This window comes from Novosphingobium lindaniclasticum LE124, from assembly GCF_000445125.1.
Taxonomy (GTDB): domain Bacteria; phylum Pseudomonadota; class Alphaproteobacteria; order Sphingomonadales; family Sphingomonadaceae; genus Novosphingobium; species Novosphingobium lindaniclasticum.
Genome location: NZ_ATHL01000011.1, coordinates 1 through 81,076 on the forward strand (window position 1 = coordinate 1; position 81,076 = coordinate 81,076).

An 81,076-nucleotide genomic window follows, 5' to 3' on the forward strand; every position below is an offset into this window, starting at 1 on the left:
CCCCTCCCTCCACCCCCCGGTAGCAATTTCCGGACCTCGCAGTGTTTCCACCGAGGCGAAAAATGCTCTAGGCAGCGATGGCCTTCATCCCAAGAGTCGGGACCGCAGTGGTTCGGCAGGGCGAGGCGCCAACATGGGGATTTTTCCAGTGGTCCGGGAAGTGAGCGGCGCGGCGGCATGCTGATCGGGATCGATCTGGGAACGACCAACAGTGCCGTGGCGATCTGGCAGGACGGCGCGGCATCGCTGGTACCCAACGCTCTGGGCGAATTGCTGACTCCCTCGGCCGTCTCCATCGCCCGCGACGGCCAGGCCTGGGTCGGCCGCCCCGCGCTGGACCGGCTGGCCGCGCATCCGCTGGACACCGCCACCAGCTTCAAGCGTCTCATGGGCACGGCTAGCAAGACGCGGCTCGGCGGAAAGGAATACGGCGCGGAAGACTTGTCCGCCATCGTCCTGGGCGCTCTTGCCGACGATGTCGCGGCACTGACCGGAGAGCGGCCGACCGAGGCGGTCATCACCGTGCCCGCCTATTTCAACGACCGCCAGCGCAAGGCCACGCGCCGCGCCGGCGAACTGGCCGGCCTCACCGTGCGCCGCCTGATCAACGAGCCGACCGCCGCCGCCCTCGCCTTCGGCCTCCAGGACAAGGGCGACCGCGAACCGTTCCTCGTGTTCGACCTCGGCGGCGGCACATTCGACGTTTCCGTGGTCGAGATGTTCGACGGCATCGTCGAAGTGCGCGCTTCGGCCGGGGACAACCGGCTGGGCGGCGACGATTTCGATCATGCCCTTGCCGCCCTGGCGAAACCGCGCATCGATCCGAGCGGCCGGCTGGAAGCGCTGCCCGCCGATCACCGTGCGGCCATGCTCAAGCGCGCCGCCGAGGCCTGCCGCCGGGCGCTCAGCCAGGCCGGCGAGGCGGACTTCGCGGTGGTGATGGGCGAGGACCGTCTCTGCGCCGCGATCACCGAAGGCGAATTCCAGGCCGCCTGCGAACCCCTGCTGCGCCGTCTGCGCGAACCGGTCGTGCGGGCCCTGCGCGACTGCGCCATCGACGCTTCCGACCTCTCGGAGATCGTGCTGGTGGGCGGCGGCACCCGCATGCCGGTGGTGCGCCGTGCGATCACCCGCCTGTTCGGCCGTTTTCCCAATGCCTCGGTCCATCCCGATCACGCGGTGGCGCTGGGTGCGGCCATGCAGGCGGCGCTGCTCGGCCGGGATGCGGCGCTCGACGAGATCCGCATCACCGATGTCTGCCCGTTCACGCTCGGGGTCGAAGTCGCCGAGCAGGACGGTCACGGCGGGCTGCAACGCGGCCTGTTCTCTCCGGTGATCGAGCGCAATACGCCGGTCCCGGTCTCCCGGATGAACACCTATTCGACCTTGGGCGACAACCAGAAGACTCTGGAATTCGGCATCTACCAGGGCGAGGCCCGCGAAGTGCGCGGCAATGTGAAGCTGGGCCAGATCGCCATTCCCGTGCCGCCGCGCCCCGCCGGGGAGATCTCGGCGGAAGTGCGCTTCTCTTACGACAGTTCCGGCCTGCTGGAGATCGACGTCCATGTCCCGGCCAGCGGCGACCAGCGCAATCTGGTCATTGTCGACGAAGAGGACAGGCCGGGGCGCCAGGAACTCGACAGCCGCCGCGCCGCCCTGGCCAGGCTCAAGTTCCACCCCCGCGAGGAGGCCGGCAACGTCTCGCTCCTGACCCGCGCCGAGCGCTGCTACGAAGATCACATCGGCGACGTCCGGCAGGCGATCGGTCATGGGATCACACTGTTCGTCGGCGCGCTCGACACCCAGGATCCCCGCCGCATCGCCGACGCCCGCGCCATGCTGCTGGCCCGGCTGGACGACCTGGAAAGCCTCGGCCCGCTATGAGCGCGCCCTGGTCGATTCTCGGCATCGGCAGAACCGCCGATGCCGCCGCCATCCGCAAGGCCTATGCCGCGCGGCTCAAGGCCATGGACGTGGACAGCGATGTCGAGGGTTTCGCCCGGCTCCGGCAGGCGCGCGACCAGGCCTTGCGTCTGGCGCGGACCATGGCCGAAGCCGCTGAGGACGGCGGCAAGAAGACGCAGCCGATCGAGCCCACCGCCGAGGCGGGCGAATTCGCCCCCTCTCCCGAAGCGCCCCGCCGCTGGATCTACGCGGCCCCCGATCTCGACGGCGCCTGGAGCCGCGCCGACCTTGCCGCCCGCCCCGGCGAGCCGGACGATACCGCGATGCTGGGGCGCATGGCCTGGGCCGCCGCCGCCGCGCGCGAGGGCGTCAGCGGCGCCGGCATTCCGCTCACCACCATCGACCCTTTCACCGCCCCCCTGCTCCCCGGAAACCATGCCGCCGACGAGGCGCTGGGCCTGCGTCCCGGCGAAAGCCCGGCCGAGCGGCTGGCCATCCTGCTCGATCCCGAAAGCGCCACCGCGGGAGAACCGCTCTGCGAGAACGAGGCCCGTCAGGCGATGCGCGCCTTGCGCAAGATCCTCGACGATGCGGCGCAGGCGCAGATCACCCGCGCCCAGCAGATCGAGGACTGGCTGGCCGAAGTTCTCGCACGCGGCTGGCCGCGCTCGGCGCCGTTGCTGGAAGACGCCAATGCCGCTTTCGGCTGGGAGCGCGAATGGGCTGCCCACGATGCCCGTCCCGGCGTCGCCTTCCTGGGCGCGCGCCTGCGAGGCTACCGGTTCCAGCAGAGCGTGCTCCAGCCGGGACATCGCTTCCACAAGGCCTGGAACGAACTCGTCCGCCCCGGCAAGGCAAGCCCTTTCCGCTTGCTGCGCGGTCCGGCGCAAGGCGAAGTCGACAGTCTGCTGCGCGGCGTGCGGCAGAACTTCCCGGAACTCGAAACCCACTTCGCGCCGGAGCGCGTGGCCTCCTGGGAGGGCGGCAATCCGTTCGCTTCGGGCCTGCTGATCTTCTTCGGGGTCGTCGCACTGGGGATCGTCCTTGCCCTGGCCAATGGACCTTACAGAGAGGGCGCTTCGCTGGAGCGGGAAACCTGGCACGCGATGCAGAGCGCGATTCCCGAGGCTTTCGGAGAGGGGCACGATACGTCCTGGCTCTGGAACAAGCAGCCGGAACTTGCGGGCACGCTCAATGCCCAGGCCCGCAACCTGCTGGAAAAGGGTGAGAACCAGGCGGCGGTCGTGAACAGGGTGGTGGAGATCGTGCGCAGTCGCAGCTTCCTCAATGGCCGCGAACTGTCCGAAGGCGACCTCGACACCGTGATGCGGCTGCGGCTTGCACAGCTTCGCGCGGCGCGGGCGCAGAGCCCCGCCGCCTGCATCCGGGTGCGCAATAGCGGCATGCTTCCCGGCGCCACGCCCGTTCCCGAAGCCCTGCGTGCGCAGGAGCGCACCCTGGCCGCGCATCTCGCGGAAGCCGGCAAGCTGGCCCGGCCCAAGGACCACGGCGACCGGTCGGCGCTGGTGCCGGGCAAGCTGATCGACCAGGTCGTCGCTGCCACCCGGCTCGACCATGCTGCCGTAAAGCAGGCCATGTCCGGCAAGAGCGACGATGCCTCCGGCTGCGCAGTGACGATCGCGCTGCTGGACCGCACTCTTGCATGGAAAGGTGAGAACCGGCGCGAGATCCTGATGACGCTGTGAGGCGTCCGGGGGCGTGAAGGCGGCTTCTCGCCGACGAACACCCTTGCGTTCTTCGTCGCGAGGGGCGAAGCCCGCGCGGCCATCCAGTGTCGGCGTAGAGCCGCTCCGGACTGCTTCGCTTCGCTCGCGATGACGAAGGATGGTTTAGAGTGGCTTCCGATCGGATTGCATCGGATCAACCACTCCAAGTTTCTGGTTCGATGCCTTTTTCCGAGTGAAAATGCTCTAGGGCTTCAGATCGCCAGCCCCGCCGCGCGGGCGCTCGCCCAGGCCCATTGGAAGTTGTAGCCGCCAAGCCAGCCGGTCACGTCCGCCGCCTCGCCGATCACATAGAGCCCCGGCACCTTGCGCGCTTCCATGGTCTTCGACGACAGGCCGCCGGTGTCGATTCCGCCCGCCGTCACTTCCGCCTTGGCGAAGCCTTCCGAACCGTCCGGCACGAAGGGCCATCGCGCCAGCGTCGCTTCGGCGGCGGCCAGCGCCTTGTCGGACAGCGCGCCGAGTTCCCCCGACAGCCCGAGCCGCGCGCAGAGCACATCCACCAGTCGCTCCGGCAGCCCTTCTCCCAGCACTTTGCGCAAGGAGGTGCGCGGACGTTCGCGCTTGGCCTCGCGCAGCCAGCCTTCGGCACGATCAGGCAGGAACTGCGTCGTCACCGTCTGGCCGCGCTGCCAGTAGCTTGATATCTGCAGGATCGCCGGGCCGGAAAGCCCCCGGTGGGTGAACAGCGCCGCCTCGCGAAAGGCCGCCTTGCCGCATCGGGCGATCACTTCGGTCGAAACGCCGGAGAGATCGCGGAACAGCGCCTCGTCGCCGGCCAGCGTCAGCGGCACCAGGGCCGGACGCGGCTGGACGACCTTGAGGCCGAACTGGCGGGCCAGATCGTAGGCCGCCCCGGTCGCGCCCATCTTGGGGATCGAGGGACCGCCGGTGGCGATGACCAGTGCCGGAGCCGATGCCGCCCGCCCGCCGAACGCCGCGCGGAAGAGGCCGTCGCCGTGGGCGATCTCACCCAGGGCATCGCCGCAGTGCACCGCGACGCCGCCCTTGGCGCATTCCTCCAGCAGCATGGCCACGATCTGCTTCGCGGAGCCGTCGCAGAACAGTTGGCCGAGCGTCTTCTCGTGCCAGGCGATGCCGTAGGCTTCGACCAATTCAAGGAAATCGGCAGGCGTGTAGCGGCTCAGCGCCGACTTGGCGAAATGCGCATTGCTCGAAAGATAGCGGTCGGGCGCCGTATGCATATTGGTGAAGTTGCAGCGCCCGCCGCCCGAGATCAGGATCTTCTTGCCCGGCTGGTCGGCATGGTCGAGCAGCAGCACGCGCTTGCCCCGCTGCCCGGCGGTCGCCGCGCAGAACAGCCCGGCCGCGCCCGCGCCGAGCACGATCGCGTCGTAAGTCTCGGTCACTGGCGGTTCGAGCTCTCGGAACCTGCCGGAACCAGTTCCAGCGCCAGCGCTTCGGCCACGCGGATGCCGTCCACCGCTGCCGAGAGGATACCTCCGGCATAGCCGGCGCCTTCGCCGGCCGGATAGAGACCGCGCGTGTTGAGGCTCTGCAGGTCCCTGCCGCGGGTGATGCGCACGGGCGAGGACGTGCGGGTCTCGACACCGGTCATCACCACGTCGGGATGGTCGTAGCCCGGAACCTGGCGGCCGAAGACCGGCAGTGCCTCGCGAATGGCATCGACCACGAAGTCCGGCAGGCACTGCTTGAGTTCGGTCAGATGGACGCCTGGCTGGTAGCTGGGCATCACTTCGCCGAAATCGGTCGAGGGCCGGTCGGCCAGGAAGTCGCCCAGCTTCTGACCCGGCGCCTTGTAGTTCTCGCCGCCCGCCTTGAAGGCCAGTTCCTCGAACTTGCGCTGGAAGGCCACGCCCGCCAGCGGATCGCCGGGATAGTCCTTTTCGGGGTCGATATCGACGACGAGGCCGGAATTGGCGTTGAACTCGGCACGGGAATACTGGCTCATGCCGTTGGTGACGACGCGGCCCGGTTCGCTGGCCGCCGCCACCACGCGCCCGCCCGGACACATGCAGAAGCTGTAGACCGTGCGACCGTTGGAGGCCTTGTGCGCGATGGAATAGGCCGCCGCGCCGAGGATCTTGTTGCCGGCATTGTCGCCATAGCGCGCGGTATCGATCCAGCTTTGCGGGTGCTCGATCCGCACGCCAATCGCAAACGGCTTGGCCTCGATATGGACGCCGCGATCGTGCAGCACCTCGAAGGTATCCCGCGCGGAGTGGCCCACCGCCATGATGACGTGGCTGGCAGGCAGGAACTCTCCGTTCGAGAGGTGCAGGCCTGTGATTCGGCGCTCGCCGTCCTCGCTCTGCGCGATTTCGAAATCATCGACGCGGGTGCCGAAGCGATATTCCCCGCCAAGCTGCTCGATCGTCTCGCGCATGGACATCACCATGGTCACGAGCCGGAAGGTGCCGATATGCGGGTGCGCCTCGGTGAGAATGTCGTCGGGCGCGCCGGCCTTGACGAATTCCGTCAGGACCTTGCGGCCGAGATGGCGGCTGTCCTTGATGCGGCTGTAGAGCTTGCCGTCCGAGAACGTGCCCGCGCCCCCCTCCCCGAACTGCACGTTGCTCTCGCTGTCGAGCACCGAGCGGCGCCAGAGGCCCCAGGTGTCCTTGGTCCGCTCGCGCACGGCCTTGCCGCGTTCGACGATGATCGGCCGGAAGCCCATCTGCGCCAGCACCAGCGCCGCCAGCAGGCCGCAGGGACCGGCGCCGATCACCACCGGGCGCGGCCCCGCGTAATCGGCAGGCGCGTGGGTGACGAACTTGTAGGAAGTGTCCGGCGTGGGGCGGACATGCTGGTCGCCGTGGTGCGCGGCCAGCACTTGGGCCTCGTCCTTGAGCACCAGGTCCAGCGTATAGACCAGCTTGATCGCGTTCTTGCGCCGCGCGTCGTTGCCGCGCCGCACCACGATCACGCGCTCCAGCGCGTCCGCCCCGATACCCAGCCGCGCGCAGACAGCGGCGTCGAGATCCTCGGGTGCATGGTCGAGCGGCAGGGCAAGGTCGGACAAGCGTAACATCCGCGCGCCCTTATACCCGTTCGGCGCAGGACGCCACGGATTTGCGGGGCTGGCGCGAAGGCCGGACCGAAAGAACGGCGCAAGGTGCTGTGTTCCCGTCATTCGTCATGGCCAGCATCACGAAGCAATCCCAGGCGGCGCGAGACCGACTCCGGATCGTTTCGCTACGCTCGCAATGACGACGGGTATGATAGTGAGGGCTTAGGTCTTCCTGCGCGCGGCCCGCGCCGGGGCTTTCGCGATGCTCCAGCCGCCGGCGTTGGGGCGCACCACGAGTTCGCCGATCGAAGCCGGACGCCCCTCGCGGAGCGCTTCCAGCAGGCGCGCCACGGTGCCGCCGCGCGGCTCCTCGCCGCCGAGTTCGGTGACGCAGCGCGCCAGCACCCGCAGCACCACGGCGCGCGGCGCCTGCGGCCTGTAGCGCAGGCCCATCGGTTCCCGGGTCACGCAGGAGCGCCATTCCAGCGCGGCCATCCAGTCCAGCGCGGCATCGGCTTCGGCCAGGTGTTCGGCGCTGCGGGCGATAGCCGCAATGTCCAGCCACTCGGCCTCAGCCAATGCCTTGCGAATACGGACACGGTCGAAGCGATCGTTGGCGTTGCTGGGGTCCTGGACGGTGGCCATCCCCGCCACCACTTGGGCCAGTTCGCTGCGCCGCCAGTCCAGCACCGGCCGCAGCAGCGGGATCGCCGTGTCCGGAACCAACCCTCTCGCCCGCGCGCCGGCCAGACCGGCAACGCCGCTGGCCCGGTTGAGGCGCATGATCAGGGTCTCCGCCTGGTCGTCGGCATGATGGGCCGTAGCCAGGGTGGCCAGCCCTCGCCGTTCGATCCACGCGGCCAGCGCCGCATAACGCGCGCTACGCGCTTCCGCCTGAACATTGCCGGGAGCGACCTCGACGGTAAGGGTTTCGTGCGGCACACCGAGGCCAGCGCAGAGGTCCGCGGCACCGGCCGCTTCCTCCGCGCTTTCGGGCCGCAGGCCATGATCGACCGTCGCCGCTTCGACCCGGCCCGGCAGCGCCGCATGGGCGAGCAGCAGCAAGGCCGTGCTGTCCGGGCCGCCGGACAGCGCCACCGCCAGCCGGGCCTGCGATTCGCTTATGCCCTCTCGCCAGACAGCCGCCAGCCCGGCCCTGAACCGCTCCACGGCCTCGGGCGCAGGCGTCATCGCCGGGTCAGGCGCACTTGAGTCCGCTGCGCGTGGCATCGTAAGTGCCCTTCAGGCGACCGGCGGCTTCGGCCGCGTAAGTCTCGCTGAACTCGGCCAGAGCGATGCAGGCACGCTTGCTGTCCTTGAGCTGCTTCATGGACACGGCAAGGTAGAGCAGGCTGTCGGGCGCACGATCGCCGCGCTTGTCGGTCTGGTAGTTCTGGACGAACCACTTGGCCGCTTCAAGGGCGTTGCCGTCATCCAGATAGGCGCGGCCGAGCAGATTGCGGCCCCAGCTCGAACGCGAATGCTTCGGGTACTTTTCAAGGTAGAGCTTCAGCTGCTGCTGGGCCTCGGGATAGAATTTCGCTTCCCAGAGGCGGAAGCCGTAGCTGTACTCATCGTCGGCGGCATCGCCCGTCTGCGGCTTGACGATCGCGCGAACGGCTTCGATCCGGGAGTTCGAAGGTGCCGCCGGGCGCGGGGTGGCCGCGACAGGCGCGGGCGCAGGGGTCGGTCCCGATACCGGAGACGCCGGCAGCGGCTGTGGCTGCGAGGTCGCCGGCGGCAACGCGCCAGGCACAGGCGCGGCGGGAGCGCCTGCCGCCAGACGCGCTTCGAGCTGGTTGATGCGGTTGGTGTTCTGCTCGACCTGGGAGGTCAGCTGGCGCAGCTGGCCTTCCACGGCATCGATGCGCAGCAGCATGTCGCTGACCGGCGTGGAGGCGGGCTGCCCGGGAACCGGCGTCGGGGTCGGGGTGGCCGGCTTGATTTCGGGCTCGAAGAACTTGCCGTCGCCGCCGGGGAAAACCTTGCGCTGCAAGGCGCGCACTTCGGCTTCCACCTTGTTGAGGCGGGAATTGGTATCCTGCGCCTGGGCGGGCAGACCCAGACCCAGTACCGCGAAGGCCGCGGCGCTCGTCGCGGCCAGGCGCATCGAGCGGATTGCCACAAGAGAACGGTTCATCGCCAAGTCTACTCCGTTTCAAGGCGCCCGCGCGCCCATGAGGTTCCGCGACGCCATGGACAGGAGAAACGGAACCGCTCGTTAACCAGAAAGGGCCTGCGACGGGATTGCCGCAAGCACCGGCCTCTTGTCGAGGCAGGCCTAGTTGGAAGTGGTGGAAAGCGCCGAAGGAGCCGAAGCCCCAGTGGTGGGAACGGTAGCCGCCGGGGCCGGAGCCTGCAAAGTGCCTGGAGAAACCGGAGCGCCGGTCGCCGCGCCGACTTGGCCCCGCGCCAGGAGATCGGCCGGTGCCAGGGAGACGCCCGACATCACGGTCGGCTTGGTCGCGAGCGGCGCGATGCCCTTGCCGCCGACGGTGATCGCCAGGCCGTCGGGCCGGCCGAGGCGAAGCTGCGGCGCCTGCGCACCTTGCGGCACGGTCCAGCTTTCGCCCTGCTTCAGCGTCTTTTCCAGGAGCTTGCCAGTGGTATCCGTCACGCGCAGCCAGACGCCGTCGACTGTGGCGGTCAGCACCACCGGGCCATTGGTCGGCTGCGGAGCGGGCGCGGGAGCTTGCGTCGCCGCGACGGTGGCGGCAGGCTGGGGCCTATCGGACGTGAGATCGGGCAGCTTGCCTTCCGGCGAGAGGTAGCTGCTCCAGAACACCAGCAGCAGCGCGATCACGACGACCGCGCCGGCGGCGGCGACCCAGGCAAGACGCACCGAGGGCACCCGCGCCGGATCTCCCGGTTCGAAGTGCGGCACAACGACCGGTTCCCGGGCGCCTTCCGCGTCGAGCTGACGGCGGACCTGTTCCGCCACGGCCTTGTCGTCCAGCCCCAGAGCGCGGGCATAAGTACGCGAAAAGCCGACGGCATAAGTGCGCGCCGCGAGGTCTCCCAGGCGATCGTCCTCGATCGCGGAGAGATGACGCTCGGCAATTCGGGTCTTGACCGCGATCTGCGGGAGCGTCAGCCCTGCGGCCTCGCGCGCCCGGCGCAAGGTTGCGCCGACCGTGGACGACGACCTTCCAGCCGCTGCATCGGCCGAACCGTCGGCGGGCCCTTGGTTTTCCGGCCCTTGATTTTCAACGTTTTCCATTCCGCTCCCGAAGGGATGGTAGATCTGATCCTGGCGGGCCTCCACCAACCGCGCGAGAATCCGAAGTCAATCCTGACCCGTGGATTACGCGATTGTTTTGCGGCGGATGCGACCCCGTGCACGGCCATTACCATCCTCGCAAGTCTGCTTTATGTCAATTCTTGCTCAAGACGTGAACCGAGAAATAGGCAGATCCTTGTGGAGGGCCGCTCCGGCCTCAATCCGCGGTGATGCCGCGTTCGGCGGCCCAGGCGGTCAGAGCTGCCCGCATGTCCTCGGGAGGATGCGCCAGCCACTGCTCCATGGCGGTGCCGATTTCCTGGAGATCGACCTTGCTCACCAGATCCTTGGTCGGTCCCACCGCAGCCGGCGTGATCGATAGCCGGCGAATGCCGAGGCCAAGCAGCGCCAGCGCTTCGAGACGCCGCCCGCCCATCTCGCCGCAGACGGCGATGTCCACATCGTGCCCGTCGACGCTGCGGATCACCCGGCGCAGGAAGCGCAGGATCGCGGGGCTTAGCCAATCGTAACGCTCTGCCAGTTTGGGATTGGCGCGGTCGGCCGCGAAGAGGAACTGGGTAAGATCGTTGGTCCCGATCGACAGGAACGAGATCTTCGGCGCCAGCAGGTCGAGCTGCTCGGCGAGAGCCGGAACCTCGAGCATGATGCCGTAATGGATCGCCTCGGGCAGTTGCTTCTTCTGGCTGCGCAGGAAAGCGAGCTGCTTGTCGAACACCGCTTTCGCCTGATCGAATTCCCAGGGTTCGGCAACGAGCGGGAACATGACGTGCAGCGTCCGCCCCCCCGCCGCTTCGAGCAATGCGCGCGCCTGGACCTTCAGCAGCCCTTCCCGCTCCAGCGCGACGCGCAGGGCGCGCCAGCCCATCGCCGGGTTTTCCTCTCCCTCGCCGTCGTCGTGACGCAGATAAGGCAGGGTCTTGTCGCCGCCGATGTCGACGGTGCGGAACTTCACCGGCTTGTCCCCGGCCGCATCCATGACCTCGCGGTAGAGCCGCGTCTGCCGCTCGCGAGAGGGCAGCGTGGCGGACACCAGGAACTGGAATTCGGTGCGGAAAAGCCCGATGCCGTCGGCGCCGGTCATCGTCAGATTGGCGATGTCGTCGCGCAGGCCGGCATTGATCATGACCTGGATGCGAGTGCCGTCGCGCGTGGTGGGATGGACCTCGCGCAGGGCGGCATAGGCGGCCTGGCGCTGCCGGCTTTCCGCGAAGCGGGCCTCGAAGGCCTCCACCACACCCGCCGGAGGGCGCACCATCGCACTCGCCTGGTCGGCATCGAGCAGCAGTTGATCCCCTTCGCGCACCACGCCGCGCAGCCCGCGCACGCGGCCCAGGACCGGAATTCCCATCGCCCGTGCCACGATCACCACATGGCTGGTGAGCGATCCTTCCTCGAGAATGACGCCCTTGAGCCGCCGCTTGTCGTATTCCAGCAGTTCGGCCGGACCCAGGTTGCGCGCAATCAGGATCGCATCGTTGCGCAGCCCCATCGAGGCCGCCGTACCCATCTGGCCGGAGACGATGCGCAACAGCCGGTTCGCCAGATCCTCCAGATCGTGCATGCGGTCCGCCAGCAGCGGATCGTCGATCTGGCGCATGCGCATGCGGGTTCGTTGCTGCACACGCTCGATGGCGGCTTCGGCCGTGAGCCCGGAATCGATCGCCTCGTTGATCCGGCGCGTCCAGCCTTCGTCGTAGGCGAACATGCGGTAGGTCTCGAGCACTTCCTCATGCTCGCCGCCCATGCCGAATTCGGCCTGGCTGGCCATGCGGTCTATCTGCTCGCGCATCTTGTCGAAGGCGTGGATCACGCGCTGGCGTTCGGCCTCGGTGTCGTCCGCGACGACATGCTCGATATTGACGCGCGGCTGGTGATAGACGGCCTGCCCGGAGGCGAGCCCTTTCACCAGGGTCAGCCCGCGAAGCTGCTCCGGCCCGGTCTGCGATGCGCCGAGCGCATTGGCGTCCACCTCGTCCACCAGATCCGCATTGGTGATGAGTTCCGACAGGACCATGGCCACGGTCTGCAGCGCCTCGATCTCCACTTCCTCGTAGCGGCGCGGCTCGACATGCTGGACGCAGAGCACCCCGGCGGCGCGCTCGCGGCGCACGATCGGCACGCCCGCGAAAGAGTGGTAGCGATCCTCGCCGGTTTCGGGGCGGTAGGAGAAATCCGGGTGCGCGGCGGCTTCGGCCAGGTTCAGAGTCTCGATCCGGTCGGCGATCATGCCGACGAGGCCCTCGCCCACGGCCATGCGGGTGACGTGGACGGCCTCCTGCGCCAATCCCCGCGTCGCGAAGAGTTCAAGCATGCCTTCGCGCAGCAGGTAGATCGAACAGACCTCGCTATTGAGGCATTCGCCGATCACTTCCACCACGGTATTGAGCTTGGCCTGGGCGTGATTTCGCGACGCCATGACCTCGTGGAGGCGGGTTAGGATATTTCGTGCTGCTTCTACGGCGCCGCTGGTCATAGGACCCGAGTAAACCAAAGCGCCCGCTTTGGAAACGCAGCGCTTGTTAAAAGATGTGTTAGTCGGAAAAGCCGAAATTTCCGCTTGAATCGAAGGATGCGAAAGGAGGCAAGTCTCCTGCGTTCGGCACCATGGCGCCCCCGGTGCGCGGTCGCACCAGGAGCGCCGGACGAAGCGGTTTCAGCGCTTAGTGGCGGGAAATCTCTTCCTTGATCTTGAGCTTCCGCTTCTTGAGGGCCTGTATCATGGCTGCGTCAGGTATCGGACGGCTCAATTCGTCATGAATCTGCCTTTCAATTCCGGCATGCTTGAGCTGTAGAGCGCTGACGTGCGAACTATCCATGGACGGTTCTCCTCTTTTCTCGGGGGGTGGGCCGGCCCCTTTGCCTGCGACCTCTCTTTGGCGACTCGGCATTGGCAATCCGGCGCGAAACGGATGGAACCACATCCCGCGCACCTTGCGAAGACCGCTAATGCTTCATATCGGTGAATCGCGTGCCTGCTGCGTCGAGCGGGGCATGTAATTTTCGCAGCTGAACATGGCCCATCGAGAGTAGGAAATCCCGGCGTGACCGAAGAGGAAATGCGTAAACGCCTTGAAATCCTCAAGATCGAGCATCGCGATCTCGATGCGGCGATCGACGCTCTCAACTTGCCCGGAGCCGGCGACCAGCTTCAAATCGCGCGCCTGAAAAAGCGCAAGTTGAAGCTGAAGGACCAGATCGCGGTGATCGAGGACTTCCTCATCCCCGACATCATCGCCTGAGACTCGTCGCTTCGTCGAGGACCCCGGCAGCGAAAAAGCGTGCCGATAGGAGACAAGGCGCGGAATCGCCCTGTGAATTGGCTCCAGGGGAGTTGCCCGCGAGTCCGGCTTGCGAAATACCGGCGCGGCATGTTCAACTCCGCGACCATCAGCCCGCGCATCGTCGAAGCGCTCTATTGCGAGGCCCTGCTGCTGGCAGACGAAGTGCGCCAGGCCTTCGCCTCGCCGCCGGGCGGCGAAGCGGCGCCTGAATCGGATCAGACTGGAGCGGCGTGTGGACCGGTAGGGCCGGGCCGGCTTGCCCTGTCCAGCGAAGGCCTGCGCACGAGTACCCGGATGATGCACGCCATCGCCTGGCTGCTCAATCACCGCGCCTATTTCCTGGGCGAGATCGACCATGTCCAGCTCCGCCGCAACGGCCGCCTCTCTCCGACGCTGCGGCATTCGGAAAAAGGACAGCTAAGGCCCGACGTCGTCGATCTGGTCCAGGCGACCCAGCGTTTCTACGATCGCCTGCTTCGGCTGGAGGGATGCTGGGGCCTGTACGACAAAGCCGAGCCGAGCGCGATCGAGCGCCTGCGCCGCGGCATCGAAGGGCGGCTGGCCGGCTGAGACCGGCAGTTCCCAAGCCGTCCGCCCGAACCGCAAGCCCGCGCCTCGCGCCGCAGTGTCCTCGACAGGCTCCTTGCGAATGACCATATCGGCGGCATGATCGACGCACGCAAAGACATCGCGAAGCCGTATGCGCAAGCCGAGCGGATCGCGCCGCTGGTGCGCCGGGTGCTGGCACGCAACCCTTCGCCTTTCACCTATACCGGAACCCAGACCTATCTGGTGGGCGATCACGGCGAAATCGCCGTGATCGATCCCGGCCCCGCCGATCCCGAGCATATCGCAGCCATTCTCGAAGCGGTGGGCGAGGCCCGCATCGTCGCGATCTGCTGCACCCATACCCACCGGGACCATTCGCCCGCCGCCGCTCCGCTCCAGGCCTTGACCCAGGCGCCCATCATCGGCTGCGCGCCCCTCACCCTGGACGACGACGGCCCGCGCGCCGACGCCGCCTTCGATCCCGACTACCGCCCCGACCGCGTCTTGCGCGACGGCGAGACGATCGCCGGGCAAGGCTGGACGCTCGAAGCCGTCGCCACGCCGGGCCACACGTCCAACCACCTGTGTTTCGCTCTGCGCGAAACCGGCGCGCTGTTCACCGGCGATCACGTCATGGGCTGGTCCACGAGCGTCGTCTCGCCCCCGGACGGAGACATGACGGACTATCTCGCCAGCCTTCAGAAGCTCTACGAGCGCGAGCAGGACGCCGTCTACTTTCCCGCCCACGGTCCGGCGGTGGAGAAGCCGCGCCAGCTGGTGCGCGGGATGATCGGTCATCGCCGCCAGCGCGAGCGGCAGATCCTCAAGCAGATCGAGGCCGGAAACACGACGGTCGCGGCCATGGTGCCGCGCATGTACAAGGGCGTAGACGAACGGCTATGGCCCGCCGCAGGACGCTCGGTATTGGCGCATCTGCTTGATCTGCAAAGACGAAACCTGGTGACGCGGCACGGAGACACTTGGCAGCCCATCGCATCCGATCAGTAATTTGCATAATTACTGTTTCGATACTTGCGGCGAAAGAGTATACCCCGCCCCATCGGGGATGAGGGAGCAGGCCATGGCAACATTGCCGCGTGCGCGTTTCGCCGCGCTTTCTTTCTGGCAGAAGATGGCGATCGGCCTGTCGCTGTTCATCGTCTTCGCCTTCGGGCAATTCGCGCTGCGCGGCTTCGTCGATGTCGGAAAAGCGCCGCCGATCATGCATGTCCACGGGCTCGTCATGCTGGCATGGCTGGGCCTGCTGGTGACGCAGGCACTGCTGGCCGGAAGAGGCGGCCTCAGCATTCATCGCCGGCTGGGCTGGGCAAGCGCCGCCATGGTGCCGCTGATGGTTGCCTCGATGAGCGCGCTCTGTTTCACCGCCCTGCGCCTGCAGATCCAGCCGCCGTTCTTCACGCCGGCCTATTTCCTCGCCACCGTCCACGTCGGAGCGGCGCTCTTCGCCCTCTTGGTCGTGCTGGCCATCACCCATCGTCGTCAGCCGGACTGGCACCGGCGGCTCATGCTGGGCTCGACGATCCTGCTGACCGACCCTGCGCTCGGACGCGTCCTGCCGATGCCGTTGATCGTGCCCTGGGGCGAGTGGCTGTCGCTGGCGATCCAACTCGGCTTCGTCGCGCTGATCCTGCGCCACGATCGCCGCACCCTCGGCCATGTCCATCCGGCGACAAGCGCTGCGGCCATGGCCGTACTGCTCTCCCATGTCCTGACCGAGCTGCTGGCGATCACGCCGGTATGGATCGATCTCGCGATGCGGATCTCCGCAGCCTGATCCCCGCGCATATTTTCCTTGGGTCCGGGCCGAAGCATCCCTAGATAGGCGGCAAATACCGGCCGGCCGATAGATCGGTAGAGCGCCGGCGCGACCAGACAGAGGGATACCATGACCGTAATGCCCGCCGACCTTTCCGGTATCGACGTGCGCGCCGAAATCGAACGGCTGCGCAAGGAACGCAACGCGGTCATCCTCGCGCACTACTACCAGCGTCCCGAGCTTCAGGATCTGGCCGACTTCGTGGGCGACAGCCTGGAACTGAGCCGCAAGGCCGCCGAGACCGACGCCGAGGTCATCGCCTTCTGCGGCGTGAAGTTCATGGCCGAAACCGCCAAGATCCTCTCGCCGAACAAGATCGTGGTGCTGCCGGACCTCGAAGCCGGGTGCAGCCTGGAAGATTCCTGCCCGCCGGAAAAGTTCGCCGCCTTCCGCGCCGCACACCCGGACCATATCGCGCTGACCTACATCAACTGCTCGACCGAGGTGAAGGCGCTGTCCGACATCATCGTCACCAGTTCCAGCGCCGAGACGATCCTGCAGCAGATCCCAGCAGACCAGAAGATCATCTTCGGCCCGGATCGTCACCTCGGCGGCTATCTCAGCCGCAAGTTCGGCCGCGAGATGCTGCTCTGGCCGGGCGTCTGCATCGTCCACGAGGCATTCTCGGAAACCGAGTTGCTCAAGCTCAAGGCCCAGCACCCCGCCGCGCCGATCGCCGCGCATCCGGAGTGCCCGCCGCACATCGTGGACCATGCGGACTACGTCGGCTCCACCAGCGGCATTCTGCAATATGCCAAGACCACCGAGGCCGACACGCTGATCGTCGCGACGGAACCGCACATCATCCACCAGATGCAGCTGGCGATTCCGAACAAGACCTTCATCGGCGCGCCCGGCGCGGACGGCAACTGCAACTGCAACATCTGCCCCTACATGGCGCTCAACACGCTGGAGAAGCTCTACGTCGCCCTGCGGGACCTGGAGCCGCGTATCGAGATCGAGGAACAGCTTCGTCTCGATGCCAAGAAGAGCCTCGATCGCATGCTCGACATGGCGAGCGGCACGATCGGCAAGGGCGACCTCGGCGCGCGGTGAGCTTCGATTCGCCTGGACCGATGCAGCGGGGCGGTGCTTCGGCGCCGTTCCACGCGCAAGACCGCGCCGCGCCGGAAAAAGACGGCATTGCCGCCGTTTCAGTCGCTTGTTCGGTTGCGATTAGGTAATGGCGCCGTGCCATGCTACACCCGTTTCGCTAATGTCGAATTTGCGACGGGTGTCCCCGATCGTTCGCGCTACGGATTGTTCTCCGCACCAAGATCGATCGAGACGATTTCCTTTCAATTGACGATGTGACGCACGACCAGCTCCCGCAATTTGCGAGAGCTTCCATTCGTTTCTTGAAAGGAAACACTCATGCCGATCGGTACCGTGAAGTTCTTCAACACCGACAAGGGCTACGGCTTCATCGCACCGGAAGACGGCGGTCAGGACAGCTTCGTCCACATCACCGCCGTGCAGAACGCCGGGATGCACACGCTCGAAAAGGAGCAGCGCCTCTCCTACGAGATCGAAGTCGGCCGTAACGGCAAGGCCTCGGCCGTCAACCTGAAGTCGGCCTGATTTTCAGCCGATTGCGCCGGCCGCTCATGCCCGCCGGCGTGACATGGAAAACCCCCGCAGGCTGAAGCCGACGGGGGTTTTTTCATGTGCTTGTCGAAAGGCGGACGGTCAGTCGACCATGGCGGCGACGATGCGCTGCAAATCCTGCCTTGAAAGCGCTCCCTGCGCCACCTCGCGCCGGTAACCGGCAGAAGCGAGGGGGAAGGAGCGGGATACTGCGTGGACGCGCTTGAAGGCGTCCGGTCTATGGTAAGTCATCTATTCCTTATGGGCGGCTCAAGGCCGCACCTTTGTTTATCTTTTGAAATTGCTACGGCGCTTGGGCGGGCCGCCAGCCTGTCCGGGAGTACGTTCGCGGAACACGATCCGGCCCTTGGTCAGATCGTAAGGCGTCATTTCGACGTGCACACGGTCACCCACGACCGAGCGGATGCGGAACTTGCGCATCTTGCCCGCGGTGTAGGCGATGATCCGGTGCTCGTTGTCGAGCACCACAGCGAAACGTCCGTCGGGAAGGATTTCTTCGATGAAACCCTCCATGGTCAGCAGTTCTTCCTTGGCCAATGCATCCAGTCCGAAAAAAGGGTTGCCCCAAAGCTGCCGCGCGGGAGGCGCGAATCGGCCTTGAGGGCCAGACAGCTGAAATGGGGAGAAGAGACCGCACGAGGCAGCCTTCAGTTCCCGTCGCAGGCGACGTAGCTCCGCCTATATAGAGTATATCGCGAAAAATGCAAGTCGGGCACTTAGACCGAGATTTCGCGCCACTCTCCGGGTTGCAGTCCATCGAGCGCCCAGGCACCGATGCGCTGGCGCACCAGCCGCAGCGTCGGATGGCCGACGGCAGCGGTCATGCGGCGGACCTGGCGGTTGCGGCCTTCGGTAATGGTCAGTTCGATCCAGCAGTCCGCTACGGTCTTGCGAAACCGCACCGGAGGATTGCGCGGCCAAAGCTGCGGGTCCTCGATCCGCCGCGCCGAGGCCGGGAGGGTCGGGCCGTCGTTCAGCATGACGCCCTTGCGTAGCGCGTCCAGCGCCGCCTCGTCCGGCTCGCCCTCCACTTGCGCAAGGTAGGTCTTGGCGGTCTTGAAGCGGGGGTCGGAAATCCGCGACTGGAGGCGGCCGTCGTCGGTGAGCAGCAGCAGCCCCTCGCTGTCGCGGTCGAGCCGTCCGGCGGGGTAGACGCCCGGAATGTCGATGAAATCCGACAGCGTCGCGCGCGGCGTGGGCGAGCGCGCATCGGTGAACTGCGAGAGAACGTCGTAGGGCTTGTTGAACAGGATGAGGCGCGCCATGGGCCTTGCCCTAGCAGCGCGCCTCTTGCGTTCCTAGCGGTCCGTTCAGGGCAGCCAGTTCAGTGAACGATCTTCGGCTCTTCGCCCCGAGTCTTCCAGAGCGACCACCCCACCCCGCCCGCAATCAGCGCCAGGGTCACGCCCAGGCTGATCAGCGGCGGGAACTTGGCACCGCCGAGCAGGAAGTCGGCCACCAGGATCTTCGCGCCGATGAACACCAGGACAAGCGCCAGCGCATACTTCAGATAGTGGAAGCGGTGCACCATGGCCGCCAGTGCGAAGTAGAGCGCGCGCAGGCCCAGGATCGCCATGATGTTCGAAGTGTAGACGATGAAGGTGTCCGTGGTGATCGAGAAGATCGCCGGCACCGAGTCGACCGCGAACACCAGGTCGGCGAGGTTGATCACTACCAGCGCCAGGAACAGCGGCGTCGCGGCCCACACCAGCTTGCCGGCAGCATTGCGCTCACGCACGAAGAAGTGTTCGCCGTAATGGGCCTTGGTCACGCGCATGTGGCGCGAGATCCAGCGGATCACCGGGTTGTTGCCGATGTCCGGATCCTGCTCCTTGGCGAAGAGCATCTTGACGCCGGTAAACACCAGGAACGCGGCGAAGATATACATCACCCAATGCGCCTGCGAGACAAGCGCCACGCCGCCCGCGATCATCAGCCCGCGCAGCACGATCACCGCCATGATGCCCCAGAGCAGGGCGCGATACTGGTATTTGGGCGCGATCGCGAAGAAGCCGAAGATCATCGAGATCACGAAGACGTTGTCGATCGAGAGCGCCTTCTCGATGAAGTAGCCGGTGAAGTAGGCGATGCCGTCTTCCGAGCCCTTGGCCCACCAGACCCAGCCGCCGAAGGCCATGGCGATGGCGATGTAGAACATCGAGAGCTTCAGCGATTCGCCGATGCCCATCTCGCGGTCCTCCTTGTGCAGGAAGCCGAGATCGAAGGCGGTGAGTACGAAGACGAGGCCGGCGAAAGCCAGCCAGAACCATGTCGGGGTTCCCAACAGGTCATGAAAGAGGAAGTCCACGGGGTGCTCCTGAAGCGATGGAAAACAGGAAGCGCCGGCGCGAAAATGGGGGGGAACGCGCCGGCGCGAGGGTTACAGACCGCGTGTCGCGATTGCTGGGGGGAGGTGCAATCGCGCGAGTCTGCCCCTGAACTCCTGTTTCAGTCTCTTCAGTCTCGCGATCTCCAGGGGATCGGCGAAACGTCTGCCCTGCGCGAGGCGCAGCAGGGCGTCGAGCTTCTGGTGTCGCTCCAACAGGCGGAACATAAAATCGGTCATCTCAAATCCCTATCGAACTGGAATGGGTTCGATCGGGTGAGCCGGCAGGTTCCTGTTGCCTGAGCTTTACGGGGGGTGGATGGGTCCCCGGAACCTGCATCGGTTTCACCCGATGCGGTCCGACATCACGCAGCATTCCCAAGGAAGACGCTGCGCCAGAGGGGCCCGGCCCGCGCACCCTTGATAGCCCCGGCCGCGCCGATTTTCAACCCTTCGCGGCCACGGGCTTGACGGCGCCCTTCCCGTTGATATTAATGTGATATCACTTTTTTGGAGGGCAGCCCGATGATCGACCCGCATCTTCCGATCAATTCCAGCCGCGAAAACAAGGCGTCCAGCATGAGCGGCTATCTGATGCTGCTGGTCTTTCTGGCCGTGCTGGCGGCGATCATTCTGGCCGTGTTCTCCCTAACCAGCGTCGGATCCAGTCCCGGCGCCGTGCTGGGCATGTTCGCCTTCATCATCCCCGCCTTCGCCGCCGAAGTGCTGATCGCTGCGGGCTTCTACATGATCCAGCCGAATCAGGCGGCGGCGATCACCCTGTTCGGCAGCTATCGCGGCACCGACCGCACGGCCGGGCTGCGCTGGGTCTGGCCCTGGATGGCCAAGCGCAAGATCTCCGTCCGCGCGAACAACGTCGTGTCGGAAAAGCTCAAGGTGAACGACTTGCGAGGCAATCCGATCGAGATCGCCACCAATGTCGTCTGGCGCGTCGCCGACACGGCCCAGGCGCTCTATGACGTGGACGACTACAAGGCTTTCGTGAACGTGCAGATCGAAGCGGCGGTGCGCTCGATCGGCTCGCGCTATGCCTATGACGATGTCGAGGATGCCGAGATCACCCTGCGCGGCAGCCACGAGCAGGTGAATGCCGAACTCCGTACCGAACTGATCGCGCGCCTGCAGGTCGCCGGGATCACCGTGGACGAGTGCGGCCTCACCCACCTGGCCTATGCGCCCGAGATCGCCGGCGCCATGCTCCGCCGCCAGCAGGCCGAAGCAGTGATCGCCGCCCGCCGCAAGCTGGTGGAAGGCGCGGTGTCGATGGTCGAGATGGCGCTCTCGCAGCTCTCGGAGAAGAACGTGGTCGAACTCGACGACGAACGCCGTGCGGCGATGGTCTCCAACCTCATGGTCGTGCTCTGCGGCGAGCGGGACACCCAGCCGGTCGTGAACACCGGCACACTCTACCAGTAGGGATCGCGGGCGGATGGCGAGTCCCGGCAAGAAGGCGTTCGCCCTGCGGCTCGACCCGGCGCTGCACGAAGCGCTGGAGCGCTGCGCCGCGGCCGACTTCCGCTCGGTCAATGCCCAGGTCGAAGTGCTGCTGCGCGAGGCGCTCGCCCGGCGCGGCGTGACAGTGGACCTCAGCCCCCCTGCCCGCCGCGGCCGGCCGCCCGCTGCACCGGACAGTCCAGGAGACGAGGGATGACGCAGGAACCGGTTAAGGACCGCGCCCTACCCCAGCCCTGGTTCGCGCGCCGCCGTCCAGGCTGGGTCATCGGCATGCCGATAGCCTGGCAGGGGTGGCTCCTCCTGGCCAGCTATCTGGCCCTGCTGGCCGGGATCAAGGCGCTCGACCATTCCGGCTGGGCCGCGGGCAAGCCGATCGCTTTCGCGCTGTTCCTGCCCCTGACGGCGATCTTCCTGGTGGTGGCCGGAAAACGGACGCCGCGCAGAACCGATCGCATCGAAACCGACATCAAGGAAGCTGTAGCCATGTCCACCCAAGACACTCTGTTCGTTTGCCACCGAAGGGGTTGGCGGTTCTATTGCCAGCCGCGCGGCAAGGCGGGCTGGCTGGCCCTCCTGGCCTGGACGCTGCCGCTGCTGCCGTTTTCGCTGGTGTTCGCCTGGCTGCTCCTGCGCCTGCCAGAAAGCATCGTGGTCATCGCCGTCGCTTTCACGCTAATGATGCTGCTGTGGACGGCCGCCATGACGTTCTGGATCGCGAGCCGTAGCGAGATGGTGGATTTGCGCGCGGGGTCGAAACCGGAGAGCTCCAGCCGCAAGCCCCGTTCGTAAGCGCGATCGGCCTGTCCCGCCGTGGGACGTAGCGAAAAGGCGGTGCAGCGTTCCGCCGGGCGGGCGCTAGACCTGAAGCATGAACCGCTCGCTTCGACTCGCCCCCGCCCCTGCCTCGCTCCTGGCCGCGCTGTTCGCCGGCTCCCTGTTCGTCGCCATGCCAGCCGCGACCTCGTTCAGCCAGACGTCGGGAGTCGCTCCCTACACCGTGATGGAAACGGGACGCAGCTTCGCGCGGCTTCAGGACGCGGTGGACGCGATCGGCGACGGCAGCGGCACCATCCGCTTCGCCTCGCTGCGCTTCTCCGACTGCGCGGTGCAGAGCCAAGGCGAGATCACCTACCGTGCCGAGGTCCCCGGCCAGTCCATACTCGACGGCAAGGCTTGCGAGGACAAGGCGGCGCTGGTGCTGCGCGGGCGCGGCGCCCGGATCGAGGGCATGGTCTTCGCCAACATCCGCGTTCCCGACAAGAACGGCGCCGGCGTCCGGCTTGAGCACGGCAACCTCTCGGTCTCGCAGGCCTGGTTTCGCGACAGCGAACAGGGCCTGCTCAGCGGCGAGGATCCGCAGGGCACGATCCGGATCGACAAGTCCACCTTCACCCGGCTGGGCACCTGCGAGGGTTCGGGCTGCGCGCATTCGGTCTACGTCGGCAACTATGGCGCTCTCACGATCACCCGCAGCCGCTTCGAGGCGGGCAGTGGCGGCCACTATGTGAAGAGCCGCGCGGCTCACGTCGAGGTGCTGGATTCGAGCTTCGACGATTCGGCCGGCCGGGCCACGAACTACATGATCGACCTTCCCGAAGGCGCGACCGGGCGCATCGCCGGTAACTGGTTCGTGCAGGGGCCGGACAAGGAGAACTACTCCGCCTTCATCGCCGTGGCCGCCGAGCATCGCAGCCACCCCTCGGCAGGTCTTGGGGTGGAGCGCAATAACGCGCGCTTCGCTCCGGGGGTGGACCGTCGCAGCACCTTTGTCGCCGACTGGTCCGGCGAGCCGCTGAAGCTGGGCGAGAACACGCTCGGCTCGGGAATTGCAGGGTTCGAGAAGCGCTGAGGGTAGTGGCGCGTTCCCGGTGTGGGGTGCGAACAGTCCTTGACGAATGCGTCTGTTCACGCGCCCGCTATGAACGATGGTGGGGTGTGGCTCCCACCCTGCGTTACAGGATGTGCCCAGTGCGGTCCCGCTTGGTGTCCAGATAACGGGCATTGTGCGGGTTGGGCGGCAACTGGTGCGGCACGCGTTCGACCACCTCGACTCCCACACCCTCCAGCGCGGCGACTTTGGCCGGATTGTTCGTCATGAGGCGGATCGACGAGACCCCCAGCAGATCCAGCATCCGCGCAGCCACCGGAAAATCGCGCGCCTCGGTCGGCAGGCCCAGGCGGTTGTTGGCGTCCACCGTATCGTAGCCGATGTCCTGCAGGCGATAGGCCCGCAGCTTGTTGATGAGGCCGATGCCGCGCCCTTCCTGGCGCAAGTAGAGCAATACGCCCCAGCCGCCGGCCTTCGCCTCCTCGGCCATGGCGCGCAGCGCGGCATTCAGTTGCGGGCCGCAGTCGCACTTGAGGCTGCCGAGAATGTCGCCGGTCAGGCATTCGGAATGGAGCCGCACCAGCGGCGCACGGTCGCCGTCCTGCGTCCCGATCACCAGCGCGACATGCTCGCGCAAGTCGTCCAGTGAGCGGAACGCGACGATTTCCGCCTCCTCACAGGCGGCTACCGGCAGGCGTGCACGGGACGCTATTCCCAAGCGGCCGGTGTCCTTCCATTCGGCGAGATCGGCGGGAGAGACCGCCTGCGCTTCGCTCACCCTATCGGGCGAGACCAGGAAAGCCGGAAGGATGCCTGCGAGGCGCGCCAGTTCCATGGCCGTGCAGGCCAGGTCGATGTCCTCGATGTGCTCCGCCGCGAAGGGGCCTTTCATCGGGTGCGCCAGATCGAGCGCCGGATCGGCCACCGCGCGCGCGGTTTCGAGATCGAAAGCCTCGGCCGCGCGGATCAGTACCGGCGCTTCCGGCACGGCCGCCTCGCGCTGGTTGGCAAGCTTGAGAGTCGCCGCCCGCGCCGCCGAGATCAGCATGCGCGGTGCCGTGACGCCCGGAGCGAAGCCGGTTTCCGCCGGGAGCAGCACGGCCCCCTCGCCTACGCGTACCGGCCAGCCATGGCGCAGCGCGTCCAGCGCCAGCGCGACCCGGCGCGCACCTGCGGAAGGCAGGACCTGCTCCGGCGAAGGGGGGCTCAGAGTTCGAACTCCGTGATCAGCGGGATGTGGTCGCTCGGCTGTTCCCAGCGCCGGGTTTCCTCCACGAGGCTATGCGCCCGCGCCTGCCTGGCGAGATCGGGGGAAGCCCACATGTGATCGAGGCGGCGGCCCTGGTCCTTCTGGCGCCAGTAGCTGCGATAGGACCACCAGGAATAATTGCGCTCCGGGGCCGGAATGAACTGGCGGCCGAGATCGACCCAGCCATGGGCATCGCGGAAGCGGGCCAGCGTCTCCACCTCGATCGGCGTGTGGCTGACGACCTTGAGCAAGGCCTTGTGATTGTAGACGTCGGATTCGAGCGGGGCGATGTTGAAGTCGCCGACGATCAGTGTGGGCCGGTCGATCTTGTCCGCCCAGCGCGTCATCCGCTCGAGGAAATCCAGCTTCTGGCCGAACTTCAGGTTCACCGCGCGATCGGCGATGTCGCCGCCGGCGGGGATGTAGACGTTCTCCAGGATCATGCCCTGCCCCGCGCCCTGAAGCTCCACCCCGACATGCCGCGCCTCGCCGTTGTCCTGCCAGTCGTAGCGGCTGAACTCGGTGAACGGCACCCGGCTGACGGTGGCGACGCCGTGATAACCCTTCTGCCCGTGGATCGCCCGGTGGGTATAGCCGAGTCGTTCGAACATCTCGTGCGGGAACAGGTTCTCGGCCACCTTGATTTCCTGCAGGCAGAGAACGTCCGGCGATTGCTCGGTCAGGAAACGCTCGACCTGATCGATACGAAGGCGGACGGAATTGATGTTCCAGGTGGCAATCTTCATGCCGCAGCCAATAGGCATCCGATCCCGCGATTGCCAGAGGCGGCGATGAAAACTGCTCATTGTCCCCCTCCCCCAAAGGCAGCAACCCACCCTTTTTCTGGCTGATTTTTTCGTCCGGCGGGAGCGAGAATGCTGCCGATCGAGAACCGGAGCGGAGCGGCCTTAATGGCCGTGAGCACCGGAAGCGCAGAGCGGTAGCGTTCGCAGCCCCGCTGGGCGGAAAAGGCAGCCAGAAAAAACAAAAACCCTCGGTCCGGGGGCAGAGGACCGAGGGTTCATGTAAGCGTTCGTCACGCTAAATCAGAGGGCCTTTGTGGAGGCGTGGGCAACAGGGGGGAAACCCGCCTCAAGCCGCTCTGACAAGTTCAATCTAGGCGCTCTTGGCTTGCTGGCAAGTGAACGACATTCAGAAAAGTGACGCATTCCGTCGCAGTGAGCGGGCAACTCGCGGCCAAGCGGTGCCCGCCATCGACGAGTGTCAGCGGCGCGTCTTCGGGCGCGGGTCCACCCAGCGGAAATCATTGTTGGAGACCGGCACACCATAGCGCTGGTTAGACAACGAGATCGTCGTGCGCTTGTTCTGCGAATCGAGCGCGACCCAATAGCTGAGTTCGAGCCCTCCCGGAGCCGAGGCCTTGCGCGTGAAGATCAGCGTGATCACGCCGTACTCGGGATGCGAACGATCGCGCACTTCGATGCTGACGACGTTCGGGTTGCCGGTCTGCTTGACCGTGCCGTACTTGGCGACATCCCGCTTGGGATCCAGCAGCGCGCCGAGCGGGCTGTTGCTGATCGGCCAGCGCTGAACCTGCTTCACCGAGTAGTCGATCATGGTCAGCGCCTTGCCGTCGCTGACGATCAGCAGCTGGGCGCTTTTCTGATATTGGAAGCGGATCTTGCCGGGACGCATGAGCGTCAGTTCGCCGGTGAGGCTCTGGCCGTTGCGGTCCGTCTGGACGAAATCGGCCTTCATCGTCGAAATCGCGCGCAGCGCCTCGACGGCCTGGTTCAGCTGCGCCGAATCGCCGGAAGGCGCGGCGTAGGCCGGCGTTGCCGGAAGAAGGGCAGGAACGCAAAGCGCGGCCAAAGCGGCCGCGCTAGCGCAAGAGCGAAAGATCTTGGAGGTGCGGTTCATAGTGCTCCCATTGGGTTTGCAGGCTTGAACCGCCCCTGAATTGTAAGGTTCCCGAAGGAGGCCTTACTTGATCTTGGCTTCCTTGAAGTCGACGTGCTTGCGCACGACCGGATCGTACTTGCGGAAGGTCATCTTCTCGGTCGTGTTGCGCGGGTTCTTCTTGGTGACGTAGAAGAAGCCGGTGTCGGCGGTCGAGACAAGACGGATCTTGACGGTTGCGGGCTTCGCCATGGCGGTTTCCTGTATCTCTCGTTTCAGCCGCCCTGGCCGGCCGGCGTTCCGTTGAAAAACATCAGGGCGGCAATCGAGCGCCGCCCCTCAAGGTTGCGGCCCATGCGATAATGACAGGCCAAAGTCAAGCGGGAGAGGGGTAAATCACTCCGTGTCGAACCCCGCGATCGGCTTCAGAACGCCGAATTTCTCGTTGTAGGGTGCGTGATTCAGTTTCGGCATCTTGATGCTCTGCGGCTCGACCTTGGTGTCGGGCAGACGGTCCAGCAGATCGCGAACGAGGGTGAGTCGGCCGATTCGCTGGTCGTTGAAGTCCACCACCGTCCACGGCGCATGCTTCTTGTGAGTGGCCTTGAGCATGACTTCCCGCGCCTTGGTATAGTCCTCGTATTTCTCGCGCGCGGCGACGTCGATGGGCGAGAGCTTCCACCGCTTGAGCGGATCGTCCAGCCGTTCGTGCAGGCGTTCCTCCTGCTTCTCCTGGTCGCAGGCGAGCCAATACTTGAACAGCAGTATGCCGTCGTCGACCAGCATGCGCTCGAACACCGGCACCTGCTTGAGAAAGCGTTTCACTTCCGAGCCGGTGGCGAAGCCCATCACCTTTTCCACGCCCGCGCGGTTGTACCAGCTGCGATCGAACAGCACGATCTCGCCGCGTGTGGGCAGGTGTTCGATGTAGCGCTGGAAGTACCATTGCCCCTGCTCGCGCTCGCTGGGCGCGGGAAGAGCGACGGTGCGGCACTGCCGGGGGTTCAGCTGGCCGCCGACGGCCTTGATGGCTCCGCCCTTGCCTGCCGTGTCGCGCCCTTCGAACAGGACGACGATGCGCGCGCCGGTGGCAGCGGCCCAGCGGGCCATGCCGACCAGTTCCTCCTGCATCGGTTCCAGCAGCTTGTCGTACTCTTTGCGCCCCAATTTTTGGCCGAGTTTGCGGTCTTCATCCTCGGCCATGGCTCAACTCCCTGATCAGGCCTGCGAAAGCAGGAAAAGTGCAAGTGCGCCGGCGACGATACGATACCAGGCGAAAGGTGCAAAGCCGGAGCGGCTGACGAAGGCCATGAACGCCTTGATCACCACCAGCGCCACGACGAAGGAGACGACGAAGCCGATCCCGATCTCGTCCCAGCCCACCGGACCGGTGCCCGCCATCAGGTCCTCGTGATGCTTGAGCAGTTCCAGGGTCGTCGCGCCGATCATCGTCGGCACGGCCAGGAAGAAGCTGAATTCGGCCGCCGTGCGGCGCTCGATACCCATCGACAGCGCGCCCATGATCGTCGCACCCGAGCGGCTGACGCCCGGAACCATCGCCAGGCACTGCGCAAGGCCGACGCCGAGGCATTTGACGGCGGGCAGCTCGGACACGCCCGTGAGCGGGCCGGGCTTGGCCACCTTCTCGATCCCGAGAATGGCGATACCGCCGAGGATCAGCGCCCAGGCGACTACAGCGGGTTCGCCCAGCAGGCCTTCGATATAGTTGTTGAACAACAGGCCCAGCACGGCCGAAGGAACAAACGCCAGCAGCACGTTGCGCACGAAGCGGATCGAGGTCGGATTGAGCTTGAACAGCCCCATGCCCACCGCCCAGAACGTGCGCCAGAACTGCACGATAACCGCGAGGATCGCACCCAGCTGAATGACGATGTTGAACGTGGCCCACTGGCTCGAATCATATCCGAACAGCCGCGTGGCCAAGATCAGGTGGCCGGTCGAGGAGACGGGCAGGAATTCGGTGAGGCCCTCGACAATGCCGAGGAGGATCGCGGTGATGGTCAGGCTCATGGGGCGCAGGTCATGCCGGACGCACCGGCCAAGTCAACCCGGCGGGCGGAGCGTTAATCCCTATAGTCGTTCAGAAAATACGTTTTGGCGTATTTTGCCCTGATTCATGCGCGCCTTCGACATCCGTCGAAGGCTTGCGGCACCGCACGGAAATGGCCGGACGGCCATTTTTGTGCGACCGTGAGGTCGAACGGACGACTCTGGCTCGGTCCGGCGCAATGCCGGACCGAGCCACTTTCCTTACCAGATGCGCACGCGCTCGGCAGGCGGGAGGTAGAGGGCGTCGCCGGGCTTCACGTCGAAGGCCTTGTACCATTCGTCGAAGTTCCGGACGATGCCGTTGATGCGGTAGTGCGCCGGCGCGTGCGGGTCGGTGATCAGCTGCTGGCGCACCGATTCCTCGCGGTACTTGCTGCGCCACACCTGCGCCCAGGCCATGAAGAAGCGCTGGTCGCCGGTCAGGCCGTCGATCACCGGGGCTTCCTTGCCGTTCAGCGAAAGCTTGTAGGCGCGGTAGGCCAGGCTGAGGCCGCCGAGGTCGCCGATGTTCTCGCCCATCGTCAGCTTGCCGTTGACGCAGGTCTTGCCGTCGTCGAACGGGCAGAAGCTGTTGTACTGGGCTTCCAGCTTGTCCTGCAGCTTCTGGAAGTTGGCCTTGTCGGCCGCGCTCCACCAGTCGCGCAAATTGCCGGTGCCGTCGGACTTCGCGCCCTGGTCGTCGAAGCCGTGGCCCATTTCGTGGCCGATCACCGCGCCGATGCCGCCGTAATTGACCGCCGGGTCGGCCGAGACGTTGAAGAACGGCGGCTGGAGAATGGCGGCCGGGAACACGATCTCGTTGAACGGCGGGTTGTAGTAGGCGTTGACCGTCTCGGGCAGCATGAACCATTCGGTCTTGTCGACCGGCTGGCCGATGCGCTTCATCTGGTCGTCGTTTTCCCAGGCGCCGGCGGCGATGGCGTTGCCGAGCGGATCGGTGGCCGAGAAGGTCAGGCCTTCATAGGTCTTGAACGTGTCCGGCGCGCCGATCTTGGGATTGAACGCGTCGAGCTTGGCCTGGGCTTCCTTGCGGGTTGCCGGGCCCATCCAGGCCAGGTCCTTAAGGTTGACCGCCATGGCCTTGCGCAAATTGGCGACGAGGTCGGTCATCGCGGCCTTGGCTTCGGGCGGGTAATACTTCTCGGCATAGATCTTGCCGACCAGTTCACCGGCCATGCCTTCGACCGCCGCGACACCGCGCTTCCAGCGGGCGCGCTGCTCGGGCTGGCCGCTCATGACCTTGCCGTAGAAGGCGAAAGTGGCGTCGTCGATGTCGCTGGGCAGGACGGCGGCATTGGCGCGCAGGAAATGCGCGGCAAGCCAGGCCTGCCAGGTCGCCACCGGCACTTCCGACACCAGCTTGGCCACGGCGGGCACGCCGCCGCCGAACAGGGTTTGCGCCTTGGCGGGATCGATGCGGGCCGCCTTCAGTTCTTCCGGCGTCGGCGGCATCTCGCCGACGAGCACGTAACCGGCCTTGCCCGCGCCGAGGGAGTCCATGAAAGTGCGCATCAGGCCGGGCGTGCCGAGACCTTCGAACTCCGCCAGCGTCAGCTTGTTGTAGGTGAGGTCGGGATCGCGGCTCGCCGCGCGGTCCCAGTCGGCCTGGGCGATGCGCGTTTCCAGCGAGAGCACGGATTTGGCGGCGGTGGCCGCATCGGCATAGCCCGCCTTGCCCAGAACGAACGTCAGGTATTCGGTGTACTTGGCGCGAATGTCCTGCGAGCGCTGGTCGTTCTTCAGGTAGTAGTTGCGGTCGGGCAGGCCGAGGCTGCCGATCCCCACCTGGAAGGCGTTAACGTCGCTCTGCTTTTCGTCCGGGCCGACATAAGCGCCGAGCGGCGAGGCGAAGCCGGGCGCCGCAAAGATCTTCATCAGGTCATCGGGTGTCCTGGCCGCGAAGATGCGCGCCAGATGGGGCTGCGCGGGCGCGAGGCCGGCCTTGTTGATGGCGTCCACGTCCATGAAGGCGGCATAGGCCGCTTCGACGCGGGCGGCGTCGGTTCCGGCGGCGGGCTTCGACGCGATCAGCTGGTCCATGATCGCGTGGACGCGCTGTTCGGAAAGATCGCGCAGCGCCGTGAACGAGCCCCAGTTGGTGCGGTCCGCAGGAAGGACGACGGCGGCTTCCCATTTGCCGTTCACGAACTTGTCGAAGTCCGCACCGGGCTTGGCGGTCTTGTCCTGCCACTGGGTCTGGATCCCGGACTTGCCCCAGTCCATCTTGGCCGGATCGACCTGCATCGGATCCGAAGACGCCGCCGTCTGGGCGGTCGCCGGAAGCGCGGAAAAGCTGAGTGCGGTAGCGAGCGCCGTCGAAGCGAGCACCCGGCCGAGAATGCGGGTCATGGTCCCACCTTTCTGAATTGCATGACACGAACGGTCTGGCGACGAACCGGAACGGCCCGCCGATAATGGCGCAACATAATTGCCATATTCGGCAACGCCAGTCCTGAAATGCAGTTGGTCGGCGCGCGTCAGCCGTTTGTCGAACGGGAGAAGGCGGCCACAGCATCGCTGTCGAACTGGAGCGATGCCAGGCGCGCATAGAGCCCGCCTGCCTGGCTCAGGCTTTCGTGTGTGCCCTGCTCGACGATGCGGCCGCCGTCCATGACCACGATCCGGTCCGCCTTGCGCACGGTGGCAAGGCGATGCGCGATCACCAGGGTCGTGCGGTTCGCCATCAGGTGTTCCAGCGCGTCCTGCACCAGCCGTTCGCTTTCGGCATCGAGCGCGCTCGTCGCCTCGTCCAGCAGCAGGATCGGCGCATCGCGCAGGAGAGCGCGGGCGATGGCGAGACGCTGGCGCTGGCCGCCGGAAAGACGCGCGCCGTCCTCGCCCAGAAAGGTGTCGAGGCCCTGCGGCAGTTCGCGTAGGAAACGTTCGGCATTGGCGGCGCGGGCGGCGTGCCAGATCGCCTCGTCATCGGCCTGCCAGTTGCCGTAGCGCAAGTTGTCGCGCGCGGAAGCGGCGAACAGCACGCCTTCCTGCGGCACCAGCGCGATGCGGCGACGGATCTCGGAAGGATCGGCGGAAGTCAGCGGCACGCCGTCGATCTTGATGACGCCGCTCTGCGGATCGTAGAAACGCTCGGCCAGCTGGAACAGCGTGGACTTGCCTGCACCCGACGGCCCGACGATGGCCACCGTCTCGCCGGGCTCGATCGAAAGGCTGAAATCATGGAGCGCGGCCAGTTCCGGGCGCGAGGGATAGCGGAAGGTCACGCGCTCGAACGCCAGCTTGCCCCGTCCGGGCGACGGCAGGGCGAGCGGGCGGGCCGGAGCCGAAATCGTCGGGTGCTCGCTCAGCAGCTCGGCCAGGCGGCTTGCCGCGCCGGCCCCCCGCACGAGGTCTCCGTAGACTTCGGTCAGCGATCCGAAGGCGCCTGCGACGATGCCGGCCGTCACTACGAAAGCCGCGATCGTGCCGCCGGTGATCGTCCCTTCCGCCACGCCGATCGCACCGCGCCACATGATGACGGTGATCGAGCCGAAGATCAGGAACATGATCACCGCAGTCATCACTGCGCGCAGGGCAATGCGGCGCTTGCCGGTTTCGAACGTCCGCTCCACGGCGCCCGAAAAGCGCTCAAGCTCGCGGCCTTCCTGGTTGAAGGCCTGCACCACCCGCAAGGCGCCGAAGACTTCGCTCGTGGTCGCGCCGATGTCGGCGACGCGGTCCTGGCTCTGACGGGCGACGACGCGCAAGCGGCGGCCGAACGCGGCGATCGGCAGGATCACCACGGGAATCGCCACGACCAGCCCCAGCGTCAGATGCGGTGCCAGTACGAAAAGGTAGGCCACGCCGCCTATCGCCATGATCGCATTGCGCAGCGCGACCGAGACGGTCGTGCCCACCACCGTCTCGATCACCGCCGTGTCCGCCGTCATGCGCGAGGCGATTTCCTTGGGGCTGTTTTCCTCGAAGAAGCTGGGGGACAGGGTCAGGAGGTGGCGCTGCACCCGGAGCCGCACGTCGGCCACCACCCGTTCGCCGAGCCAGGACACGCTGTAGAAGCGGATCGCCGTCGCCACGGACAGCACCGTGACGACGCCCAGCAGCATCACGAACCACCAGCGGATTGCCGAAGGATCCGCCCCTTCGGCGAACCCCTGGTCGACGATCTGGCGGAACCCGTAGGGTATCGCGAGCGTCGAGGTAGCCGTCGTCAGCAGGGCCAGGCCTGCCACGGCCATGCGCCCGGGATACTTGAACAGCTCGCGCCAGACCATGCGCAGCGCCCCGAGGCTCCTGCGCTGGGGCGTGCGGGTCTCTGTTCCACCATCGGGGGTGGCGTTCTGGTTCACGGGCAGCGCGGCCGACCCTGCGTTGGCATCCATGGGCGCGGCCTTATCCTGTCACCGGCCTCAGGAAAAGATGTATGAAAGGCGTCGTTACGATCAGGACCGCCCTTCGCCGTGCCTCTGCCGTTCCGAAAGGTTTCACCTCTTCACCCGGATTTGCCGCATTGCGCATGCAACGATTCGGTCCCACATGGCCTTTATAACTTGCAGGACGGCGGGATGCCTTGCCGTTCGGGAGACGCATCTTGCTTTACAATGCCTACGAATTGCAGCGCACCATGTTGAGCGGCGCGGCCGCCTGGGCCTCGGTGAGCTCCGAACTTCTCAACAATCCTGCCCTGCCCATGGGTTACCTCGGTTTCGGACCGGTCATGGCCTCGGCGCTGGACGTCTTCGCCCACGCCGCCGCCCCGCGCGGAAAGCCCGTCTTCGGCATCGAAAGCGTCACCGTCGGCGGCCAGATCCATGCGGTGACAGAATCGATCGTGCTGCGCCGCCCCTTTGGCGACCTGATTCGCTTTACCCATCCCGGACTGCCGAAGGATGCGCCCAAGCTGTTGATCGTCGCGCCTATGAGCGGCCACTTCGCCACTCTGCTGCGCGGCACCGTCGCCCGCATGGCGGAAAGCTGCGAAGTCTACATCACCGACTGGGCGGACGCGAAGCTGGTCCCTTCGGATGCCGGCCGTTTCGACCTCGACGATTACATCGACTACCTGATCGGCTTCCTGGAGCACATCGGTCCGGGCACCCACATGCTGGCGGTTTGCCAGCCCTCGGTCCCGGCTTTCGCCACTGCCGCGATCATGGGCAAGCAGCAGCACCCCTGCCGCCCGGCCACGCTGACGATGATGGGCGGCCCGGTCGACACGCGCGAGGCGCCCACCAGCGTCAATGACGTCGCCATGCAGCAGCCGCTCTCGTGGTTCGAGAACAACGTGATCGCCACCGTTCCGATCAGCTATCCCGGTGCCGGCCGCAGGGTCTATCCGGGCTTCCTCCAGCTCGCGGGCTTCATGGCGATGAACCTCGGCAACCACATGATGAGCCACTACGGCATGTTCAAACATCTGGTCGCCGGAGACGGCGAAGGCGCGGCGGCGACCAAGGCCTTCTACGACGAGTACCGCGCCGTCTGCGACATGACCGCCGACTATTATCTCCAGACCATCGAGCATGTCTTCCAGAAGCACTCGCTGCCGAAGGGCGAATTCGTCCATCGCGGCGAACGCATCGATCCTTCCGCGATCCGCGACACCGCGCTGCTGGCCGTCGAGGGCGAGCGTGACGACATCTCCGGCATCGGCCAGACCAAGGCGGCGCTCAAGCTTGCCACGCATCTGCCGGACAGCAGCAAGAAGTATCTGCTGGCGGAGAACGTCGGTCACTACGGCATCTTCAACGGCAGCAAGTGGCGCACCCGTATCGCCCCGGTGCTGGAGGAGTGGTTCCGCCAGCACGCCCGCAAGCCCGAGGAAGCGGCGGCCTGAGGTTTCCCTTGGCACGGCGGGCGCCACCTGCGTCCGCCGTGCCAAGCAAGCGAATCGAAAGCGGGTCTTTGCCGCGACGAACGGGTTAACCTCTGCGGCGGCTTGCCCCGCGGGAAGGAACCTCGGCTTGATAGCACTGGAAAGTTCCGGGCGTTTAGGTTAACTTACCGGTATGGAACAGACGTTGGGTCGACGCGCTGTCCTCATGGGCGGACTGGCGGCAGGCGCAAGCCTGGCATTGCCATCGCGTGTGCTGGCAGCGGAAAATACGGTGGGAACGGCGACGGGACAGATCGGTCCTGCCGGACTGCCTTCTCTCGGCGCGGGAATGGGCACGCTTGATGCGGTGCCGAGCGCCCTCACTCCTTATCAGCGCCGCATTCTCGATGTCGCCTCGCGGCAGGTGCAGCGCGTCGGCACGCAGATCTGGCGCAGAGACCTGGTGGGCATTGCCGATTTCGCGCAGCCTTCCTGGAAACCCCGCTTTCATTTCGCGAATATCGAGGCTGGTACGGTGCGCTCGTTCCTGCTGGCGCACGGGCGCGGCTCGGACCCGGCGCATAGCGGCTGGCTGCAGAGCTTCTCCAATCTCCCCGGATCGGAAGCCACCTCGCGCGGCGCTTTCCTGACCTGCGAGTGGTACTCGGGCAAATACGGCACCTCGATCCGTCTCAAGGGTCTCGACAACGACAATTCGATGGCGCTCGAACGCGCCATCGTCATGCACCCGGCCTGGTATGTCGATGCTGCTATGATCCAGAAGTGGGGCAAGCTCGGTCGCAGCGAAGGCTGCTTTGCGATGAGCAATGCCGACTTCAACGAAGCGCTCTGGCACCTCTCCGGCGGTCGTCTGCTGTTTGCCGACCGTATCGGCGAATACTGAATCCGCTCATCGCCTTATGCCGGAATCCGCCATGCCGGAGTCGGCTTGCGCCGGTTAGACACCGGGGCGAGGCGGTGTTACGGGTCCTCGGATGGACGGACACCGTGCGGAATTCAGGAACGATGCTTGGCAGCGGGTGGATAGCGTTCCCGCGCGCTTCTTCCTGCACCAATCCCCTCAGGGAGCCTTGCCGAGCCGTCCGGTCTTGGAGGAGATCGCAGAGCGGCTGCCGGCCCCCTGCGCCATCAACAGCGCTTGCGCTCTGCGCCGCCATGGGCAGGCGAAAGACGCTGTAGTCCACGGAATGACGGCATGAGCGGTGAACTGGCAGGCGCAGCCTGGCCGATGTTCGGCTGGATCGACGACGTTCGCGCGCCACTCGCAGACGCGATGCGGCAGGGCCGCCCCGCCGCGCTCGCCACGCTTTACAAGGTGGAAGGCAGCGCGCCGCGCGGTCCCGGCGCCCAGATGCTGTTCGTGGACCCGCAGGACGGCGGCGGCGAGATCGCGGCCAGCGGCTACTTCTCGGGCGACTGTATCGAAGGCGATGTCGCCAGCCATGCCCTGCACGTTCTGAGCGACGGCGTGCCGCGCCGCCTCCATTACGGCACCGGCAGCCCGTGGATCGACATTCGCCTGCGCTGCGGCGGCGCGCTCCATGTCCTGGTCGAACGCGTGGCTCCGGACGATGCCGCTGCTCGCGAACTGCTCGGCCATGCCGAAGCGCGCCGGTCCTGCCGCTGGCACAGCGACGGCACGAACCGGCGCGTGACCCAAGACGACGGGCCGTTGCTCGACGTGTACGAAGAGCCGTTCTCCCTCGCCCGCCGACATGACCCCGTCCGCCGCCTGATCGTTTCCGGCGGCGATCCGGGAGCGCTGGCCGCCGCCCGGCTCGGCGCCTTGTCACAGTTCGAAACCATTCTCCTGCGCCCGGACGGCCCCTTCGAACCCCCACCTTTTCCGGTCTCGCGCTACGTGCGCAGCGATCCGGCCACGGCCCTGGCGGAACTCGGCATGGATCGCTGGACCGCCTATCTCGGCGCCACCCATGAAGATCACCATGACCTTGGCGGTTGCCTTGCCGCGCTGCGGGGCGGGGCGGGCTATGTCGGCATGATCGGCGCAAAATCGCGGGCACCGGCGCGGCTGGACGCTCTCAAAGCCGCCGGAGCCACTCCGGAAGACCTTGCCCGGCTCAACCTCTCGCCCGGCGTCGCCGGGCTCGGCAAGTCGCCCTGGGAAGTCGCCACCGGGATCCTCGCGGAAATCATGCAGGCGCTGAACCCCGCGCGCGAACGGGCATGACGCAGGGCACCCGCCTGGCCTCCCTCGTCCTCGCCGCCGGAGCATCGCGGCGCTTCGGCAGCGACAAACTCTCGGCCATGCTCGATGGCGAGCCGCTGGTGTTTCACGCCATCCGCGCCGCCAGAGCCGCGCCGGTTTCGCGCGTACTCGTGGTGGCCGGGCCATGCCTGGATTGCGGAACCTGGGAGGGCGATCCGCCGGTAGAGGCGGTGCGGATCGCAAGCGGCGCGCTTTCGGAATCGCTGGAAGCGGGCATTTCCGCATTGAACGAGGCGACCGGAGTCTTCGTGTTCCTGGGGGATATGCCCCGGGTGCCGCATGGAGAGGCAGCCCGCCTTGCGAAAGCCATCGGTAGCGGCAGCGCCGCCCTCCCGCGCCATGGCGGGTTGCCGGGCCATCCGGTGCTGCTCTCCCCGCGCCTGTTCCCGGAGATCCTGGCGCTCACCGGCGATCAGGGCGCGGGCCGTCTGCTGCGCGGACGGAACGACGTGGTTTTCGTCGAGAGCGTAGATCCGGCGATCCACGTCGATATCGATCGGCCGGATGATCTGTCGAAGTTGGAAGGTGCCGAGCCGCCGTCGTCCCGGACCTGATCCGGGACCGCTGGCGATACTTCAGGCGCAACGTTCCAGAAAAGCGCCCCGCCGACAGTGCAGTCGGTCGCGGGGATCAGGTCCGGGAGAACGTATCGACGAATCTTGCTCTGGGTTGATTCAGGCGCTTCCCGTCTGGCTGGACAGCAGGGCCGGATCGATCCCTTCCGCGCGCCAGGTGGCGGCCCAGCGATTCTCGACCGCCGTATCGAACAGGATCTCCGGATGGGGATCGGCCGCGTACCACCCGTGCTGGCGCATTTCCCCCTCAAGCTGCCCCGGTGCCCAGCCCGCATAACCCAGCGACATGAGCCAGCGCCGGGGGCCCTTGCCTTCCGCGATCGCCCGCAGGACGTCCATCGATGCGGAAAGCGCGCAAAGCGGATGGACTTCGATCGTGTCGCTGCCGCCCCAGTCCGTGGAATGGAGGATGAAGCCGCGACCGGGCTCCACCGGGCCGCCCTCGTGAACTTCGCAGTCCGGCGCGACTCCGGGATCGATGCCCAGTTCTTCCAGGATCTCGTGGAAGCGCACCCCTTCGCGCACCCGGCCGACGCCGATTCCCAAAGCGCCGTTCTCGTCATGCACGCACAATACGCTCACGCTGTGGTCGAAGCGCGGATCGAACATCCCCGGCATCGCCAGCAGCAGTCGCCCGGCAAGATAATGTTTTTCGGTCACACCGCAAATGTAGGGCCTTCGCAGGGGACGGCAAGCGGCTTGCACTATTCCCGGCCCGGATAGCGCTTTATGGCTCCCCGCAAGCAAGGAAGGGAAATCGCGAGTGAGCCTGCTGTTCGAACTGCCCGAAGTGCCCTGCGTCGCCGTGCTGGGCGAGCACGGCCGCTATCCCGTGCGCCGGATATTCTGCGTCGGCCGCAACTATGCCGCCCATGCCCGCGAACTGGGCAACGCCGTGGACCGCGAGGCGCCGATCTGGTTCACCAAGGCCCCGGCCGCGCTCTGCCACTCGGGCGAGACGATCGCCTATCCGCCGGGCACGCAGGACTGCCACTACGAGATGGAGCTCGTCGTAGCACTCGGTGCTGCAGGCTTCGAGGTCGCCGCTGAAGACGCCATGAGCCTCGTCTACGGCTATGCCTGCGGCTTCGACATGACCCGGCGCGACCTCCAGAACGCCGCCAAGGCCAAGGGCTACCCCTGGGACACCGGCAAGGACTTCGAGAACGGTGCCGTGATCGGGCCGATCACCCGCGCCGAGGCTTTCGGCCAGAATGCCTTCGATCCATCGGCCGAGCAGCGCATCACTCTGGCGAAGAATGGCGAGACGAAGCAGGATGCCCTGCTTTCCGAGATGATCTGGAGCCTGCCCGAACTGATCGCCGATCTCTCGCGGCTCTACCACCTCGCCCCCGGCGACCTCATCTATACCGGCACCCCGGCAGGCGTCGGCCCGGTCGCTCCCGGCGACCGGCTCGAAGGCCGCATCGAAGGGCTGGAGCCTGTCGTCCTGACGATCGACGCCATCTGACATGTCCATACCTGCCGGAATTCGCCTGCCATACCGCGCCGCTCTGCTGACCGGCGCCGCCCTCCTGTTCGCCACTCCCGCCCTCGCCGACGAGAGCGCCGAACCGGGCAGGCCGATCATCGTCACCGGCCACGGTCTCGAATCCGGACCCGCAACCCCGGCCTACGATGTTCAGACCATCGAGCGCGATGCCGTGATCGCCAGCGCTTCGGGCCGGATCGAGGACGTGCTGAATTCGGTGGCGGGCTTCTCGCAGTTCCGCCGCTCCGACAGCCGCTCCGCCAATCCCTCCTCGCAAGGGGCGACCCTGCGCGCGCTCGGCGGCAATGCCTCGAGCCGGACGCTGGTGCTGCTGGACGGCGTGCCGGTGGCGAACCCATTCTTCGGCTATATCCCCTATAGCGCCATCGCACCGGAGCGGCTGTCGTCGATCCGGGTCACGCGTGGCGGCGGCTCGGGCGCTTTCGGCTCGGGCGCGGTGGCGGGCACTATCGAGATGACGAGCGCCGGGCCGGACCAGATCGGCATCCTGCAAGGCAGCGCCCTCATCAACGACCGGAGCGAGACCCAGGCCTCGGCCACGATCGCGCCGAAGCTGGGGGCGGGCTTCCTCGTCGCCAGCGTACAGTGGGACCGGGGCGAAGGCTTCTGGACGACGCCCAAGGATCAGCGCGCCCCCGCCTCCGCCCGCGCCGCCTACGACAGCTGGTCGGCCTCGCTGCGCGCCGTCGCGCCCCTGAGCGAGAGCGTGGAACTGCAAGCCTCGGTCCTCGCCTATGGCGACGAGCGCACCTTGCGCTTCAAGGGCGCCGATTCGACCTCGGAGGGCCAGCAGGCCTCGCTGCGGGTGGTCGGACGGGGTGACTGGCAGTTCGATGTGCTGGGCTATGTGCAGGCGCAGGACTTCTCAAACATCGTGATCAGTTCGAGCACCTTCGCGAAGACGCTCGACCAGCATCGCACGCCTACCACCGCGATCGGCGGCAAGGCCGAACTGCGACCTCCGGTGGGCGAGGATCATGTGCTGCGAATCGGCACCGATCTTCGCCTGAGCGACGGCCGCCTGCTCGAACTGCCCTACAATGCGGCCGGCGCCTTCACGGCGGCACGCCGCGCGGGCGGCAACCAGTCCGACCTCGGCTTCTATGTCGAGGACGACTGGACGCTGGGCGATCTCGTGCTCACTGCCGGTGGCCGTGCCGATCGCTGGACGATCCGCAACGGCTTCTATCGCGCCGTCAGCCCTGCGGGCGTGGTGACGCAGGACGATGCCTATGCGAATCGCTCCGGCTGGATGGGCAACGGGCGGGCCGGGCTGGTCTGGCATGCAAGCAAGGCCGTAAGCCTGCGTGCCGCCGCCTATACTGGCATGCGCCTGCCCACGCTCAACGAACTCTACCGCCCCTTCGTGGTCTTCCCGGTGACGACCGAGGCCAATCCCAACCTGAAGCCTGAACGCCTGCGCGGCTACGAGGCGGGGATCGATGTCCATCCGCTGGAAGCGCTGACGCTGTCGCTCACCGCCTTCGACAACAAGGTGAAGGATGCGGTGGCCAACGTGACCCTCAGCGGCACGACGCGCGAGCGGCAGAACGTCAACGCCGTGCACGCGCGCGGTGTGGAAGCTGCCGCCGCGCTGGATCTCGGCACGGTGCGGTTCGACGGCTCGCTGGCCTGGACCGACGCCAAGGTACGGGCGGACGGTCCCGATCTCGACGCCCGGCGCCCCTCGCAGACGCCGAAGTTCGCCGCCAGCGCCACGCTTGCCTGGCTGCCGGCCGAAGGCTGGCGCTTCGCCGCGACGCTGCGCCACGTCGGTGCCCAGTACGAGGACGATCTCGAGACTTACGTGCTCCCCGCCGCGACGACGCTTGACGGCTATGTGCAAGTCCCCGTCGCCGGGCCGCTCTCGCTGGTGCTGCGCGCGGAAAACCTGACCGACGAAACCATCGTCACCCGCAACCAGAACGGTTCGATCGACCTCGGCACGCCGCGCACGTTCTGGGCCGGCCTGCGCGTCGCGCTGCGCTGATCCACGACAGGCCGTGCATGAGCACCGTCCCGTCGCAGCGCGCGCACTGGCGCAAGCCCTTCCGCAGGCATAAGGAAGCGCGATGCCGCGCCTGACCGTCAACGATCACCCGGTCGAAATCGCCATGGACCCGCAGACGCCCCTGCTCTGGGGCCTGCGTGACGGGGCGAACCTCACCGGGACCAAGTACGGTTGCGGCGTGGGAGACTGCGGCGCCTGCACGGTGCTGGTGGACGGCGCCGCGCTGCGCGCCTGTCTCGTCACGCTGGGTGAATGCGAGGGCCGGTTCGTCACCACGATCGAGGGACTATCCGCCGACCGCTCGCATCCGATGCAGCAGGCGATGGTGGCCGAGCAGGCGATCCAGTGCGGGTTCTGCACGCCCGGCATCGTCATCGGCGGCGCCGCCCTGCTCGCCCGCAATGCCAATCCGAGCGAGGCAGAGATTCGCGAGGCGCTTACCAATCTCTGCCGCTGCGGAGTCTATCCGCGCCTGATCGCCGCGGTACAACGCGCGGGCCGGGTCATGCGGCGAGAGGAAATCATCAGCGCCGCTCCCGCGCCGGGAATTGCCCCAAGCGACGCCGCGCGCAAGGTGCCGGCCCTCACGCTCCCGGAAAAAGCGCCGCCTCTGAACAAGACAACATCCGAACGACAGGAGCAACGCCCGTGAAGGCGACCATCTGGCACAACCCGAAATGCGGCACTTCGCGCAAGACGCTGGCGGTTCTCGAAGAAATCCCCGGCATCGAACTCGCGGTGATCGAGTATCTCAAGACCCCGCCTTCGGCCGAAAAGCTGGGCCAGCTCTACCGCGACGCCGGCATCACGCCGCAACAGGGTCTGCGCCTGCGCGGCACCGATGCGACCGAGCGCGGGCTGCCTGAAGCCGACGATGCGACGGTACTGGCCGCCATGGCCGCCGAACCGGCGCTGATCGAACGCCCTCTCGTGGAAACCGAAAAGGGCGCCCGGCTGTGTCGTCCGCAGGAAAAGGTCCACGAGATTCTGTAATCCCCGCGTAACATCGGCCGACGCTTGCTTGCATTGTCGGCCCCGATCTGTCACCGAATCGCCCTTCGCCGGACGACAACAAAAGCGAGAGCTTCCTCCAGCATGACCAGTACCGAGCTTGCCCGAGAGGCGCTGCCACAGCGGCTCAAGCGGAAGATCAAACACAGCCTTGGACCTTGGGGCGTGTTCATCGAAGGCTTCCTGCGCAATCCCGTGATGGTCGGTTCGATCGTTCCGTCGTCGCGCTTCGTGATCAATCGCATGCTTGGCCCGGTGGACTGGGCCAATTGCAAGCTTTTCGTAGAATACGGCCCCGGCGTCGGCACGTTCTGCCGCCCGGTGCTCGACCGGCTGGGACGCGACGGTCACCTGATCGTGATCGACACCAACCCGCTGTTCATCGACTATCTGCGCCGCACCATCACCGACAGCCGCTTCACCGCGGTGCTCGGATCGGCCGCCGATGTCGAGGATATCGTGCGCGCCCATGGCCATGAAAAGGCGGACTACGTGCTGTCGGGCCTGCCGTTCTCGACCCTGCCCGACGGCGTCGGTCCGGCGATCGCGTCCGCCACCTACCGCGTAATCCGCAAGGGCGGCGCCTTCCTGGTCTACCAGTTCACGCCAAAGGCGCGCGAGTTCATGGCGCGTCACTTCAAGCGGATCGACAGCGGCATGGAAGCCATCAACGTCCCCCCCTGCTTCCTGTTCTGGGGCTGGAAGGACGAGGACTGAGACGCGCTTTCCCGCGCGTTTGGCATCCATCGACGAACGAAAAAAGGCCGGCGTCCCTGACGCCGGCCTTTTTCATTGCCGCTCACTCGAAGGTCTGCGTCACCCGCTCCTCTGCAGGACCGGCCAGCTGGCGATGGACCTGGGCGATGACCGCGACGAAGTAGAGCGCCATGATCGTCGCCATGACCGACTCGACCACCGCAGCCACGATCCGGACGACTTCCGCGGGCGCCAGCAGGGCGACAGGCAGCGTGAGGATATTGCCGAAGATCATCAGCACGATCATCGCCAGCATGAGCAGGGCATAGAACCCCAGCAGACGGGCCGTGCTGCCTTTGGTCAGCGTCCAGGAGCGGCCTAGCGCCAGGATCGGATTGAGCGTCTTCTCCACGGCGACGACCGGTGCGGTTACGGAAAGGCGCACGAAGACGGCCACCGCCAGGACCAGCCCTATCGCCATGCCGACCGCCGCGCCCACGCCGCCGCCCGCTGCCCCCAGCACGCCGGCGATGACCAGGACGACGAGCCCAAGCCCCATGCCGATGAGGATCTGGGCGACAAGATAGGGCACCAGCCCTTTCACGCCCGCGCGAATCGCTTCGCTCACCGTCGGCCGCCGCTCCGTATCCAGCAGGCAGAGCAGCGACAGCGTGCCGAGCGCCTGAAGCAGCGCGATCGGGATCATGATCGGCAGAATCGAGGTGTAATAGGTCTTGACCATGGCAAAGACCTGCTGCTCGCTCATCCCCGTTCCCATCTCCGGCTGGGGGAAGAAGATGGCGAAAACCAGCTGGGGCAGCAGGAAGAACACCCCCGCCAGCGCCAGGACAACCTCCCGGTTGGCGGAAACCGCTTGGGATGCCTGGGTCCAGGCCCTGTTGCTGTCGAACGTCATAACTGCTCCTGATGCCGCCCGATAAGCGCCGGCCCTTCAAAGTCACTTGATAACCGCAGGGAATGACGCCACGCAACGCGGCATGACTGTTCCGTCCACGCTTCCGGCCACGCTCACCACCTCGCTTCCGGGCGACATCGAACTGCGCGTGAGCGCCGAGCCGGTACCCTACCGCGCCGCGCTCGAGGAAATGACCTCGCGCAACGCGCAGATCGCCGCCGGAGAGGCGCGCGAACTGATCTGGCTGCTCGAACATCCGCCCGTCTACACCGCCGGCACCAGCGCCGACCTCACCGAACTGCTCGATCCCCGATTCGAAGTGGTCGAGGCCGGGCGCGGCGGGCGCTACACCTATCACGGCCCCGGCCAGCGCGTTGCCTATGTCCTGCTGGACTTGCGCAAGCGTGCCCGCGACGCGCGCGGCTTCGTCCACGGCCTGGAAGGCTGGGTGATCGACACCCTGACCGACTTCGGCGTGGAGAGCTTCCGCAGCGAAGGCCGCATCGGCATCTGGACGCAGGATGTGGACGGGCGCGAGGCCAAGATCGGCGCGATCGGCGTGCGCATCCGCAAATGGGTGACGATGCACGGCTTTGCGGTGAACATTCGCCCGGACCTTTCTCATTTCACCGGCATCGTGCCTTGCGGGATCGACGAATTCGGCGTCACCAGCCTGTCGCGCCTCGGCCGCGAAGTCGATTTCGCCACCTGGGACGAGGCGCTGATAGCCCGCGCACCTGCGTTCCTGGCGGCACTCGACCGCCCCTGCCCCACGGAGAAGCCCGCATGACCTCGCCCCGGAATACCGCGAAGCTGGCGCTGCTCGTCGTGGCCTCGACCTTGCCGGCGCTGGGCGCCTGCAAGCAGGAAGAGAGCCCCAGCCAGAAGGCGGCAGCCGGCGCGAAGATCCTGCCGCGCTCGGTGGGGGACGACATGCTGCCCTACGACACGGCGCGCTCGCAGTCCCCGCTCGCCGAGCCCGCAGCGGCTACGGCGCCGTCGGGTCGTTCGGCGCGCGGCACCGCGAGCGAGGCCGCGACGGTGGACGACACCGCCGCGGATGCGGCCGCAGCCGCTGCCGATGTCGAGGCGGCGACGACCGAGTAGAAGCCTGCGACGCCGGGCCCACCGGCATCGCAGGCTGAAACGGCAATTCGCTTAGAGCGCCTTTTCGTAGATCGCGTATTCGCGGTTGATCTTGCTGTCGATCGCGCCGGCAATGGCGACCATGCCCTGGTTGTCGTCCAGCACCCAACCGATCTCGGCGCGCTTGGCCCCGAACCGCTCGACAGCCGATCGGCGGATATATTCGATCATCATGAAAGCAAGTTGGCTGGCGAGTCGGGAAGATTGCAGCTTCTTGCGCACGCCCATCAGCGGTACGCGCATGTCCGCCGGGTGGGGCTTGCGCAGCCAGAGCAGCAGCTTGAGCAGGCCCAGGATCGAAGGCTTGCCCTTGGGACCGTTCAGCCGCTTCTGCGCCTGGTTGAGATCAGGCCAGGTCATCATGAAGGCCACCGCCTCGCCTTCGTACTCGGCGATGCGGATGAGGCTGGGATGGACCAGCGGCTTCAAGGCCTTGCCGGTATATTCGATCTCCTTCTCGGTGAAGGGAACGAAGCCCCAGTTATCCGACCAGGCATCGTTGAGGATCTCGCAGATCAGCGCCGCTTCCTCGTCGAAGCGCTTGGGATCGACTTCGCGGATGCGGATCTTCGCATTCTTCTCGCCCGAGGAGACGATGCGCTGGATCAACGGCGGGAACTGCTTCGTCACGTCCAGGTCATAGGTGTAGAGCGTCTTCACGCGCTCGTAGCCGGCGCCTTCGATCCAGGGCCGGTAAGCCGGATCATGGTGCGCCATCATCACCATCGGCGCGTGATCGAAGCCGAGAACCTGCAGGCCCGGCTCCTCCCAGACGGACAAGTTCATCGGCGCCAGCACGCGGGTCATGCCTTCTTCGCGCAGCCAGTTCTCGGCGGCGGCGATCAGGGCCGTGGCGGCGTCCTCGTCGTCTGCCTCGATGGCGCCCCAGTTGCCCGTGCCCGGCCCCATGCCCTGCTCGGGCGGCTGTTTCAGCGCCAGTTCATCGATATGTGCCGATATGCGCCCGACGACCTGATCCCCGCGTTTGGCAAGGAACAGTTGCCCATGGGCATGGTCCCAGAACGGGTTCTTGCCCGGCGTGAACTTGGAGATTTCCTCCGAGCGCAGATTCGGCACCCAGTTTGCATCAGCCGCGCCATTTTGACCTGACGCATAGTGCCGATAAGCGTAATCGACGAAGGCGTTCCTGTCGGCCTTGCTGGACACGGGTGTGATGACTAGTTCGGCTTTGGCCACGATCCTGCCTTTGTTCCGCTTTATGGGGATTGCTGGGATCGCGACCTGCGGTCGGTCCCGGCACCTTGTCAAGCGGGACTGCGATGCAGGACCGCCTGCAAACACTCTCCGGGCCGTTTATGCCCGAAGACTTTGAATTCGGACTTTGGACTCGAAAGTATGATTGCCCAGGATGCCATCGATCTGACGCCCGCGCGTGAAGCGCCGCTTCCGCGCGAGGCGGTGCGCCCGCGCTCCTCGGAAATCCCTGACGACAAGGCGATGATGCGCGCCGCCGTCGAACTGACGCGCGACATTTCGCGCGCCCGGCCCGAGATCTACTGGCCGGACATGCTGGGTTCGGCCGCCGTCGGCTATGCCGCGCTGGCAGGCACGATCCTGGTGGACAACACCTGGGCGGCGGTGGCTCTCGGTCTCGTCTCGGCCCTCGCGCTTTACCGTGCGCTGCTGTTCATCCACGAACTGACCCACATCCATCGCGATGCCCTGCCGGGCTTCCGCTTCACGTGGAACCTCCTGGTCGGCATTCCGATGCTGATCCCCTCGCTGATGTACGAGGGCGTCCATACGATCCACCATACCCGCACGCGCTACGGCACGGTGGAAGATCCCGAATACCTGCCGCTGGCGCTGATGAAGCCCTGGAGCCTGCCGGTCTTCGCGCTCACCGCCATTCTGCTGCCGGTGTCGCTGCTGATCCGCTCGGCCGTGCTGGTGCCGCTGGGCGCCGTGATTCCGCCGTTGCGCCGGCTCGTCTGGGGTCGGGCTTCGGCGCTGGCGATCAATCCGCAGTTCAGCCGCCGCGCTGCGGAAGGCCCGTTCGCGCGCATGGTCTTCTGGCAGGAGCTGGGCTGTTCGGTCTGGGCGCTGGGGGTGCTGGCGGCAAGCTATGCCTACGGCTGGCGGCCCCTGCTGATCGCGCTCTGCGTGGTTTCGCTCACGGCCTTCCTCAACCAGGTCCGCACGCTCGTCGCCCACCTCTGGGAGAACGACGGAGACGCCATGACGGTGACGGCGCAGTACCTCGATTCGGTGAATGTGCCGCCGCCGGCGAAGTTCTCTGAACTCTGGGCTCCGGTCGGCCTGCGCTATCACGCACTGCATCACCTGCTGCCGTCGATGCCCTATCACTCGCTGGCGGAGGCGCATCGCCGCCTTGCCGGGCAGTTCGGCTCGGGTTCGACGTATTCGAAGGCGAACTATCCGGGGTTGATGCCCCTGCTCGAACGCCTTGCGAGAAGCACGATGGGAACCCGTTGAAAACGAAAAGCCCCGCGGAAGACGCGGGGCTTTTTTTATCGGGCACTGCTCTTTCCAGGCTACTCTTCGGTGCGGATCAGCACCGTCTCGCCGATCAGCGTGAAGAGCACGAAAGGCGCCCAGGCGGCGATGAGCGGCGGGTACCCGCCGAAGTTGCCCATGGCCAGCGCCGCATTGTCGAGCACGAAGTACGCGAAGCCCAGCGCCATGCCGATCACGGCGCGGATCAGCAATTGGCCCGAGCGCGCCAGGCCGAAGGCCGCCACGGCTCCCAGCAGCGGCATCAGCACCGAGGAAAACGGACCAGACAGCTTGTGCCACCATGCCGCCTCCAGTTCGCTGGTTCGGCGCCCGGCCACTTTCATCGCTTCGATCGAAGAGGAAAGTTGGAACAGGTTCTCCGAATCGGCATCGACCTTGGAGATCATGATCTTTTCCGGCGTGATGCCCGGCGCGACGGTGGCGGAGGCCAGCCGCGTCGTGGTCGTCGTCGCCACATCGAACCGCGTCGCGTTCTGGAAGCGCCAGCCCGGATTGGCGAAGGCGGCGCGATCGGCGCGAAGCTGCTCGACGATGATGCCGTTGCCGTCGCGGCGGTAATAGGTGACGCCGCGCAGGACCATCCGCTCGCCCTGCCCTTCCAGGCTGGCGGCCATCAGCAGGTCGCGGCCGTCCGCCAGGTAGAGGTTCGCCTTCACGCTGGGATCGTTGGGGACCGGCCCATAATTGGCGGCCTGCCACGCACTGAGGGTCGCCGTGGAGCGCGTGACGATGCGTTCGTTGAAAGCCAGACTGCCTAGCGAGATGACCAGCGCCGTCAGGATCAGCGGTGCCAGCACCTGGTGCGCCGACAGGCCCGCCGCCTTCATCGAGATCACCTCGCTGTTCTGATTCAGCGTGGCGAGCGTTATGATCGTCGCCAGCAGCACCGAATAAGGAAGGAACCGCGCCACCAGCTGGGGCACGCGCAAGGACACGTAGTAGAGCAATTGCTCCTGTCCATTGCCGGGATAGGCAAGGATGTCCCCGCTCTCACCCAGCAGGTCCAGCATCTGGAGCACCAGCACCAGCATGAACAGAACCGCCAGGATCCGGGTGACGAAAAGGCGCGCCAGATACCAGGTCAGCGTGCGCGAAGGGAAGAATTCCAGCTGCATCTCAAGAGGCGTCCGCAGGTTCGGGCAGCACGGGTCCGCGACGGCTGCGCTTCAGCAGCGACTTGAATCGCTTGACCACGATTTCGGCGCCCTTCTCGAGCCAGCCTATCGCCTGGCCGCCCGGCACGTAGGCGACGCGCCAGTACATCCACAGGATCAATGCCGCGAAGACGAAGAACGGGCCCCAGAGGCCGAGGATCGGGTTCATCTTGCCCAGGGACGCGACGTCCGCCGCATATTGGTTCACCTTGTGATAGGCGACCACCATGACGATCGAGACGAACAGGCCCAGGGCCGACGTCGAGCGCTTGGGCGGAATCGCCAGCGCCACGGCCAGCAGCGGCAGCAGCAGCATCATGATCACTTCGACCATGCGATAATTGAAGTTGGCCTGGCTCGAGATCCGCTCTTCCTCGGGCAGGCTCTTGTTCCAGCCAAGCTTGGCGAGTTCCGGCAGCAGGTATTCCCGGTCCGAGCCGCCGCGCTTGCGGAACTTCTCGATCTGCGGAAGCTCGATCGGCAGGTCGTGACGGGTGAAGGACAGCACCCGCGGTTCCTTGCCCGGCATGTCCTGGATGATCTGGCCTTGGTCCAGGCGCAGGATGATGGTGTCGGGCGCGCCTTCGAGCGCAAGGAATTGCCCCTGCCGCGCCGAAATCGATAGCACCTGGCCCTTTTCGTTAGCAACGCGCGCAAAAATGCCGATCAGGCGGCGGCCGTTGTCGCGGCTCTCGTCCACTCTCAGCGCGATACGGTCCTTGAGCGCGTTGAACTCACCGACCTTGATCGAAGCGCCGAGCGCCCCCGATTTCAGTTCGTAGTTCAGCTCTTCGTAGTAGTAGCGGGCGAGCGGCTGGAGATAACCGACGATGGCGAAATTCAGCGCCGCCAGCAGCAGCGCCAAGATATAGGGAACCCGCAGCAGCCGCGTATAGCTGAGACCGACCGCGCGCATGACGTCCAGTTCGCTCGATGTCGCCAGTTTGCGGAAGGCCAGCAGAATGCCGAGCATCAGCCCGAGCGGAATCGCCAGGCTGGCATATTCGGGCAGGAGATTGGCCAGCATCTTGAAGACGACGCCGATCGGCCCGCCCTCGGTCGCCACGAAGTCGAACAGCCGCAGCATCTTGTCGAGCACGAGCAAGGACGCCGCGAGCAGAAAGATGCTGAGCATCGGCACCAGCACGAGGCGAAAGATGTAGCGATCGATGGCGCTGAGAAATTTCACGCTGAAAGGTTCACCGGGGCGTCGTCATAAAACCGTGCACCCCAAGCCCTTAACGACTTGGCGCCAAGGGGCAAAGCGAATTGTCTTGCCCGGTTGCATCGCGATCGGCAGCGATCCCCGGCAAAACGACAAAGCGGAATACAGCCGCGCCGAACCGCAGCGAGATGACGGACAGGTCAGCGGCTCGCGGCGACTGAAAGGCAGCAGGGGTTACCGGAAGATCGGAATCGGGGCCGGCCAAGCCGCACGGATCCGGCGATCACCAGGCTGAAATCGAGATGAGCTCGCTCAGGCCTTTTCGAGCGTGCACTGGAGCGGATGCTGGTTCTGCCGGGCGAAGTCCATGACCTGGTTCACCTTGGTTTCCGCGATCTCGTAAGGGAAGATCCCGCAGACACCCACACCCTTTTGGTGGACATGCAGCATGACGCGCGTCGCCTGCTCAAGATCCATATGGAAGAACCGCTTCAGCACCATGACCACGAACTCCATCGGAGTATAGTCGTCATTCAGCATCAAAACCTTGAACTGGCTCGGCTTTTTAGGCTTGGCGCGGGTTTTGGTAGCTATGCCAAGCTGGTCGTCTCCATCCGTGCCACGATCGGAATCCTGGTCGTCCGCGGCGCGAGCGGGCGCGTTGGGAATCCAGTCGGCGCACTGGCCGTGCGCAGGCAGGGGGAGAGGCAATCTGGAATCGGCAGCAAGGGATAGCATGATGACAGAATATCGTATTGCGCGGCCCGGAAACAAGATGCTCCGGCCGATTTTGAAGTCGGGATCGCCCGGCGGGACGACAAAACGGCCGGGTGGGAACCCCCACCCGGCCATCTGCTAAACAGCCGTCAAAGCCCTGACGCGGCTCAGGCCGCGACGTTGCGCGCCTTTTCGACGGCAACGCTGACGCGGCCCGAGATCGGCGCAACCGTGTCGCTGAACAGCTTGAGAGCGGCTTCGCTGTTCTTCGAACCGTAAGCGACGGCGCTGTCGAAGTTCTTGCGCAGGATGTCGCCCTGCAGCTTGAAGAAGTCGGTCGGCGACTTGGCGGCGGCGAGTTCCTTGATGTCACCGGTGAAGGTTTCGAACGCGGTGCGGCTTTCGGCCACCAGTTCCGAACCCATGCCCTGAAGGCCTTCGGCGAAGATCTTGCCCGATTCGATAACGGCTTCGACATTGCCCTTGGCGAAATCGCGGGCTTCGCCGAACGCAACCGAGCTCTTCTCGAAAGCGGCCTTGGCCTTGGCCTGAGCCTCGGTCATGGCACCCTGGAATCCGGCGAAGTTAGAGCTGATGTCCATCGTTTTTTCCTCAAGGATGAAGGGATTAAACAGTCCTGCAAACATATTGGTCTTGGGCTCGGCGATCTCTGCCGCCTTGCCTGATGCTGCGGAAGGTGCCGCCACGCGAGCGGCCACGTCCTGGGCAACCTTGTCGTCCGGCCGGGCCGCGACGGGCGCGACCTGGGAAACCGGAGCGTTCGAACCCGCGGAGGTGCCGGTCTGGGCCGGCGGCAGCGGTAACGAATTCTTCTGGGCCGGCGCAACGGGCTTGGGCGCTGCGACCTTTGCCGCCGGCGTCTTCACGGCCGGCGCAACGGGCGTGAGCACCGGTGCCTCGACAGCGGAAGCCTCGACAGCGGGACCCTTGGGCGCTTTCGCCTTGACGGGTCCCTTGCTCATTGCCGGCTTCGGCGCAATCGCCGGCGCAACGGGCTTGGAGATCGGGGCCTTCGAAACCGGCGGTTTGGAAATCGGTTGGGGCAACCCGGGCAGCGGAGCGGAAGCGGAGGACGCCGATTTTGCGGACGAAGCCTTCGCATCGCCCGTCTTGCCAGCGCCCGTCCTGCCCGCACCCACCTTGCCGTCGGTCGACGACTTGACGTCGAAATCGGTCTTCAGCGGTGCAGCGGACGTCTTAGCGGCTGCGGCCTCGTAAGCCTTTTCAGCGCGCGCATCGTCTTTCGTCTCTTCCTGGCCGGCCATGTGACACTTCCTGCTTTTCTGCTGGCAATTAGGTCTGGGGCGGATCGCGAGAGAGAACTTGGCGCGGCGGATAATCACCCGCTTTCAGATCGCCCTCTCCCGACCACGATTCGGAAAATCTCTGTGCTGCGATGCACAATAGGGGTTTGCAGAAGCGAAGTCAATCAATTCATGTTGCAGTGCAGCATGGCATTTGCAAGGCACTTTGCGTCGGAAGCAGGCTTGCAGCCTGTTCCCTCCGGGAGACCGGTGCGGACTTGCAGTGCAAAAGACTTAGCACCTGCAAAACTTACGGAAATCCCGATCAGGTCCGAAGTGAACGAACCTTCCTGCGGCCGTCCCGAAGGGCAGTGCGCTCGCCGGGAACGGAGAAGCCGAGACATGCGAGGATGTCGCGCGGCCCCGGCTTCGAAAAACAAACAGCCGTTATGGTGCCAGTTTTGCACCGAGACGGTGCCCCTCAACGCAGAGTGACGTACCGGCCCGGCGCATCCTCGATGACCTTGTCGCCGCGCCCACCCGGACGCCGCTTACCCCGCGCGGCGATTTCTTCGGCGCCGAGATCGCGAAGCCACGCGATCCAGTGCGGCCACCAGCTGCCGGGATGTTCCTGCGCGCCCTCCACGAAAGCGTCGAGGCTGTCGGATCGCGCATCGTTGACCCAATACTGGTACTTGTTCGAGCTGGGCGGATTGACCACCCCGGCGATGTGCCCCGATCCTGCCAGAACGAACGTCCAGGGGCCTGCCAGATAATGCGTCAGCTTCCAGACGCTTTCCGGCGGCGCGATGTGATCCTCACGCCCCGCCTGGATATAGGCAGGGGTCGCGATGCGGTGAAGGTCGATCGGCACCCCGCAGGCCTGCATCGAATCGGCCACCACCAGCCGGTTGTCCCGGTAGAGATCGCGCAGGTAGTCGCGGTGCCAATGCGCCGGCAGGTTGGTGACGTCACCGTTCCAGTGGAGCAGGTCGAAAGCGGGGTAGTCCTCGCCCTTCAGGTAGTTCTTCTCGACATAGCTCCAGATCAGATCGTTTCCGCGCAGGATGTTGAAAGTCGCCGCCAGGTAGCGCCCGTCGAGATAGCCTTCCGGCGAGAGCTTCCCCAGCGTCTCGATCTGCGGGTCGTCCACGAAGTGCTTCAGGTCGCCCGCTTCCTCGAAATCGACTTGCGCGGTGAAGAAGGTGGCGCTCGCCACTTTGTCCGCCTCGCCCTTGCGCGCCAGCACGGCCAGCGTGGCGGCCAGGGTCGTGCCCGCGACACAGTAGCCGATCGTATGGACCGACGGGACATCCAGGCGGGCACGAACCACGTCGATCGCTTCGACCTGGGCGGCGATATAGTCGTCCCACACGAGATCGGCCATCGAGGCATCGGCCGACTTCCAGGAGACCATGAACACGGTGACGCCCTGCTCCACGGCCCATCGCACGAAGCTTTTCTTGGCATTGAGGTCGAGGATGTAGAAGCGGTTGATCCACGGCGGGAAGATCAGCAGCGGTGTCTTCAGCACTTTCTCGGTGGTCGGCGTATACTGGATCAGCTGGTAGAGCGGCGTCTCGAACACGACCTTGCCCGGCGTCACCGCGATGTTCTCTCCCAGCACGAACGCGCCGGGGCGGGTATGCGTAAGCTGGCCCTTGCGCATGTCGTCCAGCAGGTTCTCGAAGCCGCGCACCAGACTTTCGCCCTTGCTGCGCTGGGCCGCCTCCAGGGCGACCGGGTTGGTCAGCGGGAAGTTCGCCGGGCTCAGTGCATCGACGATCGCGCGGGTGGCGAAGAGCAGCTGCGCCTTGCGGGCAGGCTCCAGACCTTCCGTCGCTTCGGCCAGGCCCATGATCTCGGCCGAGAGCAGCAGGTAGACCTGGTGGAGCACCGCGAAGAACGGCTGGCGGCGCCATTCGGGGTCGGCGAAGCGGCGGTCGCGAAGCGGCAGTTCCGGCTCCGTAGCGGGAGCGCCCGCCGCTGCATCTGCCCCCGCGTTCGGCCCGAGCCCATATTGCGCCAGGACGCCGTTGATGAGCACGGATACGCCGTTCCAGAGCCGCTGCTGCACGTCGGGACTGGCGAAAGGCAATTGCCGCACCACCGCCTGGCCCGTGGCGATCCACTTCATCGGATCGGCATAGTGCGGCGGGCTCGCCTGCGCCTTGCCGAGTTGCTCGACCTGATAGTCGGTCCAGATCGCGTGCATTCGGCTGGCGATCTGCGCCCATTGCACGGCGTTCTCGGCTTCGGCTAAACCATCGGCTGGCATAAACTGGCCGAACAGGCCCGTGATCTGCCCCATGGCCTGCTGGGATTGGCTGCGGAACATTTCGGTGAAAAGCTCGGTGGCATCGGTCGCCATGTGCGGTGCAACTCCGGTGCAGATTGGGGAATCCGGCGAATCCCTTCCCCGCTGTTCCTATCGACACCCGGCGCGAACGCCAACCGGACAAAAGTTGCGCGCTGCGACGGGTTCGCCTCTCACAATTGCGCTTCGGCCATTTGCGCCGGCGGCATATTCCCCTACAGGAACCGGCGCGGCACTTTCGCCGTGTGTTTTATGGATTGTCAGAGGTCATGGAAGACGAGTTCTACCGCATCAAGCGCCTGCCGCCCTACGTTATCGCCGAAGTCAACGCGATGCGTCATGCGGCACGCCAGGCGGGCAGGGACATCATCGACCTCGGCATGGGCAACCCCGACCTGCCGCCTCCCCAGCACGTCATCGACAAGCTTTGCGAAGTGGCCCGCAAGGAAGACGCGCACGGCTATTCGGCCTCGTCCGGCATCCCCGGCCTGCGCCGCGCGCAGGCCAACTACTACGGCCGCCGCTTCAACGTCGATCTCGATCCCGAGACGGAAGTGGTGATGACGATGGGTTCGAAGGAAGGCCTTGCCAGCCTCGCCACCGCAATCACCGCGCCGGGCGACGTGGTGCTGGCGCCGAACCCCAGCTATCCGATCCATACGTTCGGCTTCATCATCGCCGGGGCGACGATCCGCTCGGTGCCGACCACGCCGGACGAGCGCTATTGGGAATCGCTGGACCGCGCCATGGCCTTCACGGTGCCGCGTCCTTCTATCCTGATCGTCAACTATCCCTCGAATCCCACGGCCGAGACGGTGGATCTCGCCTTCTACGAGCGCCTCGTCGCCTGGGCGAGGGAGAACAAGGTGTGGATCCTGTCCGACCTCGCCTATTCGGAACTCTATTTCGACGGCAACCCTACTCGCTCGATCCTTGAAGTGCCGGGCGCCAAGGACGTGGCGGTGGAGTTCACTTCCATGTCGAAGACCTTCTCGATGGCCGGCTGGCGCGTCGGTTTCGCGGTGGGCAATGCCAAGCTGATCGCAGCGCTCAAGCGCGTGAAGTCCTACCTCGACTACGGCGCCTTCACCCCGATCCAGGCGGCGGCCTGTGCCGCGCTGAACGGCCCGCAGGATATCGTCGAGAAGAACCGCGCCCTCTACCAGAAGCGCCGCGACGTCATGGTCGAGGCGTTCGGCCGCGCCGGGTGGGACATCCCCAGCCCCAGAGCTTCGATGTTCGCCTGGGCACCCCTGCCCCCCGCGCTCAAGGACATGGGCAGCCTGGAGTTTTCGAAGCAGCTCCTCACCGAGGCGGAAGTCGCGGTGGCTCCAGGGGTGGGCTACGGCGAGGACGGCGAGGGCTTCGTGCGCATCGCCATGGTGGAGAACGAACAGCGCCTTCGCCAAGCCGCGCGCAACATCAAGCGTTTCCTGGTTTCGAAGGGTGTGAACACTCCGGCGGCGTGATTTTTTGAGCCTGCAGGCGGGCTATTACAGAGTTTTCACAGCCCGCCTGTAAGAATTTAGGTGTTGTTCCTTAGCGGATATATCCCAGTATATAGGCTCGTTTTTCAACTGGCTGAACAGATTGGGGGGGGAATGACCTATCTGGGAAAGAGCGGGAGCCACATGCCACGATTTCGGTGGCTGGCACCCGAGAAGATATCCGAACGGCTCGATCTGCAGCGCTGCGGCTGGATCCTCGATCCGGAAGGGGTGCCCGCCACGAACTGCGTGGGGCTGATCGATGCGGCCGATCTCGACAGCACCGCCTGGACGCAAGTGCTGTCCTGGCTGCCTTCGGAAGCGCGCCGCTGCGTTCTGGTGGCCGGCGTCGGGGCGGCGCACGATCGCACGTCACTCCTGCAGATCGGCTTCGGCGACGTCGTTACCGAGCGCATCGAGATCGAGGAACTGGACGCTCGCGCAAACCGGCTGGCGCAGTTCACTGAATGGCTGCCGCGCACACGCCGCGTCGGACAGCTCACTCTGGACCTGCTTGCCCGCGAGGCTTTCGGCGACGGCAAGCCGCTCAACCTCAACCCGCGAGAGTTCGCGCTGATCTGGCGGCTGACCGATTCGGTCGACCAGTTCGTCAGCAAGCAGGCGCTGATCTACGACGTATGGCGGATGGGCTTCGTCCCGGAAACCAACAGCGTGGCCGTCCATATGTCGCGGCTGCGGCGCAAGCTGGCCTTCGTCGGGCTTGCCGGGATCATCGAGACTTCGCCGAACGGAGGCTATCGCCTGCGCGTACCCGAAGAACCCCGGGCGGTCGGTCGCGTGGCCGTCAGCCTGGAGGCGACAGGCCCGGAGACGGCCAATTCCCGCCCGAACGCCGCTCAACTTGCCTTGCTGACGCACTGAGCCGGCCCGCTCCGGCCGTCCCTCACCGCTCCGGCTGCCCGCCGGCCGCCGCGCCCGGTGCAAGCCCGCGCCGGAGCGCATCAAGGTCGTCTGGCGTGTTCACATTGGCGACTTGCTCCGGAATCTCGACCCAACGCGCGCCGACCTTTTCGGCGAAGCGGCGCATCGAGTGCGGCTCCGCGCTATGAAGCAGCGCCTCCAGCGTGGCCGCCGCCGCGCTGGGCCACAGGCCGATGACCGGCTGCTGGGCAAGGCAGGCCGGCGCCGCGCCGAGGAGCGCGGGCAGATCCTCGGGCAGGAACACCGCGTCCACGCCGCAGGTCAGCACCGTGTCGTAGCCCTCGTCGACAGCCGCATGGAGCGCGGCGGCCAGTCCGCCCAATGGCCCCATGCCGGGGCGCGGCCAGTCCGGCAACGTCTGCGCCGGCGCGGTCTCGCGGCCCACCACCACCACTTTCTCGCACCATCCCGACAGCGTATCCACGGCCAGCGCGATCAGGCTATGCCCCTGGAACTCGGCCAAGGCCTTGTCGCTTCCGAACCGGCTGGACAGTCCGCCGGCAAGAACGGCTCCGAGAATCATGGCTGCGACCTTTCCGACATAGAGGGAAACCAACGATCCGCCCTTAGGCCCGTTCCCGCGCCGACGGACAAGATCTCCTTTGGGAATGGGTCTTCATCCTTGCATTCGGCGGCAAGCTGTCCTCCACTGCTCGGCGATGAAGACGCTCTTCGATCCCGATCGCCTGCTGGACCAGGGGCTGACCCGTCTGCGCTCCCGCTTCGCCGTGCCAGAGCGGTTCCCCGACGACGTCGTCGCCGCCGCGCAGGTGGCCGCAAGCCGCCGTCCCGACGCGCATGCGGATCGCACGGCCCTGCCCTTCATGACGCTCGACCCGGCAAGTTCCACAGACCTCGACCAGGCCTTCGCTTTGGAGGCGAGCGGAGCGGACTGGCTGCTGCACTACGCGATCGCCGATGTCGCCTGGTTCGTCGAGGACGGGGATCCGCTCGATCGGGAAGCCTGGCAACGCGGAACCACGACTTACCTGCCCGGCGGCAAGGCCAGCCTCTATCCGCCGGTGCTCAGCGAAGCGGCTGCCAGCCTGCTGCCGGGGGCCGAGCGTCCCGCCGTGATCCTCACCGTTCGCATCGACGCCGCAGGAGAGTCCCGCCTCGACGGCGTGGAACGCGCTGTGATCCTCAGCCGCGCCAAACTCGCCTATGAGACGGTGAGGGATGAAGACCTGCCCGGCGGCTTCCTCGAAATCGCGCGGCGGATCGCACGCGCCGAGGACAGGCGCGGCGCCCAGCGCGTCGATCCGCCCGAGCAAGTGGTCGAGAGGTCGCCGTCGGGTCGTTTTTCGCTCGGCTTTCGTCCCCAGCTCCCGTCCGAGCGGCGGAACGCAGCCCTGTCCCTCGCTGCCAACCTGGCAGTTGCGCGAACGATGCTCGAAGCGGGAACCGGGCTTTTCCGCGTCATGGCGCCGCCCGATGCCCGCGGCGAGGAACGCCTGCGTGCCACGGCCCTGGCGCTCGCGCTGGAATGGCCACCGGCCATGCCGCTGACACAGTTTCAACGGCGCCTCGATCCCGGCAAACCTGTCGAGGCTGCATTCATGCTGGCGATCCGCCGGTCCGGCTCGGGCGCCTCTTATCGGCCCTACGTTCCCGCAGGGTCGGATGCTCTCCGGACGGATACCGCGAGAGCGGACTGGGCCGAACTGCCATGGCACGCGGCCGTCGCGGCGCCCTACGCCCACGCCACCGCCCCGCTCCGGCGCCTGGCCGATCGTTACGTCCTGCGCACGGTGCTGGCCCTCGCTCAGGGACAAGCCATGCCGCAAAACGTTCTCTCGGCGCTGCCCGAACTGCCCGGCGTCATGGCCCGCGCCGGCTCGCGCGATGCGCAGATCGACCGCTCGGTCATCGACCTTGCCGAAGCGACCATGCTCCACGGCCGGGAGGGGGAGACGTTCGAGGCGGTGGTCACCGAAGCCAGGGAAAACCGCGCGCAAGTGCAGCTCAAGGACCTGCCGGTAATCGCCACCGCCGCCGGGGCGCCGGGCGCTGCTCCGGGCACGGTGCTCACTCTCCGCCTGGTTCGCGCCGATCCGGTGGAAGGCGCTCTGACCTTCGAGGTGGCCGATTAATTTTCCCGCATCGAAAAATCAGCGTTGCACTACCCACGATCCGTTGTTAGTTGCGCCCTTCTCCACACGGATGGCCCGATGGCGGAGTGGTGACGCAGAGGACTGCAAATCCTTGCACGCCGGTTCGATTCCGGCTCGGGCCTCCATCTTATTCAAAAGAATTCAGGCACTTAAAGCCTCCACCGCAAACGACGACGGTGGGGTGGAGAAGCCGTAGGTGGGGCATTTGGGGGAGCTAGCAGAGGCCAGACCCTCACCTAGACCCCTTTGGTCATCCGACCTTTCTGTTCGCGAATCATGTCCTGTTTGTTGAACCGCAGAGAGGTTGTGATATCCCTCGCAGTTCGATCACCGGGGGGATCATGCGTCATATTGCAGTCGGGCTGCTGCTATTGGTCTGCGGTTGCAGCGAACAGCCAAGCAGAGAAGAACTTTTGAATCGCGTCTCTGAGCTTGAGGACGAGAACGCGAACTTGCGGCAGCAGATCGAAGACGCAGAATCGTCTATCGCGGAAAGTCAGGAAGCTGCTCAAAGAGCGCAGGACGCCGCAGGGGAAGCGCAATCCCAGGCTCAGCGGTTCGGGACCGAAGACTGGCGAGACGTGGTGTCTGACGTGCAAAACGCCGCCGATGAGGCTAACTCGGCGGCTCAGGATGCGGCCAGTCTTGCGGATGACGCTTCAGGAGCGTTCGACTGAGCGTTGAAAGACGTGCTGATGGATATCGCCGTGGACGTAGGAAAGAAGGCGTTCGGGTTTCGGGAGTGCTGGGTGGGCATGGGGTCCCTGCGCTTCCTTTCTGCCCATGGAAGTTCCGCATTCGATCTAAAAGGCCTGTCTCAGACCCGTCGCCCTTACCATTGCGTGAAACGGTGGAAGCGTGGGAGTTCGCTATGCGGTCTGCTGGATTGCCGCGCACTTTGACGACCTGTCGAAACTTGAATTTCTGACGGCCAAGAAAGGCTTGAAGCGGCAACAAGAGCGCAAAGCTGAGAACCGCAGAAAACCGCCGTTTTTCGCCATTTCCGAATATAAGCCGGATTCTAGAAGAACACGCCTTCTTGTTGTGATCCGAATATACTGCCTATTTAAGAAGAACAGCTTTCGCCTCCCCCATCCTTAAGTGATCGAAAAGCCCACAATCAGGAATGAAAAAGGGTCTCACCTTCAGACCCCCTCTCTCTCCCCCTAAAGCTCACTCTGAGCAAACTCTAAGACTCAATGACCATACCATCATTCGCGGCCCCAGCTAGGTCGCGGAAGCCTCCGCGTGTCTCACGTCCCGAAGCTCCCGAAACTGTCGCCTCCTTTATCGAGCAGGCATTAGCTGATCCTATGGCGCCTCCTGCTCGGGAGCGAAAAGAACGCGGCCCGAACCGTAAGGCGGGCATCTGGGATAGCCTCACGACCCCTGAAGCACGTTCCGCCTACGCCAAGGCCCTCGCCGCCAAGCGACAACCGCAGAACATGGCGCGGACTTGCCAGCGCTCAGGGACTCCGAAGGGCTGGGACCATCGATCCGCCGCAGTCGCTAAGACCGCAGCCCGGATGGAAGCCGAGGCACTTGTTACCAAGCTACAGAACAAAGGCATTATCGCTCCCGAGGACACAGAGGGAGCCAAGGCAACCGCCGAGGCCCTAACCATTGTCCGCGCTCCCGGAGGTATCAGCGAGCGCCGTAAGTGGGCGAAACGCCTCTTGACGCATTACCATCCCGACATTGCAGGAGCCGTGTTTTGAGCCGAGGCCGCGAGCAAGTTGCCTTGCGTTTTCGGCGGGAAGCCCACCCTCTTATGTCGCAACCGTGCATTGTGCCCACAACCCACAAAAGGGACGGTAACGGCTATGTGCGCGTAACGAAACGCGGCCTTAAAGGTGACCGCGCTAGGCCCCTTCATCGAATTGTCTACGAGGCCCGCCATGGTCTCGGATCAATCCCAGACGGCTGGGAGATCGATCATATTTGCGGGCGTAGGGACTGCTGCAATCCAAGCCACCTTCGAGCCCTGTCGCGGTCGGAGCACAAGAAAATCACGTCCGCGATGCGTTATGACGATGACCGTGAAGCCGTCTGGGCTCACTGGCTCTACTACCGCAGCACCGCCGCTGAATTAGCCAAGATTTACGGCTTCAAGGCGCGAACAATCGCGGGCTGGATCACCGAATGGAAGGGCAACCCAGCCTACAGCCCGGCCATGACGGCTCATTAATCAATTCTCCCTCTCACCGCCGCGTCATCCGTGCGCACACCTTTCGAGGCGATGCTGAGACCCAACAATCCTAGGAAAATAGCCAGACATGGCACTCTATGATGACTTCCCCCAGGGAGTCCTTACCCCCGGCTTTCTTGACGGCGCTGGGCAATCGCAAGCCCCTGCCTCTCCCGTCTATCAAGCTCCCCAATTCGATACCGCCGCGCTCGACAGCGTTGCGGCCCAACCGCTCACACAAGCCTCCCCTCAGTTCGAGAGGCCCGGTTTCCTTCGCCGCATCAAGCAGCAACCGGGAGGCTCCAAGGCACTCCTAGCCTTCGGTGCCGGTCTATTGTCCAGCCAGAACTTCTTCGACGGCCTGGGCAAGGGCGCGATGGCTTACCAGAACACTCTGGACGCGGAAGCCGAGAAGCTGAAGCCCCAGCTTACGAAGGATGCTGCCTTCAGCTATCAGCGCGACCCCCGCACCGGGGAGCTTACATGGGACCGCACCGCGGTAGGCGATTTTGACGAGGCCCAGGCCATTCGGAAGCTGCAATCCTCGCTCGCTATCGCCCAGCTTCGGGACGAAGGGCAGACCCTCCGCAACCGCGATGACCTGAAGTTCAAGGACCGTTGGGAATCGCAAGAGGACGATTACCGCCGTTGGCGCACCGATCGCGAAGGCGAGTGGCGCAGCGCCGACAATCGCACCAGCATTGAGGTCGCGAACATCGGAGCGGAATCCGCTTGGAACCGCGCCGTCATCGAACAGGGTGGACAGGCAGGAAAACCGCCGCCCGTTGGCGTTCAAAAGATGGTGGGCGAATACACAAGCGCCCGAGACGCTCAGGACAACGCGGAGGCCCAGCTTGCGCCGCTGATTACCGCTATCGAGCGTGGGGACCTCAGCTTCAATGCCGCGAGCAACCTTCGCCATAAGGCAGCGCTCATGACCGGCTTGGGTAGCAATGCGGAAACGGTCCTCTACTCCCAGTTTCAGACCTCCCTTGAGGGTCTGAGGAACGCTTTGCTTGTCGCAAACAAAGGCGTCCAGACTGATGGAGACGCTAATCGAGCGATGGCCGAATTGCTGGCTGGAACCGGCGACACCGCGTCAATCCTTACCAATCTCCGTAGCGTCCAAAAGTCCCTCAAGACCCGAAGCTCTCAAGCCCAAGGCCGAATCGACGAACTTGCCCGACAGTATGGCGCGGACGTTGGCGATAGTTCCCCTTCGACGCCCCGCGCCGCAATGCCTCCCCGCAAGGCCGCGACTTCGCGCAAGCCTTCAGTTTCCAATTGGTAATTCCGTATGCCTCGTAACATCACCGTGACCTTCGCAGACGGGTCAACCCACGTTTATCAGAACGCCCCGGATGACGTGACACCCGATCAAGTGACGGCCCGCGCTGCCTCCGAATTTGGAATGGGCGTAGCGTCCATCGACGGCGGTCGGGAGTCCAAGCCCACCGCTGCCCCTACGCCTCCCATGAGCGGGGAACTGTCCTCTTCTCAGCAGCCTTCTGGAAGCGCCGAAATCTACGCCCCGGATGGTTTCGGGGGTAACTCCTACAACAATGAGACGGGACGCTTCGATGACGCCTGGATTGCCCAGCAGGAGGCCGCCTATCAGGCAAGCCTCAAGGACAATCCTCCTGTCTCTCCGGTAGCCGCTCCGGAGCCATCCTCGCCCGCTCCGCAGCCTGAGCAAACCTCTCGCCTCGGAGCCTTCGGGCTCGGGGCGCTGGACGGCATTTCGTTTGGCCTTGATGATGAAATTGGAGGGGGTCTCGCTGCCGTCATTCCCGGTATTGGGAAAAGCTCGATTTGGGATGGGAAGACCCTCTCCCAGGCGGCGAACGAAAACATCGACGCTTACCGGGGCGTCAAGAAAGCCGCAGAGGACGAACACCTAGGCTACTTCATCGGGGGCGGCCTAGCAGGAGGTCTCGTGCCTTTCAGTGGCGCCCTCGGAGGCGCTAAGGCCGTGAGCAACCTCGGCAAGCTCGGAGCGGCCGCGAAGGCGGGGGCGGCCTACGGCGCTGCCTATGGCTTCGGCTCCGACGAAGGCGGCATCATGGACCGGATGGACGGCGCAGCGCTAGGCGCTGGCGTAGGCGCAGTTGGCGGCACTGCGCTTCACGGCGCTGCGACGGCGGGCGGAAAGGCTCTAAGCCCCCTCGCCCGCAAGCTGCTTCCGAAGCTCGCGGATGCCCAGTTCGCCAAGGGACAGGCATCGAATGCCTATGCAGCGACGGACGCCGCCGTGTCTTCCGATTTGGAGAAGTTGGTTCAAAACCTCAGCACCAGCAATTCAGCTAAAGCGAAGCTCTCAAAGACTCAGAAAGCCACGCTCTTGAGCCGGATCGACGATCTTGAGGCGAGCTATCTCCCAGCGAATGAAGTCCGCTCTCTGGACCTTCCTCCATCGACGAAAGCAAAGCTAGATGCCGCGATGGCGAAGCGCCACTTGCTCAGCGATACGGAAGTCCAAGCGCTTCGCGATGGCACTCCCGCTGGCGAGGCGGTAGCCGAAGGTATCGAGAAGGCCCGACGCCTGCGAGCCTACGTGCCTGAGGGCCAGGGAAGGTCTGGGAATCGGTTAGCCGGAAGCCTTGGAGATGCCGTGGGGTCAGCGGCTGGCTACAAGTTCGGAGGCCCGGTAGGCGGAGCCATCGGCGGAACCTTGGGTCGTGCGATCACCCAGCGTCTGGATGCAAGGGCCGCTAGGGAAGCGATGGCGCTCGCGAACAAAGCTCCCCAGTTCGCCAAGCTCCCGGAAGTCATAGCCGCTAGGGAAGCAGGAAGCGGAAATGACGCCCTTACCCGCTTGTCTAGTGACGCTCTGGACGCCCGTTACCTTGCGGAGCGTTCTGCCAAGCAGGAGACGGAACGCCTTACCGCCGAGGGAAAGAAGGTCGCTATCGCCAACGCTCGCGACAACGTGCGCCCTAATGGCGGATATCGTGGCGAAATCTATGAACGGACAGGCCTGCTCCCTGCCGAGCAAGACGCGGGCAACCTCAAGGCCCTGAAGGACGGTGCGATTACCTTGGAGCAGTTCCAAGCGCATTTGGACGACCCTGCGAAGCTCATGCCGGGGAATGCGGGCAACGGGATGATTGATCGCCTCGCAGGAATGGCCGATGATGGAGTCTTGAAGCGCGATCCTAAGTGGTCCCCTCCACCTGCCAATCGCACTGTTAGCCGTGAAGGCGCTCAGGCTGCATTTCATGAGGCAGACGCCCTGTGGAGGCAGGCTCACGAAGCAGATGCGGCCTTGTTCGAGCGAACCGGCTTAGACCGAACGGAGCGGCCCACCTTCGCTGCCGTAGAGGAAGCATTTGCCCGACGCGAGCAGGCCCAGCGAGACCTCGCAGGCACGGAAGCAGCGATCCGCAATCCTCTTGCCTACGCGGCTACCGCAAAGGGTAATCAGCAGCGGGTCTCTGATTCGTTGTCATCTGTCTTGAGCGATCCTTCGCTTCCGAATGCCCATCGCGAGACCCTTGCAACGGCGATTGCTGCCATCGGCAACACGTCCAGCCGCGAGCGAGCGCAGGGAATCGCCATGGACGCCTTAGACCGGCTCGGAGCCGATCACCGGGAGCATGGGCGTTCAATCCTAAGTCCCTTGATCGAGCAGATTAAGAGGTAAGCGAGAACGGCCCTCCGCAGGCTCAGGAGTCGAAATGAGACGCAAGGGCTACTCAGGTAGCTCACGCCCTACTTTTCGACTCCCTGAGTCCCTGTGGGCCGTTTTCAGCCCGGTTGCCCGATCATGTTGCGATGGTTCTCCATCCGCTTCCCGTCATCCATCAATGAGCAGACGTAAGAGCGTCCGGTGAATTCGTCGCCAATCGCCTCCGCATAGGCGCGGGCATTGTCCTCGCATTGTTGTAGGCCGGTAGCGTGGCCGATCAGCTTGTTATCGTCCTCATTACCGTCTTCTACGTTGCGCCAATACCAGACCTCATAATCGGCCTTGTTCTCCACGTAGTCGCACGAGTAAGCAGACGGATACTTAGAGCAGCCGCAAGCACTCAGCGCCGCGCAGCACAAAACCGCAGTAACAGACCTTAACCGCATAATCCCCCCGTCGCATCGAACCGCGAAGGGGAGGCCTACCAACTCAAAAACGTAAGTGCCATCACCTATGACAAGCTCGCCTCGCTATCCCGCTGTAGAGATGGACGCAGCGAAATACTCGCCCCTGAGCGCCTTTCCTGTTTCATCAGAGGCTGAGCGTCTTTGCGAGAATCTAGCTGTTAAGCTGTTCCATCAGTCGGCAAGACGCCCAGGCAAGCCCATGATGAAGGCTGTAGGCGCTCTTGTCGCAGACTTGTTGCAACGCGACCATACGCATCTAGGGGGATGGCTGTTCCGAGAGTTTAGCCGCGCCTCGTTTACGGACGGTCCTGTGGGCTATCGCACAACCAAGCAGTTTTTCGATGAACTCAAGGCCTGCGGCATGGTCGATAGCGTCACCGGCAATATGGTCTGGACGGATAGCGAGTTTACCGCAGGCAGACACCCGGAATGGAAGCGAGCGACAAGATTCCGGGGCACCGCAGCCTTCCGTGAGTGGTTCGCTTCGAAAGGCATCACACGCGAAACTTGGGACTTGCACTTCGAACGTAGCGAGGAAATCCACTTAGGCTCAGCAGCTTCAGTCATCCTACGGGCAGCGAGGCCCGCGAATGCAGGCCCGAAGGCGAAAGCCCGCGACATGATCCCGCACCCCGAGGACAAGCTATTCCCCGACATCAAGCAGCGTATGGATCGGCTTAACGCTTACCTTTGCGAGCAGACCTTTGCTCCATTCCCTGCTGTGTTCCTTCGCCGCATCTTCGCTAACGGCGATCAGCAGACCTCCTACCAATGGAACCAAGGGGGGCGGCTCTACGCACTTGGGGACGAAAGCTATCAGAACGCCCGAAAGGAAGACCGGGCGGCGATAACCATCAATGGAAAGCGCACGGTCGAGCTAGACCTCCGCGCCGCGCACCTGACGATAATTGTCGGCATGGGCTACATCCCCGCCTCCGTCTTGGAGGGGGACCCCTATGCTGTAGAGGGCCTACCGCGAGAGATCGCAAAGCAATGGGTTACAATGACCCTCAGCCATGGGAAGCGACACAGGCAATGGCCTAGAGAGATCGCCGCTGAGTATCTACGGAAGCACGGACGGAAACTCTCGGATGACTTCCCGCTGCGCAAGACTGGCGACCTGATCCTCAGCAAGCTCCCGATCATTGGTGAGGACGGACAGACCGCTCCTGTCACGTGGGCCGAGCTTCAATATCAGGACAGTGAAATCATGTTAGAGGTTTTGGAGCGTCTTGCGTTTGACCATGGCGTCCCAGCGCTCCCGGTTCACGATAGCCTGATCGTCGCGGAGGACGCGAAGGACCTAGCTGTGTCACTGCTCAAGTCAGTCTTCGCGGAGAAGGTCGGCATTGTTCCTGAGATTGCGTAGGCCTACGGCGATACATTCAATATCATTTATTGATGCTTGCAAGCCTCAGGCTGGACACCATAGCGGCGGGAGAGAGCTAGGGGGTTTACTAGGAACATTTTAGAGCTTGCGGATAGGCCAACACTGGCTTCGCTTCGCTCTGCGAGATCTTCCCCCCTAGCTCCGGCTCCGTTAGGCCGCCTCTCGCATCCCCTGCGAAGACTGATCTGTGTTTTTCGCGAGATCATGACCATAGCGGGGGCTCAGCGCCTGCACCGCTAGCAGAAGTTGCTCCCAATCTAGCGCGACCTGCTCAAGCTCTCCGGTTTCGTTCTTCTGGCAAAGGACCAGCGAGCCCTCCCCCATGTCATGAAGCTCCACAGCCGTCTCGCCATGAAGCATAAATGTCGTTTCCATTTTCGCTTCCCAACATCACTCGGCACCGCGCCGAGGAAGTTGCGATCTACTCATGACAGATTCGCGCCACAATACATAAAGAAGGTTAACGCGTAATTATTCGGTCCTAGATTTACGACCATACACGTTAGTAGAATGTCTACCTAATGAACAGAGCGCCTAAGCGCCCTGATCTATTCAACATTTTGATTACAATACTGCGGCACAGTACCTGGACACGGTAGCCTTAGATATTCCAAAGTGTTCACTTGTCTGCTTTATGCTCGCGGCATTTGCCTTGCGCCATGCAATGACTTCGGAAGCCTCCTTGGCTACTGGGCGACCTAAGCTCACCTTCCCCCGATGGGTCTTACCAGTAGCCGCAAGAGAAGCCTTGGCAGCTTCGCGTCCCGCTTCGCAACGCTCTTTGATCCTGTGGCGCTCCATGTCCGCTATCTGCGCCAGAACAGCTACGATAAGCTCGCCCACGCCTCTACCGATGGTCCCCAGCCCCTTCACGTCGATAGTCACGCCCATGTCCAGCAAGCGACGGACCATCGCCTGCACGTCGAGAGCGTCACGGCCTATGCGGTCGATATGGTAGACAGAAAGCACGTCGCCCTCGCGAACGTAGGACAGGAGCTTAGCAAAGCCTGGACGATCTTCCGCCCGCGTTGCTCCGCTTACGCCCTCATCGGAGAATTCACGGTCAAACGACCCACCTAACGCCTGACGCTGAGCTTCGACGCTCTGGTCTCCGGTCGAGCAGCGGTAGTAGGCGATACGGCTCATGATGCGCTCCTAGTCCCTCAGAAGATATAACGAGGTTATGAGGCATATCTCACAATCCGTCAACATATCTTTTGATAGAGGCATGGCGGCACGTTTCGTCCTCTCTCACAACTTAGAAGTTTTGAGTGATGCACCGCGAGGGGGGAATGGTCGGGGCAATATCTCCACGCACTCCCGCCCACCGCGCTCAGGAAAGCCATATGCCCCCGGCTCTGGGCGAGGTACGGAACGGAAGCGAGAGCCGTCGCTTGGCCTATCTTTCCAGGAACGACGGGTCCCCTCCCCGACGATTGGGTCCCTCCGGGTCCCTTCCGGGAGCGATTAGGGTTCCCCCGACTGCTAGGCGACAGGCGCTTTCAAAAACACCGCTAAAGCCTCGCCTTGTTGGTTGTTGTTGGTTCGGAAAGAGCAGCGAGCCCTGTCGGGATTTTACTGGGGTTTATCCGGACCCGCTACTTGAGCAGAACCCAACGCCTTGATTATCCAGTCGGTCGCCTTGGGAGTAATCGCGCTTTGGTATCGCCGTTCAATCAAACCGATCCAGAAGAAATGTTTGAAAGAGTCCTGTCATTTCAACACGAAATGATAGATTATTTTGCTGGCGGCAAGACGCTAAGCGAAGAATACTATAAGAGTATGCGCAGCGAACTCCTGTCTGAGCCGTCAATTCGCAATCTTGTTCCAAAGTGGTTACGCAGAAATAAGGACCTCGCTGAGCTTTGGTCCTTTGCTAAATCGGTAGACCCCAGCTGGGAACCTAGGCGTCAATTTATCCGGGAACAGTTCGAGCCGCTTCTGGACTTCCTAGAGCAAAATGAACACTCGTCCGCCGCGTCGATGCCCGGAAAATACGATGCGAATGCATGGACGGGGGCGCAATCAACGCTGCAACAGGCGAAAGCGATCAAAACGCTAGTTCCAGTGGCTCAAGCGGCAATCGGCACTCTGATTAAGCACCTTGAGCAGCCAAGCCATAACGGGGGGCCGCCCTTGGATGAGGTCGAATTCGCCCTTGGCCGATTAAGAAAACTGCACGACGCCCTAGGCATGCTCCTGACCGCCGTAGATGATGGTAAACTGAAAGATACGCTTCAGACGGGTCTCATTGTTGAAATAGCGAGGTACGGAAAGCAGGCCGCTAGGGCGCTGAAAAATGATCCTCTGCCGTATGCGCTTTCGGGGGTACTGCTGGCTGTTTTCACCGCTTGCGGCTTCGACGGGCTGGGCGGCTATTTAGGCGGAATCGCGATGGCCATAAAAAAGCCCAGCAGTTCCACGCACAGCGAATAGGCCGCCGCCTGCGCTAGCTGGGTTGTAACTCGCGGCTTGACGGTGGATTCGTAAGGAGTCCATCAAAGCGGCCATGCCGATCTATCCCGACCGCAAGAACGGAAAGCTAACTGGGCGCTTCCGGGTGGAAGTGAGCCTCGCAGGTACGCGAAAGCGGGGCCGTGCGAACACCATGCGAGAGGCTCGCGCCCTAGAAGCCTCCTTGCTGCGCCAATTGGAAGGCAAGGAGGAACCGTCCACAGCACCTGCGAAGGAAGGCGCTCGCAAGCCTTCGCCCATGACGGTTCGGGACGGTATAACGAGAGCGCACGGCATTCTGTGGGCAGGGCAGACGACCGCAACGCTTAGCTACACGAAGCTAGAGCGTATCGCCCGGATTGTAGGCGAAAAGCTGTATCTAGACGCCTTCGACCTGAACACGGTGGACCTTCTGGTAAAAACGCTCCGGGAGGAAAGCCTATCGGATGCGACCATCAACCGCTACATTTCGTGCCTCAGCGCCTTCCTCCGCTTCTGTAAGCGGCGCGGCTTCCGCACGGTCGATCTACCGGAGCTTGAATGGAACGACGAGGAAGAGAACCGCATCCGCTGGATCACTCGCAAAGAGGAAGTCCAACTCTGCAAGCTGCTCCCCAGCCCCTTCGACGCTCTAGTCTACATCGCGATTCGGACGGGCCTTCGCGCTACCGAACTTCTGACGCTACAACCGGATCAGGTGACGCCGGGATGGGTCCACCTGCACAAGACTAAGAATGGACACCCCCGATCCGTCCCGCTCTCCAAGGAAGTCTATGAGCACCTTGCGCCGCTAGTGACTCAAAGTCTCATGCCGGACTACTGGCAACTGAGGGGACAGTGGGACAAGGCGCGGCGGGCTATGGGCCTCGCGGACGATCCGACTTTCGTATTCCACGCTTGCAGACATTCCTACGCTACGCGGGCGATCCAAGCGGACGTTAACATTCGGGTCTTGCAGCAACTGATGGGCCATCGCACAATTCAGACGACCCTTCGCTACGCTCATATTGAAGACAAGACGCTCGCGGAGGCCGTTAAGAAAATGACCGCCTATCACGATGGCGGAATGCCTCCGAAGGGAGGGGTAAACGGGCTGAATCTTCCCCTCACGCGAAAAGCACCCCGCGAAATAAATCGTTTTAGAACAGTAATTTGGCGGAACGGAGTGCCTCCACAGGGTGACTGCAAATCCTTGCACGCCGGTTCGATTCCGGCTCGGGCCTCCACCCTGTTCTCTCAAGATGATTGAGAGTTTCTCCACATCTCCGTTTTCGATTTGTCGCTGAAGCGCCGCTCGGCGTGCCGGTGAACTGTAGCCGGTTTCGCGCTTGCCTGGCGCATTTACGTGCCAGCGATTACTGCAAGTTAATCGGCAGTAACGCCATCTTAATCTCGTTCGTTACGGTTCCTTAGCCGAAAGGGACTAGCCTGCTCGCTTCCACATGAGCAGGATGCGATGCAGAAAATCGACAGTATACTCTTGCCCGTGACCGGCCGCACGACAGTTCGGCGTCTTTCCGTTCATGTGGCTCAGGCCTGCTGCGCGGCAAGCGCGGTATCGAGTTTTCTTTTGCAAGGCACCGCATCGCATGTGCTCGCCGGGATCGCAGCATCGACGGCTCTGTTTACCCTGGGCGCCGGGGTCCGATACGGCCGGCGCGCGTCGGCCGAAAGGAACGGGCACCTCTCCCTGGTAGCGGAGGCCAGCGCCGCAAGGGCGCAAGTCGAGGAACTGTTCGCCATGGCCGACATGCTCCAGGCGGCGGACGATCACGAGGATGCGGGCGCGGTGCTCATGGCCAGCGCCGAGCGGCTGCTTCCGGATCTGAGCGGAGCGCTCTACATCTTCAACAATTCCCGCGACCGGCTCGATCTCGCGCGATCCTGGGGGCGCAAGGACGGCTTCGTGGCGCCCGCCACGCTGTTCCCCGGCACCTGCTGGGCGCTCAAGCGCGGCAAGCCGCATGTCAACGACCGGAAAGGCGGCTCGTTATGCTGCCAACATGCCACGGGCGAGGTCTCCACCATCGAGGTGCCGATGATGGCGCGCGGTCAGGTTTTCGGCCTGCTCGTGATCGCCGCCGACCCCGGCGAGGCGCGCGACCGGCTGCGAGGCACCCGGCGAATCGCCAGGGCCCTTGCCGATTCGATGTCGCTCGCCCTGTCGAACATCGCGCTGCGCGAAAAGCTGCGGACCCAGTCCCTCCGTGATCCGCTGACCGGCCTCTATAACCGGCGCTACATGGAGGACGCGCTGAAGCGATACGTCAACCTGGCGCAGCGCACCGGCACCCCGATCTCGGTGCTGATGATCGATCTCGACAACTTCAAGCGCCTCAACGACGAACATGGCCATGCCAAGGGCGACGCTGTCCTTCGGGATGTGGCGGGCCAGTTGGTGGATACGCTGCGCCCCTCCGACGTGATCGCCCGCTACGGCGGCGAGGAACTGCTGGTGATCATGCCCAAGTGCAGCCTCGAGAACGCTGCCACCAAGGCCGAACTCCTGCGCAAGCGCGTGGAAGCGCTTTCGGCCGCACATGGAACCGAGATCAGCGCCTCTTTCGGCATAGCCACGGTTCCGGAAACGGCGACAGGCGCCGGGGACGTCATCACCATGGCCGACAGCGCGCTCTACGGGGCCAAGCAGGCCGGCAAGAACCGCGTGGTCACGGCACCGCGCCGAACCCGCGGCGAGGACAAGGCGGCCCCTCGGCTCGCTGCCGCCAACTGAGGCGGCGTTCGTTGGGCAGGCCTGGTTCCCATGTCATCGTGGGAGCAATGTGCGCAGATAGTGCAGCCAGAACGAAAAAGGGACCGCATCGCTGCGGCCCCTTCGTCTGTTCCGGCTCTTGAAAGCCGATCGCTAAAGCGATCAGTCTTCCTTGAGGAACGCCGGCATGTGGTCGGGATCGCCACCGCCGTTGTCGCCGCCACGCGGGCCGCGAGGACCACGGTCGCCCCGGCCTTCGCCGCGCGGACCACGATCGCCGCCACGGCCGCCTCCATCGCGGCGAGGACCACGACGGTCACCGCCACGGTCTTCACGAGGACCACGATCGCCACGCGGCTCGCGCGGTTCGCGGGCCGGACGGGTATCTTCCAGCGCTTCGCCGGTTTCCTGGTCGACGACGCGCATCGACAGGCGAACCTTGCCGCGCTGGTCGATCTCGAGGACCTTGACCTTGACGAGCTGGCCTTCCTTGACCACGTCGGTCGGCTTTTCCACGCGCTCGTTCTTCATTTCGGAGACGTGGACCAGACCGTCCTTGCCGCCCATGAAGTTCACGAAAGCACCGAAATCGACGATGTTGACGACCTTGCCGTCGTAGATCTTGCCGACTTCCGCTTCCTCGACGATGCCGAGGATCCACTTCTTGGCGGCTTCGATCTGGGCGACGTCGGAGGACGAGATCTTGATCACGCCTTCGTCGTCGATGTCGACCTTGGCGCCGGTCTCGGCGACGATCTCGCGGATCACCTTGCCGCCGGTGCCGATGACGTCACGGATCTTCGACTTGTCGATCTGGATCGTCTCGATGCGCGGTGCGTGAGCCGAAAGTTCGGTGCGAGCCGAACCAAGGGCCTTGTTCATCTCACCCAGGATGTGTGCGCGGCCGGCCTTCGCCTGCTCCAGCGCCTTGCCCATGATTTCCTTGGTGATGCCGGCGATCTTGATGTCCATCTGCATCGTGGTGATGCCGAGTTCGGTGCCGGCTACCTTGAAGTCCATGTCGCCGAGGTGATCCTCGTCGCCCAGGATGTCCGAAAGAACGGCGAAATCGTCGCCTTCCAGGATCAGGCCCATGGCGATGCCCGAGACCGGACGGACCAGCGGCACGCCGGCGTCCATCATCGAAAGGCAGCCGCCGCAGATCGTCGCCATCGAGGACGAGCCGTTCGACTCGGTGATGTCCGACAGGATGCGGATGGTGTAGGGGAAGTCTTCCTTGGCGGGCAGCACGGGGTGCAGCGCGCGCCATGCCAGCTTGCCGTGGCCGATCTCGCGGCGGCCCGGAGCGCCGAAGCGGCCCACTTCGCCGACCGAGTAGGGCGGGAAGTTGTAGTGCAGCATGAACGACGAGTACGACAGGCCTTCCAGGCCGTCGATCATCTGTTCAGCATCCTTGGTGCCCAGGGTGGTGGTGCAGATCGCCTGCGTTTCACCGCGGGTGAACAGCGCCGAACCGTGAGTGCGCGGCAGGAAGCCGACCATCGATTCGATCGGGCGGACCTGATCGAGCTTGCGGCCGTCGATGCGCTTGCCGTCCTTGAGGATGGCGCCGCGCACGATTTCGGCTTCCAGCTTCTTCATGGTCTTGATGGCGACCATCTGGAGCTGCGGGGTCTCGCCGGAGAAGGCTTCCTTGGCCTTGGCACGGGCAGCGTTCAGCGCGTTCGAGCGGGCCGACTTGTCGGTCAGCTTGTAGGCGGCGGTAACGTCCTTGCCGACGGCCTTCTTGAGCTTCGCCTTGATGTCGGCGGTGTTGTCCGACAGGTCGATTTCCCAAGGTTCCTTGGCAGCCTGCTCGGCCAGGTCGATCACGAGGTTGACGACCTTGCGGCATTCGTCATGCGCGAACATGACGGCACCCAGCATCTCTTCCTCGGTCAGCTCCTTGGCTTCCGATTCCACCATCATCACCGCATCGCTGGTGGCGGCGACGACGAGATCGAGGCGGCCGTCTTCGAGAGCGGCGGTCTGCTTCGGGTTCAGCGTATATTCGCCGTCGACGAAGCCGACGCGGCAGGCGCCGATCGGACCCATGAAGGGCACGCCCGAGATGGTGAGCGCGGCCGAAGCGGCGATCATCGCAACGATATCGGCCTCGGTCTCGCCATCAAAGCTGAGAACCTGGCAGATCACGTTGATTTCGTTGTAGAAACCTTCGGGGAACAGCGGACGGACCGGACGGTCGATCAGGCGGCTGGTCAACGTTTCCTTTTCGGTGGCGCCGCGCTCGCGCTTGAAGAAGCCACCCGGAATGCGGCCGGCGGCCGAAAACTTTTCCTGGTAGTGGACGGTCAGCGGGAAGAAGTCCTGGCCTTCCTTCACCGACTTGGCGGCGGTCACCGCGCAGAGCACGACCGTTTCGCCATAGGTGGCGAGGACGGCGCCGTCGGCCTGACGGGCCACGCGGCCGGTTTCGAGTGTGAGGGTCTTGCCGCCCCACTCCATGCTTACGGTTTTGACGTCGAACATTTTCGATTTCCTTGACCCGCGAGGCCCTATTGCCATGCGGGGCTTACTGCCGGGGATACCGTCCCGGTCCGGTGCGGGGCTTTTTCGTCGCCCCTGGGCCTCCCGCCGGATTGCGGAAGATGCCCGGTTATCTATTTCGTCGTCCGGGACGACGTGGCCTTGTCATGCGGGCCCATTACCACATCGCGGGCCACAAATGCAAAACGGCCCGCCGAAGCGGGCCGTCTTCTCGGTTCTTACTTACGCAGACCGAGCTTCTGGATGAGGGCGTTGTAGCGCGCCACGTCCTTCTTCTTCAGGTAGTCCAGCAGCGAGCGGCGCTTGTTGACCATGGCCAGCAGACCGCGACGCGAGTGGTTGTCCTTGTGGTGAGCCTTGAAGTGCTCGGTCAGGTTGCGGATGCGCTCAGTGAGGATCGCGACCTGAACTTCCGGGCTGCCCGTGTCGCCAGCGACGCGTGCGTTGTCCGAAATGATGTCCTGCTTCTTTTCAGCGGTAACCGACATGTACTCTACTCCGCGACATCCGATAGGTTGAATCCCCTGACGACGCGGGCTTCTCCACCCGAAAGCTCCATGAGCGCGACGGGAGTGATCCCTTCCCGCGCCCAGCAGAGCCCGTCTTCATGGGGCAATCCGGTCAGAACACGGCCCTGGCGGACCGCCCTTGCCTGCTCCGGATCGAGGTCGATGGCCGGGATGTCGTCCAGCCCCACCTCAAGTGGCAAGAGTACCTGCTCAAGCGCAGCGCCCTTGCCGATTTCGTTCAATTTGTCCAGCGAAATCGCCCGCGACAGGTCGAACGGGCCGGCCTTCACGCGGCGCAACATGGTCACATGACCAACGGTGCCGAGAGCCTTGGCGATGTCCCGTGCCAGCGAGCGGATATAGGTGCCCTTGGAGACATGGGCCTCGAAAGTGATTTCGGACAACGCGAGCCCGTCTCCTTCAGGGGAGAGGTTGGGGTGGGGGCCAGCCTCCAGGCGCTGCATTTCCGGCGAGCCCCCACCCCCGGGCCCTCCCCTGACGGAGAGGGGGGAAAGCTCGTGAATCGTCACGCTCCGCGATTTGAGCGCCACCTCCTGCCCCGCTCTGGCGAGATCGTAGGCCCGCTCGCCATCCACCTTGAGCGCTGAATAGATCGGCGGCACCTGTTCGATCGGCCCGGTGAAGCGCGGCAACACGGCCTGCACCTGCTCCAGGGTCGGCCGCACCTCGCTGGTGGCGATCACTTTGCCCTCAAGGTCCAGCGTATCCGTTTCCTCGCCGAAGCGCACGGTGAACTCGTAGATCTTGCTGGCATCCAGCATGCGCCCGGCGAGCTTGGTCGCCTCGCCCAGCGCGACCGGGAGAACGCCCGTCGCCAGCGGGTCGAGCGTGCCGCCGTGGCCGACCTTCACCTTCTTGCCATAGCCGGCCTCGCGCAAGTTGCGCTTCACGGCCGCGACGGCCTGCGTCGAGCCGAGGCCGAGCGGCTTGTCGAGGATGATCCAGCCATGGGGGGCCGGGCGGGTCTGGGGAGCGGAAGTCATGGCCTTCCCCAAGTCGCGCCGGGCGGAAATGTCAACGCCTGCGGCGTCAGGCCCCCGCCACGAACTGCGCCAGAGTATAATAGTGGTCGGTTGCCCAGATCACCGGCGGCAGGACCACTCGCCGCACGATGCCCCATTGCGGGAAGAAATAGGGCACCACCAGCAGGAGCACGATGAGCAGCGGGAAACCGTAGGGCCGGAACCGCTCGTACTGCCGGGCCGCGCGGCGGGGGAGCAGGCCTTCGACGATATGCGATCCGTCGAAAGGCGGTATCGGCAGCAGGTTGAACAGCGCCAGGAAGACGTTGATGGTGATGAAATTGTTGAGGTTCATCGCCGCGAAGGTCAGCCCGGCGCCCTCGGCATCTCCCGCAAGACGCACCAGCACGCCCAGAAGCACGGCGCCCACTGCGGCGAGCACCAGGTTGGTGCCCGGCCCCGCCGCCGCGACCGCCATCATGCCCCGGCGCGGATCGTTCAGCCGCCAGCGATTGACCGGCACCGGCTTGGCCCATCCGAAGATCGGCAGGCCGGCCAGCGCCAGAAAGCCCGGCAGCACGATCGTCCCCATGGGATCGACATGGCGGAGCGGGTTGAGCGACAGGCGCCGCTGCTCCTGCGCGGTCGGGTCACCCAGCGCCAGCGCCGTCCAGCCATGCGCGACTTCATGGAAGACGATGGCGACGATAAGCGGGATGATAAGCGCCGCGGCTTGCAGCAGGGTCTGGTTCATGGCGCTGATCTAGGGCCAGGAGACCGAGGCTGCAATGGAGCAGGCGGATAAGCGCGTTACCGCTCCATCGCTTCGCCGAAGTGCCGGCGGCAAAGCGCGACATAGCGGTCGTTCCCGCCGATCTCCGTCTGCGCGCCCTCTCGCACGGCAGCACCCGCCGCATCGACGCGCAGGTTCATCGTGGCCTTGCGTCCGCAATGGCACACGGCTTTCAGTTCGATCAAGGCATCGGCAATGCCCAGCAGGATCGCCGATCCGGGAAACAACTCGCCCCGGAAGTCGGTCCGCAACCCGTAGCACAGCACGGGGATGTTCTCGCGGTCGGCAACATGTGCGCATTGCCAGGCTTGCTGCGGCGTCAGGAACTGCGCCTCATCCACGAGCAGGCAGGACAATGGCTCGACCGCATGGACCGCGCGCACTTGCGCCACGAGGTCGGTGTCCGGCTGGAAACGGTGCGCCGGCGCGTGGAGGCCGATGCGGCTCTCGATCGCGAAATCCTGTCCGCGCGCGTCGCTGCGGTCGTCGATCGCGGCGGTCCACAACATCGTGCGCATGCCGCGCTCGTGATAGTTGAAATTCGCCTGAAGCAAAGTCGCCGACTTCCCGGCGTTCATGCTGGCATAGTAGAAATAGAGTTTAGCCATCGGAGTTGGGGATAACATGCCCCATCGCACCCCGCACGGCACCTGTTGCGATTGTCCCCGCTTGAATGAAAACCGCCGCCGTTATCTACTTGTCGCAGCTACGATCGGAACAGCGCGCGCATGGACGACTGAAGCTGACAGGGAGCTGGGCATGAAGAGATGGATCGCCATGGTCGTGATCATCGCTCTGGCAGGAGCCGCCGCCGGCTATGTCGTGGATGCGCCTTTCGCCCCTCACGCCGCGCCGCCCTCGCGCCCGACCTTTGCGATGTTCGACCAAGCCGCCGCCGCCATGCTCGCGCTGCTCGGCCCGATCGGCGCCATCGCGGCGCCGCTTGTGACAGGTGCAGTGCTCTGTGGGCTCCTGTTGCTGCTGAACGGCGCGCGCCCGGTGCCTGTCGCATCCGGCCCGGTTTGGCGGCCGGAATTCCGAGCCACGGATCAAGGCCTGCTCCGCCCGAACGAGGCGCGCGCTGGCGAGTCCGAGGCTCCGGATATAGAAGGTCCCCCGCCCGGCCCTCTTGCGCTGATCCGCAAGGCCCGCTCGCGATCGCGCGACTGGTTCGACGATCCCAGCTGGCTTGGGGGCCTGCCTAAGCTGACCGGCATTCCCTGGCCGCGCGACGAGAACGGAGCGCCCCTGCCTTTCGCCGCTCAGATCGACCTGGCGGACATCGCCGCCGCCTGTCCCGAAGCGCCGCTTCCGGCGGCCGGATCACTGGCGTTCTTTCTGGGAGACGGTGCGGTGGTTCCGGTCCCGCCCGGGGCCCACGAATTCACCGCGCCGCCTGCCGCGCCTCGCGATGGCAAGGGTCTACCGGCCAGCAACACTGCGCGTCCATTCCAGGACTTCTTTCCGTTCTGGCCCGTGGAGCCGGTCGCCGTCGCCCTGCCCGAGGACCTGCGCGACGGGGACGAACCGGGCGACGAAGAAGCCGTGGAACGGGCCATGACCGAGTGGCTGGCCCGGCGCTATCCGCTGCGCGACGGCGCGCTTACCGTGCCGGAACCCGTGACTCGCATCTGGTGGCATGGCGCCTGTCATCTCGCCGAACGCCTGCATGTCGCCCTCGCCGAAGCGTCACGGCTGATCGACAAGCGCATGATCCGCACGTCGGATGCGCGCGCGGATATCGAGATGCTTCAGTCCGATCCGGCGACGACACCCTTGCGGCTCGAAGCGGCGGAGCGCGCCTTCGAACGCGAGGAGGCGAAGCTCGCGAACATCAGGGCGCAGCACGCCGCGCTGTCGCAAGTCGTGCCGGCGATGGACGGTTTTGTCGATGACCGCGATCTCTGGAGCCCGCTTTCGCAGGACGAGTTCGCCGTGATCGAGGACGTCCTCACCCACTTGGGCCGGGACTGTCCCGATCTCGTGCGTTGTCATCTGCCGCAGTCGATGGCAGAAATCGCCGCCCTCTCGCTGCGCGCCATGGTCTCGGGCCCGCCCGAGGCTCTGGCGCAAGTTCCAGATTCGGAACTGGCCCGGATCAACGCCGCCTTTCGGCTGGCCAATCTGCACCAGCACCAGATGTTCGGCCCGAGCGGCGGCCTGTCCCGCGCCGGGCATGACGATCATCGCGGCGAGATCCTGCTGCTGCAGCTCGCGCGCGATGACATGATGGACTGGGACTGGGCCCTCTACCAGTTCTGGATACGGCCAGAAGACCTCGCCCGCCGCAGATGGGACCGGGTCGCGCTTACCTTCCAGTCTGGGTGACGACCGGCGGTTTTCCGAGGATCGCGCGAGCCGTCAGTCGCTTCCGCCTTCGAGGTCGCGCTTCACTCTGGGATCGTTGAGCAGAGCATCGATCCGGCTGGCCTCTTCGAAGGTGTCGTCGATGCGGAAGCGGATCTTGGCGGCGGATTTGAGTTTCAGCCTCTGCGCCACTTCCCGCTGGAAGAATGCCGTATGCGTCTGCAGAGCCTTGAGCACGATCTCTTCTTCCTCACCCAGCAAGGGCTTCACGAAGACCGTTGCGATCCGCAGGTCTGGCGTCATGCGGACTTCGGTTACGGAAACAGATCGCGTGCTGAGCGTGTCATCGTGGACCTGCTGCCGCGTGAGAATCTCGGAAAGGACGTGACGCACTTGCTCGCCGACCTTGAGAAGGCGGACGGAATGCTGTTCGGGAGTGACTTGCTGGCGTGCCATGGCTTTGTCCATGTGGGCCCATGGCCGCAATTTGCAACAATTGATTACAGCTCCACGCCCGGTTCATGTCGTTTGCCCGCCCAACTCACGCGCGGAGCGAGCAACTGCGCAAGCCTCGCGCCGTTCACATCTTCGCGACGATCCGTGCCAGCGAACGGACGTTGCGCGCCGCCCCCCGGCAGGCGAGCCGCTTCTCGATGAACTCCATGGTCAGCAGGCTTTCTCCCATCGGCCCGCCGAAATCGACGAAAAGACAGCGATCCCCCAGCGCAAGCCGCTCCGCGCCGATGCTGCCATGATCGCCCACAAGCCGGCCGAACTGCTGCCTGGTCGGCTGCCTTTCCAGCAGGACGCTGTGGACGAAGGCATCGTCGCTGCCGACGAAAGGGTTCTCCTCCACCGCCGCGCGGATCTCCTCACGCTTGCGCACCGCCACGAAGGCCGTAAGATCGAACCGGTCGCGCAATAGATAGGCCAGCAGTTCCTCCAGCCCCTCGCTCGGTCGCTCCTCGTAATCGAACAGGACGTTGCCGCTGGAAATCACCGTTTCGGCATTCTCCAGTTCCTCGCGCTCGAAGGCATAGCGCAGGTCCGCCATCGACAGACGATCGCCGCCGACGATCAGCGAAGCGAAGAAGGCGCAGTAGCGGGTCATCTTGAAAATTCCGGTCGATGAATGTATGAACGGCCTACCACGGTAGACGTTTTCACATCACCGTCCGAGCCTGGGTGTTGCAGCATCTGGCCCCGTTTTCCAACTGGCTCTTGTTGGATGGCGTTGCAGCGCCAGCCTCCTTGCCAATCATCGGCGCTTTACCGGCGGTTCAGCTCGATGAGCTTCACGACCAGCTGCAGAAGCGCGACCAGAAAGGTCGCCGCGCCGAAAACCAGCATTACCCGTCGCCGTTGCGACGGAGCAGGCATAGTCATGCGACTGCAGAGGTTCGCGGTTAAATTCCTGACACGCGAGGGACGCTTACCCCTGAAGAGCGCCTGAAACGAGAAGGCCACCGCCGGATCGCTCCGACGATGGCCTTGATTCCCGTGTCCGAGAACAGTCTTAGCCGACGGTACGTTCGCGGTGGCTGACTTCGAAGACTTCGAGGTGGTCGCCCGCCTTGATGTCGTTGGTGTCGGCCAGGACCACACCGCATTCCAGACCGGCGCGCACTTCGTCCACGTCGTCCTTGAAGCGGCGCAGCGAGGAGATCGTCGTGGCCGAAACGATGACGTCGTTGCGGGTGAGACGCGCGCTGAGGCCCTTGCGGATGTAGCCTTCGACCACCAGCAGACCGGCCGCCTTGTCGCGCTTGCCGGCCGGGAAGACCTGCTTGACTTCGGCGCGGCCGACCACGGTTTCGATGCGTTCCGGACCCCAGATGCCGGCCATCTGCTTCGCGACCTCCGCGGTCAGCTCGTAGATGACGTCGTAGTACATCATCGGCGTCTTGGTCTTTTCGATCTGCTCGCGCGCCTTGGCGTTCGGGCGGACGTTGAAGCCCACGATCGGCGCGCCCGAGGCCGAAGCCAGGGCCACGTCGGTTTCCGTGATGGCGCCCACGCCCGAGTGCAGGATGCGGACCTTGATCTCGTCGTTCGACAGGGCGTGGAGCGCCGAGTTGATCGCCTCGACCGAACCCTGCACGTCCGCCTTGACCACCACCGGATACTCGATGACGTTCTGCTTGGCCGCCAGGGCCGAGAACATCGTGTCGATGCTGGCCGGGGCCATGGCGGTGCGCTTGGCCGTCGCCTGCTCCTGACGGTAGGCCGAGACCTCACGGGCACGCTGTTCGCTTTCCACGACGCTCAGCAGGTCGCCGGCCATCGGCACGCCGCCGATACCCAGGACTTCCACCGGCATCGAAGGCGGCGCGGCCTTCACCTGGCGGCCCTTGTCGTCGAGCATGGCGCGCACGCGGCCGCTCTCGGTACCGACGACAAGGATGTCGCCGACCTTCAGGGTGCCGCGGTTGACCAGCACGGTCGCGAGCGGACCCTTGCCCTTGTCGAGCTTGGCTTCGATCACGGTCGCCTCGGCCTCACGGTCGGGGTTGGCCTTCAGTTCCATGAGTTCGGCCTGGAGCAGGATCTTCTCGATCAGTTCGTCCAGACCGGCACCGGTCTTGGCCGAGACTTCCACGTCCTGCACGTCGCCCGACATGGCTTCGACGATGACTTCGTGCTCCAGCAGGCGCTCGCGCACCTTCTGGGGATTGGCCTCGTGCTTGTCCATCTTGTTGATGGCAACGATCATCGGCACGCCCGCGGCCTTCGTGTGATTGATGGCCTCGATCGTCTGCGGCATGATGCCGTCGTCCGCGGCGACCACGAGAATCACGATGTCCGTCACATTGGCGCCGCGCATACGCATCTGCGTGAAGGCGGCGTGGCCCGGCGTATCGAGGAAGGTGACGAGATCGCCGCCCTTGGTCTTGATCTGGTAGGCGCCCATGTGCTGCGTGATGCCGCCGGCTTCGCCGCGCACCACATCCGTACCGCGCAGCGCGTCGAGCAGCGAGGTCTTGCCGTGGTCGACGTGGCCCATGATGGCGACGACCGGAGGACGCGGCTTCAGCGTCTCTTCGGCATCGACGTCGATGGAGGTGTCGATATCGACGTCGCTCTCGGACACGCGCTGGATGTTGTGGCCGAATTCGGTGACAAGCAGTTCGGCGGTATCCTGGTCGATCGTCTGGTTGACGGTGACCATCATGCCCATCTTGAACATCGCCTTCACCAGGTCGGCGCCCTTCTCGGCCATGCGGTTGGCGAGTTCCTGAACGGTGATCGCCTCGGGGACGATCACGTCGCGGACCTGCTTCTCGCGCTGCTGCGACTGGCCGCCGAAGTGCGCACGACGTTCCTTCTCGCGGGCGCGCTTGAGCGCGGCGAGCGAGCGGGCGCGCGCGCCCTCGTCGTCGTTCAGGGCCCGGTTGACGGTCAGCTTGCCCGACTGGCGGCGGTCACCGCCCTTGCGGTCACGATCCGGCGTGCTGCGCGGCGGCGGCGGAGCACCGGCGCCCTTCTTGGCTGCGGGCGCACTCTTCGGCGCGGCGGAACCGCCGGTATTGGCCGGAGCGTTGTTGCTTGCGGGCGCCGCAGCGGCAGCGGTCGCGGCAGGCGCTTCGGGCTTGCGCACGGGCTGCGGGCGAGCGACC

76 protein-coding genes, 1 tRNA gene and 1 pseudogene are annotated in these 81,076 nt (G+C 64.8%); 39 read left to right on the plus strand and 39 right to left on the minus strand.

The features are described from left to right. Positions 1–177: 177 nt before the first annotated feature. Complete coding sequence (locus L284_RS26015) at positions 178–1,884, plus strand: Hsp70 family protein (RefSeq protein WP_021232192.1); 1,707 nt, start codon at positions 178–180, stop codon at positions 1,882–1,884. Next, positions 1,881–3,611, plus strand: coding sequence for a hypothetical protein (locus L284_RS26020; protein ID WP_021232193.1), 1,731 nt, complete (start codon positions 1,881–1,883; stop codon positions 3,609–3,611). Before L284_RS26015 ends, L284_RS26020 begins: the two co-directional genes overlap by 4 nt. 233 nt (positions 3,612–3,844) lie before the next feature. Here L284_RS26020 and L284_RS26025 read toward each other — a convergent pair whose 3' ends face one another. From L284_RS26025 to L284_RS26055, 7 genes are all read right to left on the minus strand, one after another. Then, a complete protein-coding gene (locus L284_RS26025) occupies positions 3,845–5,020 on the minus strand; it encodes a BaiN/RdsA family NAD(P)/FAD-dependent oxidoreductase (RefSeq protein ID WP_021232194.1) in 1,176 nt (391 codons plus the stop codon). After that, the gene (locus L284_RS26030; protein ID WP_031341332.1) at positions 5,017–6,663 is read right to left on the minus strand and encodes an NAD(P)/FAD-dependent oxidoreductase; all 1,647 of its coding nucleotides are present in this window, start codon (positions 6,661–6,663) and stop codon (positions 5,017–5,019) included. Before L284_RS26030 ends, L284_RS26025 begins: the two co-directional genes overlap by 4 nt. A 201-nt stretch (positions 6,664–6,864) precedes the next feature. Then, positions 6,865–7,833, minus strand: coding sequence for a tRNA lysidine(34) synthetase TilS (tilS, locus tag L284_RS26035; RefSeq protein WP_021232196.1), 969 nt, complete (start codon positions 7,831–7,833; stop codon positions 6,865–6,867). 7 nt (positions 7,834–7,840) lie between these two features. Further along, complete coding sequence (locus L284_RS26040; protein ID WP_021232197.1) at positions 7,841–8,782, minus strand: tetratricopeptide repeat protein; 942 nt, start codon at positions 8,780–8,782, stop codon at positions 7,841–7,843. Between the two features lie 141 nt (positions 8,783–8,923). Next, positions 8,924–9,862 carry a helix-turn-helix domain-containing protein gene (locus tag L284_RS26045; protein ID WP_081673858.1) on the minus strand — a complete coding sequence of 313 codons (939 nt, stop codon included), beginning with the start codon at positions 9,860–9,862 and terminating at the stop codon, positions 8,924–8,926. 217 nt (positions 9,863–10,079) lie between these two features. After that, on the minus strand, positions 10,080–12,356 hold the full coding sequence (gene ptsP / locus L284_RS26050) for a phosphoenolpyruvate--protein phosphotransferase (RefSeq protein ID WP_021232199.1): 2,277 nt from the start codon (positions 12,354–12,356) through the stop codon (positions 10,080–10,082). Positions 12,357–12,543: 187 nt separating this feature from the next. After that, a complete protein-coding gene (locus L284_RS26055; protein ID WP_081673859.1) occupies positions 12,544–12,699 on the minus strand; it encodes a YdcH family protein in 156 nt (51 codons plus the stop codon). 225 nt (positions 12,700–12,924) lie between these two features. Here L284_RS26055 and L284_RS26060 point away from each other — a divergent pair, with 225 nt between their 5' ends. The 6 genes from L284_RS26060 (at position 12,925) to L284_RS26080 (ending at position 17,131) form a co-directional block, all read left to right on the plus strand. Continuing rightward, on the plus strand, positions 12,925–13,122 hold the full coding sequence (locus L284_RS26060) for a YdcH family protein (protein WP_021232201.1): 198 nt from the start codon (positions 12,925–12,927) through the stop codon (positions 13,120–13,122). Positions 13,123–13,251: 129 nt separating this feature from the next. Beyond that, a complete protein-coding gene (locus L284_RS26065) occupies positions 13,252–13,734 on the plus strand; it encodes a DUF1465 family protein (RefSeq protein WP_021232202.1) in 483 nt (160 codons plus the stop codon). Between the two features lie 96 nt (positions 13,735–13,830). After that, the gene (locus L284_RS26070) at positions 13,831–14,721 is read left to right on the plus strand and encodes an MBL fold metallo-hydrolase (protein ID WP_021232203.1); all 891 of its coding nucleotides are present in this window, start codon (positions 13,831–13,833) and stop codon (positions 14,719–14,721) included. A 73-nt stretch (positions 14,722–14,794) separates the two neighbouring features. Further along, positions 14,795–15,508, plus strand: coding sequence for a hypothetical protein (locus L284_RS0123575; RefSeq protein WP_052018292.1), 714 nt, complete (start codon positions 14,795–14,797; stop codon positions 15,506–15,508). Positions 15,509–15,619: 111 nt separating this feature from the next. Beyond that, complete coding sequence (nadA, locus tag L284_RS26075) at positions 15,620–16,606, plus strand: quinolinate synthase NadA (protein WP_021232205.1); 987 nt, start codon at positions 15,620–15,622, stop codon at positions 16,604–16,606. A 318-nt stretch (positions 16,607–16,924) separates the two neighbouring features. Then, entirely contained in the window at positions 16,925–17,131 is a 207-nt protein-coding gene (locus L284_RS26080) for a cold-shock protein (RefSeq protein WP_021232206.1), read from the plus strand. Between the two features lie 108 nt (positions 17,132–17,239). Here L284_RS26080 and L284_RS48155 read toward each other — a convergent pair whose 3' ends face one another. From L284_RS48155 to L284_RS26095, 4 genes are all read right to left on the minus strand, one after another. Beyond that, complete coding sequence (locus L284_RS48155) at positions 17,240–17,389, minus strand: hypothetical protein (RefSeq protein ID WP_021232207.1); 150 nt, start codon at positions 17,387–17,389, stop codon at positions 17,240–17,242. Positions 17,390–17,425: 36 nt separating this feature from the next. After that, on the minus strand, positions 17,426–17,695 hold the full coding sequence (gene infA, locus L284_RS26085) for a translation initiation factor IF-1 (protein ID WP_021232208.1): 270 nt from the start codon (positions 17,693–17,695) through the stop codon (positions 17,426–17,428). Positions 17,696–17,874: 179 nt separating this feature from the next. Further along, complete coding sequence (locus tag L284_RS26090; protein ID WP_021232209.1) at positions 17,875–18,423, minus strand: pseudouridine synthase; 549 nt, start codon at positions 18,421–18,423, stop codon at positions 17,875–17,877. 59 nt (positions 18,424–18,482) lie between these two features. Further along, positions 18,483–19,466: a TerC family protein gene (locus L284_RS26095; RefSeq protein WP_021232210.1), complete on the minus strand. Its 984-nt coding sequence runs from the start codon at positions 19,464–19,466 to the stop codon at positions 18,483–18,485. On the opposite strand from L284_RS26095, the gene L284_RS48160 reads away from it, so the two are divergent. The 5 genes from L284_RS48160 to L284_RS26115 all read left to right on the plus strand — a co-directional run bounded on the left by L284_RS48160 (position 19,449) and on the right by L284_RS26115 (position 22,809). Then, entirely contained in the window at positions 19,449–19,787 is a 339-nt protein-coding gene (locus L284_RS48160; protein ID WP_160172083.1) for a hypothetical protein, read from the plus strand. The two genes, L284_RS26095 and L284_RS48160, sit on opposite strands and share 18 nt — an antisense overlap. A 222-nt stretch (positions 19,788–20,009) precedes the next feature. Further along, a complete protein-coding gene (locus L284_RS26105) occupies positions 20,010–20,921 on the plus strand; it encodes an SPFH domain-containing protein (RefSeq protein WP_021232212.1) in 912 nt (303 codons plus the stop codon). Positions 20,922–20,934: 13 nt separating this feature from the next. Beyond that, positions 20,935–21,156, plus strand: coding sequence for a toxin-antitoxin system HicB family antitoxin (locus L284_RS26110; RefSeq protein ID WP_021232213.1), 222 nt, complete (start codon positions 20,935–20,937; stop codon positions 21,154–21,156). Then, entirely contained in the window at positions 21,153–21,749 is a 597-nt protein-coding gene (locus L284_RS46750) for a hypothetical protein (RefSeq protein WP_021232214.1), read from the plus strand. Before L284_RS26110 ends, L284_RS46750 begins: the two co-directional genes overlap by 4 nt. 79 nt (positions 21,750–21,828) lie before the next feature. Beyond that, positions 21,829–22,809, plus strand: coding sequence for a hypothetical protein (locus tag L284_RS26115; protein WP_021232215.1), 981 nt, complete (start codon positions 21,829–21,831; stop codon positions 22,807–22,809). A 103-nt stretch (positions 22,810–22,912) separates the two neighbouring features. On the opposite strand, the gene ribA is transcribed toward L284_RS26115, so the two are convergent. From ribA to L284_RS26155, 8 genes are all read right to left on the minus strand, one after another. Then, the gene (gene ribA / locus L284_RS26120; RefSeq protein WP_081673853.1) at positions 22,913–24,046 is read right to left on the minus strand and encodes a GTP cyclohydrolase II; all 1,134 of its coding nucleotides are present in this window, start codon (positions 24,044–24,046) and stop codon (positions 22,913–22,915) included. Further along, positions 23,995–24,783 carry an exodeoxyribonuclease III gene (gene xth, locus L284_RS26125; RefSeq protein ID WP_021232217.1) on the minus strand — a complete coding sequence of 263 codons (789 nt, stop codon included), beginning with the start codon at positions 24,781–24,783 and terminating at the stop codon, positions 23,995–23,997. Before xth ends, ribA begins: the two co-directional genes overlap by 52 nt. A gap of 478 nt (positions 24,784–25,261) precedes the next feature. Next, on the minus strand, positions 25,262–25,918 hold the full coding sequence (locus tag L284_RS26130) for a LolA family protein (protein WP_021232218.1): 657 nt from the start codon (positions 25,916–25,918) through the stop codon (positions 25,262–25,264). A 63-nt stretch (positions 25,919–25,981) separates the two neighbouring features. Beyond that, on the minus strand, positions 25,982–26,149 hold the full coding sequence (gene rpmG / locus L284_RS26135) for a 50S ribosomal protein L33 (RefSeq protein WP_021232219.1): 168 nt from the start codon (positions 26,147–26,149) through the stop codon (positions 25,982–25,984). 144 nt (positions 26,150–26,293) lie between these two features. Then, positions 26,294–27,100 (minus strand): polyphosphate kinase 2, encoded by an 807-nt coding sequence (gene ppk2 / locus L284_RS26140; RefSeq protein ID WP_021232220.1) that lies wholly within the window; start codon positions 27,098–27,100, stop codon positions 26,294–26,296. A 15-nt stretch (positions 27,101–27,115) separates the two neighbouring features. Next, the gene (locus L284_RS26145) at positions 27,116–27,928 is read right to left on the minus strand and encodes an undecaprenyl-diphosphate phosphatase (protein WP_021232221.1); all 813 of its coding nucleotides are present in this window, start codon (positions 27,926–27,928) and stop codon (positions 27,116–27,118) included. A gap of 240 nt (positions 27,929–28,168) precedes the next feature. Next, entirely contained in the window at positions 28,169–30,316 is a 2,148-nt protein-coding gene (locus L284_RS26150) for a M13 family metallopeptidase (protein ID WP_021232222.1), read from the minus strand. A 128-nt stretch (positions 30,317–30,444) separates the two neighbouring features. Further along, a complete protein-coding gene (locus tag L284_RS26155; protein ID WP_021232223.1) occupies positions 30,445–32,307 on the minus strand; it encodes an ABC transporter transmembrane domain-containing protein in 1,863 nt (620 codons plus the stop codon). A 209-nt stretch (positions 32,308–32,516) separates the two neighbouring features. On the opposite strand from L284_RS26155, the gene L284_RS26160 reads away from it, so the two are divergent. The 4 genes from L284_RS26160 to L284_RS26175 all read left to right on the plus strand — a co-directional run bounded on the left by L284_RS26160 (position 32,517) and on the right by L284_RS26175 (position 36,545). After that, on the plus strand, positions 32,517–33,761 hold the full coding sequence (locus L284_RS26160) for a polyhydroxyalkanoate depolymerase (protein ID WP_021232224.1): 1,245 nt from the start codon (positions 32,517–32,519) through the stop codon (positions 33,759–33,761). 184 nt (positions 33,762–33,945) lie between these two features. Then, complete coding sequence (locus tag L284_RS26165; protein ID WP_235054241.1) at positions 33,946–34,644, plus strand: murein L,D-transpeptidase catalytic domain-containing protein; 699 nt, start codon at positions 33,946–33,948, stop codon at positions 34,642–34,644. A 312-nt stretch (positions 34,645–34,956) separates the two neighbouring features. Beyond that, positions 34,957–35,952: an XdhC family protein gene (locus tag L284_RS26170; RefSeq protein ID WP_021232226.1), complete on the plus strand. Its 996-nt coding sequence runs from the start codon at positions 34,957–34,959 to the stop codon at positions 35,950–35,952. Further along, the gene (locus tag L284_RS26175; RefSeq protein ID WP_021232227.1) at positions 35,949–36,545 is read left to right on the plus strand and encodes a nucleotidyltransferase family protein; all 597 of its coding nucleotides are present in this window, start codon (positions 35,949–35,951) and stop codon (positions 36,543–36,545) included. Before L284_RS26170 ends, L284_RS26175 begins: the two co-directional genes overlap by 4 nt. Positions 36,546–36,665: 120 nt before the next feature. Here L284_RS26175 and L284_RS26180 read toward each other — a convergent pair whose 3' ends face one another. After that, a complete protein-coding gene (locus tag L284_RS26180) occupies positions 36,666–37,184 on the minus strand; it encodes a YqgE/AlgH family protein (protein WP_200861621.1) in 519 nt (172 codons plus the stop codon). 145 nt (positions 37,185–37,329) lie between these two features. Between L284_RS26180 and L284_RS26185 the strand changes: the two genes are divergently transcribed. The 5 genes from L284_RS26185 (at position 37,330) to L284_RS26205 (ending at position 41,818) form a co-directional block, all read left to right on the plus strand. Then, a complete protein-coding gene (locus L284_RS26185; RefSeq protein WP_021232229.1) occupies positions 37,330–38,037 on the plus strand; it encodes a fumarylacetoacetate hydrolase family protein in 708 nt (235 codons plus the stop codon). Between the two features lies 1 nt (position 38,038). Further along, on the plus strand, positions 38,039–40,069 hold the full coding sequence (locus tag L284_RS26190; RefSeq protein WP_021232230.1) for a TonB-dependent receptor: 2,031 nt from the start codon (positions 38,039–38,041) through the stop codon (positions 40,067–40,069). A gap of 82 nt (positions 40,070–40,151) precedes the next feature. Further along, complete coding sequence (locus tag L284_RS26195; RefSeq protein ID WP_021232231.1) at positions 40,152–40,742, plus strand: (2Fe-2S)-binding protein; 591 nt, start codon at positions 40,152–40,154, stop codon at positions 40,740–40,742. Beyond that, positions 40,739–41,083: an arsenate reductase (glutaredoxin) gene (arsC, locus tag L284_RS26200; protein WP_021232232.1), complete on the plus strand. Its 345-nt coding sequence runs from the start codon at positions 40,739–40,741 to the stop codon at positions 41,081–41,083. The genes L284_RS26195 and arsC overlap by 4 nt, the downstream gene beginning before the upstream one ends. A gap of 102 nt (positions 41,084–41,185) precedes the next feature. After that, the gene (locus tag L284_RS26205; protein ID WP_021232233.1) at positions 41,186–41,818 is read left to right on the plus strand and encodes a class I SAM-dependent methyltransferase; all 633 of its coding nucleotides are present in this window, start codon (positions 41,186–41,188) and stop codon (positions 41,816–41,818) included. Between the two features lie 82 nt (positions 41,819–41,900). Here the strand turns inward: L284_RS26205 and L284_RS26210 are convergent, their stop codons facing one another. Further along, positions 41,901–42,713 (minus strand): hypothetical protein, encoded by an 813-nt coding sequence (locus tag L284_RS26210; RefSeq protein WP_021232234.1) that lies wholly within the window; start codon positions 42,711–42,713, stop codon positions 41,901–41,903. An 82-nt stretch (positions 42,714–42,795) separates the two neighbouring features. Between L284_RS26210 and lipB the strand changes: the two genes are divergently transcribed. Beyond that, on the plus strand, positions 42,796–43,503 hold the full coding sequence (gene lipB / locus L284_RS26215) for a lipoyl(octanoyl) transferase LipB (protein ID WP_021232235.1): 708 nt from the start codon (positions 42,796–42,798) through the stop codon (positions 43,501–43,503). Further along, positions 43,500–43,820 (plus strand): hypothetical protein, encoded by a 321-nt coding sequence (locus tag L284_RS26220; RefSeq protein ID WP_021232236.1) that lies wholly within the window; start codon positions 43,500–43,502, stop codon positions 43,818–43,820. Before lipB ends, L284_RS26220 begins: the two co-directional genes overlap by 4 nt. Before the next feature lie 51 nt (positions 43,821–43,871). On the opposite strand, the gene L284_RS26225 is transcribed toward L284_RS26220, so the two are convergent. Next, on the minus strand, positions 43,872–45,056 hold the full coding sequence (locus tag L284_RS26225; RefSeq protein WP_021232237.1) for a hypothetical protein: 1,185 nt from the start codon (positions 45,054–45,056) through the stop codon (positions 43,872–43,874). Positions 45,057–45,215: 159 nt separating this feature from the next. On the opposite strand from L284_RS26225, the gene L284_RS26230 reads away from it, so the two are divergent. Beyond that, positions 45,216–46,316: a fatty acid desaturase family protein gene (locus tag L284_RS26230; RefSeq protein ID WP_021232238.1), complete on the plus strand. Its 1,101-nt coding sequence runs from the start codon at positions 45,216–45,218 to the stop codon at positions 46,314–46,316. A 59-nt stretch (positions 46,317–46,375) separates the two neighbouring features. Here the strand turns inward: L284_RS26230 and lptG are convergent, their stop codons facing one another. The 5 genes from lptG to L284_RS26250 all read right to left on the minus strand — a co-directional run bounded on the left by lptG (position 46,376) and on the right by L284_RS26250 (position 53,030). Continuing rightward, the gene (gene lptG, locus L284_RS26235; RefSeq protein WP_021232239.1) at positions 46,376–47,473 is read right to left on the minus strand and encodes an LPS export ABC transporter permease LptG; all 1,098 of its coding nucleotides are present in this window, start codon (positions 47,471–47,473) and stop codon (positions 46,376–46,378) included. A 1-nt stretch (position 47,474) separates the two neighbouring features. Further along, complete coding sequence (gene lptF, locus L284_RS26240) at positions 47,475–48,701, minus strand: LPS export ABC transporter permease LptF (protein WP_021232240.1); 1,227 nt, start codon at positions 48,699–48,701, stop codon at positions 47,475–47,477. Positions 48,702–48,989: 288 nt separating this feature from the next. Next, positions 48,990–49,415 carry an ATP-dependent Clp protease adapter ClpS gene (clpS, locus tag L284_RS0123590; RefSeq protein WP_235054246.1) on the minus strand — a complete coding sequence of 142 codons (426 nt, stop codon included), beginning with the start codon at positions 49,413–49,415 and terminating at the stop codon, positions 48,990–48,992. A gap of 146 nt (positions 49,416–49,561) precedes the next feature. Beyond that, entirely contained in the window at positions 49,562–50,680 is a 1,119-nt protein-coding gene (locus tag L284_RS26245) for a phasin family protein (RefSeq protein WP_021232242.1), read from the minus strand. A 460-nt stretch (positions 50,681–51,140) separates the two neighbouring features. Beyond that, positions 51,141–53,030 (minus strand): PHA/PHB synthase family protein, encoded by a 1,890-nt coding sequence (locus tag L284_RS26250; RefSeq protein ID WP_021232243.1) that lies wholly within the window; start codon positions 53,028–53,030, stop codon positions 51,141–51,143. A gap of 215 nt (positions 53,031–53,245) precedes the next feature. Here L284_RS26250 and L284_RS26255 point away from each other — a divergent pair, with 215 nt between their 5' ends. Together L284_RS26255 and L284_RS26260 are read left to right on the plus strand one after the other, a co-directional pair. Then, a complete protein-coding gene (locus L284_RS26255) occupies positions 53,246–54,445 on the plus strand; it encodes an LL-diaminopimelate aminotransferase (RefSeq protein ID WP_021232244.1) in 1,200 nt (399 codons plus the stop codon). Between the two features lie 162 nt (positions 54,446–54,607). Next, positions 54,608–55,345 (plus strand): winged helix-turn-helix domain-containing protein, encoded by a 738-nt coding sequence (locus L284_RS26260; protein WP_152524584.1) that lies wholly within the window; start codon positions 54,608–54,610, stop codon positions 55,343–55,345. 22 nt (positions 55,346–55,367) lie between these two features. Here the strand turns inward: L284_RS26260 and mobA are convergent, their stop codons facing one another. Beyond that, positions 55,368–55,928 carry a molybdenum cofactor guanylyltransferase gene (mobA, locus tag L284_RS26265; protein WP_021232246.1) on the minus strand — a complete coding sequence of 187 codons (561 nt, stop codon included), beginning with the start codon at positions 55,926–55,928 and terminating at the stop codon, positions 55,368–55,370. Between the two features lie 136 nt (positions 55,929–56,064). Between mobA and L284_RS26270 the strand changes: the two genes are divergently transcribed. The 7 genes and pseudogenes from L284_RS26270 (at position 56,065) to L284_RS26300 (ending at position 63,350) form a co-directional block, all read left to right on the plus strand. Continuing rightward, the gene (locus tag L284_RS26270) at positions 56,065–57,498 is read left to right on the plus strand and encodes an RNB domain-containing ribonuclease (protein WP_021232247.1); all 1,434 of its coding nucleotides are present in this window, start codon (positions 56,065–56,067) and stop codon (positions 57,496–57,498) included. 72 nt (positions 57,499–57,570) lie between these two features. Continuing rightward, a tRNA-Cys gene (locus tag L284_RS26275) sits at positions 57,571–57,644 on the plus strand. Positions 57,645–57,860: 216 nt separating this feature from the next. After that, the gene (locus L284_RS26280; RefSeq protein ID WP_021232248.1) at positions 57,861–58,196 is read left to right on the plus strand and encodes a hypothetical protein; all 336 of its coding nucleotides are present in this window, start codon (positions 57,861–57,863) and stop codon (positions 58,194–58,196) included. A 1,094-nt stretch (positions 58,197–59,290) separates the two neighbouring features. Further along, positions 59,291–59,512 (plus strand): annotated as a pseudogene (locus tag L284_RS49055) (HNH endonuclease signature motif containing protein); the annotation flags it as partial. A gap of 27 nt (positions 59,513–59,539) precedes the next feature. Continuing rightward, a complete protein-coding gene (locus L284_RS48605) occupies positions 59,540–59,707 on the plus strand; it encodes a hypothetical protein (RefSeq protein WP_021232250.1) in 168 nt (55 codons plus the stop codon). A gap of 88 nt (positions 59,708–59,795) precedes the next feature. Further along, complete coding sequence (locus L284_RS26295) at positions 59,796–60,998, plus strand: hypothetical protein (protein ID WP_021232251.1); 1,203 nt, start codon at positions 59,796–59,798, stop codon at positions 60,996–60,998. Between the two features lie 183 nt (positions 60,999–61,181). Continuing rightward, positions 61,182–63,350: a hypothetical protein gene (locus L284_RS26300; protein ID WP_152524586.1), complete on the plus strand. Its 2,169-nt coding sequence runs from the start codon at positions 61,182–61,184 to the stop codon at positions 63,348–63,350. Between the two features lie 104 nt (positions 63,351–63,454). On the opposite strand, the gene L284_RS26305 is transcribed toward L284_RS26300, so the two are convergent. Next, positions 63,455–63,688, minus strand: coding sequence for a hypothetical protein (locus L284_RS26305; RefSeq protein ID WP_021232253.1), 234 nt, complete (start codon positions 63,686–63,688; stop codon positions 63,455–63,457). A gap of 313 nt (positions 63,689–64,001) precedes the next feature. On the opposite strand from L284_RS26305, the gene L284_RS26310 reads away from it, so the two are divergent. Continuing rightward, complete coding sequence (locus L284_RS26310; protein ID WP_021232254.1) at positions 64,002–65,171, plus strand: hypothetical protein; 1,170 nt, start codon at positions 64,002–64,004, stop codon at positions 65,169–65,171. Between the two features lie 171 nt (positions 65,172–65,342). Here L284_RS26310 and L284_RS26315 read toward each other — a convergent pair whose 3' ends face one another. Then, a complete protein-coding gene (locus tag L284_RS26315; protein WP_021232255.1) occupies positions 65,343–65,567 on the minus strand; it encodes a hypothetical protein in 225 nt (74 codons plus the stop codon). A 189-nt stretch (positions 65,568–65,756) separates the two neighbouring features. After that, the gene (locus L284_RS26320) at positions 65,757–66,338 is read right to left on the minus strand and encodes a recombinase family protein (RefSeq protein ID WP_021232256.1); all 582 of its coding nucleotides are present in this window, start codon (positions 66,336–66,338) and stop codon (positions 65,757–65,759) included. 456 nt (positions 66,339–66,794) lie between these two features. On the opposite strand from L284_RS26320, the gene L284_RS46755 reads away from it, so the two are divergent. The 3 genes from L284_RS46755 to L284_RS26335 all read left to right on the plus strand — a co-directional run bounded on the left by L284_RS46755 (position 66,795) and on the right by L284_RS26335 (position 70,380). Beyond that, positions 66,795–67,628 (plus strand): hypothetical protein, encoded by an 834-nt coding sequence (locus L284_RS46755; RefSeq protein ID WP_152524587.1) that lies wholly within the window; start codon positions 66,795–66,797, stop codon positions 67,626–67,628. A gap of 73 nt (positions 67,629–67,701) precedes the next feature. Beyond that, positions 67,702–68,895 carry a tyrosine-type recombinase/integrase gene (locus L284_RS26330; RefSeq protein ID WP_021232258.1) on the plus strand — a complete coding sequence of 398 codons (1,194 nt, stop codon included), beginning with the start codon at positions 67,702–67,704 and terminating at the stop codon, positions 68,893–68,895. A gap of 342 nt (positions 68,896–69,237) precedes the next feature. Next, entirely contained in the window at positions 69,238–70,380 is a 1,143-nt protein-coding gene (locus L284_RS26335) for a sensor domain-containing diguanylate cyclase (protein WP_160172085.1), read from the plus strand. A 141-nt stretch (positions 70,381–70,521) separates the two neighbouring features. Here the strand turns inward: L284_RS26335 and pnp are convergent, their stop codons facing one another. The 5 genes from pnp to L284_RS26360 all read right to left on the minus strand — a co-directional run bounded on the left by pnp (position 70,522) and on the right by L284_RS26360 (position 75,760). After that, entirely contained in the window at positions 70,522–72,849 is a 2,328-nt protein-coding gene (gene pnp, locus L284_RS26340) for a polyribonucleotide nucleotidyltransferase (RefSeq protein WP_021232260.1), read from the minus strand. 236 nt (positions 72,850–73,085) lie between these two features. Further along, positions 73,086–73,355 carry a 30S ribosomal protein S15 gene (gene rpsO, locus L284_RS26345; RefSeq protein ID WP_021232261.1) on the minus strand — a complete coding sequence of 90 codons (270 nt, stop codon included), beginning with the start codon at positions 73,353–73,355 and terminating at the stop codon, positions 73,086–73,088. Between the two features lie 5 nt (positions 73,356–73,360). Beyond that, positions 73,361–74,380, minus strand: coding sequence for a tRNA pseudouridine(55) synthase TruB (gene truB, locus L284_RS26350; protein ID WP_021232262.1), 1,020 nt, complete (start codon positions 74,378–74,380; stop codon positions 73,361–73,363). 46 nt (positions 74,381–74,426) lie between these two features. Further along, on the minus strand, positions 74,427–75,113 hold the full coding sequence (locus L284_RS26355) for a site-2 protease family protein (protein ID WP_021232263.1): 687 nt from the start codon (positions 75,111–75,113) through the stop codon (positions 74,427–74,429). A 56-nt stretch (positions 75,114–75,169) separates the two neighbouring features. Beyond that, on the minus strand, positions 75,170–75,760 hold the full coding sequence (locus L284_RS26360) for a thymidine kinase (protein WP_021232264.1): 591 nt from the start codon (positions 75,758–75,760) through the stop codon (positions 75,170–75,172). A gap of 151 nt (positions 75,761–75,911) precedes the next feature. Here L284_RS26360 and L284_RS26365 point away from each other — a divergent pair, with 151 nt between their 5' ends. After that, positions 75,912–77,480 carry a DUF1963 domain-containing protein gene (locus L284_RS26365; RefSeq protein ID WP_021232265.1) on the plus strand — a complete coding sequence of 523 codons (1,569 nt, stop codon included), beginning with the start codon at positions 75,912–75,914 and terminating at the stop codon, positions 77,478–77,480. Between the two features lie 33 nt (positions 77,481–77,513). On the opposite strand, the gene rbfA is transcribed toward L284_RS26365, so the two are convergent. From rbfA to infB, 3 genes are all read right to left on the minus strand, one after another. Continuing rightward, positions 77,514–77,915, minus strand: coding sequence for a 30S ribosome-binding factor RbfA (gene rbfA, locus L284_RS26370; protein WP_031341350.1), 402 nt, complete (start codon positions 77,913–77,915; stop codon positions 77,514–77,516). Positions 77,916–78,039: 124 nt separating this feature from the next. Beyond that, positions 78,040–78,570: a DUF1697 domain-containing protein gene (locus tag L284_RS26375; RefSeq protein WP_021232267.1), complete on the minus strand. Its 531-nt coding sequence runs from the start codon at positions 78,568–78,570 to the stop codon at positions 78,040–78,042. Between the two features lie 405 nt (positions 78,571–78,975). Continuing rightward, positions 78,976–81,076, minus strand: a 2,101-nt coding sequence (gene infB, locus L284_RS26380) for a translation initiation factor IF-2 (protein ID WP_021232268.1), incomplete at its 5' end; no start/stop codon positions are given.

Bases quoted from the DNA above. Each gene is read 5' to 3' on its own strand.
- L284_RS26015 (WP_021232192.1), top strand. From the start codon at position 178: ATGCTGATCGGGATCGATCTGGGAACGACCAACAGTGCCGTGGCGATC.
- L284_RS26020 (WP_021232193.1), top strand. From the start codon at position 1,881: ATGAGCGCGCCCTGGTCGATTCTCGGCATCGGCAGAACCGCCGATGCC.
- L284_RS26030 (WP_031341332.1), bottom strand. From the start codon at position 6,663: ATGTTACGCTTGTCCGACCTTGCCCTGCCGCTCGACCATGCACCCGAG.
- tilS (WP_021232196.1), bottom strand. From the start codon at position 7,833: ATGACGCCTGCGCCCGAGGCCGTGGAGCGGTTCAGGGCCGGGCTGGCG.
- L284_RS26040 (WP_021232197.1), bottom strand. From the start codon at position 8,782: ATGAACCGTTCTCTTGTGGCAATCCGCTCGATGCGCCTGGCCGCGACG.
- L284_RS26045 (WP_081673858.1), bottom strand. From the start codon at position 9,862: ATGGAAAACGTTGAAAATCAAGGGCCGGAAAACCAAGGGCCCGCCGAC.
- ptsP (WP_021232199.1), bottom strand. From the start codon at position 12,356: ATGACCAGCGGCGCCGTAGAAGCAGCACGAAATATCCTAACCCGCCTC.
- L284_RS26055 (WP_081673859.1), bottom strand. From the start codon at position 12,699: ATGGATAGTTCGCACGTCAGCGCTCTACAGCTCAAGCATGCCGGAATT.
- L284_RS26065 (WP_021232202.1), top strand. From the start codon at position 13,252: ATGTTCAACTCCGCGACCATCAGCCCGCGCATCGTCGAAGCGCTCTAT.
- L284_RS26070 (WP_021232203.1), top strand. From the start codon at position 13,831: ATGATCGACGCACGCAAAGACATCGCGAAGCCGTATGCGCAAGCCGAG.
- L284_RS0123575 (WP_052018292.1), top strand. From the start codon at position 14,795: ATGGCAACATTGCCGCGTGCGCGTTTCGCCGCGCTTTCTTTCTGGCAG.
- nadA (WP_021232205.1), top strand. From the start codon at position 15,620: ATGACCGTAATGCCCGCCGACCTTTCCGGTATCGACGTGCGCGCCGAA.
- L284_RS26080 (WP_021232206.1), top strand. From the start codon at position 16,925: ATGCCGATCGGTACCGTGAAGTTCTTCAACACCGACAAGGGCTACGGC.
- L284_RS48155 (WP_021232207.1), bottom strand. From the start codon at position 17,389: ATGACTTACCATAGACCGGACGCCTTCAAGCGCGTCCACGCAGTATCC.
- L284_RS26090 (WP_021232209.1), bottom strand. From the start codon at position 18,423: ATGGCGCGCCTCATCCTGTTCAACAAGCCCTACGACGTTCTCTCGCAG.
- L284_RS48160 (WP_160172083.1), top strand. From the start codon at position 19,449: ATGAAAGAGGAAGTCCACGGGGTGCTCCTGAAGCGATGGAAAACAGGA.
- L284_RS26105 (WP_021232212.1), top strand. From the start codon at position 20,010: ATGATCGACCCGCATCTTCCGATCAATTCCAGCCGCGAAAACAAGGCG.
- L284_RS26110 (WP_021232213.1), top strand. From the start codon at position 20,935: ATGGCGAGTCCCGGCAAGAAGGCGTTCGCCCTGCGGCTCGACCCGGCG.
- L284_RS46750 (WP_021232214.1), top strand. From the start codon at position 21,153: ATGACGCAGGAACCGGTTAAGGACCGCGCCCTACCCCAGCCCTGGTTC.
- L284_RS26115 (WP_021232215.1), top strand. From the start codon at position 21,829: ATGAACCGCTCGCTTCGACTCGCCCCCGCCCCTGCCTCGCTCCTGGCC.
- xth (WP_021232217.1), bottom strand. From the start codon at position 24,783: ATGAAGATTGCCACCTGGAACATCAATTCCGTCCGCCTTCGTATCGAT.
- L284_RS26130 (WP_021232218.1), bottom strand. From the start codon at position 25,918: ATGAACCGCACCTCCAAGATCTTTCGCTCTTGCGCTAGCGCGGCCGCT.
- rpmG (WP_021232219.1), bottom strand. From the start codon at position 26,149: ATGGCGAAGCCCGCAACCGTCAAGATCCGTCTTGTCTCGACCGCCGAC.
- ppk2 (WP_021232220.1), bottom strand. From the start codon at position 27,100: ATGGCCGAGGATGAAGACCGCAAACTCGGCCAAAAATTGGGGCGCAAA.
- L284_RS26145 (WP_021232221.1), bottom strand. From the start codon at position 27,928: ATGAGCCTGACCATCACCGCGATCCTCCTCGGCATTGTCGAGGGCCTC.
- L284_RS26150 (WP_021232222.1), bottom strand. From the start codon at position 30,316: ATGACCCGCATTCTCGGCCGGGTGCTCGCTTCGACGGCGCTCGCTACC.
- L284_RS26155 (WP_021232223.1), bottom strand. From the start codon at position 32,307: ATGGATGCCAACGCAGGGTCGGCCGCGCTGCCCGTGAACCAGAACGCC.
- L284_RS26170 (WP_021232226.1), top strand. From the start codon at position 34,957: ATGAGCGGTGAACTGGCAGGCGCAGCCTGGCCGATGTTCGGCTGGATC.
- L284_RS26175 (WP_021232227.1), top strand. From the start codon at position 35,949: ATGACGCAGGGCACCCGCCTGGCCTCCCTCGTCCTCGCCGCCGGAGCA.
- L284_RS26180 (WP_200861621.1), bottom strand. From the start codon at position 37,184: ATGCCGGGGATGTTCGATCCGCGCTTCGACCACAGCGTGAGCGTATTG.
- L284_RS26190 (WP_021232230.1), top strand. From the start codon at position 38,039: ATGTCCATACCTGCCGGAATTCGCCTGCCATACCGCGCCGCTCTGCTG.
- L284_RS26195 (WP_021232231.1), top strand. From the start codon at position 40,152: ATGCCGCGCCTGACCGTCAACGATCACCCGGTCGAAATCGCCATGGAC.
- L284_RS26205 (WP_021232233.1), top strand. From the start codon at position 41,186: ATGACCAGTACCGAGCTTGCCCGAGAGGCGCTGCCACAGCGGCTCAAG.
- L284_RS26210 (WP_021232234.1), bottom strand. From the start codon at position 42,713: ATGACGTTCGACAGCAACAGGGCCTGGACCCAGGCATCCCAAGCGGTT.
- lipB (WP_021232235.1), top strand. From the start codon at position 42,796: ATGACTGTTCCGTCCACGCTTCCGGCCACGCTCACCACCTCGCTTCCG.
- L284_RS26220 (WP_021232236.1), top strand. From the start codon at position 43,500: ATGACCTCGCCCCGGAATACCGCGAAGCTGGCGCTGCTCGTCGTGGCC.
- L284_RS26230 (WP_021232238.1), top strand. From the start codon at position 45,216: ATGATTGCCCAGGATGCCATCGATCTGACGCCCGCGCGTGAAGCGCCG.
- lptG (WP_021232239.1), bottom strand. From the start codon at position 47,473: ATGCAGCTGGAATTCTTCCCTTCGCGCACGCTGACCTGGTATCTGGCG.
- clpS (WP_235054246.1), bottom strand. From the start codon at position 49,415: ATGCTATCCCTTGCTGCCGATTCCAGATTGCCTCTCCCCCTGCCTGCG.
- L284_RS26245 (WP_021232242.1), bottom strand. From the start codon at position 50,680: ATGGCCGGCCAGGAAGAGACGAAAGACGATGCGCGCGCTGAAAAGGCT.
- L284_RS26250 (WP_021232243.1), bottom strand. From the start codon at position 53,030: ATGGCGACCGATGCCACCGAGCTTTTCACCGAAATGTTCCGCAGCCAA.
- L284_RS26255 (WP_021232244.1), top strand. From the start codon at position 53,246: ATGGAAGACGAGTTCTACCGCATCAAGCGCCTGCCGCCCTACGTTATC.
- L284_RS26260 (WP_152524584.1), top strand. From the start codon at position 54,608: ATGCCACGATTTCGGTGGCTGGCACCCGAGAAGATATCCGAACGGCTC.
- mobA (WP_021232246.1), bottom strand. From the start codon at position 55,928: ATGATTCTCGGAGCCGTTCTTGCCGGCGGACTGTCCAGCCGGTTCGGA.
- L284_RS26270 (WP_021232247.1), top strand. From the start codon at position 56,065: ATGAAGACGCTCTTCGATCCCGATCGCCTGCTGGACCAGGGGCTGACC.
- L284_RS26280 (WP_021232248.1), top strand. From the start codon at position 57,861: ATGCGTCATATTGCAGTCGGGCTGCTGCTATTGGTCTGCGGTTGCAGC.
- L284_RS48605 (WP_021232250.1), top strand. From the start codon at position 59,540: ATGCGTTATGACGATGACCGTGAAGCCGTCTGGGCTCACTGGCTCTAC.
- L284_RS26295 (WP_021232251.1), top strand. From the start codon at position 59,796: ATGGCACTCTATGATGACTTCCCCCAGGGAGTCCTTACCCCCGGCTTT.
- L284_RS26300 (WP_152524586.1), top strand. From the start codon at position 61,182: ATGAGCGGGGAACTGTCCTCTTCTCAGCAGCCTTCTGGAAGCGCCGAA.
- L284_RS26310 (WP_021232254.1), top strand. From the start codon at position 64,002: ATGATGAAGGCTGTAGGCGCTCTTGTCGCAGACTTGTTGCAACGCGAC.
- L284_RS26315 (WP_021232255.1), bottom strand. From the start codon at position 65,567: ATGGAAACGACATTTATGCTTCATGGCGAGACGGCTGTGGAGCTTCAT.
- L284_RS26320 (WP_021232256.1), bottom strand. From the start codon at position 66,338: ATGAGCCGTATCGCCTACTACCGCTGCTCGACCGGAGACCAGAGCGTC.
- L284_RS26330 (WP_021232258.1), top strand. From the start codon at position 67,702: ATGCCGATCTATCCCGACCGCAAGAACGGAAAGCTAACTGGGCGCTTC.
- pnp (WP_021232260.1), bottom strand. From the start codon at position 72,849: ATGTTCGACGTCAAAACCGTAAGCATGGAGTGGGGCGGCAAGACCCTC.
- rpsO (WP_021232261.1), bottom strand. From the start codon at position 73,355: ATGTCGGTTACCGCTGAAAAGAAGCAGGACATCATTTCGGACAACGCA.
- truB (WP_021232262.1), bottom strand. From the start codon at position 74,380: ATGACTTCCGCTCCCCAGACCCGCCCGGCCCCCCATGGCTGGATCATC.
- L284_RS26355 (WP_021232263.1), bottom strand. From the start codon at position 75,113: ATGAACCAGACCCTGCTGCAAGCCGCGGCGCTTATCATCCCGCTTATC.
- L284_RS26360 (WP_021232264.1), bottom strand. From the start codon at position 75,760: ATGGCTAAACTCTATTTCTACTATGCCAGCATGAACGCCGGGAAGTCG.
- L284_RS26365 (WP_021232265.1), top strand. From the start codon at position 75,912: ATGAAGAGATGGATCGCCATGGTCGTGATCATCGCTCTGGCAGGAGCC.
- rbfA (WP_031341350.1), bottom strand. From the start codon at position 77,915: ATGGCACGCCAGCAAGTCACTCCCGAACAGCATTCCGTCCGCCTTCTC.
- L284_RS26375 (WP_021232267.1), bottom strand. From the start codon at position 78,570: ATGACCCGCTACTGCGCCTTCTTCGCTTCGCTGATCGTCGGCGGCGAT.